Annotated in this window: 111 protein-coding genes (2 of these 111 running past the window's edge); 35 read left to right on the forward strand and 76 right to left on the reverse strand. The window is 74.5% G+C overall.

The window, feature by feature from the left end; translation table 11 throughout:
* From ZF1_RS24035 to ZF1_RS24065, 7 genes are all read right to left on the reverse strand, one after another.
* On the reverse strand, positions 1 to 129 hold the start of the coding sequence (locus ZF1_RS24035) for an NADH-quinone oxidoreductase subunit D (protein ID WP_482638398.1). The gene continues 1,230 nt to the left of window position 1, outside the view; the window shows 129 of its 1,359 coding nt (coding positions 1-129); the start codon lies at positions 127 to 129; its stop codon lies beyond the left edge, outside the window.
* Positions 126 to 899, reverse strand: a complete 774-nt coding sequence (locus ZF1_RS24040; RefSeq protein ID WP_482638749.1) for an NADH-quinone oxidoreductase subunit C — start codon at positions 897 to 899, stop codon at positions 126 to 128. The genes ZF1_RS24035 and ZF1_RS24040 overlap by 4 nt, the downstream gene beginning before the upstream one ends.
* Positions 900 to 994: 95 nt before the next feature.
* Positions 995 to 1,702: a NuoB/complex I 20 kDa subunit family protein gene (locus ZF1_RS24045; protein WP_062397985.1), complete on the reverse strand. Its 708-nt coding sequence runs from the start codon at positions 1,700 to 1,702 to the stop codon at positions 995 to 997.
* Positions 1,703 to 1,709: 7 nt separating this feature from the next.
* Positions 1,710 to 2,075, reverse strand: coding sequence for an NADH-quinone oxidoreductase subunit A (locus ZF1_RS24050; RefSeq protein ID WP_062397987.1), 366 nt, complete (start codon positions 2,073 to 2,075; stop codon positions 1,710 to 1,712).
* Positions 2,076 to 2,968: 893 nt separating this feature from the next.
* Positions 2,969 to 3,661, reverse strand: coding sequence for a demethylmenaquinone methyltransferase (locus ZF1_RS24055; RefSeq protein WP_482638399.1), 693 nt, complete (start codon positions 3,659 to 3,661; stop codon positions 2,969 to 2,971).
* A 30-nt stretch (positions 3,662 to 3,691) separates the two neighbouring features.
* Positions 3,692 to 4,291, reverse strand: coding sequence for a hypothetical protein (locus tag ZF1_RS24060; RefSeq protein WP_251786725.1), 600 nt, complete (start codon positions 4,289 to 4,291; stop codon positions 3,692 to 3,694).
* 158 nt (positions 4,292 to 4,449) lie between these two features.
* On the reverse strand, positions 4,450 to 5,610 hold the full coding sequence (locus ZF1_RS24065; RefSeq protein WP_208818961.1) for a glycosyltransferase family 4 protein: 1,161 nt from the start codon (positions 5,608 to 5,610) through the stop codon (positions 4,450 to 4,452).
* Positions 5,611 to 5,777: 167 nt separating this feature from the next.
* Between ZF1_RS24065 and ZF1_RS24070 the strand changes: the two genes are divergently transcribed.
* Positions 5,778 to 6,620 (forward strand): inositol monophosphatase family protein, encoded by an 843-nt coding sequence (locus ZF1_RS24070; RefSeq protein ID WP_073576544.1) that lies wholly within the window; start codon positions 5,778 to 5,780, stop codon positions 6,618 to 6,620.
* 47 nt (positions 6,621 to 6,667) lie between these two features.
* Here ZF1_RS24070 and ZF1_RS24075 read toward each other — a convergent pair whose 3' ends face one another.
* Positions 6,668 to 7,162, reverse strand: coding sequence for a DUF3592 domain-containing protein (locus ZF1_RS24075; RefSeq protein ID WP_139282884.1), 495 nt, complete (start codon positions 7,160 to 7,162; stop codon positions 6,668 to 6,670).
* A gap of 96 nt (positions 7,163 to 7,258) precedes the next feature.
* Between ZF1_RS24075 and ZF1_RS24080 the strand changes: the two genes are divergently transcribed.
* Complete coding sequence (locus tag ZF1_RS24080) at positions 7,259 to 8,515, forward strand: isochorismate synthase (RefSeq protein ID WP_073576545.1); 1,257 nt, start codon at positions 7,259 to 7,261, stop codon at positions 8,513 to 8,515.
* A gap of 81 nt (positions 8,516 to 8,596) precedes the next feature.
* On the opposite strand, the gene menD is transcribed toward ZF1_RS24080, so the two are convergent.
* A complete protein-coding gene (menD, locus tag ZF1_RS24085; protein WP_179761775.1) occupies positions 8,597 to 10,285 on the reverse strand; it encodes a 2-succinyl-5-enolpyruvyl-6-hydroxy-3-cyclohexene-1-carboxylic-acid synthase in 1,689 nt (562 codons plus the stop codon).
* 333 nt (positions 10,286 to 10,618) lie between these two features.
* Here menD and ZF1_RS24090 point away from each other — a divergent pair, with 333 nt between their 5' ends.
* The 3 genes from ZF1_RS24090 to ZF1_RS24100 all read left to right on the forward strand — a co-directional run bounded on the left by ZF1_RS24090 (position 10,619) and on the right by ZF1_RS24100 (position 14,399).
* Positions 10,619 to 11,896 carry an MFS transporter gene (locus tag ZF1_RS24090; RefSeq protein WP_167379090.1) on the forward strand — a complete coding sequence of 426 codons (1,278 nt, stop codon included), beginning with the start codon at positions 10,619 to 10,621 and terminating at the stop codon, positions 11,894 to 11,896.
* A 101-nt stretch (positions 11,897 to 11,997) separates the two neighbouring features.
* Entirely contained in the window at positions 11,998 to 12,732 is a 735-nt protein-coding gene (locus ZF1_RS24095; protein ID WP_073576548.1) for a dienelactone hydrolase family protein, read from the forward strand.
* A gap of 20 nt (positions 12,733 to 12,752) precedes the next feature.
* Positions 12,753 to 14,399: an ABC-F family ATP-binding cassette domain-containing protein gene (locus tag ZF1_RS24100; protein ID WP_062398000.1), complete on the forward strand. Its 1,647-nt coding sequence runs from the start codon at positions 12,753 to 12,755 to the stop codon at positions 14,397 to 14,399.
* A gap of 54 nt (positions 14,400 to 14,453) precedes the next feature.
* Here ZF1_RS24100 and ZF1_RS24105 read toward each other — a convergent pair whose 3' ends face one another.
* The 4 genes from ZF1_RS24105 to ZF1_RS24120 all read right to left on the reverse strand — a co-directional run bounded on the left by ZF1_RS24105 (position 14,454) and on the right by ZF1_RS24120 (position 19,644).
* A complete protein-coding gene (locus ZF1_RS24105; protein ID WP_073576881.1) occupies positions 14,454 to 14,771 on the reverse strand; it encodes an adhesin in 318 nt (105 codons plus the stop codon).
* Positions 14,772 to 14,958: 187 nt separating this feature from the next.
* Positions 14,959 to 15,783: an aldo/keto reductase gene (locus ZF1_RS24110; RefSeq protein WP_179761774.1), complete on the reverse strand. Its 825-nt coding sequence runs from the start codon at positions 15,781 to 15,783 to the stop codon at positions 14,959 to 14,961.
* A gap of 76 nt (positions 15,784 to 15,859) precedes the next feature.
* Entirely contained in the window at positions 15,860 to 16,705 is an 846-nt protein-coding gene (locus ZF1_RS24115; RefSeq protein WP_073576550.1) for a patatin-like phospholipase family protein, read from the reverse strand.
* Between the two features lie 86 nt (positions 16,706 to 16,791).
* Positions 16,792 to 19,644 (reverse strand): FAD-binding and (Fe-S)-binding domain-containing protein, encoded by a 2,853-nt coding sequence (locus tag ZF1_RS24120; protein ID WP_073576882.1) that lies wholly within the window; start codon positions 19,642 to 19,644, stop codon positions 16,792 to 16,794.
* A gap of 184 nt (positions 19,645 to 19,828) precedes the next feature.
* Between ZF1_RS24120 and ZF1_RS24125 the strand changes: the two genes are divergently transcribed.
* A complete protein-coding gene (locus ZF1_RS24125) occupies positions 19,829 to 19,993 on the forward strand; it encodes a hypothetical protein (RefSeq protein WP_157818351.1) in 165 nt (54 codons plus the stop codon).
* A 17-nt stretch (positions 19,994 to 20,010) separates the two neighbouring features.
* Positions 20,011 to 20,913, forward strand: coding sequence for a 1,4-dihydroxy-2-naphthoyl-CoA synthase (locus ZF1_RS24130; protein WP_073576551.1), 903 nt, complete (start codon positions 20,011 to 20,013; stop codon positions 20,911 to 20,913).
* Between the two features lie 48 nt (positions 20,914 to 20,961).
* Here the strand turns inward: ZF1_RS24130 and ZF1_RS24135 are convergent, their stop codons facing one another.
* Together ZF1_RS24135 and ZF1_RS24140 are read right to left on the reverse strand one after the other, a co-directional pair.
* A complete protein-coding gene (locus tag ZF1_RS24135; RefSeq protein ID WP_482638400.1) occupies positions 20,962 to 22,086 on the reverse strand; it encodes a tyrosine-type recombinase/integrase in 1,125 nt (374 codons plus the stop codon).
* A gap of 1 nt (position 22,087) precedes the next feature.
* Positions 22,088 to 22,714 carry a helix-turn-helix transcriptional regulator gene (locus ZF1_RS24140; RefSeq protein WP_482638401.1) on the reverse strand — a complete coding sequence of 209 codons (627 nt, stop codon included), beginning with the start codon at positions 22,712 to 22,714 and terminating at the stop codon, positions 22,088 to 22,090.
* A gap of 134 nt (positions 22,715 to 22,848) precedes the next feature.
* Between ZF1_RS24140 and ZF1_RS24145 the strand changes: the two genes are divergently transcribed.
* The 7 genes from ZF1_RS24145 (at position 22,849) to ZF1_RS24175 (ending at position 31,700) form a co-directional block, all read left to right on the forward strand.
* Entirely contained in the window at positions 22,849 to 23,043 is a 195-nt protein-coding gene (locus ZF1_RS24145) for a helix-turn-helix transcriptional regulator (protein WP_482638750.1), read from the forward strand.
* Positions 23,044 to 23,350: 307 nt separating this feature from the next.
* Positions 23,351 to 23,707, forward strand: a complete 357-nt coding sequence (locus ZF1_RS24150; protein ID WP_482638402.1) for a hypothetical protein — start codon at positions 23,351 to 23,353, stop codon at positions 23,705 to 23,707.
* Positions 23,704 to 24,876: an AAA family ATPase gene (locus ZF1_RS24155; RefSeq protein WP_482638403.1), complete on the forward strand. Its 1,173-nt coding sequence runs from the start codon at positions 23,704 to 23,706 to the stop codon at positions 24,874 to 24,876. Before ZF1_RS24150 ends, ZF1_RS24155 begins: the two co-directional genes overlap by 4 nt.
* 117 nt (positions 24,877 to 24,993) lie before the next feature.
* A complete protein-coding gene (locus ZF1_RS24160) occupies positions 24,994 to 25,278 on the forward strand; it encodes a hypothetical protein (protein WP_482638404.1) in 285 nt (94 codons plus the stop codon).
* Positions 25,275 to 25,544, forward strand: coding sequence for a hypothetical protein (locus ZF1_RS24165; RefSeq protein ID WP_482638405.1), 270 nt, complete (start codon positions 25,275 to 25,277; stop codon positions 25,542 to 25,544). Before ZF1_RS24160 ends, ZF1_RS24165 begins: the two co-directional genes overlap by 4 nt.
* A 232-nt stretch (positions 25,545 to 25,776) precedes the next feature.
* Complete coding sequence (locus tag ZF1_RS24170; RefSeq protein ID WP_482638406.1) at positions 25,777 to 26,973, forward strand: phage major capsid protein; 1,197 nt, start codon at positions 25,777 to 25,779, stop codon at positions 26,971 to 26,973.
* A gap of 224 nt (positions 26,974 to 27,197) precedes the next feature.
* Positions 27,198 to 31,700 (forward strand): hypothetical protein, encoded by a 4,503-nt coding sequence (locus tag ZF1_RS24175; protein WP_482638407.1) that lies wholly within the window; start codon positions 27,198 to 27,200, stop codon positions 31,698 to 31,700.
* Positions 31,701 to 32,193: 493 nt separating this feature from the next.
* On the opposite strand, the gene ZF1_RS24180 is transcribed toward ZF1_RS24175, so the two are convergent.
* Positions 32,194 to 32,472, reverse strand: a complete 279-nt coding sequence (locus ZF1_RS24180; protein WP_482638408.1) for a hypothetical protein — start codon at positions 32,470 to 32,472, stop codon at positions 32,194 to 32,196.
* Between the two features lie 103 nt (positions 32,473 to 32,575).
* Between ZF1_RS24180 and ZF1_RS24185 the strand changes: the two genes are divergently transcribed.
* Positions 32,576 to 32,752: an excisionase family DNA-binding protein gene (locus tag ZF1_RS24185; RefSeq protein WP_482638409.1), complete on the forward strand. Its 177-nt coding sequence runs from the start codon at positions 32,576 to 32,578 to the stop codon at positions 32,750 to 32,752.
* A gap of 120 nt (positions 32,753 to 32,872) precedes the next feature.
* On the opposite strand, the gene ZF1_RS24190 is transcribed toward ZF1_RS24185, so the two are convergent.
* From ZF1_RS24190 to ZF1_RS24225, 8 genes are all read right to left on the reverse strand, one after another.
* On the reverse strand, positions 32,873 to 34,954 hold the full coding sequence (locus ZF1_RS24190; RefSeq protein WP_482638410.1) for a P-loop NTPase family protein: 2,082 nt from the start codon (positions 34,952 to 34,954) through the stop codon (positions 32,873 to 32,875).
* Positions 34,951 to 35,115 carry a hypothetical protein gene (locus tag ZF1_RS24195; protein ID WP_482638411.1) on the reverse strand — a complete coding sequence of 55 codons (165 nt, stop codon included), beginning with the start codon at positions 35,113 to 35,115 and terminating at the stop codon, positions 34,951 to 34,953. Before ZF1_RS24195 ends, ZF1_RS24190 begins: the two co-directional genes overlap by 4 nt.
* Complete coding sequence (locus ZF1_RS24200) at positions 35,112 to 35,339, reverse strand: hypothetical protein (protein ID WP_482638412.1); 228 nt, start codon at positions 35,337 to 35,339, stop codon at positions 35,112 to 35,114. The genes ZF1_RS24195 and ZF1_RS24200 overlap by 4 nt, the downstream gene beginning before the upstream one ends.
* Entirely contained in the window at positions 35,336 to 35,968 is a 633-nt protein-coding gene (locus ZF1_RS24205) for a hypothetical protein (RefSeq protein WP_482638413.1), read from the reverse strand. The genes ZF1_RS24200 and ZF1_RS24205 overlap by 4 nt, the downstream gene beginning before the upstream one ends.
* Positions 35,965 to 36,135 carry a hypothetical protein gene (locus ZF1_RS24210; protein WP_482638414.1) on the reverse strand — a complete coding sequence of 57 codons (171 nt, stop codon included), beginning with the start codon at positions 36,133 to 36,135 and terminating at the stop codon, positions 35,965 to 35,967. Before ZF1_RS24210 ends, ZF1_RS24205 begins: the two co-directional genes overlap by 4 nt.
* Complete coding sequence (locus tag ZF1_RS24215; RefSeq protein WP_482638415.1) at positions 36,135 to 36,506, reverse strand: DUF6907 domain-containing protein; 372 nt, start codon at positions 36,504 to 36,506, stop codon at positions 36,135 to 36,137. Before ZF1_RS24215 ends, ZF1_RS24210 begins: the two co-directional genes overlap by 1 nt.
* On the reverse strand, positions 36,503 to 36,883 hold the full coding sequence (locus ZF1_RS24220; protein ID WP_482638416.1) for a hypothetical protein: 381 nt from the start codon (positions 36,881 to 36,883) through the stop codon (positions 36,503 to 36,505). The genes ZF1_RS24215 and ZF1_RS24220 overlap by 4 nt, the downstream gene beginning before the upstream one ends.
* Positions 36,884 to 37,167: 284 nt before the next feature.
* Positions 37,168 to 37,425, reverse strand: a complete 258-nt coding sequence (locus ZF1_RS24225; protein WP_251786733.1) for a hypothetical protein — start codon at positions 37,423 to 37,425, stop codon at positions 37,168 to 37,170.
* 176 nt (positions 37,426 to 37,601) lie between these two features.
* Here ZF1_RS24225 and menE point away from each other — a divergent pair, with 176 nt between their 5' ends.
* The 3 genes from menE to ZF1_RS24240 all read left to right on the forward strand — a co-directional run bounded on the left by menE (position 37,602) and on the right by ZF1_RS24240 (position 41,750).
* Positions 37,602 to 38,840: an o-succinylbenzoate--CoA ligase gene (gene menE, locus ZF1_RS24230; protein ID WP_482638417.1), complete on the forward strand. Its 1,239-nt coding sequence runs from the start codon at positions 37,602 to 37,604 to the stop codon at positions 38,838 to 38,840.
* A gap of 226 nt (positions 38,841 to 39,066) precedes the next feature.
* Positions 39,067 to 40,743, forward strand: coding sequence for a hypothetical protein (locus ZF1_RS24235; protein WP_482638418.1), 1,677 nt, complete (start codon positions 39,067 to 39,069; stop codon positions 40,741 to 40,743).
* Between the two features lie 134 nt (positions 40,744 to 40,877).
* Positions 40,878 to 41,750, forward strand: coding sequence for a 1,4-dihydroxy-2-naphthoate polyprenyltransferase (locus ZF1_RS24240; RefSeq protein WP_251786735.1), 873 nt, complete (start codon positions 40,878 to 40,880; stop codon positions 41,748 to 41,750).
* 81 nt (positions 41,751 to 41,831) lie between these two features.
* On the opposite strand, the gene ZF1_RS24245 is transcribed toward ZF1_RS24240, so the two are convergent.
* Entirely contained in the window at positions 41,832 to 42,308 is a 477-nt protein-coding gene (locus tag ZF1_RS24245; protein ID WP_482638419.1) for a DUF4229 domain-containing protein, read from the reverse strand.
* A gap of 300 nt (positions 42,309 to 42,608) precedes the next feature.
* Here ZF1_RS24245 and ZF1_RS24250 point away from each other — a divergent pair, with 300 nt between their 5' ends.
* Together ZF1_RS24250 and ZF1_RS24255 are read left to right on the forward strand one after the other, a co-directional pair.
* On the forward strand, positions 42,609 to 42,821 hold the full coding sequence (locus ZF1_RS24250) for a BldC family transcriptional regulator (protein ID WP_073576557.1): 213 nt from the start codon (positions 42,609 to 42,611) through the stop codon (positions 42,819 to 42,821).
* Between the two features lie 85 nt (positions 42,822 to 42,906).
* On the forward strand, positions 42,907 to 43,140 hold the full coding sequence (locus ZF1_RS24255; protein ID WP_482638420.1) for a hypothetical protein: 234 nt from the start codon (positions 42,907 to 42,909) through the stop codon (positions 43,138 to 43,140).
* A 127-nt stretch (positions 43,141 to 43,267) separates the two neighbouring features.
* Here the strand turns inward: ZF1_RS24255 and ZF1_RS24260 are convergent, their stop codons facing one another.
* The 16 genes from ZF1_RS24260 to ZF1_RS24335 all read right to left on the reverse strand — a co-directional run bounded on the left by ZF1_RS24260 (position 43,268) and on the right by ZF1_RS24335 (position 62,941).
* Entirely contained in the window at positions 43,268 to 45,574 is a 2,307-nt protein-coding gene (locus tag ZF1_RS24260) for a nucleotide-binding protein (RefSeq protein WP_482638421.1), read from the reverse strand.
* 43 nt (positions 45,575 to 45,617) lie between these two features.
* Positions 45,618 to 46,574, reverse strand: coding sequence for a c-type cytochrome biogenesis protein CcsB (gene ccsB / locus ZF1_RS24265; protein WP_100878773.1), 957 nt, complete (start codon positions 46,572 to 46,574; stop codon positions 45,618 to 45,620).
* 6 nt (positions 46,575 to 46,580) lie between these two features.
* Complete coding sequence (gene resB / locus ZF1_RS24270; protein ID WP_405414834.1) at positions 46,581 to 48,227, reverse strand: cytochrome c biogenesis protein ResB; 1,647 nt, start codon at positions 48,225 to 48,227, stop codon at positions 46,581 to 46,583.
* Positions 48,227 to 49,099, reverse strand: coding sequence for a cytochrome c biogenesis CcdA family protein (locus ZF1_RS24275; RefSeq protein WP_476652750.1), 873 nt, complete (start codon positions 49,097 to 49,099; stop codon positions 48,227 to 48,229). Before ZF1_RS24275 ends, resB begins: the two co-directional genes overlap by 1 nt.
* A gap of 96 nt (positions 49,100 to 49,195) precedes the next feature.
* Positions 49,196 to 49,795, reverse strand: coding sequence for a TlpA family protein disulfide reductase (locus tag ZF1_RS24280; protein ID WP_062398027.1), 600 nt, complete (start codon positions 49,793 to 49,795; stop codon positions 49,196 to 49,198).
* The gene (locus ZF1_RS24285; RefSeq protein WP_482638422.1) at positions 49,792 to 50,451 is read right to left on the reverse strand and encodes a histidine phosphatase family protein; all 660 of its coding nucleotides are present in this window, start codon (positions 50,449 to 50,451) and stop codon (positions 49,792 to 49,794) included. The genes ZF1_RS24280 and ZF1_RS24285 overlap by 4 nt, the downstream gene beginning before the upstream one ends.
* A gap of 2 nt (positions 50,452 to 50,453) precedes the next feature.
* Positions 50,454 to 51,767, reverse strand: a complete 1,314-nt coding sequence (hemL, locus tag ZF1_RS24290; RefSeq protein WP_482638423.1) for a glutamate-1-semialdehyde 2,1-aminomutase — start codon at positions 51,765 to 51,767, stop codon at positions 50,454 to 50,456.
* Between the two features lie 49 nt (positions 51,768 to 51,816).
* Positions 51,817 to 52,641: a hypothetical protein gene (locus ZF1_RS24295; RefSeq protein ID WP_482638424.1), complete on the reverse strand. Its 825-nt coding sequence runs from the start codon at positions 52,639 to 52,641 to the stop codon at positions 51,817 to 51,819.
* Positions 52,642 to 53,098: 457 nt separating this feature from the next.
* Entirely contained in the window at positions 53,099 to 54,079 is a 981-nt protein-coding gene (gene hemB / locus ZF1_RS24300) for a porphobilinogen synthase (RefSeq protein WP_482638425.1), read from the reverse strand.
* 160 nt (positions 54,080 to 54,239) lie between these two features.
* On the reverse strand, positions 54,240 to 55,781 hold the full coding sequence (locus tag ZF1_RS24305) for a bifunctional uroporphyrinogen-III C-methyltransferase/uroporphyrinogen-III synthase (RefSeq protein WP_062398038.1): 1,542 nt from the start codon (positions 55,779 to 55,781) through the stop codon (positions 54,240 to 54,242).
* Positions 55,782 to 55,797: 16 nt separating this feature from the next.
* Positions 55,798 to 56,754, reverse strand: a complete 957-nt coding sequence (hemC, locus tag ZF1_RS24310) for a hydroxymethylbilane synthase (protein WP_405414822.1) — start codon at positions 56,752 to 56,754, stop codon at positions 55,798 to 55,800.
* Positions 56,751 to 58,172 carry a glutamyl-tRNA reductase gene (locus ZF1_RS24315; RefSeq protein ID WP_208818940.1) on the reverse strand — a complete coding sequence of 474 codons (1,422 nt, stop codon included), beginning with the start codon at positions 58,170 to 58,172 and terminating at the stop codon, positions 56,751 to 56,753. The genes hemC and ZF1_RS24315 overlap by 4 nt, the downstream gene beginning before the upstream one ends.
* A gap of 4 nt (positions 58,173 to 58,176) precedes the next feature.
* Positions 58,177 to 58,905, reverse strand: a complete 729-nt coding sequence (locus ZF1_RS24320; protein ID WP_482638426.1) for a redox-sensing transcriptional repressor Rex — start codon at positions 58,903 to 58,905, stop codon at positions 58,177 to 58,179.
* A gap of 511 nt (positions 58,906 to 59,416) precedes the next feature.
* A complete protein-coding gene (locus tag ZF1_RS24325) occupies positions 59,417 to 61,102 on the reverse strand; it encodes a molybdopterin-dependent oxidoreductase (protein WP_482638427.1) in 1,686 nt (561 codons plus the stop codon).
* Entirely contained in the window at positions 61,099 to 61,335 is a 237-nt protein-coding gene (locus tag ZF1_RS24330; RefSeq protein WP_073576570.1) for a glutaredoxin family protein, read from the reverse strand. The genes ZF1_RS24325 and ZF1_RS24330 overlap by 4 nt, the downstream gene beginning before the upstream one ends.
* A 1-nt stretch (position 61,336) precedes the next feature.
* Positions 61,337 to 62,941, reverse strand: coding sequence for an AMP-binding protein (locus ZF1_RS24335; protein ID WP_405414811.1), 1,605 nt, complete (start codon positions 62,939 to 62,941; stop codon positions 61,337 to 61,339).
* Positions 62,942 to 63,668: 727 nt separating this feature from the next.
* On the opposite strand from ZF1_RS24335, the gene ZF1_RS24340 reads away from it, so the two are divergent.
* The 3 genes from ZF1_RS24340 (at position 63,669) to ZF1_RS24350 (ending at position 67,064) form a co-directional block, all read left to right on the forward strand.
* The gene (locus tag ZF1_RS24340; protein ID WP_062398051.1) at positions 63,669 to 64,307 is read left to right on the forward strand and encodes a sigma-70 family RNA polymerase sigma factor; all 639 of its coding nucleotides are present in this window, start codon (positions 63,669 to 63,671) and stop codon (positions 64,305 to 64,307) included.
* A gap of 190 nt (positions 64,308 to 64,497) precedes the next feature.
* Positions 64,498 to 65,922 carry a DUF5667 domain-containing protein gene (locus ZF1_RS24345; protein WP_482638428.1) on the forward strand — a complete coding sequence of 475 codons (1,425 nt, stop codon included), beginning with the start codon at positions 64,498 to 64,500 and terminating at the stop codon, positions 65,920 to 65,922.
* A gap of 251 nt (positions 65,923 to 66,173) precedes the next feature.
* Positions 66,174 to 67,064: an HAD family hydrolase gene (locus ZF1_RS24350; RefSeq protein ID WP_062398055.1), complete on the forward strand. Its 891-nt coding sequence runs from the start codon at positions 66,174 to 66,176 to the stop codon at positions 67,062 to 67,064.
* Between the two features lie 13 nt (positions 67,065 to 67,077).
* Here the strand turns inward: ZF1_RS24350 and ZF1_RS24355 are convergent, their stop codons facing one another.
* The 15 genes from ZF1_RS24355 to ddaH form a co-directional block, all read right to left on the reverse strand.
* The gene (locus ZF1_RS24355; protein ID WP_482638751.1) at positions 67,078 to 67,422 is read right to left on the reverse strand and encodes a DUF5313 family protein; all 345 of its coding nucleotides are present in this window, start codon (positions 67,420 to 67,422) and stop codon (positions 67,078 to 67,080) included.
* Between the two features lie 50 nt (positions 67,423 to 67,472).
* Positions 67,473 to 68,438, reverse strand: coding sequence for a lysophospholipid acyltransferase family protein (locus ZF1_RS24360; protein ID WP_482638752.1), 966 nt, complete (start codon positions 68,436 to 68,438; stop codon positions 67,473 to 67,475).
* 77 nt (positions 68,439 to 68,515) lie between these two features.
* Positions 68,516 to 69,562: an NAD-dependent epimerase/dehydratase family protein gene (locus ZF1_RS24365; RefSeq protein ID WP_062398059.1), complete on the reverse strand. Its 1,047-nt coding sequence runs from the start codon at positions 69,560 to 69,562 to the stop codon at positions 68,516 to 68,518.
* Between the two features lie 176 nt (positions 69,563 to 69,738).
* Positions 69,739 to 69,840 carry a 30S ribosomal protein bS22 gene (locus ZF1_RS24370; protein ID WP_010241351.1) on the reverse strand — a complete coding sequence of 34 codons (102 nt, stop codon included), beginning with the start codon at positions 69,838 to 69,840 and terminating at the stop codon, positions 69,739 to 69,741.
* A 211-nt stretch (positions 69,841 to 70,051) separates the two neighbouring features.
* Complete coding sequence (locus ZF1_RS24375) at positions 70,052 to 70,264, reverse strand: helix-turn-helix domain-containing protein (protein ID WP_062398062.1); 213 nt, start codon at positions 70,262 to 70,264, stop codon at positions 70,052 to 70,054.
* A 185-nt stretch (positions 70,265 to 70,449) separates the two neighbouring features.
* Entirely contained in the window at positions 70,450 to 71,250 is an 801-nt protein-coding gene (proC, locus tag ZF1_RS24380) for a pyrroline-5-carboxylate reductase (RefSeq protein WP_208818935.1), read from the reverse strand.
* Between the two features lie 20 nt (positions 71,251 to 71,270).
* Entirely contained in the window at positions 71,271 to 72,116 is an 846-nt protein-coding gene (locus ZF1_RS24385; RefSeq protein ID WP_251786748.1) for a thioesterase family protein, read from the reverse strand.
* A gap of 9 nt (positions 72,117 to 72,125) precedes the next feature.
* Positions 72,126 to 72,950: a sugar phosphate isomerase/epimerase family protein gene (locus ZF1_RS24390; RefSeq protein WP_350590870.1), complete on the reverse strand. Its 825-nt coding sequence runs from the start codon at positions 72,948 to 72,950 to the stop codon at positions 72,126 to 72,128.
* A 62-nt stretch (positions 72,951 to 73,012) separates the two neighbouring features.
* Positions 73,013 to 73,462, reverse strand: coding sequence for a hypothetical protein (locus ZF1_RS24395; RefSeq protein WP_482638429.1), 450 nt, complete (start codon positions 73,460 to 73,462; stop codon positions 73,013 to 73,015).
* A 1,066-nt stretch (positions 73,463 to 74,528) separates the two neighbouring features.
* A complete protein-coding gene (locus ZF1_RS24400) occupies positions 74,529 to 75,536 on the reverse strand; it encodes a Ppx/GppA family phosphatase (protein WP_482638430.1) in 1,008 nt (335 codons plus the stop codon).
* A gap of 46 nt (positions 75,537 to 75,582) precedes the next feature.
* Positions 75,583 to 76,272, reverse strand: coding sequence for a response regulator transcription factor (locus ZF1_RS24405; protein ID WP_062398072.1), 690 nt, complete (start codon positions 76,270 to 76,272; stop codon positions 75,583 to 75,585).
* Between the two features lies 1 nt (position 76,273).
* Entirely contained in the window at positions 76,274 to 77,536 is a 1,263-nt protein-coding gene (locus ZF1_RS24410; protein WP_482638431.1) for a sensor histidine kinase, read from the reverse strand.
* A 226-nt stretch (positions 77,537 to 77,762) separates the two neighbouring features.
* Positions 77,763 to 78,497: a phosphoglyceromutase gene (locus tag ZF1_RS24415; protein ID WP_167409998.1), complete on the reverse strand. Its 735-nt coding sequence runs from the start codon at positions 78,495 to 78,497 to the stop codon at positions 77,763 to 77,765.
* Positions 78,498 to 78,514: 17 nt separating this feature from the next.
* Entirely contained in the window at positions 78,515 to 79,735 is a 1,221-nt protein-coding gene (gene rocD / locus ZF1_RS24420) for an ornithine--oxo-acid transaminase (RefSeq protein ID WP_482638432.1), read from the reverse strand.
* A complete protein-coding gene (ddaH, locus tag ZF1_RS24425; protein ID WP_178375901.1) occupies positions 79,732 to 80,532 on the reverse strand; it encodes a dimethylargininase in 801 nt (266 codons plus the stop codon). Before ddaH ends, rocD begins: the two co-directional genes overlap by 4 nt.
* 122 nt (positions 80,533 to 80,654) lie before the next feature.
* On the opposite strand from ddaH, the gene ZF1_RS24430 reads away from it, so the two are divergent.
* Positions 80,655 to 81,086, forward strand: a complete 432-nt coding sequence (locus tag ZF1_RS24430) for an Lrp/AsnC family transcriptional regulator (protein ID WP_226368258.1) — start codon at positions 80,655 to 80,657, stop codon at positions 81,084 to 81,086.
* 57 nt (positions 81,087 to 81,143) lie between these two features.
* Positions 81,144 to 81,653, forward strand: coding sequence for a VOC family protein (locus ZF1_RS24435; protein ID WP_100878790.1), 510 nt, complete (start codon positions 81,144 to 81,146; stop codon positions 81,651 to 81,653).
* Between the two features lie 7 nt (positions 81,654 to 81,660).
* Here ZF1_RS24435 and ZF1_RS24440 read toward each other — a convergent pair whose 3' ends face one another.
* The gene (locus ZF1_RS24440) at positions 81,661 to 82,425 is read right to left on the reverse strand and encodes a GntR family transcriptional regulator (protein WP_345640370.1); all 765 of its coding nucleotides are present in this window, start codon (positions 82,423 to 82,425) and stop codon (positions 81,661 to 81,663) included.
* Between the two features lie 46 nt (positions 82,426 to 82,471).
* Positions 82,472 to 83,875, reverse strand: coding sequence for a GABA permease (gabP, locus tag ZF1_RS24445; protein WP_062398084.1), 1,404 nt, complete (start codon positions 83,873 to 83,875; stop codon positions 82,472 to 82,474).
* 122 nt (positions 83,876 to 83,997) lie between these two features.
* Between gabP and ZF1_RS24450 the strand changes: the two genes are divergently transcribed.
* Entirely contained in the window at positions 83,998 to 84,630 is a 633-nt protein-coding gene (locus ZF1_RS24450) for a TenA family protein (protein ID WP_482638433.1), read from the forward strand.
* On the opposite strand, the gene ZF1_RS24455 is transcribed toward ZF1_RS24450, so the two are convergent.
* Entirely contained in the window at positions 84,618 to 85,052 is a 435-nt protein-coding gene (locus ZF1_RS24455; RefSeq protein WP_482638434.1) for a thioesterase, FlK family, read from the reverse strand. The genes ZF1_RS24450 and ZF1_RS24455 overlap by 13 nt on opposite strands.
* Positions 85,053 to 85,134: 82 nt before the next feature.
* On the opposite strand from ZF1_RS24455, the gene ZF1_RS24460 reads away from it, so the two are divergent.
* On the forward strand, positions 85,135 to 86,094 hold the full coding sequence (locus ZF1_RS24460; RefSeq protein ID WP_482638435.1) for an FAD-dependent oxidoreductase: 960 nt from the start codon (positions 85,135 to 85,137) through the stop codon (positions 86,092 to 86,094).
* Between the two features lie 5 nt (positions 86,095 to 86,099).
* Here the strand turns inward: ZF1_RS24460 and budC are convergent, their stop codons facing one another.
* Positions 86,100 to 86,873: a meso-2,3-butanediol dehydrogenase gene (gene budC, locus ZF1_RS24465; RefSeq protein ID WP_482638436.1), complete on the reverse strand. Its 774-nt coding sequence runs from the start codon at positions 86,871 to 86,873 to the stop codon at positions 86,100 to 86,102.
* A gap of 24 nt (positions 86,874 to 86,897) precedes the next feature.
* The gene (locus tag ZF1_RS24470) at positions 86,898 to 87,341 is read right to left on the reverse strand and encodes a VOC family protein (protein ID WP_100878794.1); all 444 of its coding nucleotides are present in this window, start codon (positions 87,339 to 87,341) and stop codon (positions 86,898 to 86,900) included.
* A gap of 113 nt (positions 87,342 to 87,454) precedes the next feature.
* On the opposite strand from ZF1_RS24470, the gene ZF1_RS24475 reads away from it, so the two are divergent.
* Positions 87,455 to 88,441: a helix-turn-helix domain-containing protein gene (locus ZF1_RS24475; RefSeq protein WP_482638437.1), complete on the forward strand. Its 987-nt coding sequence runs from the start codon at positions 87,455 to 87,457 to the stop codon at positions 88,439 to 88,441.
* A gap of 39 nt (positions 88,442 to 88,480) precedes the next feature.
* Here the strand turns inward: ZF1_RS24475 and ZF1_RS24480 are convergent, their stop codons facing one another.
* Positions 88,481 to 89,800 carry a heparan-alpha-glucosaminide N-acetyltransferase domain-containing protein gene (locus ZF1_RS24480; protein ID WP_482638438.1) on the reverse strand — a complete coding sequence of 440 codons (1,320 nt, stop codon included), beginning with the start codon at positions 89,798 to 89,800 and terminating at the stop codon, positions 88,481 to 88,483.
* Between the two features lie 190 nt (positions 89,801 to 89,990).
* On the opposite strand from ZF1_RS24480, the gene ZF1_RS24485 reads away from it, so the two are divergent.
* Complete coding sequence (locus tag ZF1_RS24485) at positions 89,991 to 90,554, forward strand: LEA/WHy family protein (RefSeq protein WP_482638439.1); 564 nt, start codon at positions 89,991 to 89,993, stop codon at positions 90,552 to 90,554.
* A 92-nt stretch (positions 90,555 to 90,646) separates the two neighbouring features.
* Here ZF1_RS24485 and ZF1_RS24490 read toward each other — a convergent pair whose 3' ends face one another.
* The 5 genes from ZF1_RS24490 to ZF1_RS24510 all read right to left on the reverse strand — a co-directional run bounded on the left by ZF1_RS24490 (position 90,647) and on the right by ZF1_RS24510 (position 97,735).
* Positions 90,647 to 92,224, reverse strand: a complete 1,578-nt coding sequence (locus tag ZF1_RS24490; protein ID WP_482638440.1) for an AMP-binding protein — start codon at positions 92,222 to 92,224, stop codon at positions 90,647 to 90,649.
* A gap of 123 nt (positions 92,225 to 92,347) precedes the next feature.
* Complete coding sequence (locus tag ZF1_RS24495) at positions 92,348 to 92,827, reverse strand: type III secretion system chaperone family protein (protein ID WP_073576590.1); 480 nt, start codon at positions 92,825 to 92,827, stop codon at positions 92,348 to 92,350.
* Positions 92,824 to 94,098 carry a D-inositol-3-phosphate glycosyltransferase gene (mshA, locus tag ZF1_RS24500; RefSeq protein WP_073576591.1) on the reverse strand — a complete coding sequence of 425 codons (1,275 nt, stop codon included), beginning with the start codon at positions 94,096 to 94,098 and terminating at the stop codon, positions 92,824 to 92,826. The genes ZF1_RS24495 and mshA overlap by 4 nt, the downstream gene beginning before the upstream one ends.
* Positions 94,095 to 96,905 (reverse strand): sacsin N-terminal ATP-binding-like domain-containing protein, encoded by a 2,811-nt coding sequence (locus ZF1_RS24505; protein ID WP_482638753.1) that lies wholly within the window; start codon positions 96,903 to 96,905, stop codon positions 94,095 to 94,097. The genes mshA and ZF1_RS24505 overlap by 4 nt, the downstream gene beginning before the upstream one ends.
* A complete protein-coding gene (locus ZF1_RS24510) occupies positions 96,902 to 97,735 on the reverse strand; it encodes a DUF3027 domain-containing protein (protein ID WP_312888742.1) in 834 nt (277 codons plus the stop codon). Before ZF1_RS24510 ends, ZF1_RS24505 begins: the two co-directional genes overlap by 4 nt.
* 39 nt (positions 97,736 to 97,774) lie before the next feature.
* Here ZF1_RS24510 and ZF1_RS24515 point away from each other — a divergent pair, with 39 nt between their 5' ends.
* The 3 genes from ZF1_RS24515 to ZF1_RS24525 all read left to right on the forward strand — a co-directional run bounded on the left by ZF1_RS24515 (position 97,775) and on the right by ZF1_RS24525 (position 100,731).
* Positions 97,775 to 98,587, forward strand: a complete 813-nt coding sequence (locus tag ZF1_RS24515; protein WP_337825517.1) for a glutaminyl-peptide cyclotransferase — start codon at positions 97,775 to 97,777, stop codon at positions 98,585 to 98,587.
* A 76-nt stretch (positions 98,588 to 98,663) separates the two neighbouring features.
* A complete protein-coding gene (locus ZF1_RS24520; RefSeq protein ID WP_357436980.1) occupies positions 98,664 to 100,178 on the forward strand; it encodes an MFS transporter in 1,515 nt (504 codons plus the stop codon).
* A gap of 43 nt (positions 100,179 to 100,221) precedes the next feature.
* Positions 100,222 to 100,731: a DUF2771 family protein gene (locus tag ZF1_RS24525; protein WP_357436982.1), complete on the forward strand. Its 510-nt coding sequence runs from the start codon at positions 100,222 to 100,224 to the stop codon at positions 100,729 to 100,731.
* Positions 100,732 to 100,750: 19 nt separating this feature from the next.
* Here ZF1_RS24525 and ZF1_RS24530 read toward each other — a convergent pair whose 3' ends face one another.
* From ZF1_RS24530 to ZF1_RS24545, 4 genes are all read right to left on the reverse strand, one after another.
* A complete protein-coding gene (locus tag ZF1_RS24530) occupies positions 100,751 to 101,674 on the reverse strand; it encodes an MsnO8 family LLM class oxidoreductase (RefSeq protein WP_237454151.1) in 924 nt (307 codons plus the stop codon).
* A gap of 153 nt (positions 101,675 to 101,827) precedes the next feature.
* Entirely contained in the window at positions 101,828 to 102,214 is a 387-nt protein-coding gene (locus tag ZF1_RS24535) for a cold-shock protein (protein ID WP_062398128.1), read from the reverse strand.
* A 105-nt stretch (positions 102,215 to 102,319) separates the two neighbouring features.
* Positions 102,320 to 103,984 carry an AMP-binding protein gene (locus ZF1_RS24540; RefSeq protein WP_350589894.1) on the reverse strand — a complete coding sequence of 555 codons (1,665 nt, stop codon included), beginning with the start codon at positions 103,982 to 103,984 and terminating at the stop codon, positions 102,320 to 102,322.
* Between the two features lie 79 nt (positions 103,985 to 104,063).
* Entirely contained in the window at positions 104,064 to 105,695 is a 1,632-nt protein-coding gene (locus tag ZF1_RS24545; RefSeq protein WP_073576597.1) for a phospholipase D-like domain-containing protein, read from the reverse strand.
* Positions 105,696 to 105,742: 47 nt separating this feature from the next.
* Between ZF1_RS24545 and ZF1_RS24550 the strand changes: the two genes are divergently transcribed.
* Entirely contained in the window at positions 105,743 to 106,606 is an 864-nt protein-coding gene (locus ZF1_RS24550; protein WP_100878802.1) for a hypothetical protein, read from the forward strand.
* On the opposite strand, the gene ZF1_RS24555 is transcribed toward ZF1_RS24550, so the two are convergent.
* From ZF1_RS24555 to ZF1_RS24570, 4 genes are all read right to left on the reverse strand, one after another.
* Entirely contained in the window at positions 106,603 to 107,784 is a 1,182-nt protein-coding gene (locus ZF1_RS24555; protein WP_350589895.1) for a S8 family peptidase, read from the reverse strand. The genes ZF1_RS24550 and ZF1_RS24555 overlap by 4 nt on opposite strands.
* 184 nt (positions 107,785 to 107,968) lie before the next feature.
* Positions 107,969 to 109,045, reverse strand: coding sequence for a sulfate/molybdate ABC transporter ATP-binding protein (locus ZF1_RS24560; protein WP_350589896.1), 1,077 nt, complete (start codon positions 109,043 to 109,045; stop codon positions 107,969 to 107,971).
* Between the two features lie 35 nt (positions 109,046 to 109,080).
* Positions 109,081 to 109,854, reverse strand: a complete 774-nt coding sequence (locus ZF1_RS24565) for an ABC transporter permease (protein ID WP_350589897.1) — start codon at positions 109,852 to 109,854, stop codon at positions 109,081 to 109,083.
* Positions 109,855 to 109,949: 95 nt separating this feature from the next.
* A complete protein-coding gene (locus tag ZF1_RS24570) occupies positions 109,950 to 110,354 on the reverse strand; it encodes a TOBE domain-containing protein (protein ID WP_062398137.1) in 405 nt (134 codons plus the stop codon).
* Positions 110,355 to 110,461: 107 nt separating this feature from the next.
* Between ZF1_RS24570 and ZF1_RS24575 the strand changes: the two genes are divergently transcribed.
* Positions 110,462 to 111,682: an acyl-CoA dehydrogenase family protein gene (locus tag ZF1_RS24575; protein ID WP_482638754.1), complete on the forward strand. Its 1,221-nt coding sequence runs from the start codon at positions 110,462 to 110,464 to the stop codon at positions 111,680 to 111,682.
* A gap of 27 nt (positions 111,683 to 111,709) precedes the next feature.
* On the opposite strand, the gene ZF1_RS24580 is transcribed toward ZF1_RS24575, so the two are convergent.
* Positions 111,710 to 111,988 (reverse strand): hypothetical protein, encoded by a 279-nt coding sequence (locus ZF1_RS24580; RefSeq protein ID WP_251786765.1) that lies wholly within the window; start codon positions 111,986 to 111,988, stop codon positions 111,710 to 111,712.
* A 270-nt stretch (positions 111,989 to 112,258) separates the two neighbouring features.
* Between ZF1_RS24580 and moaA the strand changes: the two genes are divergently transcribed.
* Positions 112,259 to 112,659, forward strand: the start of a protein-coding gene (gene moaA / locus ZF1_RS24585; RefSeq protein ID WP_251786766.1) for a GTP 3',8-cyclase MoaA. Its footprint extends 658 nt past the window's final position; 401 of the gene's 1,059 nt are visible here — the first part of the coding sequence; the start codon lies at positions 112,259 to 112,261; its stop codon lies off the right edge, out of view.

A 112,659-nucleotide genomic window follows, 5' to 3' on the forward strand; every position in this document is an offset into this window, starting at 1 on the left:
CTCGAGCAGGTCGTCCCAGTCGCCGCCGGTGACGGTGTAGACCGTGCCCTCGGTGGTCTCCCGGCCGGGCGCGGCGTACGGGTCGGTGGTGGCGTCGGCGGTGGTGGTGGGGTCGGCGTCAGTCGTCACGAGTAGGCCCTCCGCTCATCGGGCGGGGGGATCTCCGCGCCCTTGTACTCCACGGGGATGCCGCCCAGCGGGTAGCTCTTGCGCTGGGGGTGGCCGTCCCAGTCGTCCGGCATGAGGATCCGGGTCAGCGCCGGGTGGCCGTCGAAGACGACGCCGTACATGTCCCAGGTCTCGCGCTCGTGCCAGTCGGCCGTCGGGTAGACGTCGACGACGCTCGGCACGGTGGGCGGGTTCGCGGCGTCCCCCATGTCGAGCGCGACCTCCAGGCGCACCCGGCGCCGGTAGGTCATCGACAGCAGGTGGTAGACGACGTGCAGCGGCCGGTCGACCGGGGCGCCGTCCGGCGCTGAGTAGTCCACACCGGACACGCCGGAGCAGAACTCGAAGCGCAGGCCCGGGTCGTCGCGCAGGGTGCGGGCGACCTCGTGCAGCCGGGCGGGCTCGACGTAGAGGGTCATCTCGTCGCGGTCGATCGTGACCTGCTCGATCGCGGCGCGCGGGACGCCGCGCTCGTCGAGGGCCGCGCCGAGCTCGTCGGCGAACTCGTCGAACCAGCCGCCGAAGGGCCGCTCGGCCGGGGCCGGGGCCCAGCCCTGCAGACGCAGGCCGCCGTAGCCGGAGGTGTCGCCGGAGCCGCGGACGCCGAACATGCCCGAGCGGGTACGGGTCTCGGTCATCCTCTGCGCGGGGCGGGCGCCGCCCAGCGCGTCGGAGGGGGTGGCCGCGTCCCCGGGAGCGGCCAGGTCGCCGGGGGCCTCGCCGCCCGCCATCCGCTGCTCCTCGGCCGCGGCGCCGCTCTCCTGCGACGACGAGTGCGCGCCGCCGGTGGGCTCGGCCCCGTCCTTGGAGGTGCCGGTCGGCTCGGTCACGTCGCGTCACCTCCGCGGGCCGCGTCGGCCAGCGACGGCAGCTCCAGGGTCTCCCCCGGCGCGAGCGCGTTCGGGGCCGGTTTGGGCTGCGAGCCCGGCTCCAGGTAGTTCGGGACATCGGGGGTGTGCGTGGTCTTCAGCGCACCGAGCTGCTTGTGCTTCGGCGCGTACTTGACCGACGACGGCACCATCGGCGTGCGGTACCCGGACTCGGCGAGCTCGGCGGCCCGCTTCGGGCCGAGCGGCTCGTCCATGATCTTGGCGTGGATCTTGAGGATCGCGTCGATCAGCATCTCCGGCCGCGGCGGGCAGCCGGGCAGGTACATGTCGACCGGGACGACGTGGTCCACGCCCTGGACGATCGCGTAGTTGTTGAACATGCCGCCGGAGCTGGCACACACGCCCATGGCGAGCACCCAGCGCGGCTCGGGCATCTGGTCGTAGATCTGGCGCAGGACCGGCGCCATCTTGTTGCTCACGCGGCCCGCGACGATCATCAGGTCCGCCTGGCGCGGCGAGGCCCGGAAAACCTCCATGCCGAACCGGGCGAGGTCGTAGCGCGGGGCGCCGGTGGTCATCATCTCGATGGCGCAGCAGGCCAGGCCGAACGTGGCAGGCCAGAGCGACGACTTCCGGGTCCAGTTGACCAGCTTCTCGACGTTGGTCAGCAGGACGCCGCTGGGCAGGTTCTCCTCGAGTCCCATGACGGCCTCAGCTCCACTCGAGCCCGCCGCGACGCCATTCGTAGGCGTACGCGAAGGCGATCGTGGCGATGTAGAGCGTGATGGCCACGAACCCGAAGACGCCGACCGCATCGGCGACGACGGCGTACGGGTACATGAACACCAGCTCGATGTCGAACAGGATGAACAGCATCGCCGTGAGGTAGTAGGCGACCGGCACGCGACCGCCGCCGACGACCGGCTGCGGCGAGGGCTCGATACCGCACTCGTAGGAGTCCAGCTTGGCCCGGTTGAACCGGCGCGGACCGATCAACGGCGCGGAGGCGACCGAGAACACCGCGAAGCCCGCCGCCAACACGAACAGCAGGACGAGCGGGAGATAGGGATCGAGCATTCCTACACCTTCGTTGTCGCGGCGCCACCGTCGTTGGTGGTGATCGACGAGCCGGTCGCGGCGACCCTATGTCCGGTCCCCTGTGACCAAGAACCCAGGCGAGCCTTACCTGTGACGGGGCGCGGGTCACATGTGATCCGCATCCGTGCAGGTCGGCGCGCTCCGGGTCGCGTGTCTCCCACCACCCTTGTGAAAAAGTTCACGAACTGCGCGAGCAGTGTAGGACGACGTCGCCGTGATCGCGTGGGCGGATCGGGCGACGACGCGGGACTCCTTGCGGCGCAACGCGCTTCGACGCAGGGTCAGTGGGCGGCGACGGCCGGTGCCGGGCTGCGCACGCGGCGTCCCCTCGCACAGTCGGCCCTCCCGCGGTCGACCTCCCACGCGGTCGACCTCCCACGCAGCCGACTCCCACGCAGCCGACCACCGACCGCCGGGCGCAGGGTGACCGACCGCCGCAGCGCCCACCGCTGCACCGCGGACCGCCGCGTGCCATGAGAGACGCGACTCCGGACCCTCCCTTCCCGAATTCGCTTACCCGGTGAGCGAATTCCGAGAAGGGAGCACGTCGTCGCGTGGTGCTGCCGGGCCCGGCGCAGCAGATCGAGCGCGATCCCCGGGGCCGTGCATTCCCTTGCCAACTCGCTTACCCGGTGAGCGGATTCGCCCGGCCCCGGGCGCTGGCCGCGCGGGAACCCGGCACCGTGTGCACTGGTCCGCGGCGGAGCGGGCTCGCTGCAGGGGCGCGAGCCGGTGGAGGGACGACCGCCCGGCCGCCGCCGCGACCGCACGCGTGCAGCGCGCCCGGCTCCGCCACGACGTCGGCCCCTGTGTCGCAGGCCGCCTCCGCAGACCCGTCCACGGGGACCGTGGCGGGACGGGGCGGCGGGGGCTCAGGCCGGCTTGTACGCCCGGTGCAGCGCGACGGCGCCGAAGGTCAGGTTCCGCCAGGCGGGGCGCTCCCAGCCGGCGTCGGCGATCTTCCCGGTGAGTGCGGGCTGGTCGGGCCAGTCCCGGATCGACTCGGCCAGGTACAGGTAGGCCTCGGGGTTGGAGGAGACCGTGCGGGCGATCGCCGGGAGGGCGTGGCCGAGCACCGCGTTCTGGTAGAGCACGCGGAAGGGGGCCCAGGTCGGCGTCGAGAACTCGCAGACGACCAGGCGGCCGCCGGGGCGGGTCACGCGGGCCATCTCACGCAGGCCGGCGACGGTGTCGTTCACGTTGCGCAGGCCGAACGAGATGGTGACGGCGTCGAAGCTGCCGTCGGCGAAGGGCAGGTGCAGCGCGTCGGCGGCGGCCTTCGGGACGTCGCGGCGGGCGCCCGCACGCAGCATGCCGAGGGAGAAGTCCGCAGCGACGCACCAGGCGCCGTCCTTCGCCAGCTCGACGGTCGATACCGCGGTCCCCGCGGCGAGGTCGAGGACCTTCTCGCCCGGGCGCAGGCCGAGGGCCCGGCGGGTCTGGATCCGCCAGTAGCGGTCCTGGCCCCCCGACAGCGCGGTGTTGGTCAGGTCGTAGCGCCGGGCGACGCCGTCGAACATGCGGGCGACGTCGGTCGGGTTCTTGTCGAGCTCGGCGCGGGACACGAACACAGCTTAGGCGACCCGGCCGCCGGCTCACCGCCGTCCGAACCGCTGCCCGAACTGCTGTCCGAACTGCTCGCGCAGCACCTCACGCAGGCCGCTCAGGTAGTCGGCACGGACCCGGGCGGCGACGCCCGCCCACTCGGCCGACGGCGTGCTGACACCGTTGCCGTCGCCGGTGAAGGCGCCCATGCCGTGCAGCGCGATCCAGCGGTGGTCGTAGTCGTGCGGCGCCGCCCGGTCCCAGGCGACGGCGCGGACCGCGGCCCGGCGGACCCGGGCCGGGTCGGCGAAGGCCCAGCGGTTCACCGGTTCGCCGAAGCGGTCGCGCAGCACGGCCAGCGCCTGGGCGGCGGTGGTGTCGGTGCAGCGGCAGGCGTCGTAGCGGGCCCGCAGCTGGCCCGCGTAGAACCAGCGGGCGGCCTCGGGCATCGCGCCGTCGGCGACGAGGTTCTCCGACAGCGCGAACAGCACCGGCGGCATCTGCCGGTGCGGGGCGTCGAGGACCTCGGCACGGGCGGCGGCACGGACCGCGGGCGCGGGGTCGAGCAGCCGGGACATCAGGCGGACGGTGGCGGAGGTGTCGACCGTGGCGAGCTCACCACGGGGCGCGACGACGACGGTGCGGCTCATGGGACCACCGTCGCCGCCGGGCCGCGGCCACGGATCCGCACGACTACGCAGGCACCCTCCCCGGCCGCGTCGGCCCGGCCGGCGGCGGCCCGACCAGGCGGGGGTCCGGTCGGCGGGGGTCCGGTCGGCGGGTGTCCGGTCGGGCGGCGGCGTGCCGGTCAGGCCGCGAGGCGCTCCGGGGCCGCGGCGCGGAGCACGTCGCCGTAGTGGGCGAGCAGCTCGTCGCCGACCGCGGTCCAGGTGCGGCGCAGCACCGACTGGCGGGCGGCCAGGCCGAACTCCCGGTTGCGCTGCGGCTCGCACAGCGCGGCGACCGCCCCGACCAGCTCGCGGTCGGCGGCGTCGGTGGCCGGGTCGCCGGGCTCCCCGCCGTCGGGGCGGGGTGCCACGAGGTAACCGGTGCGGTCGGGCAGCACGAGGTCGCGCGGGCCGCCCGCGTCGGGCGCGACCACCGGGACGCCCGAGGCGAGTGCCTCCTGCACGGCCTGGCAGAACGTCTCGGCCTGGCCGGTGTGGACGAACACGTCGAGGCTGGCGTAGATCTGCGCGAGCTCGTCACCGCCGCGGTGCCCGAGGAACGCCGCCGAGGGCAGTCGCTCGCGCAGTCCGTCGGCGCTGGGGCCGTCGCCGACGACGACCAGCCGCGTCCCGGGCAGCTCCCCCAGCACGGCGAGCCGCTCGACCTGCTTCTCGGGGGCGAGGCGGCCGACGAAGCCGACGAGCCGCTCGCCGTTCGGGGCGAGCCGGCCGCGCAGCGCGTCGCTGCGCCGCGACGGGGTGAACCGTCGGGTGTCGACGCCGCGCGCCCACTGGTGCACCCGCGGGACGCCGCGCTCGCGCAGGGCCCCGGTCGCCCAGCTCGACGGCGCGAGGGTCCGGTCGGCCATGCCGTGCAGCCGGCAGGTCCAGCGCCACGCGGCCCGTGCGGTCAGCCCGAGCCCGTACGCGGAGGCGAACCCGGCGACGTCGGTCTGGTAGATCGCGACCGTCGGCACGCCGAGGCGCCGCGCCGCCGCCAGCCCCCGCGCCCCGACGACGAACGGCGCCGCCAGGTGCACCACGTCCGGCCGGAACCGGCGCAGCGCGGTCAGGATCCGCCTGCTGGGCACCCCGACCGGCATCGAGTTCACCACCGGCAGCTCGACGGCCGGGATCCGCACGACCGGGATCCCCTCGTGGGAGTCCGGCTCCCCGGTGCCCGGCGCGATCACCACGACGTCGTGACCCCCTGCCCGCAGGTGCTCGCACACCCGCAGCACCGAGTTGGTGACGCCGTTGACCACCGGCAGGAAGCATTCCGAGACGATTGCGACGCGCACGGCCGGAACGGTGACGGGGGCGGGACAGCGGGCCGGGTCCCTGGCGTGATCAACCACCCAACCCTGGGCGAACATCGGGTGGGCGGGTCACGAGTTGGCACGTCCGGCACAAGGTGGACACCCGCACGTCGTCGCCGGGACATCACCCGCCCGGACACTCGGGTCGCATGACGGCCGTGCCCCACACCCCGCCACACACGGCGCCACCCCCGGTACCGTCCCCCCGGCCGGTGGACCCGGCACTGCTCTCCCGCGCGCTCGAGACCGCGGGCCGGCTGGCCAACGACGCCGCCGAGGTGATCACCGCGACGCTGGGTCGCGAGCACACCGGATCGCTCGACGCGTCGGCCAAGGCCAACCCGTTCGACTGGGTCACCGACACCGACCGCACCCTGGAGCGGCACACCCGCCGGGTGCTGGCCGCGGAGTTCCCCGGATGCCCGGTCGTCGGCGAGGAGTTCGGCGCCGACGCCGGTGCCGACACCGCACCGCTGCGCTGGGTCGTCGACCCGGTCGACGGCACCGCGAACTACGTCGCGGGCCTGCCCTGGTGCGCCTACAGCCTGGCCCTGGTCGACGGCGACGGCCCGGCCGTGGGTGTCGTCGCCGACCCGGGCCGTGGGCAGATCTACGCCGCCGCCCGCGGGCGCGGCTTCCGGGCCAACGGCGTGCCGGTGCCGTCGCGGCGCACCGCCCGGGTTGCCGGGTCGCTGATCTGCGCCGAGGACCCCGACCCCGGGTTCGTCGAACGCGCCCGCGCCGCGCACGTCGGCGTGCGGGTGCTCGGCTCGGCCGCGCTGGCGATCACCCAGGTCGCGCTGGGCAACGCCGTCGCCGCGGTGCTGACCCGTTACCACGAGTGGGACGTCGCCGGGGCGCTCTGCCTGGCCACCGAGGCCGGCGCGCTGGTGCTGGGCCGCGACGGCCGGTCGACGCCGCTGCCCGAGGGCGGGCTGCTCGTCGCCGCACCGCAGGTCGCCGCCGAGGTCGGGGCGCTCTGGCGGGGCTGAGCCCGGTGCGGGGCGGCGCGGTCCGGTGCGGTCCGGCCCGGGCGCCGTCAGACGGTGCCGGTGCGGGCCCGGCGGCGGCGCAGCCACACGTACAGCGGCCCGAGGAGCACCCAGCCGCCCGCGATCAGCCCGGCGACCGGGAGGATCCCGTCGACGGCGGTGCGGCCCGCGACGCGCACGTGCGTCGGGTCGGCGGTGTCGTACTCGACGTAGATGTTCTCGCCCGGGGTGAGCCCGACCGGGTAGGAGATGCCCGCGGCCGGGGTCTGCAGCCGGCCCTCGTCGTCGACGAACCTGACCAGGGTGCGCCAGTAGTCCGAGCCGTCGAGGACGGTCGCGGCGGTGGTGCCGCGGTTGCCGTCGATCGCCGCGTCCTCCAGGAACGCACCGCCCAGGGCCACCAGCGCGACCAGCGTCCACGCCAGTGCGACGGCCAGGACGATCTCGGGCAGGTGGTACCGCGTCCGGCCGATGAGACGGGCCGCGACGGCCGAGGTCTCGGTCAGCACATCGCCGGTGGGACGGCCGCTCGGACTGGTCACGGGACCCGATTCTAGGAGCGCTCCGGCACCCGGGTGTGTCCGGTGCCTCCCACCCTGGCGCCCGCCCCGGCCGAGGAAGTTGCCTACTCTCGAAGGGTGACCGTCGCACCGGCCAGCACCGCGTTGCGCGTCCGGACACGCCCGCTGCGGCTCGACGGGCGGCTGCTGGACGTGCTGCCCGCCGACGCCGGGGCGCTGTCCTGGGTGCGCGACGGCGAGGGCGTGGTCGGCTGGGGCGAGGTCGCGCGGTTCACCGCGTCGGGACCCGAGCGCTTCGCCGAGGCCGACCGCTGGTGGCGCCGCGTGGTCGACCGGCTCGACGCCGGCGCCGGCTACGACGACGTCCGCCTCCCCGGTACCGGCGCCCTCGCGTTCGCCTCGTTCACCTTCGCCGACGGCTGCCCGGGCTCGGTGCTCGTCGTGCCGCAGGTGATCGTCGGGCGGCGCGGGCACCGCGCCTGGATCACCGAGATCACCCCCGCCGACGCCCCGGAGACCCCGGGCAGGCTGCCGGTCCCGTCGCCGGTGCGCCCGAGCGGACGGCTGCGCTACGCCGACGGCCAGGTGTCCGCGCACCGGTACCGGGCCGCCGTCGCAGCGGCGGTCGGGCGGATGCGCGACGGGGAGCTGGAGAAGGTGGTGCTCGCGCACGACCTGCTCGCCGTCGCCGACCGCCCGCTGGACCCCCGGTTCCTGCTCCGCGGGCTCGCCCGGCGCTACCCGACGTGCTGGAGCTACGCCGTCGACGGCCTGGTCGGCGCCACCCCCGAGCTGCTGTTGCGGCTGCGTGGGCGGACCGTGGAGTCGCGGGTGCTGGCGGGCACGATGTGGCCCGGCTCCGGACCGGACGGCGACACCGCGGGCGCGCTGATCGGCTCGTCGAAGGACCGCCGCGAGCACGCCTACGCCGTGGACTCCCTCGCTGCGTCGCTGCGCCCGCTGGTGGCCGAGCTGCACGTGCCGGACGCGCCGTCGGTGCTGACCCTGCCGAACGTGTCGCACCTGTCCAGCGACGTGCACGCCCGCCTCGACCCGGCCCGGCCCGCGTCGCTGCTGACGCTGATCGGGGCGGTGCACCCGACGGCCGCCGTGGGCGGCACCCCGACCCCGGACGCGACGGCGCTGATCTCCGAGATCGAGGGTCTCGACCGCGGCCGCTACGCGGGCCCGGTCGGCTGGGTCGACGCCGAGGGCGCGGGCGAGATGGGCATCGCGCTGCGCTGCGCCGAGCTGCAGGGACGCACGGCGCGGCTGTTCGCCGGATGCGGGATCGTCGCCGACTCCGAGCCCGACGGCGAGGTGCGCGAGGCCGCCGCCAAGATGCGCGCGGTCCGCGAGTCCCTGGAGGGCTGAGCCCGGCCCGGTCCGGACGGACGCCGTGTCCGCCGGGGCGTCCGCACCACCTGCCGCGGCGCGGACGCGGGCGGGACCGGCTCAGTCCAGCGCCGCGACGACCACCCGGCGGAGCTCGGCGTGCGCGTCGCGCAGCCCGGCACGGTGCGCCGCGACCCGGACCAGCCGACGTCCCGAGCCGGGGCGGGCCGCGAGTTCGCCCGCGTCGCCGCCCCAGTCGGTCGCCCGCCAGCCCGCCGCCCGGGCCAGGGCCACGAGGTCGACGCCGGTCGGCGTGCCGAAGATGCGCTCGAAGGCGTGGGCGTGCGACGGACCGCCCTGTTCGAGCAGGTGGAAGATGCCGCCGCCGTCGTCGTCGAGGACGGTGACGGTCAGGTCCGGGGACGGCTCCCCCGGGCCGACGACCAGTCCGGTGGTGTCGTGCAGCAGCGTGAGGTCGCCGAGCAGCAGCGCCGTCGGGCCCGGGTGGGCGAGCGCGGCGCCGAGGGCGGTCGACACCGTCCCGTCGATGCCCGCGACCCCGCGGTTCGACCGCACGGTGAGCCCGGAGCGGGGCACGGCGGCGAGCGCGACGTCGCGTACCGGGTTCGACGAGCCGAGGACGAGCTGGCCGCCGTCGGGCTGGGCGGCGACGAGGTCGCGGGCCAGCCGCAGGCCGGGTGCGCCGGCGGCGGTGCCGTCGTCGAGCGCGGTGTCGAGGGACGTGGCCGCGGCCCGGTCCGCGTCGCGCCAGGACCGTACCCAGTCCTCGGGCGGGGACAGCGCGGGCAGCGCACCGACGGCCCGGACCGTGCCGGCGACGTCGGTCCACGGGGCGCCGTCCGGACCGGGGTCGGCGAACACCGCCACCGACGGGTCGGCGAGCAGCGCGGCGACGCCCCGGTGCAGGGTGGGCCTGCCGAGCACGACGATCTGGGTGGGGCGCAGCTCCGGCCGGTCGAGCAGCCACGGCGCGGTGCGCAGCGCGTGCGCCCACCAGCACGACGACGGCTCCGCGACCAGTGGGGCCCCGCCGAGCAGGCCGGGGTCCGCGGCGGGCCCGCCCGCCCCGGCGACGACGAGCGTGCGCGCCCCCGGGTCGAGCTCCAGCGGGGGCAGCGCGCGGACCGGGCGGGACACCGCGGTCCACGGCGCACCGCCGGGCCGTCCGGCGGGGAGGTCCGCGCCCGGCAGACCGGCGTCGTGGTACCCGGTGTCCGGCCCGGCCGGGTCGTCGTCGGGCACGAGCGGGTCGGTATAGGGCAGGTCCAGGTGCACCGGCCCGGGCGCGCCCGCGCCGGCACCGGCGGCCGCGGCGAACATCCGCGCGACGACCGCCCGCCAGCGCCGCGCCTCCGGCTCGGTGGTGCCCACGGGCACCGGCAGCGCGCCCGCCCAGCGCACGGCGCCGCCGTACAGACCGGCCTGGTCGACGGTCTGGCTGGCGCCGGTGCCGACCAGCTCCGGCGGCCGGTCCGCGGTCAGGACCAGCAGCGGGACCCCCGAGTGCGACGCCTCCAGCACCGCGGGGTGCAGGTTCGCCGCGGCCGTCCCGGACGTGACGACGACCGGGACCGGGCGCCCCGACGCCAGCGACAGGCCGAGCGCGAGGAAGCCCGCGGCACGTTCGTCGATGCGCACGTGCAGCCGGACCGTGCCCCGCTCGTCGGCCCGGGCCAGCGCGAACGCGGGTGGCGCGTTGCGGGAGCCGGGGCACAGGACCGCGTCGGTGACACCGGCCCGCGCCAGCTCGTCGACGAGTACGCGCGCCTGCGCGGTCGAGCCGTTCACCCCATCACCCCTCACGACGACGGTACCGGCGTACTGCCTGCGATCCCCGCCCGGTCGAGTTCCTCCGGCAGGGACCAGCAGGTCCGCCATGTGGCCCAGTCTGCCGCGCAGTCGCGACCGGGTGTGGCCGGGGCACGTCACGGTCGGGGTACCGATGTGGCCGGAACCGGTGAAAACGGCGCACCACGGCCCTACCGTGGCGCCACCGCAGATGTCCGTCGACGGGGAGGGACCGTGTCCGACACGCACGCCGGCGCCACCGCGCCGGGATCACCGACGCCACCGGCGTCCGACCAGCCGCGCACGCCGATCGCGAAGGTCGTCGCGGGGAGCATGCTGGGCACGACCGTCGAGTGGTACGACTACTTCCTCTACGGCGTCGCCGCCGCCCTGGTGTTCCCGGCGGTGTTCTTCCCCGAGTCCGACGGCGCGACCGGGACCCTGCTCTCGCTCGGCACGTTCGCGGTCGGGTTCATCGCGCGCCCGGTGGGCGGCCTGGTCTTCGGCCACTACGGCGACAAGATCGGCCGCAAGAAGCTGCTGGTCCTGTCGCTGATGATGATGGGCGCCTCGACGTTCGCGATCGGCCTGCTGCCGGCCTACGCCACGATCGGGATCGCCGCGCCGCTGCTGCTCGTCGTGCTGCGGCTGGTCCAGGGCTTCGCGCTGGGCGGTGAGTGGGGCGGCGCGGTCCTCATCGTGTCCGAGCACGGGAAGCCCGAGCACCGTGGGTTCTGGGCGAGCTGGCCGCAGGCCGGTGCCCCGGCCGGGCAGCTGCTGGCCAACGGCCTGCTCGCGATCATGGCGCTGGTGCAGTCCGAGGAGGCGTTCCTGGCCTGGGGCTGGCGGATCCCGTTCCTGCTGTCCGCGGTGCTGGTCCTGATCGGCCTCTACGTCCGCCTCGCCGTCGAGGAGTCGCCGGTCTTCCGGGAGGCGCAGGCCAGGGCCGCCGCGCGGGCCGCGGCCGGCGAGAAGGACACCATGCCGATCCTGGACGTCCTGCGGCTCTACCCACGCGAGGTCCTCACCGCGATGGGCGCCCGGTTCGCGGAGAACGTCTCGTACTACATCTTCACGATCGTCATCTCGACGTACGTGAAGGAGCAGTTCGGGCTGCCGTCGTCGTTCGTGCTGGGCGCGGTGCTGATCGGTGCCGCGGTGCACCTGGTGACCACCCCGATGTGGGGTGCGGTCTCCGACCGGGTCGGCCGCAAGCCGGTCTACCTGTTCGGCGCCGCCGGCGTCGGCATCTGGGCGTTCGTGTTCTTCCTCCTGGTGGACACGCAGAGCTTCGCCCTCACCGCCGTCGCGGTGACGGTCGGGCTGGTGCTGCACGGCGCGATGTACGGCCCGCAGGCGGCGTTCCTGTCCGAGCTGTTCGGTACCAGGGTGCGCTACTCGGGCATCTCGATCGGCTACCAGCTGGCGTCGGTGTTCGCGGGCGGCCTGGCCCCGCTGATCGCGGCGTCGCTGCTGGTCGCGACGGGTACCGGCTACTCGATCGCGGTGTACATCGCGGTCGCGTCGGTGGTCACGATCATCGCCGTGGCGAGCTACTCGGAGACCCGCACCCGGCGCCTCGACGACGACGGCGCGCTGACCAGGACCTGATCCGGTACGTACCACCCGAACCGCGCCGGCGGTCCGGCGGAACGCCTCCCGGGGGCGTAGAACGGGTGCGACCCGTCGATCACCCCCGGGAGGCCGGACCCGTGCCGCGCACCGACTTCACGATCAGCACCCCCGACGGCGACGCCGCCGCCACCCTGCACACCCCGGACGGCGACGGCCCGTGGCCGGGTGTGCTCCTCTACCCCGACGCCGGCGGTGTCCGGACGGCCATCCACGACATGGCCGCGCACCTGGCGTCGCTCGGCTACGCGGTGCTGCTGCCCGACGTCTACCACCGGCACGGCGACTGGTCCCCGTTCGACTTCGCCACCGTGTTCTCCGACCGGCCCGAGCGGGCCCGGCTGATGGGGATGGTGGGCTCGCTGACGCCCGAGTTCGTCGCCGTCGACGCCGAGGCGTGGGTGACCGCACTGCTGGAACGGCCCGAGGTCGGCGGCAGCACGGTCGGCACCACCGGCTACTGCATGGGCGGGGTGATGAGCCTGCGCACCGCCGCGACGCAGCCGGAGCGGGTCGCGGCCGCGGCGTCGTTCCACGGGGGCAACCTCGCCACCGACGACCCGGCCAGCGTGCACCGGCTCGCCGACCGCATCCGGGCCGAGGTGTACGTGGCCGGTGCCACCGACGACGACTCCTTCCCCGACGAGCAGAAGCAGCGCCTCGGCGACGCGCTGTCCGCGGCCGGGGTGTCGGCGACCCTGGAGACCTACCCGGCGGCGCACGGTTTCGCGGTGCCGGACGCCCCCACCCACGACGACGACGCCGAGCAGCGGCACTGGGACGCCCTGCACCGGCTCTTCGGGGCGAACCTGTAGGGGTAGCGTCTGCGCTCGAGATGAGCGCGACCCTTCACGTGACGGGCCTGGCCGCCGGCCACGGCGACCGACCCCTGTTCTCCGGGCTGGACCTCGTCGTCGCGCCCGGCGACGTCATCGGGCTGGTCGGTGCCAACGGCGCCGGCAAGTCCACCCTGCTGACGGTGCTGGCCGGCTCGCGGCCCCCGGACGACGGGTCGCTGACCCTCGCCCCGCCCGACGCGACCGTCGGGCACCTGCCGCAGGAGCCCGACCGGCGTCCCGGGGAGACGGTCGCCGGGTTCCTGGCGCGCCGGACCGGCGTCGCCGACGCGCAGGCGACGATGGACGCCGAGGCGGAGGGGCTCGCGTCGGGCACCCCGGGCGCTGACGACCGCTACGCCGCCGCGCTCGACCGCTGGCTGGCCCTCGGCGGCGCCGACCTCGACGAGCGCTCCGGCGAGGTGCTGCGCGAGGTCGGGCTGGCGGTCGGCCCGGACGCCCCGATGACCGGGCTGTCCGGCGGGCAGGCAGCCCGGGCCAACCTCGCGGCGCTGCTGCTGTCCCGCTACGACCTGCTGCTGCTCGACGAGCCCACCAACGACCTCGACCTCGACGGCCTGGAGCGGCTGGAGCGGTTCGTGGGCGGCCTCGCCCGGCAGGGCACGCCGACGGTGCTGGTCAGCCACGACCGGGAGTTCCTCGCACGCACGGTGAACCGGATCGTCGAGCTGGACCTGGTCCAGCAGCGGATCGACGTATACGACGGCGGCTACGAGTCCTACCTCGCCGAGCGCGAGGTCGCCCGCCGGCACGCCCGCGAGGACTACGAGGAGTACGCCGACAAGCTGGGTGGCCTCAAGCAGCGCGCCGTCATGCAGCGCAACTGGATGGCCCAGGGCGTGCGCAACGCCCGGCGCAAGACGAAGGACCCGGACAAGAACGTCCGCGCGCAGCGCCAGGAGTCCAGCGAGAAGCAGGCCGCGAAGGCCCGGCAGACCGAGCGGGCGATCGAGCGGCTGGAGGTCGTGGAGGAGCCCCGCAAGGAGTGGGAGCTGCGGATGGAGATCGCCTCCGCACCCCGGTCCGGGTCGGTCGTCGCGCGGGCCGACGCCGCCGCCGTGCGGCGCGGGGACTTCGCGTTCGGCCCGGCCACGGTGCAGGTGGGCTGGGCGGACCGGGTCGTCGTCACCGGCGCGAACGGGGCGGGCAAGTCGACGCTGCTCGGGCTGCTGCTCGGCCGGATCGCCCCGGACTCGGGCTCGGCGGGGCTCGGGTCTGGGGTCCTGGTCGGCGAGATCGACCAGGCCCGCGGCGCCTTCCTCGGGGACGCGACGCTGTTGCGCGCGTTCGGCGAGCAGGTGCCGGACTGGCCCGAGTCCGAGGTGCGGACGCTGCTCGCGAAGTTCTCCCTCGGCGCGGACCAGGTGCTGCGGACGGCGTCGTCGCTCTCGCCGGGCGAGCGGACCCGCGCCGCGCTGGCGCTGCTGCAGGCGCGCGGGGTGAACCTGCTGGTGCTCGACGAGCCGACCAACCACCTCGACCTGCCCGCCATCGAGCAGCTGGAGCAGGCGGTCGAGGACTTCGACGGGACCGTCCTGCTGGTGACCCACGACCGGCGGATGCTCGACACGGTGCGCGCCACCCGCCGCTGGGACGTCCGCGACGGGACCGTCACCGAGCTCTGAGACGGCCGTGGCCCCACCGGGTGTCCGGCGGGGCCACGCAGTGCGTCGGGTGGGTCAGGCCTGGACGGTGTCCGGGGCCTCGGGCTGCTCGACGATCGCGAAGCGCAGCTCCTGCTCGCCCTGCTCGGTCGCCACGGGCTGGACGTCGAGGACCTTGTCGTCCAGGAGCTCCGCCGCGGCCGGCTCGAGGAAGACGGTGATGCCCTCCCCGCGCAGCACGGTGTCCTGCGCGTCGGCCTCCTGCGCGAGGGCCAGTTCGAGGCCCTGCGCCGGGTCGGTCGCGGAGATGCGCAGGCCGCCGTCGTCGGGCAGCTCCGCGTCGGTGCTCAGGGTCTTGATCGCCTCGGCGGCGTTCTCGGTGATCGCCAACATCGTCCCCACCGTACGGACGCACGCGCGGACGTCCACCGCGCCGGCCCGTCCGCGTCCCCTGTCGGGTGATCCGTGGCGCTGTGCCCTCCGCACATGCCGCACGGTGACACCCGTCACTCCCACCGACGACGACGGCCCGGCGCCCCTCACGGAAAGGGGTGCCGGGCCGTGGCGCGCGGGATGCGGATCAGCCGAAGTCGTCGGGGTCCGGGCCGATGCGCTCGCCGGTGTGGAGCTTCTCGACGGCGGCGATGTCGTCCTCGCTCAGGGCGAAGTCGAAGATCTCGGAGTTCTCCTTGATCCGCTCCGGGTTGTTCGACTTGGGGAACACGATGTTCCCGAGCTGGATGTGCCAGCGGAGCACGACCTGCGCGGCGGACTTTCCGACCCGCTCGGCGATCTCCTTCAACTCGGGCGCGTCGAGCAGGCCCTTGCCCTGGCCGATCGGGCTCCACGCCTCCAGCGCGATGTCGTGCTGCTGGAGGTACTCGCGGAGCTCGCGCTGCACCAGGTGCGGGTGGAACTCGATCTGGTTGATCGCGGGGACCGTGGGGGTCTCCGCCGCCAGCCGGTCGAGGTGGCCGGGCTGGAAGTTCGACACGCCGATCGACAGCGCCTTGCCCGCCTTCTGCGCGTCCTCGAGGCCCTGCCAGGTCTCGACGTAGCGGTTCTCCTTCGGCCGCGGCCAGTGGATCAGGTACAGGTCCACGTGGTCGAGGCCCAGCTTGGTGAGGCTCTCGTCGAGCTTGCTCACCGCCGACTCCCGGCCGTGCCCGTCGTTGTTGAGCTTGGTGGTGATCCACAGCTCGTCGCGCGGGATGCCGGAGTCGGCGATGGCCTTGCCGACGCCCTCCTCGTTGCCGTACATCTGCGCGGTGTCGATGTGGCGGTAACCGACATCGAGGGCCGCCCTGACCTTCTCCGCGGTGTCACCGGGCTCGATCTGGAAGACGCCGAAGCCGAGCTGGGGGATCTCGCGGCCGTCGTTCAACTTGATCGTGGGAACAGTCATGGCCCTCGGCTACCCGGGCCGTTGCGCGCTCATGCGACCCCGTGGGATCGGTCTCCGGCGGGAATACAGGCCGAGCTCAGCCCCAGACCCGTGCGACCTCGGCGGCGACGATCGCCGCCTGCGCGCGGCCGGCCCGCACCGACGCGGGGCGCCGCGCCGGGTCGAGCATGTTGCGCCCGAACGCCCGGCGCGACCGCCGGTCCGGCTCGACGACCACGACCCGGGCCAGCGCGCCGAGCGCCTCGGCCTGGACCCGCGGCGCCACGGCACCGCCGAGCCCGCCGGACAGCGGCGCCAGGACGACGACACGGCCGTAGCCGGCGGCGAGGTCGGCGTTGGCCATCGAGCGGACCCCGCCGTCGATCCACCGGGTGCCCGCGGCCGTGACCGGCGGCCAGACGCCGGGCACCGCGCAGCTGGCGGCGACCGCGGTGGCGAGCTCGACGCCGTCGTCGCGGCCGAAGACCCGGAACCCGCCGGTGTGCGCGTCGACGGCGGTGACCCGCAGGTCGCGGTCGGCGGGCCAGTCCGCGCCGTCGAGCCGCGAACGGATCACCGCGATCCGCTCGGCCTCGTCGACCGTGTCGGTGTCGAGGGCGAGGCGGCCGATCCGGGCCCGGACCCGGGTCGCGTCGCGCGGTCCGGAGAGCGCGGCGACGCCGTAGCGGACCGCGAGCCGCAGCCCGAGGGTCGCGGCGATCTCCCCGGACGGCGGGGCGAGCTGGGTCGCGGCGAGCGCCGCCGGGTCACGCCCGACGGCCAGGTTGGTGCCCACCACCGACCCCGCCGAGGTCCCGACGACGAGGTCGGCGTCGCGCAGGTCGACGCCGTCGGCGAGGAGCCCGGCCAGCAGCCCGTACATCCAGGCGATGCCGGTCAGCCCGCCGCCGCCCAGCACCAGCGCCCGTCGGTCGTCGGCCATGGGTCCTCCTCGTCGTCGCCCTGCACGATCACCACGGGCGAGGGGTCCGGTGCCGGATCCGGCACCGGCCCCCTCGCCGCCGGCGATCACCCTCGCAGGGAGCGGTAGGCGATCTGGGCCAGGTGCACCGGTTCCCGTTCCCCGGCCTGGCGGACCTGGGTGCGGCAGGAGTAGCCGTCGGCGAGCAGGTCCACGGTCTCGTCGGCGGCGCGCAGCGCGGGCAGCAGGGCCCGCTCGGCGCACGCCATCGACACGTCGTAGTGGCCGTCCTCGAACCCGAAGTTGCCGGCCAGGCCGCAGCAGCCGGAATCGAGCACGGTGGCGTCGACGCCGAGCGCGGCGAGCACCGCCCGGTCGGGCTCGGAGCCCAGCTCGGCGTGCTGGTGGCAGTGGATCTGCACCAGCGCGGCACCGTTCCCGGTCCCCGCGACGGCCGACAGCTCGTCGGCGTGCCGGGCCAGCAGCTCGGCGAAGGTCGACACCTGCCGCGCCAGCAGCGGCACCCGCGGGTCGTCGGGCAGCAGCTCCGCGGCGTCGCTGCGCAGCGCGGCGGTGCAGGACGGCTCCAGCCCGACGACCGGGATGCCGGCGTCGAGCGCCGGCCCGATCGCGCGCAGGCTGCGGGCCAGCACCCGGCGGGCCGCGGTGACCTGGCCGGTGGAGGTCCAGGTCAGCCCGCAGCACACGTTCTTCGGGGGCAGCTCGACCCGGTACCCGAGCCCGGTGAGGACCGCGACGGCGTCGGCCGCGATCTCCGGGTCGAAGTGGTCGGTGAAGGTGTCGGTCCACAGCAGCAGCGGGCCGCGGCTGCCGGGTGCGACGCCGAGGTCCGGCACCGTCGACATCGGCAGCCCGCGGGCGGCACGGGCGGTGTAGGTCTCCCGGGCGATCGGCGGGATGGCGCGACGGGCGTCGATCCCGCCCGCCTTCTTCGCGACCTTCGCCAGCAACGGCACCTGCGCGAGCCGGTTCACCCCGTCAACGGCGGCGGCCGGCAGCACCCCGACCGCGCGCAGCCAGCGCGGGAGCGCGCCCATCGAGTAGTGCGACCGCGGCCGCAGCTTCCGGTGGTAGCGGTTCGCGAGGAACTCGGTCTTGTACGAGGCCATGTCGACCCCGACCGGGCAGTCGGACTTGCAGCCCTTGCAGGACAGGCACAGGTCGAGGGACTCGGCGACCTCGTCGGACTGCCAGCCGTCGGTGATGATCTCGCCGTTCGCCATCTCGAACAGCAGCCGGGCGCGTCCGCGGGTGGAGTGCTTCTCCTCCTTGGTCACGTTCCAGCTGGGGCACATGACCCCCGATCCGGTGTCGACGGCGCACTTGCCGACGCCCAGGCAGCGGCGGGTGGCCCGGTGGAAGGAGCCGCGGTCGTGGCCGAAGGCCAGCTTCGGCTCGTCGGGCATGGTCGGCATGCCGAGCTGGACGCGCAGGTTCTCGTCCATCGTCGCCGGGCGCACGACGCGGCCGGGGTTCATCCGGTCGTCCGGGTCCCAGATCCCCTTGAAGTCCTCGAACGCGGTGATGATCTGCGGCGGGTACATCCGCGGGAGCAGCTCGGCGCGGGCCTGGCCGTCGCCGTGCTCACCGGACAGCGACCCGCCGTGCGCGACGACGAGGTCCGCGGCCGCGGTCATGAAGTCCCGGAAGTTCTGCACGCCGGGCTTGCTGAGCAGGTCGAAGTCGATCCGGACGTGCAGGCAGCCGTCGCCGAAGTGCCCGTAGTAGATGCCCTTGCGGCCGTGGTCCTCCAGGACCTTGTCGAACTCGCGCAGGTAGGCGCCGAAGCGCTCCGGCGGGACGGCGGCGTCCTCCCAGCCGGGCCAGGCCTCGCCGCCCTCGGGCGAGCGGGTCAGCAGGCCGGCGCCCTCCTCGCGGATCTTCCACAGCGCGGCCATCCGGGCCGGCTCGCCGACGACGACCGCACCGGTCGTGTACGCCCTCATGGCGTCGGCGACGGCCTGCGCGGCCGCCTCGGCCTCGGCGCGGGTGGCCCCGCCGGTCTCGACGTAGAGCCAGCCCTTGCCCTCGGGGAGCATCCGGCTCGTCGTCTCGTTCGGGCGCAGGGCGCGCAGCGAGGCGATCAGCCCGGCGTCCATGCCCTCGATCGTCAACGGCGAGTGCTCGCGGACGATCATCACGTTGTCCGCGGCGTGGTAGGCGTCGGGGAAGCCGAGCACGGCCAGCGCCCGTGCGGGCGGGGACTCGACGAGGTCGACGGTCGCGGACAGGATCGTCGCGCAGGTGCCCTCGGTGCCGACCAGCGCCTTGGCCAGGTTCACGTTGCCCGGGACGAGCTGGTCGAGGTTGTAGCCCGACACCCGCCGGGTCAGCTCGGGAACGTGCTTCTCGACGTCGTCGGCGACCCGCGCGCCCAGCGCACGCAGCGCGTCCGGGATCGCGCCGGTCTCGGTGCCGTCGCCGCCGAGCACGAGCCGCTCGCCGCGGTAGGTGAGGACCTCCAGCGATGCGACGTTGTCGACGGTCTTGCCCCAGGCCACCGAGTGCGAGCCGCAGGCGTTGTTGCCGATCATCCCGCCGATCGAGCAGCGGTTGTGCGTCGACGGGTCCGGGCCGAACGTCAGGCCGTGCGGCTTGCCGGCGTCGCGCACGGCGTCGCAGACGGCGCCGGGCTGCACGGTCGCGGTCCGGGCGTCGGGGTCCACGGACAGGATCGCGTCCATGTGCGTGCGGAAGTCCATCGCGACCGCGGTGTTGACGGCCTGGCCCGCGATGGAGGTGCGCGACCCGACCGGCAGCACCGGCACGTCGTGGGTGCGGCACACGGCGACGGCGGCCTCGACGTCGGCGGCGTCGCGCGGGGAGATCACGCCGATCGGGACGCCCCGGTAGTTCGAGGCGTCCGCCGACCACATCGCGCGGCTGCCCGCGTCGAACCGGACCTCACCGCCGATGGCGGCACGCAGGTCGTTCTCCAGGGCGCGGTACGCGGTGGTCGAACGCGATCCGCCTTCGCTCCTCGCGGTGGTGGGACGCGCGGCGCTGTCGGTGGTCACGGGGCTCCTCTCGGCGCAGACTCCGGCACCTGCGACGGCCCGGGGCTGGGAGATGACGCTACCCCGCGGTCCCCGGGCCCCTCCCGTCGACGGGAACGCGGTTGCGGTGATCCGGATCGCCGTCGGGATCGGGTGGGACCGCGCCGTCGCGTGGGGGTACGCGGTGTGCGTGCTGTCCGCGGTGTGGGACGCCGGCGGCGACACCGGGTGGCCCGGCCCGGGCCCCGCACCGGCCGCGGCCCGACGGCTGGCGCCGCTCGTCGCGGAGTGAGTCCTTAGGGTTCGGCCATGACCGTCTCCGAGACCTTCGACCCGGACGCCTGGACGCCGGTCGACGGGTTCGACTTCCGCGACATCACCTACCACCGTGCCCGCGCCACCGGCGCCGTGCGGATCGCGTTCGACCGTCCTGAGGTCCTCAACGCGTTCCGGCCGGGCACCGTCGACGAGCTCTACCGCGCCCTGGAGCACGCCCGGACCAGCGCCGACGTGGGCGCGGTGCTGCTGACCGGGAACGGCCCCTCCCCGAAGGACGGCAAGCGCGCCTTCTGCTCCGGCGGCGACCAGCGCATCCGTGGCCGCACCGGCTACCAGTACGCCTCCGGGGACACCGCGGAGACCGTCGAGCAGGGCCGGGCCGGGCGGCTGCACATCCTGGAGTGCCAGCGGCTGATCCGGTTCATGCCGAAGGTCGTCATCGCCGTGGTGAACGGCTGGGCCGCCGGCGGCGGGCACTCGCTGCACGCCGTCGCCGACCTCACGATCGCCTCCCGCGAGCACGCCCGCTTCAAGCAGACCGACGCCGACGTCGGCTCGTTCGACGGCGGCTACGGCTCGGCGTACCTGGCCCGCCAGGTGGGGCAGAAGTTCGCCCGGGAGATCTTCTTCCTCGGCCGCACCTACAGCGCCGAGCAGATGCACCACATGGGCGCGGTCAACGCGGTGGTCGACCACGCGGACCTGGAGACCGAGGCCCTGCAGTGGGCGACGGAGATCAACGGCAAGTCACCGCAGGCCCAGCGGATGCTGAAGTACGCCTTCAACCTCGCCGACGACGGCCTGGTCGGCCAGCAGCTCTTCGCCGGTGAGGCGACCCGGCTGGCCTACATGACCGACGAGGCGGTGGAGGGCCGGGACTCGTTCCTGGAGAAGCGGGACCCGGACTGGTCGCCGTTCCCCTGGCACTACTAGCGGCGAGCAGCGCAGCGGCACTGACCAGCGAGAACACGACGACGTAGATCATCCGGGCAGCACCTGGGCAGCGGGAGCGTCGGCGGGCAGCGCGGCCCACGCCCCGTCGACGGCCTTCCGGGTCCGGTCCTCGGAGTCCGGCATCAGGTGGCCGTACGTCGTCAGCACCAGCGTCGCGTCCTCGTGGCCCAGGCGCTCGGCGACGGCGAGCACGCTCTCGCCGGCGGCGAGCAGTACCGAGGCGTAGTGGTGGCGCAGGTCGTGGCTGGTCGTCCCGTCCGGTAGACCGGCCCGCCGGACCCCGGGGCCGAACACGTCCCTGCTGACGTACACCTGGAGCAGCGGCCGGCCCTCGGCGGTGTGGAAGATCAGACCGTCGGGGGCCGCCGGGTGCGCCGCCAGGTGCTCGGCCAGGGCCTCGGCGACGACGGTCGGCAGCGGGACCGTGCGGCGGCTGCGCGGGGTCTTCGGCGGGACGCGCTCACGGGAGCGCCGGTCGATCTGGTGCTCGACGCGCACGGTGCGCCGGAGGAAGTCGACGTCCTGGGCCCGCAGTGCCAGCAGCTCGCCGATGCGCAGCCCGAGGCCGGCCTGGGTGATGATCAGCGCGCGGTGCCGGACGACGACGGCGGCGGCCAGGGCGCGCACCTGCTCGACGGTCAGCGGGACAACGCGGTCCTGTTCGTGGCGGGGCAGGGTGATCCGGACGAACGGGCTGCGCGCGATGCGGTGGTCGTCGACGGCCGCACGGAACACCGACCGCAGGAACTTGACTAGGGCGCGCAACGTCGAGGGCGCCATGTGCGCGGCGCGGTCCGTGACCCACGCCTGCACGTCGGACGGCCGGACCGCGGTGAGCCGTCGAGCGCCGAGGTCGGTGCCGGCGACGTGGTTGCGGACGTAGCCTTCGGTCCGCTCCAGCGTCCCGGCCTTGTACGGGCGGGTCGCGATGTAGGCGCGGGCTGCTTCGGTGACCGTGGTGCGGTCGGTCAGGTCCACCCACTGGCCCCGCTGAGTGGCGGCCTCGAGCTCGGTCAGACGGCGCTTCGCGATCGCCTTGACGTCGTAGGTCCCGCCGTCGCGCTCGCGGCCGTCGACACGAATCTTGACCTGCCAGCGCTTCCCCTTGCCGTGGCGGGCGGGGTCGCGCCACCGGTCCCGGATGTAGCCCACGTCAGGTGTCCATTCCGGGAAGATGCACATCGAGAGCTGCGGCGCGGTGGTGCAAGTCGGCGAGCGGAAGCTCAGGCATCGGCGCTCCGGCCGCGCTAATCCGGAACATCATGTTGGCGATCTGCTTCAGAGCTCGCCTATCGACTTCGTCTCCAGCGCCTCTGCTGAGGTCGTCCAGCGCGCCAACGATCCTCCAGCCGGCATCAACCAGCCATGCAGCAGATGTGTACTCAGCCCCTGCTGTCGCTTCTTCGACAGCAGCTATCCCGGTGATCCACAACAGCGCATCCCAGCTAGGCAGCGAGACCCCGCGAGCCACTTCGACATTCGCCACGTGGCGAGGGTCAGCGAGCAGCATGGTCGGTGGGGTTCCAAAGATGCGGGCCAAGGCGAGCAACTCCTGCACCGTCACGGCGTCGCGCCCAGTGCCGCCTCCCCGACTTCCCGGGGCGCGCTTTTCCAGGTTCACGACCGTCGACCGTTTCCAGTCGACACCTTGAGCCGACATGGCGTCGGCCAGGTCCCCTTGTGACATGCCGGCGGCTACACGCAAAGAGCGAACCCGATCAGCAATAACCGCGGTGATCGGCTCGGCCGTAGGTCGAACGGCTGGCTGCTCGTCTGTCACACCTCGACGGTAGCGCACATGTGGATTGAAGCAACACCCAGATGCCCCAGTTGACTCCCGATACCCCTCTGTGCTCCCATGCTTCGTGTCGCTTCAACTCACTCCGAGTTGATCCAACTAACACGGGAAGCGTGATGACAACGGACTGGTTGAAGGCCGAGCAGCTCGCCGAGGTATTCCAGGTCAAGATCAAGACGCTCGAGAACTGGCGCTCTCGCCAGGTCGGTCCGCCGTTCGTCAAGATCAACGGATCGGTTCGCTACTCCCGGAAGGCCGTCGATGAGTGGCTGGCCGCGCAGCCTCGGTTCGAGGGGGGCGACGCGGCGTGAGAAACAAGAACGGCGCCGGCCGGGTCACCACCCCGGCCAGCGCCAGCCCCTTACTCGCGGCCTCCACAGCCTCTGAGCACAGTAGCGCGCCGACTCGCCTTCCGGTCGCGGTCGGCGAATGGCATCCCCCCGGTGGCCGGCGGACCCTCGGCTGCGTCTTGGTCCGGCGCTGCCCGTGGTGCCGCCACCTGCACATCCACCGCGCCGGCGCTGCGGCGAACGCTGACGGGGCGACCCGCACCGGTTCGTGTGGACGCCCGTACAAGATCGCGTTGCAGCAGCCCGCGGCCCGGCTTGGGGAGGCGGCGTGAGCGTCATCGACTTTCCCCGCCAGCGCCAGCGGGGCCGCGAGACTCCTCGGGAGCTGCAGGCCCGGTTGCGCGACACCTTCAATGCGGTCGAGCTCGCCGCCGCCCTGTCGATGTTCCAGCCGGGCGACACCTTCCTGATCGCCGCCCTCAGTGGTGTCGAGGTCGCCACGCTCCGCGCTGGCAAGCAGCTCGACGACCCCTACAACTGCGCCTACCACCGCCACGCGGAGATCGCCGGACCGTCGCAGCTGATGCGGTGGCGCTACCCGCCCACCGGCGTCCCCGAGCTGTGGGTGAAGTACGGCGCTGACGGCCCGCCCGGATGGCGCGAAGGAGGTGGAAACGCCCGATGACCAGCACCCGCTCCCCGCGCGTCGTGGACCCGTCCCAGAAGACGTACCCCGACCCCTACGCGGCCAGCGCCGTCGTCGAGACACCCACGCCGTCCCTGCTCGACGGACTCCGCACCGGCACCTGGTTGGACAAGCAAGAGTTCCCCGAGCTGAAGTACGCGATCCCCGGCATCTTCCCCGAGGGACTGACCGTGCTCGCCGGGCCACCGAAGGTGGGAAAGTCCTGGCTGTCGCTTCACGTCGGGCTGTCCGTGTCCGCCGGCACCGAGGCGTTTGACTGCCTCGACCCCGGTCCTGCCCGGCCGGTGCTGTACCTGGCGCTGGAGGACGGGTGGCGTCGGCTGCAGTCCCGCGCCCGCTCGTTGCTTCGTGACGGCGAGAAGATCCCCGACGACCTAGAAATGCAGCTTGAGATCGAGCCAAACATGGGCCTCGAAACTGTGGCCGAATGGATGGAACGCGCCTCCCACGAGAAGCCGGTCGTCCTGATCGACACGCTAGCGAAGGTGATGCCCAAAGCTCACTCCGGCGAGTCCGCCTACGAGCGAGACTACCGCGCGATCGGCCGGTTCAAGCAGTTGGCAGACGCCATCCCGGGCAGCTCCATCATCTGCGTGCACCACACCCGGAAGATGGCCGCCGAGGACTTCGTCGACGGGGTTTCCGGCACCGCAGGCATCACCGGCGCCGCGGACACAACCGTTGTCTTGTCTCGTCAGCGCAGCGACGAGGAGGGCGTCCTGAAGGTCACCGGCCGCGACGTCTGGGAGGCCGAGTATCTCGTCCAGAAGTCCGATCGCGGTTTGTGGCATCTCGTGGGCGGCTCGCTCGACCGGGCCCGCGAGGCGGCTGCCGCCCGTCATGTAAAGGCCGGGGTCAGCGACCGCAGCGGCGAGATCATCGACGCCATCACCGACCCAGCCGGGATCGGCCCGAAGGACCTCGCCGAGAAGATCGGCATGGACGCCAAGGAGCTCTCCGTCTACCTCGGGCGCCTCCACAGGTCCGGTCGAATCGAGAAGCTCGGACGTGGCCGCTACGCCCCAACAAACCAACAAACCAACACACCCAACGGTGCTAACAGGGGTCTCCGACTTGTTGGCCCCGACAGCCCTGTTGGGTCTGTTGGAACTGTTGGGTTGCCAGGTCAGGACGACGACGAGGACTGACGGTGTTGGGTTCGCGGAGCCCCCGCTGCACCCAGTTACATCCGTTACGAGTGTTATTTTCCCAGCTCAGAGGCTTGTAGGACGCGCATCGTGTTACAAGCCAGACAAGGACTGATCGTGTACCTGATCGACTGCTCCCAGGCCGAGGCGCTCGGCTGCGTCGAGGCAATCGCGGCGCACGTCCCCCGGGACGAACCCGCCGGCACACCCAACCTCATTCACGGCGGCCGCGTCGTCATCACCGACGACGACCACCGGTACGCCCTCGAGGTCGACGCCGAAACCGGGAACGCGTTCGTCACCCGGACCCGCGTCGTCGGCCCCGGCCAGGTCGAACTCACGGCGTGGCGGGACGGCCGCGAGATCGTCCGCCGCGTCGAGACCATTCAGGATCCGGCATGAGCGACGAAGCCAACGCGTACGAGCTTTGGCATGCCGTCGACCTCTCCCGGAAGCACCTCCCCGACGGGATCCTCGGCACCGTCATCACCGGCTACCACTGCGCCGAGGGAATCGTGTTGCACACCGACACCGGCAACTTCCTGACCACGGAAATCGGGACCGGACGCCACCGCATCTTCGACGACGGAACCGGACGACTCGACCTCTACGAGAACGGGGAGTTGCTCGGCAGTCGAGCAACCGGACGGTCGTACAAGTCCGACTGATCCGCTACGCTTCACCGCAACAACTGCAAGGCGATCAATTTTGACCAGCCGGATTTGATCCGTGAGGCCCGCCGACTCTCAGCGGCCCGCCTCGCCAGTCCCGGTCCGTCAGCCCGAGACCATCCCCGCCAGGCGAATGAGCACCGCCCGCCGGCCCCCGATTCCCATGTCGGCAGCCGAGCCAGCGAGTAGCCCGCCCCGCGGTCCCTGCTGACATCGCGAAGGACACACCATGCCTACCAAGGCTGATTTCACTGCGGCCATGAAGTCGAACCTCGACAGCGCCCGCGCCATCACCGACCGGGTGGAGCGCGAGAACCGCGACTACACCACCGCTGAGCGCGACCAGGTCAACGACCTCATCGCCCGCGCCAAGTCGGCGAAGGACGCGATCGAGCAGGCCAAGCTCACTGAGGCGAAGACCCGACAGGTCAACGGCGACCAGGCCGTCCGCGACACCATCCGCAGCCTCACCGCCGGAGCCTCCGAGGCGCCGCCCGAGTGGTCGATCCGCGGGAAGGCCCTCGCCGGCGAGTGGGCGAAGTCGACCGCGACCCACGTCGCCGCCCTCAACTCGTCGCAAGGCCGCAAGGCCGTCGTCTCAGGCCAGTACGAGGTCGGCTCCGTCCTGCAGCCCGGCATCGACCGGCTCCCCGACTACCCGACCCGGCTCCTCGACCTGCTCGTCAATCGCCGCCCCCTCACCGAGGGCAACGTCTTCAACTACCTGAAGCAGACCGCCCGCACCCACAACGCGGCCCCCGTCGCCGACAACGCGACCAAGCCGACCTCGGTCTACAGCTTCGGTGAGGTCGAGGACCGCGTCCGGGTCATTGCTCATGTGTCCGAGCCGATCCCGCTGCGCCTGCTCGCCGACATCGTCGAACTCGAGGAGTTCCTCGTCTCCGAGATGGAGGAGGGCCTCAAGCGGGCGGTCGAGGAGCAGGTCCTGTCCGGCGACGGCACCGGCGAGAACATGCGCGGGCTGCTGCAGACCTCCGGCGTCGCTGTCCAGGCCTGGTCGAACTCGCTGCTCGAGACGCTGCGCAAGGCCGCGACCACTCTCGAGGTCGCCGGCGAGGTCCCCAACGCCTGGGCCATCCACCCCACCGACGTCGAGACCCTCGACCTGCTCACCGACGCCAACGCCCGCCACTACTTCCAGGGCCCGTCGCAGCAGCTCGGCCAGTCCGCCCCGGTGTGGAGCCTGCCGATCGTGCGATCGGTCGCAGTGCCGGCCGGGACCGCGATCCTCGGTGACTGGTCCCGGCTGCAGCTGGTCGTCCGCGAGGACTCCCAGCTCGACGTCAACACCACTGGTGGTGACCTGTTCGAGAAGAACCAGGCCAAGTTGCGGCTGGAGGGCCGGTACGGCAACGCCGTCCTGCGACCGTCCGCGTTCTGCGAGGTCGCGACCAGCAACCTCTGAGGCTCCGGTCTGCGGTGTTGATCGTGCGCCGTAGACCGGTCGGCGGTGCTCGTGGGCACAGAAGTACCGCCAATCCCCGGGATTCTCCCGGTTCCCGGGGTGCGTGAGGGACCGAGCCGAGTTTTCTGTTCAGGTGGGCTCGGCTCGGCCCTCGCGCGAAACACGCCTCGTGAACCGAGAGGCGCGAGGCGTTCCGCACTTCTCTCGGGGAAATCGAGTACCAGATGTCTCAGGAGGCGCTGACCTTCGACATCCTCGCCCGTGACCAGGCTTCGCGGGTTTTCGCGAAGGTCGCGGACAAGGTCGAGGACCTGTCCGATGAGTTGGACGAGCTCGGCCGTAAGAAGGTCGAGCCGAAGGTCGACGTCGACACCAAGCGCGCCGAAGAGAAGATCGAACGGTTCGCGAAGAACCTTCGTAAGAAGGTCGACACGGCGGTCAAGAACCTCCCCGACGTCGAGATCACCGCGGACTCCTCGGACGCGGACCGTGAGATCGCGCAGGTCAAGAAGGACCTGAAGAGCCTCCGCGACAAGGAGATCGGCGTCGACATCGACGCCGCGCAGGCTGAGGCCCGTCTGCGGGAGCTCACCGCCCGCCTGCAGCGCCTGAACTCCGAGTCGGTCGACATCAAGGTCAAGGCCGACACCCTCGCCGCGGTCAAGGCGCTGTCGAACGTCAAGCTTGACGCGATCAAGCTCGACGTCGACACGAAGGGCGCCGAGAAGCAGGTCGGGGCGTTCGCCACCGATGTGCGTCGCCGCCTCGAGGCCGCGGTGAAGACCCTGCCCGAGTTGGAGATCACCGCCGACTCGTCGGACGCCGACCGGGAATTGTCGCGGATCCGGTCGGAACTGCAGCGGCTGCAGAACGCGGAGATCGGCGTCGACATCGACGCGGCCGAGGCAGACGCCCGGCTACGGGACCTGAAGCGGCAGCTCGAGGATCTGGGCGATTCGACGACGGACGTGCGGGTTCAGACCGACACCGCCGCCGCGATCGCCGCTTTGAAGGTCGTCGACGCGGAGGTCGACAACCTCGACGGCCGCACCGCGCGGGTGAAGGTCGACATCGACAAGTCGTTGGCTGACACCGTCATCCAGTTCGCCGCGCTCGGCCGGGCGATGTCCAGCCTCGCGCTGCCGGCCGCGATCGTCGCCGCAGCCCCCCAGATCGCCGCGCTCGGCGCCGCCGCAGTCACCGCATCCGGTGCACTTCTTCTCGTCCCCGCCGCCGGTGGAGCCGCCGCCGCCGCCATCGGGACGCTCGTCGTCGGGTTCCAGAACTTCGGAGACGCCGTCTCAGCGGACGGTGAGAAGGCCGCAGAGGCCCTTGGGAAGCTCACCCCACCCGCACGTGAGGCCGCCCAGGCCCTGCGTGATCTGGGGCCGATCTGGGAAACCCTCGCCGACCGGGTCCAATCGGAGCTTTTTGAGGGCTTCGCCGATGAGATCGACCGGCTCGGCACCACCTACTTGCCGGTCCTGTCCGACGCCATGGCTCAGGTCGCTGAAGGATTCAACTTCGGTGCGACCCGCGCGGCGGCGTTCCTCGAGCAGGCATCCACCGTCGACTCGGTCCGCACGATGTTCGACGACCTCGCCCACACCGTCGAGAACCTCACCGCGCAGACGATGGCACCGCTCACGTCGGTGTTCGTCGACCTCGGCTCCGTCGGCGCATCCGTCCTCAAGGACTTGTCTTCCGGTGCGGGGGACGCAGCACAGCGGTTCGCCGACTTCATCTCCGAAGCTCGCGCCAGCGGTGAGCTCGAGGCGTGGATCCGCGGCGGCGTCGACGCCCTCGGCCAGCTCGGTTCGATCGCCGGCAACGTCGGCTCCACCCTCGGCGGCGTCTTCAAGGCATCACGCGACTCCGGCGCCGACTTCCTCGCCACCCTCGACCAGGTCACCGCCAAGATGTCCGAACTGACCAACAGCGCGCAGGGCCAGTCCGCGCTGGTCAGCCTGTTCCGCGACATCCAGGCCGGGGTGCAAGCCGCGCTGCCCGGGATCGAAGCGCTCGTCACGGCTGTCGGTGACGTCGTGCGGGCGCTCGCCGACGCCGGGGTCCTGCAGTCCGCCGGCGCCGCGTTCTCCGCGATCGCGCAGCAAGTCGCCCCGCTGATCTCGTCGCTGTCCGGGCTCGCCCCGCTGATCTCCGGTCTCCTCGACGTCGTCGCCGCGCTCGCCCCCGTCCTCACCTCCGCAGCGATCGCGTTCGGCGCGTTCTGGGCCGCAGCCAAGGTCGTCGACGGGGTCCAGGCCATCGCCGGACGTGTCCGCGCCTTCGGCGATGCGATCGGGCAGATGGGCCGGCAAGCCTCCGGTGGAGGCGCCCTGGGTGCGATCAGCACGTTGGGTAGGTCCCTCGGCGCCGGCGGGATCCTCGGTATCGGGCTCGCCGCCGCCGGCATCGCCCTGCAGATCTGGTCCGACCGCAACGCCGAAGCCGCCCGCGCCGCCGAGGCCAACAAGGCCAAGGTCGACGAGTTGGCCGGGAGCTTCGACAAGGTCACCGGATCGGCCACCGCAGCGACCCGCGAGATCAAGGCCCAAGAGCTGACCCAGGTCAAGCTCGCCGACGGAACCACGTCACTCGCGACCGCGCTCGATCAGCTCGGGATCTCGTCTCAGACGTGGGTGGACGCCACCACCGGCTCGATCCCAGCGCAGCAGCAACTCGCCGAGAAGCTCAACCAGGTCACCCAGCGGGCCATCGAGCAGTCCCCGGCATGGCAGGAGAACGCCGCCCAGGTGCGGAGCTGGGGAGTGTCGCTGCAGGACGTCGTCGCCGCGGCGAACGGCAACGTCGACGCCCAGAATCGACTGCGCGACGCCGCCCGATACTCCGCGGCCGGGATCACGGAGAACGAGCGCGCCAACAGCGAGCTCGTCGACACCTTGATCCGGACCGGCGGGGCGTCCGGGGAGGTCGCCTCCCGGCTCGGGGAAGCCATCGGCCGGTACGCCGAAGCGAAGACCCAAGCGGACCAGGTCCGAGAGGCCACCGCCGGGTTCACCGACGGCCTCAAGGCCCTCGGGAACGAAGGACTGCGGGTGTTCGCGGCGCTCGCCGCCGGTGCACCGGTCACCGCCGAGATGGCCGCCGGCCTCCAGCAAGTCGGCGCCAGCGCCACCACGATGGCGCTGGACGTTGGCCGGTCCACCGCCGCCGTGTCCGGTGTCGAGCAGGGCGCGATCGCCGCCCGCGAGAAGATGGCCGGACTCAGGCAGCAGTTCATAGAGTCGGCCACCGCAGCCGGCATGGCCGCACCACAGGCAGCCGAGCTCGCCAACCAGCTCGGATTGATCCCGTCCGCGGTCGAGACCCAGATCCGCACCAACGCCACCGGTGTCGCCGCCGAACTCGTCACCCTCAACGCGCAGATCGACGCAGTCCCCGCAGGTAAGGACGTAAAGGTCCAGGCCCTCACCGACGAGGCCAAAGCCAAGCTCACCGACATGGGCTTCCAGGTCGAACAGCTTCCGGACGGGACCTTCCGGATCTTCGCGAACACCGACGAGGCCCGAGCCCGCCTCGCCGAAACCGTCGCCGCCGGCAACTCGGCGACCGCCACGATGCTGTTCAAGGCCGACGGCAGCCCCGCACAGGGCACTATCCAGACGACAGTCGGGATAGGTAACGGCTCGTCGGCGACGATGACCTACCTCGCCAACAGCGACCCGGCGACCGGGAAGATCAGCACCACTGCCGCGATCGGTAACCGCACGATCGCGACGATGACGTTGGACGCCAACAACAATCCAGCAACCGGGAAGATCTCTTATTCGGTGCGTTACGCCGACGGATCCACCGGCACGATCACCGTCAACGCGAACGACGCCGCCGCCCGCAACGCGATCGCCGCACTGCAGCGCCCCACGAGCTCGACCCACACCGTCAACGTCCGCTACAACGACCGCCCATTCCGGCCAGGTGCCGGGCTCACCACCCGGGCGATGGGTGGTTACGCCACCCCCGCCGCGTACGCGCAGGGCGGCTTCCGGCCCATGTCGCCGGCACGGGCAGAAGTCGTCCCTGCCCGCCAGCCACGTCTGATCGGGGATCGGATGCGCGGCGACGAAGCCTTCATCCCGGTGAACCGGTCGCCCAGGTCGATGTCGATCCTGCGGCGCACCGCACAGGAGATGGGTCAGGCGATCGTCCCTCTCAACGCGATCGGGATGGCGAACGGCGGGATGCTGTCCGCTGCCCGCGCGATCCTCGGCCGGATGAACACCCGAGGGCAGATGTTCGAGGACTGGACATGGAAGGGCGCCCCCGCCTACGTCGGCCAGAACAACGACGCCCTGCACAACGCTCGCGAGCGCGCCGGGTACAGCTACGCCAACGGGAAGCGGTTCCTCGAGGACTACATCCGCCGTGCGTCCGCAGCACCTGTCCAGAACAAGCAGGTCATCACCCCGCCCGCTCAGGTACGCCAGGTGTCCCGCACCTCCACCACCGCAGCAGCAGCCAGCACCGGCGCCACCGTCGCCGTCACCAGCCAGGCAGCGTCGATCGTCGCAGCCATCGGAGCACAGACGAGCGCACTCACCGCAGCCATCACCGCCCAGACCGCAGCGCTGAACGCGCACGCACGAGGCGACCTGATCCTCAACCAGCACATCGCAGCCGGCGGCACACCACGCGACACAGCAGCCGAGGTCGCCCGCCTCTGCCGCACGCAGGGCAGCCTCGGCCTGTTCGGAGCACCCCGATGAGCCCAGTTCTCGGCAGTGGGGAGAGACGAGACTTCGACTGCGGGGTCCGCCTCACCGGCCGATGACGTGATCGCGACCCCCCTACTCGCCTGGGCGCCCAGGCAACATGCCTCTGACCTGCGGAAACGCGGAGCGCGGCTGCGTTTCCGCAGGTCAGGAGGGGGGTCGAGATCGCCCCAATCGACCCCCAGCCGGACCCCGCAGTGAAAGTTTGAATCTCTCCCCGGGGCACGGGGGGACACCGCAGAAGCGCAGGTCAGGAGGCTAACGTGGCTGGTTGCTTGGGATGTGGCGTGGAGCTGGTGCAGCGGCCGGGCCGCGGTCGTGCTCGGTTGCGCTGCGATTCCTGTCGGGATGCTCTGCCGCATCGGGTGTCGTCGCGGGTGTGCCGGCGGTGTGGTGTGCCGGTTCCGGCTGGCTCGAGGCGGTTCTATTGCGCCGAGCACGTTGGGATGTTCTTGCCAAAGCATGCCACCCAAGCGTGCTGAGCTTGTCATCGTGTCCGGCTGCGGCGGATCCTGCTCTGCTGCATGGGCTGGCCGAGGCAGTCGTAGGCGACGCTGACGACGTGCTGCCGCGACTGCGCGTCCATCGTGGCGAGGTGCTCGGACAGGAGGTCGAGCAGTGCAGCGAGCGGGTCCGCGATCTCCGGCCGGTCGAGGCCGGCCCAGTTGTGGAGTTCGGGCGCGGAGCGGATGACGCCGGCGGCGTCGCGGACGGTGGTCTGTTCGCGGCGGAGCCGGTCAGCGGCGCGGCGGTCTCGTTCGTTCATGGCTGTCCCCCGGGGTAGACGTCGAGCGTGTGAGGCCCCGGGGGAAGCGGGACAGCTGAGGGTAGCTCTGCCACTGTCGTCGGGCATGAGTACGCCTCGTCCTGTGCGCAGGACCAGAACTGTCCGGGAGTGCGCCGACGAGATCGGGGTCTCCACCGACGTGGTGCGGGACTGGATCCACTCCGGCGAGCTGCCGGCGAAGTTCTGCGGGAACAAATACCTGATACTCGATCGCGTTCTCGAGGAGTTCATAGAGGGGTTCGGTCGTCGAACGACATGACCTAGGTCGACGGGTCGAACACTTCGCATGATCGCAGGTCAGCGGTGTGCGCTGGGTCTACGGATGCGGGTCGACGCGTCAACACACCAGTGCTGACGCGTCGACCCGTCTACGGCCTTCCTAGAGCGCCCTGAGATGCCCCGTGCGGGTCTCGCGGGCGGCCTTGAGGTCGTCGAGCTGGAACCCGGTGAGGTTCCGCCGCGGGGACCCCTTCGGGTCGAGCGGGTCCTTCCGGTTGATCGGCTTCGTGGGGACACCGCGCCGGGACAGCAGCTGCCCCAGTGACGCCTCGTTCAGCCCGTCCCACGCCTCCGGCCGCAGCACGGCGAGCGCGCCGACGGCGGCCTGGTTCCACATCCACGTCAGGCCCTGGCCCTCGAGCACCTGGATGAGGTCGTCGACCAGGTCGACGCCCGCGGCCTTCTTCTCCGCCTCGTCCGCATCCACGCCGGCGGCGTGCCCGGTGATGCGGTTGTCGGCTTCGCGGAGCTCGTGGGCGCGTTCCCCAATCCGGTCCGCGACCAGCGCGTCCAGGTAGAACGAGCGGACGACCAGGTCGTCGTCGGTGGCGCCGAGGACGTAGCCGACGCCCTGCTCGGACTGCTTGAACAGCTCCGCCTTCAACCCGCGGCCGTGGGCGCCGGTGCCGAGGACCATGTCGACGGCGACGTGGTCGGTCATCCGCAGGCAGATCTTCACCGAGGCGTTGGCGGACACCCCCTTGGGAAGGCTCGTCGTGTCCGGCCGCTGCGTGCACAAGATCAACGAGATGCCGTAGGCGCGGCCCATCCGGATGATGTCCATGGCGACCTTGCCTGCCTCGCCGCCGTAGGTCTCGTGGCTGAACAAGTTCTGGCATTCATCGACGACCAGCACGACCGGCTGCAAACCGAGGTCACGCCTGTTGGCGAGCTCTCGGGTCAGCTTCCCGTCGGGGCAGTCCTCCTTCGGCTGTGCGGACAGCACCTGGGTGCGGCGCACGATCTCGGCCTTGACCGCGTGCAGGTCCTGCAGGCAGGCCTGGATGACGTCGTCGGTGAGGCCGTAGCCGAACGTGTGCGACACCCGCTCGAGGGCGGCGAAGTCGTTCTGCTTGAGCGACCACAGCCGCAGCTGCACCGTCGGGTCGAGCGCGGCCGCGGAGGCGATGACCCTCACCGCCGCGGACTTCCCGGCACCCGGGATCGCGCCGACGACGATGTTGTTCTCGAACAGCCCCACCTTCACGATCCGGCCTCGCTTGTCGGTGCCGTACGCGGCGGGGGTGAAGAAGTCCGCGCGGCCGGCCTTGAGCAGCGGCCATACGGGCTGCTTCATCTTGCCCATCGGCTGGAACCCGACCCACAGCCGCAGGATCGAGGCGTCGTCGTCGTCGCCCTCGGGCCACACCGCGCCGGTCGGGCGGCGCAGCCCGTTCGCGAGTTCCTCCTTCGCACCGAGAACCTTGGTGACGGTGTAGCCGTGGGGGAGCCGGATTGTGGCCAGCCACCCGGGTCCGTCCCGCATGATCGGCGCCGGGTACTCGATCAGGGCGTCCTTCTTCATCCCGGGCAGCGCGCGGATCGCGATCTCGACGGCTTCTTGCCGCAGCGGCGGCGCGACGTGGGCGGGTGTGGTCGCCTTCGACACGAGCGGCCGTTCCCGGTTCCGCCCGACCACTCCGAGGGCGTTCACCGTCGTGGCGAGGAACAGCCACCACGCCCACCCGGGCGCGAGCAGCCACCACGCCCACCCGGGCGCGAGCAGCCACACCAGTAGCCCCGACACCAGCAGCACGAACGTGAACACGGCGGCGGCGATCCCGCGGTGCCGGATCCGGGCGTTCCGCTCCTTGGTGAGCTTGAGGTACTCGGTGACGTCGTCGCGTTCGACAGCGGAGAGCCGCAGCGGGCGGCCCTCGGTGTCGGTGAGCGCGTCGAACACCGCCCGCAGCACCCGGTAGGCGCCCACCGGCGCCCGCGCCAGCAGCCTCGCCTCATACACCGGGAGACGCAGCAGGTGAAACAGCACAATGTGCCAGGAGTAGCCGGCGGCCCACCGCAGGATCGGCGCCCGCTGCTCCCGGTCCCGCACCCACTCCGCCACCACGGGTGACTTGGTGGCCTCCCGGTGGGCGGAGATCCGGTCGAACGCCGTCGGGCGCGGGGTGGGGATCTGGTCGACGAGCTCCGGTGTCTGCTCGTCGGTGTCGAGGTCGCTCACCGTCGCCCACCCCGCTTCCGGCGCTTGGCGGGAGTGAGGACGAGGGTGAGGCGGCCCTTGCGGTCACGCTGCAGGAACCCGCCGACGAGGGTCTTCCCGGGCTTGGTGAACGCGCCCACGATCAGCGCGGCCACGATGAGGCAGAGCAGGACGGTGGTCATCGGGTCTCCTCCTGGTGGCCGGGGCACGCCCGCGCGCAGCGGGCGCACCGGGTGCAGGTGGTGCAGCAGCCGGGGCAGCGCCGGCACAGCCTGCAGATGACGTCGGGGTCGTTGCGGTGGAAGCAGCCGCGGCACTTCGGCCACGGGTTGGGGCGGGCGGGCCGGACCTCCCGGATCGCCCGCCGCCACACCCGCCGGGTGCGCCACAGCATCGGGCGGCTCATCGGGTCATCACCGGGTGACCGTTGCGGCGGGCGGCGATGAGCTCCCGCGCCTGGTGTTCGGTGACGCCAAGTTCGCGGGCGAGGCGCCGGCGTCCGGCACCGTCGGCGAGCAGGACGTCGACCCGGTCCACATCCAGCACCTGGTTCTGCCCGTTGCCTGCACCGCCTTGGGAGCGGTCCAGATCTGAACCAGCCTCCGACTGGTGCAGGTCGGAGATTGTCTGGACTCCATCCGGCTGAGGGGTGCGGACAGTGTCCGCACCCTCGTCGACCACCGGGCCCTGCCCGGTGGTTGCCGGGACGGTCCATGCCCTGGCGACGAGGTGGGTCGTCACGATCGCGCCGACCGGACCCACCAGCCCGAAGACGCCGTAGGCGTGCACCCCGGCGTACCCGGACACCGCCGACGCCAGGACCACCGCCGTCGCGGCCTCCCACCGCAGCCGCGGCTCGGTCACCCACAACCACGTCCCGGTGACCGCGACGACCTCGACGATGCCCACCGCGGCGGGGTGCGCCCACCCGGGCACGTTCACCGCCGCGGCCAGCGCCACGGTCGCGGTACCCGACAGGACCAGAGCGCAGCCGATCGCGGCCAGGACCAGGACGGTCTGCACGATCCGCTTCACCGCCGACCACCCACGATCCGCTCCCGGCGGGTCACCGCGTAGGCGCCCACGGCCATGACCGCGGACCCGGCCAGCAGGATCAGCATCGACGCCGTTTGCACCTGCACCACGGCCAGCACGGACACGAGGTAAGCGAGGACGGCCAGGAACCACGCGCGGCGCGGCATCACACCTCACCGCCCAGCGCCGTCACGGCCACGGTGACCGCCCGGGCCAACGCGGCAGCCTCCGCGACGGTCAGACCGGGCTCAGCCCCGCCGGCGCCGCGGACGCACACCACAGGCTCGTCGACCGTGATCCCATCGGCCGGATCCAAGTCGACGTACTGCTCGACCTGCACCGTGACCGGATGCTGAGAGAACTTCGGGCGCTCGACCGCCAGGATCTCCACGCCACGGTGATGCCGGTAGATCCCGCCAGCCGTCTGAATGTCGTCGACGGTGATCCCGTGGTTCGGATCGGCGATGCACCAGGAAGGGCAACGCAGCTCGGACGCCAGCAGCGCAACGTCGGCCGGGTCGAAGATGGGGATGCTCATCGCGCGCACCGCCCCGTGGCCGTCTCGGCGAGATCGGCGAGGTTCAGCAGCTCCGCCGCGGCCTGCCTTGCCTCGGCGGGGGTCAGCACGGACTCGGCGAACACCGGCCGGTCACCCGCCTCGGTCAGGGTCTCGGCGACCCCGACGACGATCTGAGGTGCGTCCACCACCCACTCGGTGCCGTGGTGGTCGCGGCTCATCGGCTGGTGCAGGAACAGGTAGGTGGTCATCGGGTCACACGCGGCGCCGGCGGCCGGTTCCAGCACCGCGGCCTCGGTGGCGCAGTACTGGTCCCACCTACCGCCGTCGCTGTGGGCTCGGCACCACGCGGCGTGGTCATGGGCGGGAACAGGGGCGTCGTTCAGTACGGTCTTCACGGGTCAGCTCCTGGGCTGATCTAGGGCCCGGCCAGCGCGCGTAATCGCTGCGTCCGGGCCCGCCTGTTGTGGAGGCGGGAAGATCAGTCAGGAGGAGGCCCTCGCGCTCTCCGGGCAGCCCGTGGGCAGCAGCAGAGAGCGAAACCCCGGGGGGCGCCGGGAGGAATCGGGAGGGATCGGGAAGTGGTAACTAGCAGGTCAAAGCAGTGATCCAGAGAGGACCAGCAGGTGACCGCGTACTGCAGAGGATCCGCAGCACCAGTCCCCCTGGCACTACTAGGTCGTCACTCCGCGGCGGGGCGCGGCCGGGGCACGGGGACCGGCCGCGCCGCGACGACGGCCCGCGGGCCGCTCTGCTGCGGGACGGCGACCGCCGGGCGCTGCGGCGCCGGGGCCGGGGTCACCGGGCCGGACGGCACGTCGAAGGCCAGGGCCGCGAGCTCGCCGGCGACCGCACGGTGCCCGGAGCCGGCGGGCCGGCGGCAGCGCAGCGAGCGCGGGCTGCCGGTCGGGGACGCGTCGGCGGTGGCGGTGTACGGCATGGTGAGCCCCTTCGAACCCGTGACCGGCGGGCGGGTGCGCCGCCGCTCTCACCCCCTGAGTCGGGTGGAAGGCCCCCCGCGTTGCACCCGCCCTACACCGTTCCCCGAATCTGATGAAAGACGCCGTTCGGACGCCGCTCCCGGTTGCGTGCGTCACGACAGACAGGGTTGACAGCATGACTGTGCGTGCACTTCCGGTGGACGGCTCCGCGGAGTCGGTGACCCGGCTGGCGGCCGCGCTGCGGGCCGCCGTGGACGGCACGGGCCCCGCGGTGCTGCCCGTGCGGGCCGAGCCGGGCCCGGGTCCGGGTGCCGCGGCGCCGGGCGACGCCGGGCCGGGCACCGCCGGACCGAGCGCGCTGCCCGGGCCGGTGGCGCGGGCCGCCGCGGCCGGGGAGCTGCCCGACGGGCTCGCCGCCGTCGTCGCCACCTCGGGGTCGACCGGGGAGCCCAAGTACGTCGCGCTCACCGCGGACGCGCTGCGGGCCTCGGCCGCGGCGACGCACGCCCGGCTCGGCGGCCCGGGGTCGTGGCTGCTCGCGCTGCCCGCCGAGCACGTCGCCGGGGTCCAGGTGGTGCTGCGCGCCCTGCTCGCGGACACGGCCTGCGTGGTCCAGGACGTCCGCGACGGCTTCCGGCCCGACGGCCTGGCCCGTGCCACCGGGCGGATGGCGCACGGCACCCGTCGCTACACCAGCCTCGTCCCGACCCAGCTGGCGCGGATCCTGGACCACGGCGGTGCCCCGCTGTACGCCCTGGCCGGGTACGACGCCGTGCTCGTCGGCGGGGCCGCTCTGGACCCGCGGCTGCGCGGGCGCGCGCTCGCCGAGGGGATCCGGGTGGTCACCACCTACGGGATGAGCGAGACCTGCGGCGGCTGCGTCTACGACGGCGTCCCGCTCGACGGCGTCGAGGTCACCCTCGACCCGGCCGACGGACGGGTGGTGCTCGGCGGGCCGGTCGTCGCCGGCGGGTACCTGGGGGCGCCGGAGGCGACCGCGGAGGCCTTCGTGTCCGACGGGGGCGTCCGCCGGTTCCGGACCGGGGACCTCGGCGCGCTCGCACCGGACGGGACGCTGACCGTCCTGGGCCGGGTCGACGACCTCGTCAACACCGGGGGCGAGAAGGTCGCACCGGCCGCGGTGGAGCGGGCGCTCCTGGCGGTCGACGGCGTCCGCGCGGCGTGCGTCGTCGGCCTCCCCGACGACGAGTGGGGCCAGATCGTGGCCGCGCTCGTGGTGCCCTCCGGGGCCGCACCGGACGATCACGCTCTGTGTGCCGCGGTCCGCGCGGCGTGCGGCCGGGCCGCCGTGCCGCGGCTGCTGCTGCGGGCCGACACCGTGCCCGAGCGCGGGATCGGCAAGCCCGACCGCACCGCCGTCGCGGAGATCCTGGCGGGGGCACGCCGCACCTGACCGCTCACCCAGCGGAGTTGTCGGTCACGGTGGGCAGTCGGATCACGGCGTTGCGTCACGGTCTCCACCACCCGATCCGTGTACACACCTTGGAGTTGGTTCACGCAGCGTGCGTTGCGCGCACCCCTGAGATCGAGTGTGCTTCGACCACTGGCGACACAGAGCCCTCACCCATCACAGGGCTCCCCGTCGTCACACGAGTCACAGCGATCAGCGGGGGTTGTCCATGCGCAGCATCACGCGGGCCGGGCTGCGGGCCATCGGTCTGCTCGCCGCGACCGGCGCGCTCTGTGCCGCCGCCACGGTCCCGGCGATGGCCGACGAGCCGGGCACGACGTGGCAGCCGGAGCTGAGCGAGGGCACCGGCAACGGTGTCGTCGTCTCGCCCGACGGGGCCCGGTTCGACCGGTCGACGGCCTTCGGGGCCCCGGCCGACGAGGGGGACACGGAGTCCTCGGCGGACCCGGCCGAGGTGGTCCCGACCGGGCTGCTGACCCTCGCGCCGCGCACCCTGGACACCCCGACCCGGGAGGTCGACTCCCGGCTCGTCGCGGACACCCCGCCCGGCTCGACGGCGTCGGTCGACGTCCGCGGGAAGCGGGCGGGCGGCGGCTGGACCGAGTGGATCCCCGCCCAGGACTCCCGCACCGAGCTGCCGGAGGCCGTCACCGAGGTGCAGGGACGCCTGGTCCTCACCGCCACCGGCGCGGCCGACCCGACCGTCCGGGAGCTCACCCTCACCGCGACGCCCGGCTCCGGCGCCGAGAGCGAGCCGGTCACCGAGGCCGCTCCGCGCAGCTACTCGGTGTTCGCCACCCGCGAGGGGCTCGTCGGCGGCACCACCGCGAACGGCCACAAGATCGTCAACCGGGACCGCTTCGTCGCGCTGCCCTCACGCCGGGCGCTCTCGGCCAACGGCAAGACCGACTACTCGGTCAAGGTCTGCGCCCCCAACGGACGCTGCGCGATCGCCCCGGTCTGGGACATCGGCCCGTGGAACACCAAGGACGACTACTGGAACCCGTCGAACCAGCGGGAGATGTGGAAGGACCTGCCCCAGGGCGTGCCGCAGGCCGCGGCCGCGCGCAACGGGCACAACGGCGGCAAGGACCAGTTCGGGCGCCGGGTCGCCAACCCGGCGGGCATCGACCTGGGCGACGGCATCTTCTGGGACGTCCTCGGCCTGAAGGACAACTCGCAGGTCCAGGTCGACTACCTGTGGACCGGGTCGCAGCGGCTGTCCGCGATCCGCACCGAGGGCACCCCGGACATCCAGATCCTCGCCCGGCCCGAGGCCGGCGCGGAATCGGTCGGGATCGCCGTCGACGCCACCGAGGTGCCGGTGCAGTGCACCTCCGGCGCGTTCGTCCGGATCGGCGACGGCCAGTACCTCCCGGCGACGGCGTTCACCGGGCTGCCGGGCGACGTCCCGGCCTGCGACGCGGCGGCACCGTCCGCACTCGCCGCACCCTCGCCCGCTGCACCCACCGCGCCCGACGCCTCCGCCGCTCCGTCGGCCCCCGGCACTCCCGCGGCTCCCCCGGCGCCCGGCACCCCCGCAACTCCCCCGGCGCCCGGCACCTCCGCGGCTCCCGCGGTGCCCGACGCCTCCGCCGCGGCCGGCGGCTCGCCGGCTCCGGCCCCGGCCGTCCCCACCGCACCGTCCGGTGCCACCCCGTCCGCGCCGGCACCGTCCTCCTCGACGCCGTCCGCGCCGTCCGCGCCGTCCGCGGCGACGGGGCCGGGAGCCGGAGCACCGGCCGCCGGCGGGGCCACGGCGGGCACCCCCTCACCCGGGTCCACCACCGCGACCACACCCGCGACCGGCGTCCCCAGCGGCGACAACCAGGCCGCCCGCGTGACCCCCGGCTCGGCCCAGCGGGCGCCCTCCGGCACCTCCTGACCGTCCTGCCCGGCAGCCACACCCCTGCGCCGGTCCGCACACCCGTTGCCGCGGGTGTGGCGACCGGCGCAGGGGTGTGGCCGTGCCGTGGGACGGCTCCGTCGGACGGCGGCGCGGCGGGATAGGTTGCCGGGGTGGCCACCACGGCAGAGTGGGTCGAGGGTGCGCGGCCGCGCACCCTCCCCACCGCGATCTCCCCCGTCCTCGTCGGGACCGGCGCCGCGCTCGGCGTGGGCGCCCTCGCCCCCGGTTCCGCGCTGCTCGCCCTCCTGGTGGCGGTCGCGCTGGTGATCGGGGTGAACTTCGCCAACGACTACTCCGACGGCATCCGCGGCACCGACGACGACCGTGTCGGCCCCCAGCGTCTGGTCGGCTCCCGGGCCGCCGAACCGGCCACGGTGAAGGCCGCGGCGTTCGCCTGCTTCGGGGTCGCCGCCGTCGCCGGGCTGGTGCTCACGGCGGTCTCCGGCCAGTGGTGGCTGCTGCTGGTCGGGGCACTGTGCATCGTCGGCGCCTGGTACTACACCGGCGGCTCGCGGCCCTACGGCTACGCCGGGCTCGGCGAGGTCGCGGTGTTCGTGTTCTTCGGCCCGGTCGCGGTGCTGGGCACCATGCTGACCCAGGCCGGCCGCGTCGACGCCGCCGCCGTCGGGGCCGCGGCCGGTGCCGGGCTGCTGACGTGCGCGGTCCTGGTCGCGAACAACCTGCGGGACATCCCGGGCGACCGGGTCGTCGGCAAGCGGACCCTCGCGGTGCGGCTCGGGGACCACGGCACCCGGATGCTCTACCTCGCGCTGGTGCTGGTGCCGTTCGTCGTCGCGGTCGGCGCCGCGTTCGACCGGCCGGGGCTGCTGGTGGCGCTGCTCGCGCTGCCCGCCGCGGTGCGGCCGGTGCGGATCGTGCTCGGCGGGGCACAGGGGCCCGCGCTCATCCCGGTCCTCAAGGACACCGGCCTGCTGCTGCTGGCGTGGGGCGTCGCGGCGGCGGTCGGGCTCGCGTTCGGCTGAGCGCTCCCGGCACCGCGCACCTCCGGCGGACGCGGCCCGGGGCGCGTCGGCCCCGCCCCCCGTCGGACCGGGCCCGGACCGTCAGCGGGTCGGGCCGTCGCCCTCCGACGGGGCCGGGTCGGACCCGGCCGGCACCTCGGCCCCGTCCGCACCGGCCGCGGCGGGCGGGGACGCGACGGTCGACGACGCGGACGGCGCGACGGGGGCGCCCGGGGACGCGGGCGCGACGGGCGCGTCCGGGGACGGCGGCGGGCCGACGTCGCCGCGCAGCTGGGCCCGCAGCGACGCCCGCTCGGAGGACCGGCGGGCCGTCGACGCGGCGATCGCCCGGTCCAGCCGCTCCCGCAGCCCGCGGAACAACACCATCGACAGCGGCAGTGCGACGACGAGCGCCACGAGCAGCGCGACGAGCCACGGCACGCCGATCAGCGCGAGGACGACCGTCATCACGGCGAGCAGACCGAGCCGCGCGAGCGTGTAGAGCGCCACCGTGGTGGCCAGCCCGGGCTCACCGGCGCGCTCCCGCGCCGCGGCCTGCGGCGGGGTCGGAGACGTCATGGTCCCCAGGGTACGGGCCGGACCGGCCGGACCGCGGCTGCCCGGTTCCACCCGGACTCGCCCCGGACGTCCGGATCGCGGGCACCCGCCCGGGCGGCGGTCCCTCCCCGGGCGTCCCCGCCTGTCCGGTTCGAGTCGTTCACCGGCTTTGCCCTTTAAGAACCCTTTACTCACACAACACCGTTCGAGTACCCGGGGTCTGAGGTGTCACGATGGCCCGGAAACCGAGAGCGGTACCCGGCCGGATGCCTCCGGCGAGCACCGTGACACATACTCCACGTGCACTTCGGGAGGATCCCCATGGCAGCTCCGACTCAGGCACCCGAGCGTCTCCTCACCCCGGGTGAGGTGGCCACGCTCTTCCGCGTCGACCCCAAGACCGTGACCCGCTGGGCCTCGGCCGGGCGGATCGGCTCGATCCGTACGCCGGGCGGCCACCGCCGGTTCCGCGAGTCCGAGGTCCGTGGCCTGCTCGCCGACCTGACCAGCGAGGCCAACACCGGTCTCCGCTGATCCGGAGCGCACACATGGGGTGAGGGTCTCGACTTCACCCGTACGTCAGGCCACCTTCGCTACGCTGGACAGCGGAGGTGGCCTGATGTTGTTCTTCCTGATCCTTCTCGCCGGCGCGGCCGTGGTCGCGGTGCTGCTCGTGCGGACCCTGCGGTCCGAGCAGGTGGTCTCCGACCGCATCCCACGCGCGGAGTTCCCCTGGTCGCCGGGCCAGCGGGCCGAGAAGCCGCGCGCGACCGGCCCCGACGACGATCCCGACTTCCTGCGCGAGCTCGACGAGAAGGTGCGTGACCAGGAGGACCCGCCCGAGCGTTCCTGAGCGGGTCGCGCCGGCCGGCACCTCCCCGACACGCCTTGACCGAAGGGCGGTCCACCCACCGGGCGGACCGCCGTTCGGTGTCTCCGGTCACGTCCGGGGCGGCGACGGGGGCCGTCGCGGCCCGGGATCAGACCGGGAAGCCGTCGGCGACGGCCGCCGCCAGCTCCAGCAACGCCGTCCGGGTCGTCTCCTCCAGGCGCTCCAGGTCGATCTCCGCGCCCTCCTCCAGGTGCGGGTCGAATGGCACCTTCACCACGGCCCGGCACCGTCCCGAGAAGTGCTCGGCGACGCGGTCCAGGTCCACCCCGCCACCGGCACGCCGGTAGACGGTGTTGATGACGACGACGGCGTTGCGGACCAGCGCCCCGTAGCCGTGGGCGTCGAGCCAGTCCAGGGTCGCCGAGGCGCTGCGGGCGCCGTCGATCGAGCCCGACGACACGACGACGATCTGGTCGGCCATCCCCAGCACGCCGTACATCGCAGAGTGCATCAGACCGGTGCCGCAGTCGGTCAGGACCAGGTTGTAGAAGTGCTCCAGCAGGTCGACCGCGCGCCGGTAGTCGTCCTCGCTGAACGCCTCCGACACCGCCGGGTCCTGCTCGCTGGCGAGCACCTCGAGCCGGGACACGCCCTGCGAGGTGTAGGCGCGGACGTCGCTGTAGCGGCGGACCCGGTCGGCGTCGCGCAGCAGGTGGCGGACGGTCGCGGTGGTCTCCAGCGGGATCTTCTGGCTCAGCGTGCCGCGGTCGGGGTTGGCGTCGACGGCCACGACCCGGTCGCCGCGGTGCGACGCGAACGTCGCCCCGAGGGTCGCGGTGACCGTCGTCTTCCCGACCCCGCCCTTGAGGCTCAGCATCGCGATCTTGTGCGAGCTGATGAGCGGCCGGTTCGCGCGGGCCACCAGGTCGCGCCGGTGCAGCTCCGCGGGGCTCTCCCCCGGGTTCACCAGGCCGCCGGTGAGCACGTAGACCCAGCGACGCCACCCGCTCGTCGGCGGACGGCCCGCGCTGCCGTGCCCCGTGCGCGAGGGCGCGAGGTCCAGCCCGCCGTGGGGCTCGTCGCCGCGGCGGTGCTGCGCGGCCCGGGCCTCGATCGCCTCGGGGGCCGTCCAGCGGGGCCGCTTCACCCCCGTCTGCGGGCGGCCGCGCGGCGGGGTGAGGGTGCGCTGGGGCCCGGTCTCCGCGGACTCGTCGTCCCAGGCGGCGCGCCAGGGACGTTCCCCCTGGCGGGGGCGCCGGTCGTCGCGGGAGCGCTCCGTCCGGGGGGTGCCGGTCCGGGCCCCCCGGCCGGGGTCGCTGCCGGCTGCGGCGGGCCCGGCGACGGCGGCCCCGTCCTCCCGCGCGGTCGCCGGGCGCCGGGCGGTCTCGGCGGGCCGTGCCGGCCCCGTGTTCCCGGAGCCCTCGCCCGGCGCCGGTTCCGGGGCCGGACCGGCGGAGGACGGGTACCCGTCCCGCACCGCGCGGCCGCCGTGCCCCGCGTGCGCCGGACCCGCAGGATCCGTGGGCGCCGGAGCGGCGGGGTCGGAGTGCGGCGGATCGGCGGACACGGGCGCGTCGTCGTACCCGGCGGCCGCGGTGCGGCCCGGGGAGTCGTACCCGGCGGCCGCGGTGCGGCCCGGGGACTCGTCCCGGGAGGCCGTGGCGCGGTCCGGGAGGTCCGGGCCCGCGGCGCCGCCGTCCGGCGGGTGCCCGGGGGCCGTGGTGTCACCGTCCGCGGAGTGCCCCGGGGCCGCATCGCCGTCCGGGGGGTACCCGGCGGGCGTGTCGCGGTCCGGGGGGTACCCGTGAGTCGTGTCGCGGTCGCCGGTGTCGTCCGCCGCGCGGCCCGCGGACCGGTCGGCGCGCCAGATGAGGTCCGCGTCGGGGTCGTCGTCGGGCACCGCGGAGGCGGGCACGGCCCACCACGGCTCGGGGTCGGCGCCCGCGGCACGGTAGAGACCGGTGTCGTCGGGGCCGTGGTCCTGCACGGCCGGGTCCGGGGCGGCGTCGTCGCGGCGGTGCCGGGGGTCGCCCGCAGAGGCCGGGGCGGGCTCGTCGTCGGGGTCGGCGACGGTCGCGGCGCCGGAGGAGGCCGGGCGCGGGGTCTCGCGCAGGGCGGACAGGTCCATCCCGTGCGGCGGGGTGGACGGGTCGATCTCGTCGACCAGGTCGTCGTCGATCTCGGGCAGCTCGCTGCCCCACGCCGAGCCCGCCGGCGGGGTCTGCGTCCCGACGGCCGCGCGGCCCGGGGCGGGCGCCGACGCGGCGCGTTCGGCGGCCGACGGGGTCCGCGGCGGCGTGGCACCGGCGTCGGGGACCGGCTCCGCAGCGTCGTCACCGCCGGTCCGCCTGCGCCGTCCGAAGGACCGGCCGGGGGACTCCGTCGTGGCCCAGCGCTCCCGCACGTAGCGGCCCACCGAACCGTCGGGCTGCTCGCCGGAACCGTTCTCACTCACGGGAAACGACGGTAGCCGCGCGGAACCCGGTGGTCGAGGCGCCTCACACCCCCGCGTACGAGTGCAGTCCGGCCACCACCATGTTGATGAAGAACAGGTTGAACACGATCGTGGCGAAGCCGGCCGTGTTGATCCAGGCCGCGGCGCCGGAGTTCTTCCACCCCGCGGTGGCCCGGGCGTGCAGGTAGGCGGCGTAGAGCACCCACGCGACGAAGGCCACGGTCTCCTTCGGGTCCCAGCCCCAGAACCGGCCCCAGGCCGCCTCGGCCCACACCGCGCCGGTGATGATGCCGAAGGTGTAGAGCGGGAACGCGAGCACCGTCACGCGGTACGCCAGCCGGTCGAGCGACTCCGCCGACGGCAGCTTCGCGGCCCACGACGCCGGCTTCCCGTTCCGCTTGACCAGGAACAGCAGGCTCGCCACACCGGGCACGAGCAGCAGGCCCGACGCCAGCGTGATCGTCGTGACGTGGATGATGATCCAGTACGACTGCAGGGCCGGGACGACCGGCGCCGCGTCGAGGTAGAGCACGGTGCCGGTGACGAACATGAGCAGCACGACCGGCGTCAGCACGAACACCCCGGCCGGGCGCAGACCCGGGTGCCGGCGCACGAGCACCAGCCACGCCCCGACGGCCATCAGGCACAGCGCCGACGTGAACTCGTACATGTTGCCCAGCGGCCACCGGTAGGCGGCGAAGCCGCGCAGCACGATCGACCCGAGGTGGGTCAGGGCCGCCAGCACCATCAGCGAGATGCCGATCCGGCCGTAGCGGTCGGCACGGGAGCGGCGGCCGTCGTCGGACGGGGGCTCCTCGGGCGCCGCGACCGCCGTGGACCCGGCCCCCACCGGGGCGGGCTCCTCGTGCCGGGCGGCGGCCCGCGCGACGCGCCGGGCCGCGTACTCCAGCGACGCGAACACCAGCGCCAGCAGCAGCACGACGAGCGTCGCCTGGAACAGGCGGTCGCTCCACATCGCGGTGGTCGGGTCGACGAGCATCTCGGGTTAACCGTCCTTCTTGTCCGTCGGGTCGAGCAGCTCGGTCGCGAGCCGGTCGAACTCCTCGCCGTAGCCTGCCCGGTCGGTCCGGGCCAGACCACCGAGGGCGATGTGACCGCCCCCGCCGTCGCGCGGGGACACCCGCACCCAGAACCGGCGACGCGTGACCGACAGCGACAGCGCGAGGCCGCCGACCATCAGCACCGCCGCGGCCAGCACCCAGGACTGGCCGGGGTCGTGGCCCACCTGCAGGTTCACCCACGGGGTCACACCGTCGAACCGGACGACCGTGCCGTCCGGCAGCCGTGTGGTGTCGCCGATCCCGAGCCGCGCCGTCGCGACGGAGCGCAGCTCGCCGTCGTCGATCTTGCTCTGGTCGACGCTGAAGATCGACTGGCCGCGGCCGTCGTCGATGCCGAGGTCACCGAGGAGCACGTCGACGTCGGCGGTCGGCGAGCGCAGGTCCGGGTGCACCGACACCAGCGTGCCCTCGGGGTCGACCGCGCCGGTCGGTGCGAACGTCCCGGTGACGGCGAGCTGCGTGGTGCGCCGCTGCTCCGGGTCGGTGATGCCGGGGCGCTCGAACTTCGTCGCCCCCTCCGACAGCTGGGTGCCGGACTGGTCGACCGGGCGCCACTGCACCTCACCGGTGCGGCTCTGCCCGTCCGGCCAGGTCACCGTGAACTCCGGTGCGTAGCCGTAGCCGGTCAGGTAGACCCGGTCGCCGTCGGTGCGCAGCGGGTGGTTGACCGCGATCTCGTCGGGGCGCCAGGTGCTGACGCCGTCGCGGACGTCCTGCCCGGTCTGGAACCCGACCGAGGCGCCGAAGGTCGACGGCTGGCCGTTCGGCAGCCAGGTGCCGTCGAACCGGTCGACCTTCACGCAGAAGTTGTTGAGGTCGGTGCCGTCGACGCGCAGCCCGGCGCGGAAGCTGTCGTAGCCGAGGATGGAGCTGTTGCAGAACTCGCTGCCGTCGGCGCGGACGATGACGTCGCCCTCGTAGCCGTACATCTTGCCGCCGGCCAGGCCGAGCAGGATGCCGATCAGGCTGAGGTGGAAGACGAGGTTGCCGGTCTCGCGCAGGAACCCCTTCTCCGCCGAGATCGTGCGGGAGCCGTCGTCCTCGGTGCGCTCCACGGTGCGCCAGCCGCGCAGCAGCCGCCGCACCCTGGCCAGCTCGTCGTCGACGCCCGCGGTCGTGTCGCCCTCGGCGTGGTGCGGCAGCCGTGCCAGGTTGCGCGGGGTCATGACCGGGGGCTGGCGGATCGAGCGCAGGTACTCGCCGGTGCGCGGGAACACGCAGCCGACCAGCGAGATCATCAGCAGCAGGTAGATGGCGGCGAACCACGGGCTCGCGAACACCTCGAACCCGCCGACCGCGTCGATCACCGGCGCGACGGCGGGGTTGTCGCGGTAGAAGTCCTCGACGAGGAACGCGTTCAGCGACCGCTGCGGCAGCAGGGCCCCGGGCATCGCGGCCAGCGCGAGGAGGAACAGCAGGACCAGCGCGGTGCGCATGCTGGTCAGCCCGCGCCAGGTGTTGCGCAGGAACGCCAGCGCGCGGGAGAGCGGCCCGGGCCCCGGCGACGACGGGGGCACGCCGTCCGGTGTCGACACGGACGGCTGCGGCGGGGCGTCGGGCGGGGAGCTCATCAGATCGGCGGGGTGAATCCGGCGATCGACACCTGCAGCCTGACCAGCCACTGGGACCACAGGCCGGAGACCAGCAGCGCTCCGACCCCGACCAGCAGCACTCCCCCGGCGATCTGCACCGCCCGGGTGTGGCGGCGCAGCCAGCCCAGTGCGCGCACCGCCCGGGTCGCGCCCAGCGCGATGAGCACGAACGGGATCCCGAGCCCGGCGCAGTAGGCCAGGATCAGCACGATCCCGCGCACCGAGCCGCCCCCGGTACCGGCGGCGACGGCGACGACCCCGGCCAGCGTCGGCCCGATGCAGGGCACCCAGCCCAGGCCGAAGACCGCGCCCAGCAGCGGGGCGCCGGCGAGGCCGAGCCGCGGCGTCCAGTGCGAGCGGTACTCCCGCTGCAGCGCCGGGACGGCCCCGGCGAACGCCAGCCCCATCACGATCATCACGACGCCGCCGATGCGCTGGAGCAGCGCCTCGTTGTCGATGAGGACGTCGGACAGCCACACGACGCCGACCATGATCGCGCCGAACACGACGGTGAACCCGCCGACGAACAGCAGCGCGGCCCCGGCGACGCGCCAGCGGCCGTCGTCCCGGACCGGCGCGGCGGTCACGGCGGCGGCACCCGCGACACCGTCCTGCACGCCGTCCTCGGGGGCGGCCGCGGTCCCGCCCCGGCGGGCGGCGGCGCGCTCGGTGGCCTCGGAAGGGGTGACCGGCGGGGACTGCGCGCCGACGAGCCCGGCGAGGTAGGCGAGGTAGCCGGGGACCAGCGGGACGACACACGGCGACGCGAAGCTCACCAGCCCCGCGGCGACCGAGACCAGCACTGCGAGCAGCAGCGGCCCCGAGATCGCCAGCGTCGTCGTCGCGTCCATCGCACCCCAGGGTAGAAGCCCTGCTCGGGGTGCCGCGCGGCGGGTTCTACAGCGTGTAGTTCACCGGGCGGGGCGCGACCGCGCGATCACCCGGGGTCAGCGGGACGAACCGGACCTCGGCTCGGCGGCGAGCCGGGTGATGAGCGGCAGCAGGTCCGAGCTCCCGACCGGGACCAGGAACACCGCGGCCACCCGGGCGTCGCGGTCGAGCACGATCGTCGAGGGCACGACGTTGCGCGGGTAGCCGTCGAGCCGGGCCAGGGTGCGGCCGGGCGCGTCGTAGATCGAGTCGTAGGTGATGCCGCGGTCGGTCACGAAGTCCAGGGCGGCCTGCCGGTCGTCGCGGACGTCGATCCCGAGGACGACGGCCTTGCCCCGGGCCGCCTCGGCCACGGCCTGCAGCTCGGGGGCCTCGGTCCGGCACGGGCCGCACCAGGAGCCCCAGATGTTGATGACCCGCACCGTGTCGGGGAAGTCGCCGATGCCGACCTGGGTGCCCTCGCGCAGCAGGCTCTCGCCGCGCAGGTCGGTGATCGGCTGACGGCTCTCCGGCGGGTCGTAGGTGATGCGCACCTGGCCGCCCGGGGCGACGAACTGGAAGTCCTGGCCGGGTCCTCCGCCCGCGGCGTCGCGGCCGACGCCGCAGCCGGCGACGAGCAGCAGCAGCCCGAGCAGGGCGGGCAGCAGGCGTCTCATGCCCCGGTCACCATCGCGCCGCTCGGGCCGGCCGGCTCGGCGTAGCGCAGCCCGGTCATCCGGGTGCCGGTGAACTCGATGCTGGTCAGCGAGGCGAGCGCGCACTGGCGGCGGCGCGGGTCGTGCCAGAGCAGCTGCCCCATGAGGTAGCGGCGCAGCGTCCAGATCGGCAGCTGGTGGGACACGCACACGACCTCGCGGCCGGGTGCGAGCGCCCGCGCGGCGTGCACGGCGCCGAGCATCCGGTGCGCGATCGCGAGGTACGGCTCGCCCCAGGACGGGGTGAACGGGTCGCGCAGCAGCCGCCACACCTGCGGGCGCTTGAGCGCGCCGTCGCCGACCCCGAACCGCTTGCCCTCGAAGAGATTGCCGGACTCGATCAGGCCCTCCTCGGTGTGGATGTCGACGCCGTGGGCGTCCGCGATCGGGCGGGCGGTCTCCTGGGCGCGCTGCAGCGGCGACGCGACGACGGCGGCGACGTCGTTGCCGTCGAGGTACGCGGCGACGGTCTTGGCCTGCGCCCGGCCGTGGTCGGACAGGTGGTAGCCGGGGATGCGGCCGTAGAGGACGCCCTCGGGGTTGTGCACCTCGCCGTGGCGCAGCACGTGCACCACGGTCACCGGCCCCGACGCGGGCGGGCTGGTCCGGTCACCCATGCTCAGGCCCCGTCCGGACGGGTGGCGGCGGCCGCGGCCCGCGCGGCGGCGGCCAGGCCGGTCTCGATCCGTTCGAACGCCTCGTCGTCCAGCGCGGTGGAGACGAACCAGCCCTCGAAGGCGCTCGGGGGCAGGTAGACGCCGTGGTCGAGCATCGCGTGGAAGAACGCCGGGTAGCGCCAGGTCTCGGCGGCCTTGGCCCCGGCGTAGCCGGTGACCGGGGTGTCGGTGAAGAACGGCGAGAACATCGTGCCCGCGTACTGCAGGGTGTGCGCGACGCCCTCCCGCTCCAGCGCCGAGGTGACCAGCGCGCCGACCCGGTCGGCGTGGGACTGCAGGGTGGCGTAGGCGGCGTCGTCGGCGTGGCGCAGCGTGGTGAGCCCGGCGGCGACGGCGACGGGGTTCCCGGCCAGCGTGCCCGCCTGGTACACCGGCCCGGCCGGGGCCAGGTACGACATGTGCTGCGCCGACCCGCCGAACGCGGCTGCGGGCAGCCCGCCGGACATGACCTTGCCGAAGGTGTAGAGGTCGCCCGCGACGCCGTCGCAGCCGAACCAGCCCTGCCGCGACGCGCGGAACCCGGTCATCACCTCGTCGATCACCAGCAGCGCGCCGTGCGCGTGGCACAGGTCGCGCAGCCCGGCGTTGAAGCCCTCGACCGGCGGCACCACGCCCATGTTGCCCGCGGCGGCCTCGGTGATCACGCAGGCGATGTCGGCGCCGCGCTGCTCGAAGACCTGGCGGACGGCGTCGAGGTCGTTGTAGGGCAGCACCACGGTGTCGGCGGCCTGGGCGCCGGTGACACCCGGGCTGGTCGGCAGGCCGAGGGTGGCGATCCCGGAGCCGGCGTCGGCGAGCAGCGCGTCGACGTGGCCGTGGTAGCAGCCGGAGAACTTCACGATCACCGTGCGGCCGGTGATCCCGCGGGCGAGCCGGATGGCGCTCATCGTCGCCTCGGTGCCCGAGTTGACCAGGCGGACCTGCTCGACCGGGGTCCGGTCGACGATCTCGGCGGCGAGGTCGATCTCGCCCGGGGTGGGGGTGCCGAACGACAGCCCCTGCGACGCCGCCGACCGCACCGCCTCGACGACGGCCGGGTGCGCGTGCCCCAGGATCATCGGCCCCCAGGAGGAGACGAGGTCGACGTAGGTGGCGCCGTCGGCGTCGGTGAGGCGGCAGCCCTCACCCGAGACCATGAACCGCGGGGTGCCGCCGACCGAGTTGAACGCCCGCACCGGGGAGTTCACCCCGCCCGGGATCAGCTCGGTCGCCCGCTCGAACAGGCGGGCGGACTCCTCGGGTTCCGGGTTGCTCACGGCGGTCCCTGCGCTTCCGGTGCTCACGTCCCCAGTCTCGCAGCCGGTGTCAGGACCGGCTCGCGGCCCCGAGCTTGCGGGTGGCGTACCACTCCTTCGCCGGGCGCCCGAACAGCAGCGTGACGCCCACCGCCGCGATGCCGATCACGAGTACCGCGAACACCGGCTGTCCGCTGGTCGCCATGATCGCGAGCAGCGGGAGACCGTAGAGCGCCAGCAGCACGATCAGCACGACCCGCGCCCAGGACGCGCCGAGGAACGCCGCTACCGCCAGCACGATCCAGATCACGGCCATCGCGACGAAGACCACGCCCAGGATCCGCACAGCGTCCCCGAACTGCGCCATCGTCAGCCCGGACTGGGCGAGCGCGGCATCGAACTCTCCACGGGGGATCCCGGCGTCGTTGAGCAGGGACTCGTTGAACGTCACGAACAGCGACCCGATGCCCGTGACGACGAACGGCAGCGCCGCCGCGATCAGTGCGACCAGCGCGGTGACCACCTGACGCGGCCGGGCCGGACGTCCCTGCGGCCCGCTGCCGAGCCCCGCCGGGGGCGGCCCCCAGCCCGACGCGGCGTTCCACTGCGGGCCCTGCCCGGCCTGCTGCCCGGGCCCCGGATGCGGCGCGGCGCCCGGCTGTGCGGTGGTGCCCGGCTGTGCGGTGGTGCCCGGCTGTGCGGTGGTGCCCGGCTGTGCGGTGGTGCCCGGCTGTGGCGCGGGCCCGGCGGGTGCCTGCTGCGGGGCAGGCGGCGGTGTGGAGCCGCCGTGCCAGCCGTGGGGGTACGGGTTCTGCGGGTACTGCGGGTAGTGCCCCGTCGACGGCCCGGGCCGGTAGTACTGCGGGGCGTCGTGCTGTCCCGGGTTGCTGCTCACGAGCTCCACGGTAGCCGGGCCGGTGTCCGGTTTGCCACGTTCGGCGGTACCCGGCGCCGCGATTCACCCCTCACGGAGCGATCGCCCGGCACCGCCCGGCGGGATCCGGCACCCGGCCGGCCCCCGCCGGGCCCTGCGTTGCCGTTCTTCCGGAACCGGGACGCGGCGTCGCGCCCCGGTCTCGTCGAGGCACAGGGAGTGCGGCGAATTCGCTTACCCGGTAAGCGAATTCGCGGACAGGTGACCCCGGGGGTCGGCACCCGGCGCCCCTCTTCCCCGCGGAAACCCGTCACCGTGCGAACGGTCTCCGTGGACGCCGCCTCCGATGGGTGTGCCGCCGACCCGCCCAGCGTCCGCGCTGCGTCCCGTCGGGGTGGAGGGCCGACCGGCCGAACAGCGCCGGGCAGCCGAGCAGCGCCGGGTGAGTCCGGCCGGCGACGCGCCCGGGTGAGCGGTGTCAGCCCCGGTCGAGCCAGGTCGCGGCCTCGGTGGCCCAGTAGGTCAGGATCACGTCCGCACCGGCGCGGCGGATCGAGGTCAGCGTCTCCATGATGGTCCGCTCGCGCTCGAGCCAGCCCCGGGCGACGGCGGCCTCGACCATCGCGTACTCACCGGAGATCTGGTACGCCGCGACGGGCACGTCGGCGACGTCGGCCACCCGGGCCAGGACGTCCAGGTAGGCCAGGGCGGGCTTGACCATCACCATGTCGGCGCCCTCGTCGAGGTCGAGCGCCAGCTCGCGCAGCGCCTCGCGGGCGTTGCCGCCGTCCTGCTGGTAGGTCTTGCGGTCGCCCCTGAGCTGCGAGTTCACCGCCTCGCGGAACGGGCCGTAGAACGCCGAGGCGTACTTGACGGTGTAGGCGAGGATGCCGGTGTCGGTGAACCCGGCCTCGTCGAGCGCGGTGCGGATGACGCCGACCTGGCCGTCCATCATCCCGCTGGGGCCGACCAGGTGGGCGCCCGCGCGGGCCTGCTCCACGCCCATCCGGGCGTAGATCTCCAGGGTCGCGTCGTTGTCGACGCCGCCGTCGGCGTCCAGCACGCCGCAGTGCCCGTGGTCGGTGAACTCGTCGAGGCACAGGTCGGACATGACGACCAGGTCGTCGCCGACCTCGGAGCGCACGTCGCGCAGGCCGACGTTGAGGATCCCGTCCGGGTCGACGGCGCCGGAGCCGGTCGCGTCGTGGTACTCGGGGACCCCGAACAGCATCACGCCGCCGACGCCCGCGGCTGCCGCCTCCGCGACCGCCTTGCGCAGCGAGTCGCGGGTGTGCTGGACGACCCCCGGCATCGACCCGATCGGGACCGGCTCCGTCGCGCCCTCACGGACGAACATCGGCAGCACCAGCTGCCGCGGACGGACCTCGGTCTCGGAGACCAGCCGCCGCATCGCGGGGGTGGTCCGCAACCGTCGGGGACGCTGCGCCGGGAAACCCATGCGGACCAGGCTACGACCGCCCCGGACACACGTCGGCCCCGCACCACCTCGGGAGGCGGTACGGGGCCCGACGGGAGCAGCTCGACGGCTCCGCTCAGCGGCGGTGCCGATGCGCCCTTCGCTCCGCTCAGCGGCGGTGCCGATGCGCCCTTCGCTCCGCTCAGCGGCGGCGCGCCTTCACCTTCTTCGGCGGCGGCAGGTTGCCCTCGGCGCGCAGCTTCGCGGTGTGGCTGGCCAGCGCGTCGACCAGGGTCGGGACGCGGGCCTCCTCCGGCTGCACGTCGACCCGCAGGCCGAACTCGCGCGCCGTCTCCGCGGTGGCCGGGCCGATGCAGGCGACCAGGGTGCGGGCGTGCGGCTTGCCGGCGATGCCGACCAGGTTCCGCACGGTCGACGACGAGGTGAAGCACACCGCGTCGAAGCCGCCGGTCTTGATCGCCTCACGGATCGGCGCGGGCGGCGGGGCGGCCCGGACGGTCCGGTAGGCCGTCACGTCGTCGACCTCCCAGCCGCGCTCCTGCAGCCCGGCCGACAGCGTCTCGGTGGCGATGTCGGCGCGCGGGAGCAGCACCCGGTCGACCGGGTCGAGCACGTCGTCGTGCGGCGGGAAGATGTCCAGCAGACCCTCGGACGTCGAGGACTGGGCCTCGTCGATGTCCGGGACGAGCTCGGGCTCGATACCGAACTCGCGGACCTTCTCCGCGGTCGAGCGGCCGACGCAGGCGATCTTCACACCGGAGAAGGCGCGGGCGTCGAGGCCGAACTCGCCGAACTTCTCCCAGACGGCCTTGACCGCGTTGGTCGAGGTGAACACGACCCACTGGTAGCGGCCGTCGACGAGACCCTTTACCGAGCGCTCCATCTGCGCGGGCGACCGGGGCGGCTCGACGGCGATCGTCGGCACCTCCTCCGGGATGGCGCCGTGCATCCGCAGCCGCTCGCTCATCACGCCGGCCTGGTCCTTGGTGCGCGGCACCAGGACCCGCCAGCCGTAGAGCGCGCGCGACTCCCACCAGGACAGCTCGCCGCGACGACCGGCGGCCTCGCCGACGGTCAGGACGAGCGCGCCCTCGAGGTCACCGCCGTCGGCGGCGATCCGCCCGACCGACGACGAGATGGTCCGCTGGGTGGAGGTGGTGCCGCCCGCGGTGATCGCGACCGGCGTCTCGTCCGGGACGCCCTGGGCGGTCAGCCCGGCGGCGACGTCGCCGAGCAGCGCGCTCGTCGCGTGCAGCACGACCGGGCCCGGGCTCGCGGCCAGCGCGGCCCAGTCGACGCCCGCGCGGACGTCGGCCTCGACGTGCGCCGACCCGAGCGCGACACCGGCGTAGGCCGGGACCGCGGTCGAGGACGGGACGCCGGGGACGACGTCGAACGGCGTGCCCGACGCGGACACGGCCATCGCCTCGGCGACGACGGCGTCGTTGGTCAGCGGGTCGCCGGAGACCAGGCGGGCCACCGAGCGGCCCTGGCCCGCCTCGGTGAGCAGGTCGCTCGCGATGTCGGCGGGCTGGCCGACGGCCGGGCGCACCTCGGCGCCGTCGGCGGCCAGGGCGAGGATGCCCTCCGGCACGTCCGGGTCGGTGATGACCAGCGGCGAGCCGGCGAGCACGTCCCGGGCGCGCACGGTGAGCAGCGCCGGGTCCCCCGGTCCGCTGCCCACGAAGGCGATCCGCCCTGAGGGGTTGGCAGGTCCTGTCATTGAAGAAACTCCCGAATCAGCGGTTGGCGGGACCACCGGGACCTGCGGGGGGCAGGTCCTCGGCTCCCAGGTCGAGAAGCTCGAGGGCGACCGCGGCCCCGATCTTCTCTGCGTCGTCCATGTCTCCGGTGGCGGAGGCGCGCACCACGTCGCCCCCCGCGATGTCCCCGATCCCCAGCGCGCCGCGCAGCGACAGGCGGTCGACCGCCCGGCCGTCGTCGTCGAGGTCGGAGACGACCTCGGCGAGCGCCCCGACGGGGGTGTCGCACCGGGCGTCCAGCCCGGCCAGCACCGCGCGCTCGGCGGTGACGGCGAGGTGGACGCCCGCGTCGTCGAGCACCGCGTGCAGCGCCGAGACGAGGTCGGTGTCGGCAGAGCGGCACTCGATCGCCAGCGCACCCTGGGCGGGCGCGGGCAGCATCTGCAGAGGGTCGATCAGCTCGTCCGCCTCGTCGACGCGGCCCAGCCTGCGCAGCCCGGCGGCGGCCACGACCACCGCGTCCAGCTCGCCCGACCGCACCTTCCCGATCCGGGTGTCCACGTTGCCGCGGATCGGCAGCACCTCCAGGCCCTGGCCGAGCGCGTGCAGCTGCACGGTCCGGCGCGGGGACCCCGTCCCGACCCGGGCACCACGACCCAGCTCGCCGAGCACGCGACCGCCGGTGACCAGCGCGTCGCGGACGTCCTCGCGTTCGGGGACCGCCGCGATCGTGAGCCCGTCGGGCTGTGCGCTCGGCAGGTCCTTGTACGAGTGCACCGCGACGTCGATCTCGCCGGCGTAGAGCGCGTCGCGCAGCTGCGAGACGAACACCCCCACCCCGAGCTGCGGGATCGGCGCCGACGAGCGGTCACCGCTGGTCGAGATGGTGACCAGCTCGCACGGGTGCCCGGCGGCGATCAGCCGGTCGGCGACGGTGGTGGACTGGGCGACCGCCAGCTTCGACGGCCGGGTGCCGATCTTCAGGACGCTCACGGGATCTGCTCCGGGGGACGGGACCCGATCGACGGCGTGGGGCCGAGCGGGGCGTTCAGGGCTGCGGTCACATCGCCGCCGTCGACGCTCGCGTCGGCGCCCCGGACCGGGGCGGCGACCGCGGCGGCGGCCTGCGGGTCGAGCTCGAACAGGGTGCGCAGCGCCGCGGCGTAGCTGTCCCCGTCCGGCCCCTCGGCCAGGCGCTTCACCTGGACCGTGGGGGTGTGCAGCAGCTTGTCGACGACCCGGCGCACGGTCCGCGAGAGCTCCTCGCGGACCCGGGTGTCGAGGTCGGGCAGCCGCGAGTCGAGGCGCAGCAGCTCGGCGTCGACGACCTCCGAGGCGCGCCGGCGCAGCGCGGTGACGGTCGGGGTGACCTCGGCCGAACGCTGCCCGGCCAGGTACTGCTGGGCCTCGGCGTCGACCATCGTCTGCGCCGCGGCGACGGAACCGCCGTCGGCGACGTCGAGCAGCCGGCGCTGCAGGGTGATCAGGTCGACCATGCGGACACCGGTCAGCTCGGCGACCGCCGGGTCGACGTCACGCGGCAGGCCCAGGTCGCACACGATCAGGGGCGCGGTCCGCCCGGCCAGCGCCTCGGCGACCGGCCCGACCTCCACGACGTGGCCGATCGCCCCGGTGCAGGCCAGCATCAGGTCCGCGTCGCGCAGCTCGGTGGCCAGGTCGTCCATCGCCGCGTAGCGGGCGGTGGTGCCCGGGTCGGCGTGCTCCAGGATCTTCTCGACGAGCCGCTCGCCGCGCTCGGCGGAGCGGTTCAGCACGACGATCTCGCCCGCCCCGGCCCGGCGCAGGTGGGCCGCGGCCAGCGCGCCCATCGCCCCCGCCCCGACGATGACGGCGCGGCGCCCGGCCAGGCCGTCGCCGCCGAGCTCGCGGTCGGCGTCGCGCAGGGCCTCCGACACCACCGAGGCGCCCGCCTCGTCGATGCCGGTCCCGGCGTGCACCCGCTTGCCGACGCGCAGTGCCTGCTGCACCAGCTCGTGCAGGACCTTGCCGACGGCGCCCGCGGCGTCGGCGGCCGCGTAGGCGCCGCGCAGCTGGCCGAGGATCTGCGACTCGCCGACCACCATCGAGTCCAGGCCCGCCGCCAGCGCGAACAGGTGCTGGACCGCGGAGCCCGCATAGTGCACGAACAGGTGCTCGGACAGCTCGCCGATGGGGAACCCGGCGTGGGTGCCGAGGACGTCGGTGACGTCGCCGAGGCCGCCGTGGAACGCGTCCACGACCGCGCAGATCTCGATCCGGTTGCACGTGGAGAGGACGACCGCCTCCTCGACGTGCGTGCGGTCGAGCATCTCCTCGAGAAGCTTGGGCACCTCACCCGGAGCGACCGCGAGGCGCTCCAGCACCTCGACCGGCGCGCTGCGGTGCGACAGGCCGACCACGAGGACGCTCATGGCTCTACGACACCACCGATTCGTTCGTCTTGTCCGTCACCGCGGCGGCACCGGTGTGCCGTCGCGCCACGTGGAACGCGAGGACCTGCAGCTCGACCGACAGGTCCACCTTGCGGACCTCGACGTCGTCCGGGACCGTCAGCAGCACCGGAGCGAAGTTGAGGATGGACTGCACACCGGCCGCCACGAGCAGGTCGCAGACCTTCTGGGCCGCCGGGCCCGGCGTCGCGATCATCCCGATGGTGACGCCGCCACCGGCGCACACCTCGGGGATCTCGCGCACGTGCCGCACCCGGATGCCGTTGATCTCGCTGCCGACGAGGTCGTCGTCGACGTCGAACAGGGTGCTGACCGGGAAGCCGCGGCCGGCAAAACCGGTGTAGCCGGCCAGGGCGTGACCCAGGTTGCCGACGCCGACCAGCGCGACCGACTGCCGGTGGTCCATGCCCAGCTCGCCCTGCAGCCGTCCCTGCAGCGAGGTGACGTCGTAGCCGACGCCGCGCACGCCGTAGGAACCCAGGTAGGACAGGTCCTTGCGGAGCTTGGCCGAGTTGACCCCGGAGGCACCGGCGAGCTCCTCGGACGACACCGTCTCGACCCCGGCCTCGCGCAGCTCGCCGAGCACCCGCAGGTACACAGCGAGCCGGGACACGGTGGCCTCCGGCACCGGGCGCGCGGGACGCTCGCCGTTGCCGTCGGGCGCGGTGGCACCGGACTCGGGCGGCAGGGCCACGGGCCGTCCTCCTCGGGCGTCGGTCGCGGGCGGCCGGGTCCCGGTGCCCGCTCCCGCCCGCGGGGGCTTGATCCGCGGGCGGTCGGTCATCGAGACTGGGCGTGCTCCGGTCGGGGGTGTGCAAGTACCGGTCGCCGGCGCGCTCGTGGCACGCCCGCGAACCGGCCGGACGGGCCGGTCGGGCTGCGGACGGACGAGGCCCGGCGTTCCCGGCGCCGCGGAGGCACCGTGCCACCGGGTCCGGCGACGGGAACCCACGGTAGCCGCTTGTGAAGGCACGCACAAAGTTGCGATCTTGGTCCTCTCCGTGCTCGGCCCGGGCCCCTGACCTGGAGCTACCGGTGATCGACGGGCAGGAACCGCTCATCGTGCGACGAGCGCCACGTCGGTCTCCACGACACCACCGTCACGCATACCGTGCGACCGCCCGTGACACACCTCTCCGCCCGGGACGGCGCGACGAGGCCCAGGTCACCGTCGCTCAGGTCACCGTCGCTCAGGTCACCGTCGCTCAGGTCACCGTGACGGTGCGGGTCGGCCGGCCGGTCGCCGCGCCCGGCAGCGGGGAGCGGCGCTCGGCGGTCTGGACGACGCCGTCGCCGTCGGTGGCGCGGCACACCAGGGTGTACCCGCCCGGCGGCAGGTCCAGCTCGGCGCGCCACTGCCGCCAGGTGGCCCCGCCGGACGGCACCGGCGCGAGCTCCGCGGTGACCCAGGACCCGGCCGCGCCGCCGTCCTGCACCCCGACCTCGACCCGGCGGATCCCCCGGGGCACCGCCCAGGCGGAGCCGGTGACCACGACCCGGCCGGCGGGCACGTTCGCGTACGAGACGGGCGACTCGATCCGCGCGGCGGTCTCCATCGGCCCGGGCGGCGCCCATCCGCGGTCGCGCCAGTAGTCGGCGCGGGCGGCGAACGTGGTGAACTCGATGTCGGTGACCCACTTGGTGGCCGAGACGTAGCCGTAGAGGCCGGGGACGACGATCCGCACCGGGAAGCCGTGCTCGGGCGGCAGCGCGACCGGGCCGTCCGGTCCGGCCATCGCGACCGCGAGCAGCGCACCGCGGCCGGGGTCGAGCAGCAGCGACGACGGGCTGCCCGCCGTCCAGCCGTCGGTGGAGGTGGACAGCGCCTGGTCCGCCGCCGGGTCGGGCGCGGCGGCCGCGAGCAGCGGCGCGAGCTCCACCCCGGTGAACCGGGTGGTGGACACGAGGTCGCCGCCGACGTCGTTGGAGACGCACGCCATCGTCACCCAGCGTTCGACGAGCGGGCGGGCCAGCAGGTCGTCGAGGGTGAGGGTGAGCTCGCGCCCGACCCGTCCATGCACCCGCAGGCTCCACGACGCCGGGTCGACCGACGGGACCCGCAGCGCGGTGTCGATCCGGTAGAAGTCGTCGACGGCGGTGGTGAAGGCGGCCGCGCCCGGCACCTGCGCCCCGGCGGGCAGCGCCGGGGCGGGCGCGATGCGGCCCTGCGCGGCGAGCGTCCGGATCCGGGCGGTGAGCGCGTCGCGTTCGGGCCCGATCCGGCCCGAGGGCAGCAGGGGCGCGGCGACCGCGGCCCCGGTGCCCAGCACGACCCCGCCCGCCCCCGCCAGCGCGGTGGTGCGCAGGAACCGCCGCCGGGTCAGCGACGACCGGACGGGCCGCCCGTCGGGCAGCGTCCCGTCCGCGGTCGGGGCGGGGATCCGGGCCGCCAGCGCGTGCAGCCTCCGGAAGACCGTCACCGCGACGACGGCCGCGGCACCCGCCGGCACCATGTCGAGCTGACCGGCGCCCGACGCCGTCGCCGCGGCGACGACACCCAGCAGCCCGAGCGCCGCGAGCCCCCACGCCCCCGGCCACGGCGAGCGGCGCGACAGCGCGCCGAGCCCGGCCGCGGCCAGGGCCAGGACCACCAGCACCCCGGCGACGACGGTGTGGCGGCTGCCGATCCCGGCCCCGACGGTCGCCGCGCCGGCCAGCGCGGGCGGGGTGAGCGCCACGACCTGCTCGGCGACGGCGTTCACCGGCCCGGCGGCCGGGGCGACCAGCAGCGCGAGCGCCTGCCCCGCGCCGACGCCCAGGGCGGCCGCGGCGAGCCCGGCCAGGGCGGTGCGGCCCGCCGGTGCGGTGCGGACCGGCGGGCGGTCCGCACCCGGGGCGCCGCCGGCCGGGCCGTCCGAGGTCGCGACCGGACCGTCGGGGGCCGGGCTCACGGCCGGGCCAGGTCCGCGCGCAGGCGCTCCTCGTCCACCCGGAACGAGTCGTGCTCACGACCGTCGAGCAGCACCACCGGCACCTGGTCGCCGTACTCGGCGCGCAGCTCGTCGTCGGAGTCGACGTCGACGGTGTCCCAGCCGGTGCCGGTCTCGGCGCACACCCGGGCCAGCACCTCGGCGGCGTCGTCGCACAGGTGGCAGCCCACCCGGGTCAGCAGTCGTACCCGCATCTCACATCCTCGCCAGTGTCCTTCGGGCGATCTTGCCCGTCGGGGTGCGGGGCAGCTCGTCGGCGAAGGCGACGACCGCGGGCCGCTTGAACCGGGCGAGCCGGGCCGCGCAGTGCGCGGCGACCGTCTCCTCGGTGAGCTCGGCGCCCGCGACCGGCACGATCACCGCCTTGACCGCGGCGCCGGTCCGGTCGTCGGGCACCCCGACGACGGCGACCTCGGCCACCGCGTCCAGCTCGGCGACGACCTGCTCCACCTCGCGCGGGTAGACGTTGAAGCCGTTGACGATGACCAGGTCCGAGGACCGGTCGACGAGGTGCAGGTCGCCGTCGGTGTCGAGGTAGCCGACGTCGGCGGTGACGAACCAGCCGTCCTCGCCCGGGCCGCCGGAGCCGTCGGGCCAGTAGCCGGAGAACAGGTTCGGCCCGCGCACCGCGATCAGCCCGGTGTCGTCGGACGGGTCGGAGCCGTCGTCGTAATCCAGGTCGTCCAGCGGGTCCTCACCGCGCGGCTCGGGCTCCGGCGCGGTTCTGCGCTCCATCGGCTGCCCGTCGGCATCGACCAGGCGCAGCTCGACGCCGGGCAGCACCTGTCCGACCGAGCCGGGCTTGGCCGGTCGGCCCAGGTCGTTGCTGGTGACGACGGGCCCGCCCTCGGTGAGGCCGTAGCCCTCGTGCAGGTCCAGCCCGCTCGCCGCACGGAAGTCCGCGAGCCAGCCCGCGGGCAGCGGCGCCCCGCCGGAGGTGCACAGCCGCACCCCGGCCATCGCGGCGCGCAGCCGCTCGGGCCCGAGGTCGAGCAGCATCCGGAACATCGACGGCACCCCGGCGACGACGCTGACCCGCTCCTCGACGACCGTCTCGACCAGCCGGTCCGGGGAGAACCGGCCGGGCAGCACGACGGTCGCTCCGGTCCAGCAGACCTGCAGCAGCCCGGCGGCGAGGCCGTAGACGTGGAACAGGGGCAGCGCCAGCAGGACCCGGTCGACCCCGTTGACCGGTGCCGGGCGGAGCGCACCCGCCTGCTCGCGGTTGGCCAGCAGCGCGCGGTGCGACAGCTGCACCCCGCGCGGGCGCCCGGTGGTGCCGGAGGTGAACACGACCAGCGCGATGCGCTCGGGGTCGGCGGGAGCCCGGTCGACCGGGGCGTCCGGGACCGGGGCGGCCAGGTCCGGCGGGCCCAGCAGCGTCGCGCCGACGCCCTCGGCGCAGCCGGCCGCGACGGCGTCGTCGGGCCGGGCGACGACCGCGACCGGCCGGGCCTGGTCGAGCACGACCTCGAGCTCGCGGGTCACCGAGCCCGCGCCGAACGGTACGACGACCGCGTCGGCCCGCAGCGCGCCGAACAGCGCCACGCAGTAGTCGGCGCCGTCGGGCAGGCCGATCGCGACCCGGTCGCCGTGGCGGACGCCCGCCGCACGCAGCCGGGCGGCCTCGGCGGAGACCGCGGCGTCGAACGCCGACCAGGTCAGCGTGAGCGGCGCCGCGCCGGACAGGTCACGGACGGCGTCGTGGCCCGGACGCTCGGAGGCGTTGCGCGCCACCAGGTCGGCGAGGTGGGCGGGACGGTCGGGACGGTGGCCCGGCACGGGGTCGGAACTCGGCACGGCGGTCTCCATCCTCGGACCCGCCGGGGCGGGGTCGGCTCGTCGGCACGCGTCGCCGCCAGTGTTCCAAACCCGGCCACGACCGTCGTGTCCCGAGGGACCGCTCACCGCTGTGTACGCCACGTGTCGATTCGGACACGCTTCGCGCACGGTTCGTCCACCGCGCGTATCGGGCCGCTCGCCGGAACGGCACGCGACGAGAGGCGGCGAGTGCGTTGCGCCACTCGACAGACGTCTATGCTCCGCCGCTACATGAAGTTCAACGCGTGAACCGCCGGTTCGTCGCGCGACTCACCCGAGGGAGTGGCATGCAGCTCGACGCCAGCGCGCCACGGCGCACACCGCGCCGCGCCGCGCGGGACGCGCCGGCGGTCCCCGCCGGCCGGGTCGCCCGCCGAGCCGTACCCCGTCCGACCCCCCGGGATCCATGACCCGGCCGATGCGACCGCACCGCCTGCTCCGACAGCAGCGCTCCGAGACCATCCCCGAGACCGTCCGTCCGACCCGGGCCCCCGAACCCGGCCAGGACAGACCCGACACCGTCCGCCCCCAGCCGGACGGGGAGGTGTCCGTGACTTCAGCGACCTCTGCACCGTCCCAGCCGACGGGGCCGATCGCGTCCGCTCCCCTGGTCGACGCTCCCCCCACGTACCCCGCAGGCCCCGCCCTACACCGCCCGGACGGCCGGACCACCCGGTCGGGTCCGCCCGGCCGTACCGAGCAGGACATGCCGATGCCACGACAGGCACCGCAGATCTCGCAGGAGCTGCAGCGCCCGGAGGCCGACCCGGCCGACGAGGCCGCCCGCGCCGTCGAGGACGCGAACAGCTCCTGGGCCCTCGTCGAGGCCTGCCAGGCCGGCGACGCGGCCGCGTTCGGCGAGCTCTACGAGCGCTACCACGACGTGGTCTACCGGTACGTGCTGTTCCGGATGGGTGACCGGTCCTTCGCCGAGGACGTGACGCAGGAGACCTTCGTCCGGGCACTGCGCCGGATCTCCTCGGTCAGCTACCAGGGCCGCGACATCGGGGCCTGGTTCGTCACCATCGCCCGGAACCTGATCTTCGACTACGTCAAGTCCAGCCGGTTCCGGCTGGAGCAGACGACCTCGGAGATCGTCGAGCTGTCGCCCAGCACCGGTGGTCCCGAGCAGCAGGTGCTCGACATGGCGACCAACGACGAGCTGCTGGCCTCGATCGCCAAGCTCAACTCCGACCAGCGCGAATGCATCCAGTACCGGTTCCTCAAGGGCCTGTCGGTCGCCGAGACCGCCGAGCTGATGGACCGCAACGAGGGTGCGGTCAAGGCGCTGCAGCACCGCGCGGTGCGTCGTCTCGCGCAGCTCCTCCCGGACGGTCTGCGGTGAGCGGGTCTGCCGCCGGATCAGCCGGAACGCGAGAGGGTGTGTCGATCACTGCGCCGAACGCACTACTCGATGCGGTGAACGGTTGGAAGGCCGTAACCTCGTCCGCGGTCGGTCGTTGTACAGACCGGCGCGCACTGACGGCGCCACACGCGCCGACGAGCAGCGCGAGACTGCAGTGAGGACGGACGGCATGCCCAGGGCATGGGACGACGGGTACCCCGGCGACGACGGTTTCGACCGCGCGCCGGCGGGTGCCCCTGCATCGGAGGAGCTGGCGCACGAGATCGCGCTGGCCGCCGCGCTGGACCGTTCGCGGCGTGATCTCTCGCCCGATCCGCACGCCTCGGCCCGGATGCGGGCGCGGCTGTTCGAGGTGCTGGCCCAGGAGGGCGTCGGACAGCAGTCCGGCGGGTCCCCGTTCGGCGACCGGTTCGACCGCGTCGACCAGGCCGACCTCACCGCGCCGATCGGCCCTCCGATCGCCGACGACCTCGACTGGGACGCGGTGTCCAACCGCCGCGCCGCCGGCGAGCACGCCCCGGCCGCGGACGACCCGACCGGTCGCAGCAGCCGTCCGCGCCGCGGCCGCCACGTGCTGCCGTCGGACCACCCGGACCACCCGGAGCAGGTGGGCGCCCCGGCCGGACCGGCCCGCGACGCCGAGGCCGGCCCAGGCCGCGACGACTCCGCCCGCCCGGCGCAGTCCGGCGCCCGGATGCTGGACCGCCGCCGTCCGAGCGTGCGCAAGCGCTTCGGCGTCGTCGTCGGCGGGTTCGCCGCGCTCGCGGTGATCGCCGGCGTGACCTCGACCGCCAGCCGCGACGCCCTGCCCGGCGACGCGATGTACGGCATGAAGCGCGCCAGCGAGAGCGTCGGCGGGGTGTTCACCGTCGGCCAGCAGGCCGAGGCCGCCCGTCAGCTCGACCTGGCCCGCTCCCGGGTCGACGAGCTGGAGAGCCTGGTCGCGCGGTCCACACCGCCGTCGCCGGACGCGGTCGCGTCCGCGATGGGCGACTTCGACCGGGCCACCAGCACCGGCAGCAGGCTGATGCTGACCGGCGCCGGGACCGACGGCGCGGACACCTCCCGCCTGGCCGAGCTGCGAACCTGGGCGGCCGCCCAATCCGGGCGCATCACCCGTCTGCAGTCCGACCTGCCCGCCGAGAGCCGCGGGGAGACCTCGGAGGCGATCCGCCTGCTGGACCGGGTGCTGTCCCGGGCCGAGGCGCTGCGGGCCGGCACCGGCTGCGCCGCGGACAGCGGCGGCACCGTCGACGACCTCGGCCCGGTGCCCGGCGAGTGCCGCACCGCGGGCGGGCCGTCTTCGGCGCAGGCCGTCGAGCAGTCCGCGCCGGTGACGCCGTCGGAGACCGCGACCGGCACGCCGTCGCCGTCGCCGACCTCCGGTCCGGCGACCTCGACCTCGCAGGCCCCGACCACCTCGGGGTCCGCGCAGCAGGGCGGCGGGCTGCCGCTGCTGAACGGTGGTGGGTCGACCACCTCCGACAGCGGGTCCAGCAGCTCGTCGGAGTCGTCGTCGGAGCAGGACCGCCTGCTGCCGCCGATCACGATCCCGCCGCTGCTGCCGGGCCTCGGCCCGGTCACCCTCGGCTGATCCGCTCCGGACACCACGGGTACGGGCCCGGTCCCCGGTGCGTCGACATGTGTCACGTACCGGAGGCCGGGCCCGCTCCCGCGTTCCGGCAGTAGGCTGGGGCCGCGCCCCGATCCCCTCGGGACGCGAGACGCCGTCGCACCAGGAAGGCCGCCGTGGTGAGTGATCCCGGGTCCGTCCCCCCTCTCGACCAGAGCGGGACCCGCGAGTCTCACCCGCCCACCCACACCGGGCTCTCCGAGGAGCCGGGGGTGCTGGAGCGGGCGACCGCCCTCGACTCCGCGCAGCGGGCCGGTCAGGCCTCCGCCGCCGCGGCCGTCGCCGCCGAGGCCGACGACCACCCCGACGGCCCGGAGGGCGGGGACGGCGCGCCGCCCGACCTCACCGCCGCCGCGTTCTTCGACTGCGACAACACGATGATGGTCGGCGCGTCGATCTTCCACTTCGCCCGCGGCCTGGCCGCGCGCAAGTTCTTCACCACCTCCGACATGGCCGGCTTCGCCTGGCAGCAGATCAAGTTCCGGGTCGGCGGCCGGGAGGACAAGGGCGGCATCGCGGGACACCGCGACACCGCGCTGTCGTTCGTCGCGGGCCGTCCGGTCGACGAGGTCGTCGCGCTCGGCGAGGAGATCTACGACGAGCTGATGTCGGACCGGATCTGGGCGGGGACCCGGGCGCTGGCCCAGATGCACCTCGACGCCGGCCAGCGGGTCTGGCTGGTCACCGCGACGCCGATCGAGCTGGCCCGCATCATCGCGCGGCGGCTCGGGCTGACCGGGGCGCTGGGCACCGTCGCGGAGTCCGTCGACGGGCTCTACACCGGACGGCTGGTCGGCGAGATCCTGCACGGCCCCGCCAAGGCGCACGCTGTCCGCGCACTGGCCGCGTCGGAGGGGTTGGACCTGCGTCGCTGCACCGCGTACTCGGACTCGGTGAACGACGTCCCGATGCTCTCGGCGGTCGGCACCGCGGTCGCGGTGAACCCGGACTCCGAGCTGCGTGACGTCGCGAAGGCCCGCAACTGGCAGATCCGCGACTTCCGGACCGGGCGCAAGGCCGCCCGGATCGGGGTGCCCTCGGTGCTCGGCGCGGGCGCCGTCGCCGGGGCGGTGGCGGCCGGCATGGCCTACCGCAAGCGCTGACCCGCCCGGCCGCTCAGGGCGGCGGGGCCCCGCGGTAGCGCTCGGCGTAACGGCGGGCGGCCTCGGCCCGCTCGTCGGCGGTGGCCTCCCGTCGCGTCGCGCGGGCGGTGCCCGCGGGGTAGCCGGCCTTCGTCACGCGGTGCTCGACGGACTCCTCCATCACGAACAGCGCGTACTGCAGCGACACCAGCCAGCCCAGCAGCAGGGCGGTGAGCCGCAGCCACAGCGGGCCGGGGACGGCGAGCGCCAGCGGCACCGACAGCAGCGTCAGCACCGCCGCCGTGCGCGCGAAGTGGCGCAGGTGCCAGGTGCGGCAGGTCGTGTCGTGCAGCACCCACCCGCGGTACCGCGCGGGCAGCCGTCCGCCGGCGGCCTACCAGAGTTACCGCAGCGGGTCCGGCCGCCGGATCATCCCAGGAACACGTTGCGCCGCTGGGACAGCAGCCGGTACAGCGTGTGCTGGATGGTCTCCCGGACCTGGTCGGTCAGGTTGAACACGAGCATCGGGTCGTCGGCGTCGGCCGGGGTGTGGTCGTCGGTGCGGATCGGCTCGCCGAACTCGATGTACCACTTCGACGGCAGCGGGATCAGCCCCGCCGGACCGAGCAGCGGGAAGGTCGGCGTGACCGGGAAGTACGGCGCACCGAACAGCCGGGCCAGCGGCGCGAGGTCGCCGATCTTGGGGTAGATCTCCTCGGCGCCGACGATCGAGCACGGGATGATCGGGACACCGGTGCGCAGCGCGGCGGAGACGAACCCGCCGCGGCCGAACCGCTGCAGCTTGTAGCGGTCCCGGAACGGCTTGCCGATGCCCTTGAACCCCTCGGGGAACACCCCGACGAGCTCGCCGGAGGTCATGAGACGCTCGGCGTCGGGGTTGCAGGCCAGCGTCGCGCCGGCCTTGCGGGCCAGCGAGCCGGAGACCGGCATGGTGAACATGAGGTCGGCGCCGAGCAGCCGCAGGTGCCGGTGCGACGGGTGGTCGTCGTGCACCGCGACGGTCGTCATCACCGCGTCGAGCGGCAGCGTCCCGGAGTGGTTGGCGACGATCAGCGCGCCACCGGTCTCGGGGATGTGGTGGGTGCCGATGGTCTCGACGCGGAACCAGCGCTTGTAGAGCGGGCGCAGGGCGGGCAGCACCATCGCGTCGGTGAGCTCGCGGTCGAACCCGAACTCGTCGATCGGGTAGTCGCCCGCGAGCCGGCGGCGCAGGAACTCCAGGACCTGCTCCAGCGCGGCCTCCCAGGCCGGGCCCTCGTCGTCCTCGGGCTCGGGTGCGGAGGCGACCGGCGCGGGCCGCGACTGCTCCTCCGCCCGCGCGGGCCGGGCAGGCCCCCGGTTGCCCCGGATCGGGATCACCCGCGCCTCGGCCATGCCGTCGCCCTTCGTCGTACCACCGCGGCCGTCCGGCCGTCCCTGCTCGCGTGCCCGCATGCCGCCGTCCCGACCCGTCACCGCAGCGACCGGGCCAGGCCGAGCACGCCCCGTTCGAGCGAGGCGATCCGCTCCGGGCCGAGCACCGGCGCCAGCGCCTTGCCGCGCACGAAGTCGTCGAACGCCTGGGTGGTCGTCCACCGCGGCTCGAAGCCGAAGTCGTCGATCAGACGGGTGAGGTCCACGACCCGGCCGAAGTTGAGGAAGCGCATCTGCTCCGGGGAGAAGTCGACGACGCGCGCGCCGCGCAGCACCCGGCTGACCGGGCCGACCGCGCCGCTCGGCACCGGTACGGCGATCTTGCCCGCGCGCCGGATGGCCTGGGACAGCATCAGCACCCCGTGCGCGGCGACGTTGAACACGCCCGGCAGCTCGTGGGTGGCGGCACGCTCGAGCACGGCGAGGCCGTCCTCCTCGTGCAGCAGCTGGATGCGGGCGTCGTAGCCCAGCACGGTGGGGACGACCGGAAGCGCGAAGTAGCGCGACAGCACGGTGTCCATCCGCGGACCGATGAAGTTGGCGAACCGCAGGACCGTCGTGGTGACGTCCGGGCGGCGACGGCTGAACCCGCGCAGGTAGCCCTCGATCTCCGCGGCGTCCTTGGCGTACCCGCCCGAGGGCAGGTCCTTGGCCCCGATGGCCTCGTCGAACACGGCGGGGTCGCGGGAGCTGGAGCCGTAGACCGCGGTCGTCGACTTGAGCACGACCCGGCGCACACTGGTCGCCTTCTGGCACGCGGCGAGGAGCTGCATCGTGCCGATGACGTTCATCTCCTTCATCGTCGCGCGGCCGCCCGCCGAGGCGGGGCTGGCCGAGAGCGACGCGTGCACGACGGTGTCGACGTTCGCCGAGGAGATGACCTTCGCGATGAGCGGGTTGCGGATGTCGGCGCGCACGAACTCGGCGCGGCCCATCCGCTTCAGCAGGTCCCGGGGCGGGGGGACGGTGTCCACGCCCAGCACCCGGTCGATGGCCGGGTCGGCCGCCAGCCGGGCCGCGAGGTGCCCGCCGAGGAAGCCGCTGACCCCGGTGACCAGCACGACGTTCGGAGTCGGCCGGTCCATGGGAGCTCCGTTCACCGGGTGCTGACGCGAGATCGTGCCGATCGTAGTCCCGCCCCGTCACACCGGGCAGGTACGCGGACACGTGAGGTGCGCGACGCGTCCGTCCGGGGGGCGGACCGCCACAACGACACCGGCCGCGCACCCGCGGGGAGGCGGGGGCGCGGCCGGTGCGCGAGTCACTTGCCGAGCTTGCGGCGCTGCACCCGGGTCTTGCGCAGCAGCTTGCGGTGCTTCTTCTTCGACATCCGCTTGCGGCGCTTCTTGATGACCGAGCCCATGTGGGTGCTCCTCCTGTGTCGACGCAGATCGTCAGCGACCGCTCCACCGGGTGACCTCGGAGTGGGCCGCCCGCACGATCCGTGCACGTGGACACGAGGCGCGGGCCGGGCGACGCCCGCCGGAGCGGGGCGACGACGCGATGCGACCGGTGGGGGTCGGCAGCCGGTTCACCAGTCTACCCGGGCGTACCGGCCTTCACCCCACCGGGGATCAGCCCGCGTCGAAGTAGGCGTTGCGCAGGTAGTCCTCGACCGCGCGCTGCGGCACGCGGAACGAACGACCGACCCGCGCGGCGGGCAGCTCGCCGGAGTGGACGAGCCGGTACACGGTCATCTTCGAGACGCGCATCATCGACGCGACCTCGGCCACCGTCAGGAACTGGACCTGGGACGGCCGTAGGGGCTCGGGACGTTCCGCCGCCATGGGGCACCGCCTTCCTCCCCCGAGACGGGTTCCCCGGTTCGCCCGGTGGTGGGGGATGCAGGTGCAGTCTACCGGGGCGGATGTGACGATCGGTCCGCCAGAGGGGGCCCGATCGTGCTACAGCACGGCGCGTCCGTGTGACTTTGCGTCATACGATGAGCTGAACGAGGTACCGGCGGCCCGGGTCAGCCGCGACCGAGCGCCACCGAGCGGTCGTGCGCCGCGGCGACCGCGTCGGCCAGGGCCGCACGCAGCCCGTGCCGCTCCAGCTCGCGCAGGGCGGCCGCCGTCGTCCCGGCCGGCGAGGTGACGTTCTCCCGCAGCACCGCGGGGTGCTCGCCGGTCTCGCGCAGCATCCGCGCGGCACCGAGCGCGGTCTGCACGGTCAGCTCGGTCGCGTCGGGGCGGGTCAGGCCCAGCCCGACGCCCGCCTCGATCATCGCCTCGGCGACGAGGAAGAAGTACGCGGGCCCGGAGCCGGACAGCGCGGTCGCGGCGTCCTGCTTCGCCTCGTCCAGGCGCAGCACCGCGCCGACGGTGGACAGCAGTGCCTCGGTCTCGTCGAGGTGCGCGGGGGTCGCGTGCGCACCCGGGGAGATCGCGCACATCGCCGCGCCGAGCAGCATCGGGGTGTTCGGCATGACCCGCACGACCGGCGTGCCGTCGGGCAGGGCGCCCTCGAACAGCGAGGTCGGCAGGCCCGCGCACAGCGACACGACGAGCGCGCCCGGCTCCAGCGCCCCGGCGACCTCGCCGAGCAGCGTGACGACGTCCTGCGGCTTGACGGCGACGACGACCGTCCCGGCCCCGCGCACCGCCTCGTCGACCGGGGCCGCGGTGACCCCCAGCGACGCGGTCAGCTCCTGCGCCCGCGCCGGGTACCGCTCGGCGACCACCAGGTCACCGGCGTCCCGCCCGGCCGCCAGCAGCCCGCCGAGCAGTGCCTCGCCGATCCGTCCCCCGCCCAGTACCGCGATCCTCGTCATGGGGGCAGCGTAGGAACCCCTCAGCGGGCCAGCGGGGCCAGGGCGAGCTGGCGGGCCTGGCAGACGGTGCGGCCGCGCGCGTCGACGACGGTGACGTCCTCGTCGAACTGCGCGCTCGACACCCCGCCGCCGGCGGGCGGGCTCGACACCGCACGCGAGCGGGACCCGACCCGCAGCCAGCCCGGGGCGGGTCGGGCCCGCAGCAGCGCGGTGAGCTGCACCGTCGGCGCCCAGCCGAACGTCCCGCCGAGGTTGAACACGGTCGGGGGCAGGATGTCGCCGGCCATCAGCGCGAACAACACGTCCGGCTCCTCGCCGCGCGGGCGGACCCAGCCGGTCATCTCCGGCGGCCCGGTCTCGCCGCGCAGGAACGGCAGCGCGCCGCGCGGGTAGCGCAGCTCGCAGGCGGCGGCCAGGCCGCGCGCGCCGCCCTCGGCCGACGCCGGGTCGAGCGCGTCCGGGTCCGGTTCGACGGCGAGCGCGGAGCCGTCGTCCAGGCGTGGGGCCTCGGTCGGCAGCACGCCGGCGGTGACGGTGGAGTGCAGCATGAGCCTGCCCTCCTGGTGCAGCCGCACGGCGACCGTGGACACCGTCCGCCCGACCTTGAGCGGGTCGGTCGTGATCTCGACCGGGCCCAGGTCGGGCGCGCGCAGGAAGTCCACGGCGACGGCCAGCGGGTCGGGCGCGGGGGCGTCGTCGGCCGCGAGGCGGGCCAGCCCGGACTTGGCCATGAGGACCATCAGCAGGCCGCCGAAGGCCTTGTCCCCGATCGCCCAGGTCCCGTCGAGCCGGGCGCGGAACCGGCCGTCCCCGAGGTGCTCGATCACGTGCGAGTCGGCGAAGGGCCGGACCGTCGTACTGCTCATGCGGGCATGTTACCCACGGGTAGGGGCGGCGGCGGACATCGTCGGGGTGAGGTGCAGCCGGGCGAACAGCAGCGACTCGGCGAGCAGTGCCGTGCGCTCCTGCCGGGTCCGGCAGCGCCGGGTCGACACCTCCAGGACGACGGTGCCGCCGTCCGCGGCGAACCGGGAGTCGGCCAGGCGCTGGCACACCTCGGCGCACGGCTGCGCCCCGCGGCCGGGGACCAGGTGCTCGTCGCGCGGGGCACCGGAGCCGTCGGTGAGGTGCAGGTGGGTGAGCCGGTCCCCCATCCGCCCGGCGAGGTCGAGGGCGTCGACGCCGGCCGCGGCGGTGTGCGACAGGTCCAGGGTGTAGGCGCCGAACCCGACCTCGGTCGGGTCGTGGCCGAGCGCGTAGGGCACGGTTCTGATCGCGCCGCGGGTCACCGGGAACATGTTCTCGACCGGGAGCGTGACGTCGTGGAACTCGCGGGCGCGGGCGACCTCGTCGGCGAAGACCCCGGCGTAGCGGCGCTGCCAGCGGAACGGCGGGTGCACCACCACGGTGCGTGCGCCGAGCCGGGCCGCGACCTCGACGGTGCGGCGCAGCCGGTGCACCGGGTCGGCCCCCCAGACGCGCTGGGTGACGGCCAGGCAGGGGGCGTGTACGGCGAGGATCGGCACCCCGTGGCGGTGCGCGAGGCGCTCGACCGCGCGCGGGTCCTGGCTGACCGGGTCGGTCCAGATCATGAGCTCGACGCCGTCGTAGCCCAGCTCACCGGCGATCTCGAACCCGGCGGCGACGCCCTCCGGGTAGACCGAGGCCGTGGACAGCGCGACGGGCGCCGCCCCGGGCAGGTCGGCGGTGGGCGGACGCGACGGTGTCACGAATCGTCGAGTCGTCACACCGTCGCTCATCGTTACCGGTCCAACAACACCAGGATCGCCGGGGACACGGTCAGCAGCAGTCCGACGAGCACCGCGAACAGCGTGGTCCTCAGGTCGTCGTTGCGCAGCAGGGCCCGCACGCCGAGCACGAGCCCGACGGTCAGCACGACCGCGAGCGACAGCGCCACGATCGGCAGCGAGGTCCACAGGTAGCGGAACAGCACCCAGATCGCCGCACCGGCGACGGCGCCGCCGATCCACTGGGCGATGACGACCGCCCAGGCCTGGCCGGTCCCGGCCGCACCGGACGGGGTGTCGCCGTCGAGGCCCGCGGGCGGCTGCGCACCGCTGTCGGTGACGGCGCCGCGGCGTCCGAAGCGGCGACGCGGGGGCTCGTCCTCCTCGACGGCGCCGGCGGCGAGCTCGCCGTGGTCCTCGTAGTCGTCGTAGTCGTCGTCCTGCGGGCGCTCGGGGGCGAGCACGCCGGTGCGGCCACCGTCGGCGGAGCCGGGTCCGTCGTCGTACCCGGCGGGGCCGTGGTGGTCGTCGTAGCGGGGGTCGGCGTCGTAGCCCCGGTCCTCGTAACCCCGGTCCTCGTGACCCCGGTCGTCGTAACCCTGCTGGTCGTCGTAGTCGTCGGTGTACGGGTCGTAGGCGCCGGTCGGCGGGCCCGCGTCGGCCGGATGCGGACGGGGGCCGTCGTGCTCGTCGTCCAGCGGCGGGGCGCCGAACTGGTGGGCGGGCCGCCGTCGTCGGCGGTGGGGGCCGGGCGGCGGGCGCCGAGCCGGCTGGTGGGGATCTCGTCGGGGACGTCGTCGGCCGCGCCGGGCGGGGGCCGTACGGACCGGCCGGGCGCGGGGCGTCGCGGGGCCCCAGGCCTGGGTGGCGGGGCCGTCGTCGTGACCGTGGGGGCGGCCGTTCGGCGGGCCCTGTGGCTCGGGCGGGAGCGGACGGGCCTGCGGGGCCGGGCCGGGACCCGCGGACCACTGACCGGGGGGCGGCCCTGCGGCCTGCGGGGCGGGGCATTGTTCGGGGCGCCGCCGAAGGCCGTGGCCCCGTGGGGCGCAGCACCGTTCGGGCTGCCGCCGTTCGGGCTGCCGCCGTTCGGGCTGCCGCCGTTCGGGCTGCCGCCGTTCGGAGCGCCGCCGTTCGGGCTGCCGCCGTTCGGAGCGCCGCCGTGGGGGGCACCACCGTTCGGGGCGTTGCCGTTCGGTACGAACGGCTCCGGTGCGCGCCCGGCCTGCCCCTCGGAGGGGTCGGGGCGGCGCGCGGGCGGGAACGAGGGGTGCTCGACGGGGGGCGGGCCGTCGCCGCCGCGCGGGGCGAACCCGCCCGCGCCCTCGGGCGGGCGGACACGGTCGGCGACCGCGGGGCGTCGCGGCGGGGCCGCCACGTCCGTCCGCGCGGGTGCCGCGGGCGACGGGGCGCCGGGCCCTTCGTCGTCCTCCGCGGCGCGACGACGGCGGCGTCGTCCGGGCTGCTGGCCGCCGTTGGCGGCCAGGAGCTCCGCGACCGTCCGCTGGCGAGGCTCTCCGCTGTCCACACTCATCACGACCACCGTGCCCTGTGTGTTGTCAAGGGTCCAAGCCCGCCCGGGGATGTCTGCGCCGAGCGGTCGTCCCCGTTCGTCCCATCGAGCATGTCGAAGCGCCGGAGGATCACTCCCTCGCGCAACGCCCACGGACAGATCTCGAGTTCGGTCACGCCGAGGGCGTCCATCGCGGCCTGCGCGACGACCGCCCCGGCGACGAGCTGGTGCGCCCGGCTGGCGCTCACGCCGTCGAGCTGGGCGAGGTCGGGACCCGACATCCGGGTGATGAACGCCGACAGCTGGCGCAGGCCCTGCGCGGTCAGCGTGCGGCGGGCGCCCGGCCCGGCGCTGGACGGCGCGGCACCGGCGAGCCGGGCCAGCGTCCGGAAGGTCTTGGAGGTGCCGACGGCCCGGTCCGGGCGCCCCGCAGCACGCAGCCGTCCGGCGACGGGGGCGATCTCGTCGCGGACGCGCTCGGTCAGCGCGGCGACCTCCGCCCGCGACGGCGGGTCGGAGGTGAACGCGTCGCGGGTCAGCCGGCCCGCACCCAGCGGCACCGACGCGGCGACGTCGGGGGTCTCGTCGCGCCCGACGGCCAGCTCCAGCGAGCCGCCGCCGATGTCGAGCACGAGCAGGCGCCCGGCCGACCAGCCGCACCAGCGGCGGACGGCGAGGAAGGTCCAGCGGGCCTCGTCCTCGCCGGGCAGGACCTCCAGCGCCACCCCGGTCTCGCGCTGCACCCGGGCGAGGACCTCGGCGGAGTTCGTCGCGTCGCGCAGCGCGGACGTGGCGAACGCCAGGAGGTCGTCGCAGCCGGCGGCCCGGGCGGTGTCCCGGGCCCGGTGCACGCTCTCCAGCAGCGCCTTCACGCCGTCGCGGCCCAGCGCACCCTTGCGGTCGAGGTGCTCGGCCAGGCGCAGCTGGTCCTTCTCCGAGGACATGGGCCGCGGGTGAGCACCCCGGTGGGCGTCCACCACCAGCAGGTGAACGGTGTTGGACCCCACGTCGAGAACGGCCAGGCGCACCCGATCAGGTTACCGAGCCGTTATCGTCGGTCGGGCAACCCCTGGCTCACACGTCGAACTTGTAGCCGAGCCCGCGCACCGTGACCAGGTGCTTGGGCGTCGAGGGGTCGCCCTCGACCTTGGACCGCAGCCGCTTGACGTGCACGTCGAGGGTCTTGGTGTCGCCGACGTAGTCCGCGCCCCACACCCGGTCGATCAGCTGGGCGCGGGTGAGCACCCGCCCGACGTTGCGCAGCAGGTACTCCAGCAGGTCGAACTCCTTGAGCGGGAGCGCGACCTCGTCGCCGTTGACCGACACGACGTGCCGCTCGACGTCCATCCGCACCGGCCCGGCCTCCAGCACACCGGTGCCGCCCTCGGTCTCGCCGCCGGTCTCGCCCCCGCGGCGCAGCACCGCGCGGACGCGGGCGATGAGCTCGCGCGCCGAGTAGGGCTTGGTGACGTAGTCGTCGGCGCCGAGCTCCAGCCCGACGACCTTGTCGATCTCGCTGTCGCGGGCGGTCACCATGATCACCGGCACGGCGGAGCGGGAACGCAGCGCCTTGCAGACGTCGGTACCGCTCATGCCGGGCAGCATCAGGTCCAGCAGCACGATGTCGGCGCCGTTGCGGTCGAACTCGCTCAGCGCGTCGTTGCCGTTGGCCGCGACGGCGGTGGTGAACCCCTCCTTGCGCAGCATGAACGCGAGCGGGTCGGCGAAGGACTCCTCGTCCTCGACGATCAGCACCCTGGTCATCTCATCCTCCGGTTCCGGCGGTCTGGGGGGAGCTGCCGGCGGCAGCCTCACCGTGGGGGGCGCCGCCGATGCCCATCCGGGCGGGCAGGCGCATGGTGAAGGTCGATCCGGTGCCGGGACGGCTCCACAGCCGCACCTCGCCACCGTGGTTGGCGCAGACGTGCTTGACGATCGCCAGGCCGAGACCGGTGCCGCCGGTGGCCCGCGAGCGGGCCGGGTCGACCCGGAAGAAGCGCTCGAAGACCCGCTGCTGGTGCTCGGGGGCGATGCCGATGCCGCGGTCGGTCACCGCGATCTCGATCGAGCCGTCGACCGAGCGGCGGCTCACCGACACCGACGAGTCCGCCGCGGAGTAGGCGATCGCGTTCTCCAGCAGGTTCGTCAGCGCGGTGACGAGCAGCGTGCGGTCGCCGTCGACGACCAGCCCCGAGGTCTCGTCGGCGGTGATCTCGACGGCGTGCGACTCGGCCGAGGTGCGGCTGCGGGCCAGCGCCTCGGAGACGATCTCGTCGACGTCGACGGCGGCCAGCGCGGGCAGCCGTTCGGCGCCGGTCAGCCGGGACAGCGCGATCAGCTCCGACACCAGGTTCCCCATCCGGGTCGCCTCGCGCAGCAGCTTGTCGCCGAACCGGCGGACCTCACGGACGGCGTCGGGGTCGGGCTCGCCGCCGTCGGCGGGCTCCAGGCCGTCGAGGCTGTCGAGCAGGGCCTCGGCCAGCAGTGCGACCGCGCCGACCGGGGTCTTGAGCTCGTGCGAGACGTTGGCGACGAAGTCGCGCCGGGTCGCCTCCAGCCGGGCCACCTCGGAGGTGTCGACGGCCTCGACCAGCGCGAAGCCGTCGCCGAGGGAGCGGACCCTGGCCTGCACCGCGACCGGGCCGCGGGGCGTCCGGTCCAGCGGCGAGAGGTCGACGGTGTAGTCACCGGAGACGAGCAGCCGGTCCCTGCCCTGCACCCGCCGGCAGGCGGCGAGCGCGCGCGGGTCGAGCCGCTCACCGGTGACGGCGCCGAGCGCGGCGGCCCGCGGGTTGTGCAGGAGCACCTCACCGCCGGCCCCGACCACGGCGAGCCCGGAGCTCGACTGGCGGAACGTGCGGTGCAGCAGCTCGCCGAGGGTGGGTCCATCGGCGGCCACGGGGTCCGCCGGGGGGCGGCCGGTGCCGGGGCTGGGTCGGCCGTGCGACGGCCGTCGCGCCAGTGCGGCCCCGGCGGTGAGACCGAGGAGCAGGGCGAGGGCCGTGATCAGCCACGCGAGCGTGGTCACGGGTGCATGGTAGGCAGCCGGGGGTACCCCCTGACCAGCGCCGGACACCGGATGGTGACGCCCGCGACCCCTCCGCGCGACACTGTTCGGTCCCCGTTCACCGAGGGTTCAGCGAACCCCTCCCCCACCCGACCCGGGGTGCTCCCAGGGTCACTCTCGTAGCGCTCTAAGCCACGAAAGTGACCCTGGGGACATCCCCGGGGTGCAGCGGGCGGGGGCGGTGGGGTCAGCGACCCTGGTTCGCCACCCCGGCGATGGCCTCCTGCGCCGCGGCCGGGTCGAGGTAGCGCCCGCCCGGGTTCGTCGGCGTCAGGTCGTCGTCGAGGTCGTAGACCAGCGGGATGCCGGTGGGGATGTTCAGGCCGGCGATGTCGGCGTCGGAGATGCCGTCGAGGTACTTCACCAGCGCGCGCAGCGAGTTGCCGTGCGCGGCGAGCAGCACGACCTTCCCTTCGCGCAGGTCCGGCACCACGGCCTCGGTCCAGTAGGGCAGGAACCGGTCGACGACGTCGGCCAGGCACTCGGTCAGCGGGGCGTCGACGCCGGCGTAGCGCGGGTCGGCGTCCTGGGAGAACTCCGAGCCCTTCTCGATCGCGGGCGGCGGGGTGTCGTAGGAGCGGCGCCAGAGCATGAACTGCTCCTCGCCGTACTGCTCCAGGGTCTGCTTCTTGTCCTTGCCCTGCAGCGCGCCGTAGTGGCGCTCGTTGAGGCGCCAGTCGCGCTTGACCGGGATCCAGTGCCGGTCGGCGGCGTCGAGGGCGATGTTCGCGGTGGAGATGGCCCGGCGCAGCAGCGAGGTGTGCACGACGTCGGGCGCGACGCCCGCCTCGGCCAGCAGCTCGCCGCCCCGGCGGGCCTCCGCCTCGCCCTGGGAGGAGAGCGGCACGTCCACCCAGCCGGTGAACAGGTTCTTCGCGTTCCAGTCGCTCTGACCGTGACGCAGCAGTACGAGGGTCGGCATGGCGGACAGCCTGCCACCTACCCGCGGGAGAGGTCGGCGAGCACGGCCCCGAACGTGTCCACCAGCACGTCCACCTCGTCGTGGGTGACGACCAGCGGCGGGGACAGCCGCACGGTGACGCCGTGGGTCTCCTTGGCCAGCACCCCGCGCCGGGCGAGTGCGACGCACACGTCGCGGCCGGTGCCGATCCGCGGGTCGACGTCGACGCCGGACCACAGCCCCACCCCGCGCACGGCGGTGAGCCCGGGCAGCGCGCGCAGCCGCGCGTCCAGGTGCGCGCCGAGCTCACGGGCCCGCGCCTGGTACTCCCCCGTCGCCAGCAGCGCGCACACCGCGGACCCGACGGCGGCGGCGAGCGGGTTGCCGCCGAAGGTGGAGCCGTGCTCGCCGGGGCGCAGCACGCCGAGCACGTCGCGCCGCCCGACGACGGCGCTGACCGGCACGATCCCACCGCCGAGCGCCTTGCCGAGGGTGTAGAGGTCGGCGCGCACCCCCGACAGGTCGGTGCACAGCGTGGCCCCGGCCCGGCCGAGCCCGGACTGGATCTCGTCGCAGACCAGCAGCACGCCCCGCCGCTCGGTGAGCTCGCGGACCGCGCGCAGGTAACCGGGTGGCGGCACGAGCACCCCGGCCTCGCCCTGGACCGGTTCGAGGAGCACCGCGACGGTGTCGTCGGTGAGCGCGGCGGCCAGCGCGTCGGCGTCGCCGTAGGGGACGCGGTCGAAGCCGGGGGTGAACGGGCCGAAGTCGTCGCGGGCGACCGGGTCGTCGGAGAAGGAGACCACCGTCGTCGTACGGCCGTGGAAGTTCCCCCCGGCGACGACGATCCGCGCCGCCCCCGGCCGCACGCCCTTCACCCGGTACCCCCAGGCGCGGGCGACCTTCACCGCGGACTCGACGGCCTCCGCGCCGGTGTTCATCGGCAGGACGGCCTCGGTGCCGGTCAGCGCGGCGAGGTCGCGCTGGAACGCCGGCAGCCGGTCGTTGTGGAACGCCCGCGCGGTCAGGGTGAGCGTGTCGAGCTGGGCGTGCGCGGCCGCGGTGAGCGCGGGGTGGCGGTGCCCGAAGTTGAGCGCGGAGTAGCCCGCCAGCGCGTCGAGGTAGCGGACGCCGTCGACGTCGGTGACCCAGGCGCCGTCGCCGTGGGACAGCACGACCGGCAACGGCGCGTAGTTCCGTACGCCGAACTCCTCGGCGAGGGCGATCTGCGGGTCGGTGCCCGGGACCACGGCGGTCACGACCGCAGCTCCAGCGTGGCGCACTTGATCCCGCCGCCGCCCCGGCGCAGCTCCGAGGTGTCGACGCCGACGGTGCCGAACCCGCGCTCGGCCAGGTCGGCGGCGAACTTCTCGGCCTGGGGCGCGTGGACGACGGTGCGCCCGTCGGAGAAGCAGTTCAGGCCCAGCACCGCCGCGTCGTCGTCGGAGACGACCACCGCGTCGGGGAAGCGGAACCGCAGCACCTCCTGGGAGGCGTCGTCGAACGCGCCGGGCAGGTAGGCGACCGCGCCCGGCCCGCCGGCCGGGTCGAGCACCGCGAACGCGGTGTCGAGGTGGTAGTAGCGCGGGTCGACCAGCTGCAGGGACACGACCTCGCGGCCGAACACCTCCGCGGCCTCGGCGTGCGCGCGCGGGTCGGTGCGGAACCCGGTGCCGGCGTAGACGGTGTCGCCGACGAGCAGCAGGTCGCCCTCGCCCTCGTTGACGTGGCGGGCCTCGTGCACGGCGAACCCGGCGGCCCGGAACCACGCGCCGTACGCAGGCCCCTCGGCGGCGCGCTCGGTGTGCCGGAACCGGGCGGTGAGCGCGGTCCCGTCGATCACGGTGCCGCCGTTGGCGGCGTAGACCATGTCCGGGTACCCGGGCAGCGGGTCGACGAGCCGGACGTCGAACCCGAGGTCGCGGTAGACCGCGTGCAGGGTCTCCCACTGCGCCAGCGCGAGCCGGGTGTCGGTCGCCTGCTCCGGACGCATCCAGGGGTTGATCCGGTAGCTCACCGTGAAGTGCTCGGGGCGGCACATCAGCACAGAGGTCATGGGCACAGCATGGCGCGCCTACCCCGTGCGTTTCCCGGCTTCGGGCGCACGATCTGCGCGTGCCGTCCCGGTTCGGCGCTGGTTCCGCGCGCTCCGGTCTAGCATCCGGCGTCGTGGACGGGATCGACGCGATCGACCGCAGACTGCTGGACCTCCTCCGGGTCGACGGGCGGGCCGGCTGGGCCGAGCTGGGCGAGCGGGTGGGCCTGTCGGCGTCGGCGGTGCGACGCCGGGTGGACCGGCTGACCGCCCGCGGCGTGGTGCGGGGCTTCACCGTGCAGGTGGACCCCGACGTCGAGCAGGGCCCGGGCGTGGAGGCCTACGTCGAGCTGTTCTGCCGCGGCACGGTGGCCCCGGCCGAGCTGCAGCGGATGCTGTCGGCGGTGCCCGAGGTCGTCACGGCGGGGACGGTCACCGGGGAGGCCGACGCACTGGTCCTGCTGCGCTCGCGCGACGTGCGGTCCCTGGAGGACGCTCTGGAGCGGCTGCGGCTCGCGGCCAACGTCGACCACACCCGCTCGGCCGTGGTCCTGACCTGGCTGGTGACTCGTTGAACTCTCACGGGACACCGCGTACCGTAGTCGATTGAGAGTTCAACCAAAGGAGCAGCCGTGCCCGTCCAGCGACTCAACCACGCCGTCCTCTACGTCCGCGACGTCCCGCGCAGCGTCGGCTTCTACCGCGACACCCTCGGCTTCCGCCCGGTCGTCGAGCTCCCGGGCGGGCGCGGCGCGTTCCTGCAGGCCGAGGGCTCGACCAACGACCACGACCTCGCCCTGTTCGGGATCGGCGCGCAGGCCGGGGCCTCGCAGGCGGGCCGCGGGACCGTCGGGCTCTACCACCTGGCGTGGGAGGTCGACACGCTCGGCGAGCTCGCCCGGATCGGCGAGCGGCTGCAGGCGGCCGGGGCGCTGGTCGGCGCCTCCGACCACGGCACGACCAAGGCGCTCTACGCGAAGGACCCCGACGGTCTGGAGTTCGAGGTGTGCTGGCTGGTCCCGGCGGCCCTGATCGACGGCGACGACCACGACATGCGCATCGAGCCGCTCGACATCGCGGCCGAGATCGCCCGCTACGGCGCGGACACCCGCGGCGGGATCGGCGTCTCGGTCCCGGCCTGAGCCCGTCTCAGCCGGGCTCGTTGAGGTCCACCCGGTAACCCGAGCGGGACGAGAACCGGGCGGTGACCGAGAACCGGTCGCCGCGGACGAGGGTGTGCCGCCACTCCACGGGGCGCCCGGCGGACAGGCCGAGCCGCTCGATCGACAGGGCGGCGACGCCCTCGTCGATGCCGAGCAGCTCCCGCTCGCCGCGCCCGGGCAGCACGGCCCGGATGTTCTCCATGCCGCCGTCGACGCGGATCCCGCAGCGGCGCCGGTACTCGGGGTAGATGCCGGTGTGGGTGAAGTCGACGTCGAGCAGCGGCGCCGCCAGCTCCTCGGGCAGCCACACCCGGTCGACGGCGAGCGGCTCGGCGTCGGCGAGACGCAGCCGCTCCAGGTGCACCAGCGGCGTGGACTCCTCCAGCCCCATCCGGGCCGCGACCACGCCGTCGGCGCGGACCTCGAAGGTCCGCACCACGCTGCGCTGGGTGCGCCCGGCGGACTCGACCGCCACGTAGAGCGAGTACGGCTCGTCGAGCGGCTGCTCGATCTCCGAGCGCACGGTCGGGCGGGCGACCCGCCCCCGCCCGGCGACGACGGCGCCGTCGTCCCGCAGCCGGCGCAGCGCCTCGCGCACGGTGTGCCTGCTGACCCCGTAGTCGGCGGCCAGCGCGAACTCGCCGGGCAGCGCCTCGTCGAACTCGCCGTCGGACAGCCGGCGGCGCAGGTCCGCCAACAGCTGCTGCCACAGCGGCATGGCCCCGTTGCGGACCAGTGCTCGCGCCGTCATCGCCCCACCCCCTCGCGCGTGATCACCGTAGGCGAGCGCCGTGGGGTCACCGCACGGCAGCCCGCGCGCGACGCCGGGTGAGCAGCACGCCGACACCCACGACGCCGGCCGCGATGAGCGCGGTCATGCCCAGCTCGAAGCGCGAGCCCTCGCGGGTGGCCATGTAGACGAGCACCACCGGGATCACGACGATCACCGCCCAGGTGAGCACCGGGTAGCCCCACATCCGCACCGGCATCGCGACGCCGTCGCGCTCCAGCACCCGGCGCATCCGCAGCTGGGACACCGCGATGACCAGGTAGACCAGCAGTGCGATCGCGCCGGAGGTCGCGAGCAGCGCGGCGAAGACCTCCTCCGGGAAGGCGTAGTTCGCGATCACCGCGACGAACCCGACCAGCGTCGACCCGAGCACCGCGAACCGCGGCACGCCCTGCCCGGTGGTCCGGTTGACCAGGTCCGGGGCCTGCCCGCGGCGACCGAGGGAGAACAGCATCCGCGACGCCGTGTACAGCGCCGAGTTCAGGCAGCTGGCGACGGCGACGAGCACCACGACGTCGACGATCAGCTTGGCCGACGGGACGCCCAGCGCCTCCAGGGCCGCCTGGTAGGAGCCGACCTCGGGTAGCCGCGGGTCGTTCCACGGCACGATCGCGACGACGAGCAGGATCGAGGCCAGGTAGAACACCGCGATCCGCCAGATCACCGAGCGGGTGGCCCGGCCGATCCCGCGGGCCGGGTCGCCGGACTCCGCGGCCGCGATCGTGACGATCTCGGTGCCCATGAAACTGAACATCGTCACCAGCACCGCGGCGACCACCGCGCCCGGCCCGTTCGGCAGGAACCCGCCCTCGGACACCAGCCGGGACAGCCCCGACACCGACGAGTCGTCGCCGACGAAGCCGGGCAGCAGGCCCAGCACCGCGAGCACCCCGACGACGATGAACGCGATGATCGCGACCACCTTGAGGAGGGCGAACCAGAACTCGAACTCGCCGTAGTTGGCGACGGAGAACAGGTTGGTCACCGTCAGCAGCACGGTGACGGCCAGCGCCCAGCCCCACTGCGGCACCCCCGGCAGCCACGAGTTGAGGATGACCGCGGCCGCCGTCGCCTCCACCGGGATCACGAGGACCCAGAACCACCAGTACAGCCAGCCGACGGTGAACCCGGCCCACGGCCCGATCGCCCGGTCGGCGTAGGTGGAGAACGAGCCGGAGTCCGGCTGCGCGGCCGCCATCTCGCCGAGCATCCGCATCACCAGCACGACCAGCGTCCCGGCGAAGAGGTAGGCCAGCAGCACCGCGGGGCCCGCGGTGGCGATCGCGCTGCCGGAGCCGATGAACAGCCCGGCGCCGATCACCCCGGCGATGCTGATCATCGTGACGTGCCGGTCGCGCAGCCCCGCCTTCAGCTCGCCACCGGCCTCCGGCCGGTTCACGGTCTCCGTCATGGCGCCTCCCCTCCTCGGTGCCACAGCCGGCGGTGTCCGGTGCGTTGCGCAATGGTCACCCGGGTGTCGCCCGTTGTCACACCCCGGGCCGCGTCCGGGGGGCTGCGCCTAGCCTGGGCGGCATGGGATTCAGCGTGCAGCTGCGCGAGTCGACGGCCGCGACCTGGGACGCGGCGGTCGGACACCGGTTCGTCGACGAGCTGTGGTACGGCAGCCTGGACCGCGGCGTGCTGCGGCACTACCTGGAGCAGGACCTGCAGTTCGTCGACTCGTTCCTCGCGCTGCTCGGCGCCGCCGTCGCGACGGCCGACCGGCCCGGCCCGCGGGTCCGGCTGGCCCGTCAGCTGGGGCTGGTCGCGGGCCCGGAGAACGACTACTTCGAGCGCTCGCTCGGTGAGCTGGACGGGAACACCGAGCCGGAGCGGACCGCGCCGACCGTCGGGTTCGTCGACCTGATGGACTCCGCCCGCGACGCCGGGTACGCCGAGGCGCTGGCCGTGCTGGTCGTCGCCGAGTGGCTGTACCTGGACTGGGCGACCCGGCCGGGCGCCACCACCCCCGACGACCGGATCTCCCGTGAGTGGATCGAGCTGCACCGCGGCGTCGAGTTCGAGGAGTGGGTCGCGTTCCTGCGCGACGAGCTCGACCGCGCCGCCGACCGCCTCGACCCCACCCACCGGGAGCGGGTGGCGGCGCTGTTCGTGCGCGCGGTGGACCTGGAGCTGGCGTTCTTCGACGCCGCCTACCCCGGCTGAAGGCCGACGACGGCCTTCACGACCTGGGCCCGGGCGACCACGACGCCGTCGCAGACGGCCGTCACCGCGGCGAACGCGGAGCGGCCGGTGCGCCGGTCGAGCGTTCCGCGGAACGCGAGCTCCCGGCCCCGCGGGGCCTGCGCGGGCAGCGTGACCGCGGTGGACACCGACACCGCGTGCTCGGCCTCGGTGAGGTGCGGCAGGACCGCGAGCAGCGCGGCCACCTCCAGCCCGACGGCCAGCGCACCGGCGTGCGCACCGCCCGCGCCGCCGTCGGCGAGCTCGTCGACGGTGAACGCGACCCCGGCGGCCGGGTCGGCGTCGTCGAGCAGCCGGGCGCCCAGCGCGGCCTGCAGCGGGACGGCGAGGACGAGCGCGGCCCGGCGGGCCAGTGCCGGGCCGGTCAGCAGCGGTGCGGTCACGGGCCGAGTGTGCGCCCCGCGGGTGGCCGGGCGTCGACGTCCGAATGACGATCCGGGGCCGGTGGCTGCGAGGATCGCCGGCATGGGAGGCAACCGGCGGGCGGTGGTGGTCGGCGCCGGGATCGCGGGCCTGAGCTGCGCGGTCCGGCTGCGGGAGCGGGGCTGGTCGGTGCGGGTGCTGGCCGACGCACCGGTGGAGGCGTCGACGTCGCACCTGGCCGCGGCCGTGTGGTTCCCGACCCGCGCCGGGCCGCGGGACAAGGTCCTCGACTGGGGCCGGCGCACCTTCACCGAGCTGGCCCGACAGGCCGCCGACGGCGTCCCCGGCGTCGTGATGCGGGAGTCGCTGACCCTCTACCGGACCGAGCCGGAACCGCAGTGGTGGGCCGACGCCGTCGGCGGGGCCCGCCCGGCCCGGCCCGGCGAGCTGCCACCCGGCTACGCCCACGGCCTGCGTTTCGCCGTGCCGCTGGTCGAGATGCCGGTGCACCTGCCCTGGCTGGCCGCCGAGGCCGGGCGCCTCGGGATCGTCCTGGAACGCCGCCGCGTCACCTCGCTCGACGAGGCCGGGCGGGACGCCGACCTCGTCGTGCACTGCTCCGGGATGGGCGCGCGGACCCTGGTCGGTGACACCACGGTGACCCCGGTGCGGGGACGGATCGTGCGTGTCACCAACCCCGGCCTGACGATGTCGGTCCGCGACGAGGCGCACCCCGGCGGACGCGCGTACGTGCACCCCCGCGCGCACGACTGCGTCCTCGGCGGCACCCTCGACGACGGCGTCTGGGACGCGACGCCGGACCCGGCCGCCGGCGAGGCGATCCTGCGACGCTGCCGCGACATCGTCCCCGCCCTGCGCGACGCCGAGGTCCTGGAGCACCTCGCGGGCCTGCGCCCGGCCCGCCCGGAGGTGCGGCTGGAGGCCGAGCCCGCCACCGCGACCCGGCCGCGGGTGATCCACGACTACGGGCACGGCGGTTCCGGCATCACCCTGTCCTGGGGCTGCGCCGGCGACGTCGCGGACCTCGCCGACGCCCCCTGACCCGGTCAGGACATCCGCGGCTGCCCGTTCGACGCGGACAGCCCGCCGTCGACGGGCAGGTTGACCCCGGTGACGAACCGCGCGTCGGGCCCGGCGAGGAAGGCGATCACGTCGGCGACCTCGGCGGGGTCGCCGCCGCGGCCCATCGGGATGCGGTCGGCGAAGCGGGCCATCAGGTCCTCGTCGCCGGTCATGCCCTCGGTCATCTCCGTGTGGGTCAGCGACGGGCTGACCGCGTTGACCCGGATCCCCTCGCCGCCGTGGTCGAGCGCCATCGCCCGGGTGAGGTTGACGACGGCGCCCTTCGCCGAGTTGTAGGCGACGTTCGCCCAGTCCCCGCCCAGCCCGGACACCGAGGTCACGTTCACGATCGAGCCCCGGGTCGCGCGCAGGTGCGGCACCGCGGCGCGGGACGCGAAGAAGACCCCGTCGACGTCGACGGCGTGCACAAACCGCCACTGCTCGGTCGAGGTCTGCACCGCGGTGCCCGGCCGGGCCACCGCCGCGTTGTTGACCAGCGTGTCCAGCCGCCCGAAGCCGGACGCGACCTCGTCGACGAGGTGGGTGATCGCCTCCTCGTCGGACGAGTCGGCGACCAGCACGTGCATCCGGTCGGCGACCGCCGGGTCGGCGCCGGCCACCACGTCGTCGAGCTTCTCCTTCGTCCGCCCGGTCAGCACGACCGTGGCCCCGTCCGCCGCGAACCGCCGCGCGGTGGCGGCGCCGATGCCCGAGCCCACTCCGGTGACGATCGCGACCGTGCCGTCCTTCGTTCCCATGATCGGCGGATACCCGCGGTGGGCTCACACGATGCAGAAGTCGTTGCCCTCCGGGTCGGCCATCCACAGGTGGTCCACATGTGGAGAACCCGGGGACAGGTGCTCCTCGACGACCCGGGCGCCGAGCGCGCACAGCCGTCGTGCCTCCGCCGCCAGGCGCTCGCCGCGCAGCTCGGCGGGCAGGTGCCGGCCGCCGGAGACCTGCAGGTCCGGGTGCAACCGGTTCTTCACCGTGCGCGGCTCGTCGACCCGCAGGAACGAGATCCGCGGGCCCGCGCCGTCCGGGTCGCTGATCGCGGCGACGTCACCCCACTCGTCGGCGGGCACCTCGTGGTGGACCATCCACGCCTCCCAGCTCTCGAACCCGGTCGGCGGAGGGGCGGGGGCGTAGCCGAGCGCGGCACTCCAGAACTCCGCGAGCAGGCGTGCGTCGGCACAGTCGACGGTGATCGTCCAGGGGGTCGCCATGGGTGGAGGCTACGGCCGGGCCCCGACCGTTCCGCGGTGGCGCGGGTCGCGCCGACGCCCGGTCACGGGGTAACTTTCCGCATCCGATCACCCGGTGCACCGGTGGAGGGCGAGTGGACGGACAATCGCCCGGCAACGGAGTGCGACGGCTGAGCCTGCGCATGGGGTCGGCGGCCGACGTCGAACGGTTCGCCGCGGAGTTCTACGCAGGCGCGGTCGTACGGCCGTTGGGCGACGGCCGCGACTTCGAAATGGGGAACGAGACCGTCGCCGCCCCGGGGTTCTCGCTGAGCGATCTGTGGGTCACCGCCGAGATCGACGCGACGGTCGACCCGGTCGAGAACGCCTTCATGATCGATCTGGTGCAGGGCGGACGCATGCGCCTGGACACCGAGGCGTACGGCACCGTGCTGCTGCAGCCCGGCGACGTCGGCGTGCTCCCGCCCGAGGGCCGCTTCCGGGACCTCGCCGAGGACATCGACCTCGACGTCGTCGCCCTCGACACAGCGGGCCTGACCCGCTGGGCCGGGCAGGTGCACGGCGTCGCGGTCGACCGGGTGCGACTGTCCGGGATCACCCCGCTGAGCGGGGCGCACGCGCGGCGCTGGGCCACGACCGTGGTGCACGTGCGCGACCGGGTGCTCGGCAACCCGATGCTGCTGGACGGGTCCGTCGCCCTCGACGAGGCGTTCGGGCTGCTGGCCTCGCGGTTCCTGGAGACGTTCCCGAACACCGTGCTCGACGAGGCCGGCCGGCGCGGGAGCGCACGCACCCCGGCCCTGCCCTCCCGTCTGGTCCGCAGCGTGACCGAGCACCTGCGCACCCACGCGCACCGGCCGTTCGACCCCGCTGAGCTGGCCCGGCTGACCGGGGGCCCGGCCCGGGCCGCCGTCGCCGGGCTGCGGCGGGCCGGGACGGACCCGGCCGCCGTGCTGTGGCGGGCCCGGCTCGACGGTGTGCGTGCCGCGCTGCGCGACGCAGGTCCGGCGGTGCCGGTGGACCTGGTCGCCGGCCGGTGGGGATTCGTCCGGCCGGCCCTGTTCCGGACGGCCTACGCCCGGGCCTTCGGCGAGACCCCGGAGGACACCGCGGCCGGCTGAGGGCACCACGCACACCGGCGGCAGCACCCTCGGCGGGGCCTACGGCTCCGCCGACCCCTCGGACGCGGGCTCCGGTACCCCGTCCGCGGTGGCGGGATCCCGTACCCCGGACCGGGCCGAGGGGTCCGGCGCACGTCGGACGCCGGCCCCCCGGCCACCGGCCCACACCCCGGCGCGCCCGACGAGTCCGCCGACCAGCCCCTCCAGTGGGCCGCGCCGGAACCGAGTCCGCCACATCGTGGCGAACACGGCGTAGCAGGCGATCTCGGCGACGAAGGCCGGCACCGAGTCCGTCCGCGCGTACGGGGAGATCAGGTACAGCACGTGGGTGCAGTACAGGGTCAGCGTCATCGACCCCATGGCGGCCGGCGGTGCCGTCACCACCGCCACCACGTGCCCGGCCCGGCCCGGCAGCCCCGCCGCGAGGCACAGCGCACCGACGACGGCGACGGCGATCCCGGACGACTGCACGACCTGCGGGGTGGTGCCGGTGTGCGGGCCGAGCACGGCCAGCCACCACCAGCTGTCGGTGGGCACGACCCCTCCCGCGCCCACGGACAGCAGCTCCGACACCGGGTCCTCGGTGCCCAGCGGCAGTGCGAGCAGCCGGGACAGACCCCCGAGCGGGTGCAGCAGCAGCCACGACGCCCACCAGGCGGCGGCCGCGGCGGCGGTGCCTGCGGCGACGAGACGCAACGCCACCCGTCGCGACGACAGGTCCAGCCGCCCGACGACGAGTCCGACGCAGACGTAGGCGAACCACGTCGCGACCGGGTAGTTGCCGGTCAGGAACACCTCGCGCAGCGCTGTGAGCGGCTCGGTGGCGACCGACACGAACGACGGATCGGTCCCCAGCGGGGCGGGCAGGTGCGTGCGGGCCAGGTGGCTCACCACCGGCATCACGCAGGCGGAGGCGACCCCGACGGCGAGCACCACGCGGGTCGGCAGCAGTACGAGCGGCACGGCCAGGACGAACAGCACGCCGTAGAACACCAGGATGACGCCGGGGCTGCGGTCGGTGTCGAACGAGCCCAGTGCCAGGCCGATCAGGCAGACCAGCACGGCGCGGGTGCCGAGCCGGGCCGCCGCGACCCGGGCGGCGCGGGCCCCGGTGACGCGGGCGCGGCCGGTCGTGAAGGCGACGGCGGCCCCGGCGAGGACGGCGAACAGCGGCGCGGCCCGCCCGGCGAGCACGCTCTGGACCGGTGAGGCGGCGCCGTCCGGGCCGGACTCGGAGAACAGGTGCACCGCGATCATCCCGATCAGCGCGAGGCCGCGGGCGGCGTCCACCGCCACGACCCGCCCCGGCGGCGGCGCCGGGTCCGGGCCACGCCGCCGGGAGGTGGTCGTCGTCCCCATGGGCCGGGGCTCGCGCGTCACCGCGACGGCGTTAGCCGCGCCGGGGCCGCTCCCGGACACGGCGGGACGAAGGTCCCGCCGGGACCGGGCCGGAAGTCCCGGGGCCACCGGCCGGTGGCGCGCGATGGTGATCCCGCCCCGTGCGACGCCCGGCGTCCCGGGCACCGGTTCCCCTCCCGGAAGGCACACGATGCCCCGACCGCTGCGTGCCCTGCTCGCCCTCGCCCTGGCCCTGCTCGCCGCCGCCGGGTGCTCCACCACCGTCGACCGCTCCGAGGTCGCCGCCCGCGCCGCCGCGGAGGCCGACGCCGCGGACGCCGACGGCCCCGCGGGGCCTGCGGGGCACGCCCCGGTCGCCGGCGGCTTCGGACGGCCGCACACCTTCCCCGGCGGCAGCGTCGTCGACGTGTCCCCGCCGCGCGGCGGGGGCCCCGGGGGCGCGGGCGCGCGCACGGCGACGGTCACCGTGACCCTGACCAACCCGACCGGGTCGCCCGCCGACCTCACCGGGCTGGACGTCGGCGCCACCGCCGACGGCGCCGAGCTGACCGCGCACGCCGAGGAGAGCACACCGGAGGTGCGGCTGCCGCCGGGCGGCACCGCCCGCTTCGACCTGGTCTTCCCCCTGACCCCCGCGCCCGTGCGGGAGTTCGTCGTGACCGTCACACTCACCGCCGTCGACGCCGAGGGCGAGGACGTCGAGGGGTCGGACCACGCGGCGGGCGCGAGCGTGACCTTCGAGGCGGCGGTCTGACCGGGGGGGGCCGGCCCGCACCCACAGACGACGGAACGGCGCCGCCCCCGCATCGCTGCAGGTCACGGCGCCGTCCCGGCCGTTCGGAAGGGTCAGGCCCTCTCGTTCTCCCGGGCCCGCAGGTCCTTGCGCAGGATCTTGCCCGAGGCCGACTTCGGGATCTGGTCGATGAACTCGACCACGCGCACCTTCTTGTGCGGCGCGACCTTCTCGGCGACGAAGCCCATGACGTCGTCCTCGGTCAGGTCCTCACCTGAGGCCTGCTTCACCACGAACGCCTTCGGGACCTCTTCGCCGTCGGCGTCCTTGACCCCGATGACCGCGGTGTCGGCGATCTTGTCGTGGGTCAGCAGCAGCGCCTCCAGCTCGGCGGGCGGCACCTGGTAGCCCTTGTACTTGATGAGCTCCTTGACCCGGTCGACGATCGAGTAGACGCCCTCGTCGTCGACGACGGCGATGTCACCGGTGTGCAGGAAGCCGTCGGCGTCCTTGGTGGCGTCGGTCGCCTCGGAGTTGTTGAGGTACCCGACCATCACGTTCGGGCCCTTCACCCACAGCTCGCCGCGCTCGCCGACGCCGACCTCCTCGCCGGACTCCGGGTCGACCAGCTTGCACTCGATGTTCGGCAGCGCGAAGCCCGACGAGTTCAGGTCGAGGTCGCCGCGGTCGTCGGGCATGCAGTGGCTGACCGGGGACAGCTCGGTCATGCCGTAGCCCTGCAGCACGGTGCAGTCCAGCCGCTTGGCGACGGCGCGGCCGAGCTCGCCGTCCAGCGGGGCGGCACCGGAGAAGATCGTCTTCACGCAGGACAGGTCGAACTTGTCGATGATCGGGTGCTTGGCCAGCGCGACGGCGACCGGCGGGGCGATGTAGAGCCGGTCGACCTGCAGGTCCTGGGTGATGGTCAGGAACTGCTCGAGGTCGAACTTCGGCATGGTGACGACGGTGGCGCGCGCGTGCAGACCCTGGTTCATCATCACGGTCATGCCGTAGATGTGGAAGAACGGCAGGAACGCCATGATCTTGGTCTCGCTGGTCACGTCGCCCATGGCCTGGATCTGGAGCAGGTTCGCCACCAGGTTGCGGTGGGTCAGCACCACGCCCTTGGCCAGGCCGGTGGTGCCCGACGAGTACGGCAGCACCGCGGTGTCGGTCGCGGTGGTCGTCAGCTCGGGGGCCGGGGCGCCGGAGCCGACGAGATCGCGGAGCGAGTCGTGGCCCTCGGTGGCGTCGATGGTGAGCACGACGTCCTCGGACAGTCCCGCCTCCTTCGCCCCGGCCACGGCCCGGTCGAGGAACGGCGAGACGGTGATGACCATCTTCGCGCCGGAGTCCTTCAGCTGGTGGGCCAGCTCGCCGCCGGTGTACATCGAGTTCGCGCTGGTCACGATGCCGTTGGCGCGCAGGATGCCGTGGAACAGCGCCGCCCACTGCGGCAGGTTCGGCGCGAACAGCGCGACGACGTCGCCGGTGCCGATGCCGCGGGCGGCGAGCCCGCCGGCGATCTTCTCGACCAGGCCGTGGAACTCGGTGTAGGTCAGCTGGTCACCGGTGGTGCCGTCGACGATCGCCGGCGCGTCCGCCCGGTCGCCGAACCCGTCGGCGAACAGGAACTCGGTGAGAGAGACGTCAGGGATCTCGACGTCCGGGTACGGGCTGCGCAACGACAAGGTTCGCTCCTTCGCGAGGTCCTGCGGGGGACGGACGGCGCGGAGATCCGGCCGGGTTCGGCGTCATGCTAGAGGCACCGCGCCCGTACCGTCGTCGTGGCGCGGTGAAAAGTTACCCGCGGGTCACCGGAAGAGGTGCTCGAACGCGGTCAGGTTCGCGGTCGACTCGCCGTTCTCGCTGCGCCAGGCGTACTCGCGGCGGATCGAGGAGGCGAAGCCGAGCTCCAGGAAGGTGTTGAAGTCGCCGTCGGCGGCCTCCAGCACCGAGCCGAGGACACGGTCGAGCTCGTCCGCGGTGACGGCGTGGCGGGCCAGCCGCCCGACGAGGTGGATGTCCCCGACCCGGTCCAGGCAGTAGTGCACGCCGTAGAGCTTGGCGTTGCGCAGCAGCATGAACCGGTAGACGCCCTCGTGGTTCTCATCGGGCCTGCGGCACACGAACGCCTGCACCGCGAGGGTCTGCTCGCGCAGGATCAGCCAGGTCTGGGTCTGGAGCCGGGCCTCGCCGGGGAGGGTGACCAGCCACTGCCCGGGCCCGCGGTGGACGTGCTCGGCGCCGGAGTCGGCCAGCGCGGCCCCGATCCGCTGCTCCAGGTCGCTCATACGTCCCCCCGTCGCCGCGCCGCGAACTCGGTGCGGGCCTCGTCGTAGGCGCCCAGCAGGGCGTCGGTCGTGCGGTCCCAGGAGAAGCGGTGCGCGTGCGTCGCCGCGGTCCGCCCCATCTGCTCTCGACGGCCCGGGTCGAGCGCGAGCTCGCCCAGCGCGTCGGCCCAGTCGGAGATGTCGTGCCCGGTGACGAGCAGCCCGGACCGGCCCTCGGCGACGGCGACCGGCAGCCCGCCCACCCGGGTCGCCACCACCGGCGTCCCGCACGCCTGGGCCTCCAGCGCGACCAGCCCGAAGGACTCGTTGTGACTCGGGACGGCGACGACGTCGGCCGCCCGGTAGACCGTCACCAGCTCGTCGCCGGCCCGGGGCGGCAGGAACCGGACGAGGTCGGTGATCCCCAGCTCGGCCGCCAGCTCGTGCAGCGACGTCGGCTCGGCCAGCCCCGACCCGGACGGCCCGCCCGCGACGAGCACGACGAGGCGCTCCCGCAGCCCCGGCGCGCGCGCGGCCAGCTCGGCCGCGGCGCGCAGCAGCACGTCGGGGGCCTTGAGCCGCTGGATGCGCCCGACGAACGCCAGCACCACCGCCCCGGCGGGCAGGCCCAGCTCGGCGCGGGCCGCGGCGCGGTCCCCGGGCCGGAAGCGGTCGGTGTCCACCCCGGGCGGGATGGTGACGGTGCGGCGCGGGTCGGCGTCGTAGAGGTCCAGCAGCTGCTTCGACTCGATCTCGGTGTTCGCCACCAGCCGGTCGGCCTCGGCGACGACCTGGTCCTCGCCGATCACCCGCACCCGCGGCTCGGGGGTGTCCCCGGCGGCGAGCGCGGCGTTCTTGACCTTGGCCAGGGTGTGCGCGGAGTGCACCAGCGGCACCCCCCAGCGGTCCCGGGCCAGCCAGCCGACCTGGCCGGACAGCCAGTAGTGGGAGTGCACGACGTCGTACCAGCCCGGGTCGTGGCGGGCCTCGGCCCGCAGCACCCCCGCGGTGAAGGCGCACAGCTGGCTCGGCAGGTCGTCCTTGCCGAGGCCCTCGAAGGGGCCCGCGGCGACGAACCGGACCGTCGCGCCGGGCTCCAGCTCGACCGTCGGTGGCTGCTCCGACGACGTGGCGCGGGTGAAGATCTCCGCCTGGACGCCGCGGCGGGCCATCCGGATCGCCGTCTGCGCGACGTAGACGTTCATCCCACCGGCGTCGCCGGTGCCGGGCTGCTCGGTCGGGGAGGTGTGCACCGACAGCACCGCGACCCGTCGGGGCAGTCGCTCACTCACCCGAGCATCCTGACACGGCGCCGGAGCGCCAGCGCAGCCACCAGCGCCCGCAGCGGGTCCGCGGCGTGCCAGTCGTCGCCGCGGCCGGGCCAGGCCGGGACGGTCACCGTCCCGCCGTCGTCGAGGTCGACGACCAGCTCGTCGTGCCGGTGCAGCCGCCCCGGGGGCGCGGTCTCCCCCAGCGCGGCCAGCGCCAGGACGACCTCGGGGTCGGCCGTCCACGGGCCGGGGGTGCCGGTGCCGCGGGCGGTCCCGGCGACCCGGTCCGAGGCCAGCGGCACGTCGAGCAGCTCCGCGAGGGCGGCGGGGTCGGGCCCGCCGGGGACGGCGGGCAGCGCGTCCAGCGCGGGCAGCACCCACGGCGCGTCGAGGACGACGGCGCGGTCGGTCGGCGCGACCGACCCGGTCACCGTGCGGACCCGGTCCGGTGGGTCGACGTCGTCGAGGTCCACCCGGCCGTCGGCGACGGCCGCGGCGAGCGCGGAGTAGGCGGCCGCGGCGACCTCCCCGGTCACCGCGCGCGCCGGGTCGGCCAGCCGGTCGAGCAGCTCGGTGACCTCGTCCGGCCCGTCGACGACGACCCGGTCCCGGACGCCGGCGGCGGCGAGCACCGCGTCGTCGACGCCGGGCAGGGCCCCGACCTCGTCGTAGAGCCCGGCCAGCCCGGTCGCCGAGCGCAGCCGCCACGTGCCGGCCAGCCGGCCGCCGAGGCGGACGTGGCGCGACAGCCACCAGGCGGTGTACCCGGTGAGCAGCGCGGCCCGGGTGTCGCGGTCGCCGGCGAGCAGGGCCAGCGCCGCGGGCCAGCGGTCGTCGGCGACGAGGTCGAGGTCGCGTACGGCGGGCGGGGGGTCGCCGTCGCCGGGGTAGTGCTCGGCGTCGTGCAGCACGTCGGGGTCGAACGCGACGACCGTGAACCGGTCCAGCACGCCGGCGGCGACCAGGGCGTCGCGGGGCACGTCGGCCCACTCCGGCCCCAGCACCCCGACGGGGGCGTCCGGGTCGAGCAGGTCCCGGAGGGCGGCGTCGGGCAGGACGAGCTCGTCGGCGCGGGCGGGGCGGCCGTCCTCGTCGGTGAGGGCGAGGGCCCCGAACCGCGGGTCCGGCGCGGCGCCGGGGGTGTCGAGCAGGGCGAGGACGGCGCGGGCCGCCGCGGTGGTGTCCAGGCCCGCCTCGGCGTCGTCGACGGACCGCTCGACGGCGGCGTGCAGCGCGGGCGCGTCGAGCAGGGTGTCGCGGTCGGCGTCGGCGGCGCCGAGGCGGCGCAGCAGCGGGTGGACGGCGCCGGGGTGGGCGATCCGCAGCTCGGGGAGCGCCGCCGCCCCGGCCGGGTCGCCCCCGACGGGGAGCAGCACCGAGGCGGGCCCGGGCACCAGGCGGCCGTCGACGAGCGGGACGGGCAGCGCGCCCAGCTCGGCGGCCAGCCCCGGGACGGTGTCGGCGGCGGGGGCGAGCGCCGCGTACAGCTCCCGCCACCGGCCCGGATCCGCCTCGAGGCCGGTGAGCCGCTCCGCCAGCGCGGCGGGGCCGACCCGGTCCACGCCGAGCCCGGCGGGCGGGAGGACCCCGGACGCGACGAGCCGGGCGAACGCCGGACCGGTCGCGGCGAGCAGCTCGGGCAGCCCGTCGGCGGGCACGTCGAGCCACTCGGCCCGCTCCGGTGCGAGCACGTCCGCGTCGCCCGTGGCGGCTGGGAGCCACGGGGTGCGGGTCAGCGCCGCGGTGACCGCCTCGCGAAGCCGGCCGTCGAGCGGTGAGCGCGGGAAGCCCGGCTCCGGCACCAGGGCGGTGCGGTCGGCGGGGCCGACGCGCCGGACGAGGTCGGCGTAGGCGGCCGCCGCGGCGTCGACCAGCACGTCGACGCCCGGGTCGTCGGCACGGATCCGGCGGCGGTCCGGGTCGAGCGGGAGCGGTGCGACCAGCCGGGCGGGCAGCGACAGCTGCTCGGCGCTGCGGGTGGGGGCGTGCAGGACCTCGCCGTCGTCGGGTCCGTACGGGGCGGGCCGGTCGCCGCGGCGCGGCAGCGCCCAGCGGACGCCCGCGTCCCCGGTGACCAGCAGGTACCCGGCGTCGCCGACGCGCACCCGGCCGTCGCCGAGGTCGGTGCGGGCGACGGTCACCGGGCCCGCCGTGACCGACTCCAGGCCGGGCAGGGCCAGCAGCAGGTCCCCGGCGGTGCGGGCGAGCTCGTCGAGCAGGTGGTGCGGGTCGGTGCCGGGCGCCGGGCGCAGCCGGACCTCGGTGGCGAACCCGGGCGGCGGCGGTTCCTCCTCCGGCGCGGGCCAGGCCAGCCGCAGCACCGGCACCCGGGCGTCGCGGGCCAGCTCGGCGGCCGCGGCACCGCCCAGCCCGGCCACCTCGACCGCGGTCCGCGCGGCCGAGAACGCGACGGCCCCGGCCGCCGTCACCAGCCGGGGGGCCGTACAGACGGCGAGCACGGCGGCGAACCCGACGCCGAACCGGCCGGTCGCTCCGGCGGCGTCCCGCTTGGCCGAGGCCCGCAGCGCGGCGAGCGCGGCGACCCCGGGGGCGGCGAGCGGGGCACCGGTGTTGGCGACGCGCAGCTCACCGTCCACCACGACGGCCCGGACCCGGCCGGGCAGGTCCGCGGCCAGCGCGGCGTCGGCGGCGTTCTGGAGCAGCTCGGCGACCCAGGTGTCGGCGTACCCGCCGCGGCGCAGGTCGTCCTCGGCGTTGACGTCCTCACGGAACCGGGTCGGCGACGACGACCAGGCCGCCAGGACCCCGTCCCGCAGCGCCGCCGTGCCGAACGGGTCGGTGCCGTCCGCGACGCCGGGAGGGCTCAGGACCCGACCGGCTCGAGGTCGACGCCGTCGTCGTAGACCAGGGCCGAGACGTGGACCGGGGAGCCGGGCTGCTCGGCGACCGAGGAGTGCGCACCGCAGCCGAAGCCGACGGCGACGACCTGGGCGTCGGCCGGGGAGGAGCCGTTCGCGCAGACCCCGAACACGCCCTGCAGCGACCCGGCGAGCGGCACCAGGAACCCGCAGGTCCCGCAGGACGCGGGGGCGGACCGGGCGAGGTCGGCGGCCGGGCCGCGCTCCCCGTCCTGCCAGCGCTCGGCGGCGGCGACGCGGCCCTCGAACGACAGCACCCGCTCGCGGCCGAGGCCGACCTCGCGGGCCAGCGCGTCGACGGCCGGGTCCCCGGAGTCGACATAACCCGGCACCAGGCGGGGGTCGTCGGCCGGGGTGGGCAGCAGGTCGCCGGGCTTGAGGTCACCGGGGCGCACGCGCTGGTCCCACGGCACCCAGTCGGGCGCGACGAGCGCGGTCGAGCCGGGCAGCAGCACCGACTCCGAGACCGTCACCGGCCCGTCACCGGCCGCGGCGGCGACGGTGACCGCCCACCGCCAGCCGCGGTAGCCGGGCAGGTGTGCGGCGAAGGAATGGGTGACCGAGCCGTCGTCCTCGACGGTCGTGCCCAGGTGCGCGCCGACGGCGGCCACGGCCGCCTCGTCACCCAGCTCGTCGGCCGCCTCCTCGACGGCCGCGGCCCGCGCCTCGTCCACCGCGTCGAACAGGTGCGACGGCGCGGGTGTCACCCGGGGCTGCGGCGTCTCCGCCCGCTCGTCACCGGAGTCGCCGACCTCGACACCCACCTCACCAGTGCTCACCTCACCAGTGTGCCACCCGTGCCCGGGCATCCTGGGCGGGTGCCCGCCCGAGCGCTGCTCCGCCGCCCCTCCGTGACGGGGCTGCTCCCCCTCCTGCTGGCCCTGGCGGCCTGCGGGGCCGCAGCCCCGGCGACGGGGCTGCCCGCCCCGGGCCCCGTTCCGGTGGTCCGTCCGCAGATCCTCGCCGAGATCCCGCACGACCCGCAGGCGTTCACCCAGGGCCTGGAGCTGCGCGACGGGACCCTCTACGAGGGCACCGGCCGGGTGGGGCGCTCGCAGCTGCGCGCGCTGGACCCGGCGACGGGCGCGGTGCGGGCGGCGAGCCCGCTGCCGCCGGCGTACTTCGGGGAGGGCATCACCGTCGTCGGGGACCGGATCTGGCAGCTGACCTGGCAGGACGGGGTGGCGGTCGAGTGGGACCGGGCGACGCTGCGGCCGCTGCGCGAGGTGCCCGTCGACGGCGAGGGCTGGGGGCTGTGCCTGCTGGGCGACCGCGTGGTGCGCTCGGACGGCACCGACCGGCTGTTCTTCCACGACCCGGCCGACCTGGCGGGGACCGGCTCGGTGGCCGTCACCCTGGACGGCGCCCCGGTGACCCGGCTCAACGAGCTGGAGTGCGTCGGTGACCGGGTGTGGGCCAACGTCTGGCAGACCGACGACCTGGTGCGGATCGACCCGTCGACCGGGGTGGTCGACGCCGTCGTCGACGCGACCGGGCTGCTGCCGGCCGGGCAGCGGGCCGGGGCCGACGTGCTCAACGGCATCGCCCACGTCGACGGCGACGAGTACCTGCTCACCGGAAAGCTGTGGCCGGCGACGTTCCGGGTGCGGCTCCCGGTGCCCCCGGCCTGACCGGCGCTGCGCCGGGCGGGTGACACCACCCGGCGGGATCGCCGGAACCGTCGGTGCCCGCCTGCACAATGACCGCGTGGCACCGAACCCGTTCCGCAGCCGCCGCCGGGCGGCCGGGTCGAGACGTGGCCCGGCCCCGCGCACCACCCCGATCACCACCCCGATCGCCTCGGACCCGGCGCTGCGCCGTGCGCGCTCCGCCGGTGCCGCCACCGACGAGCTGCCCCGCCCCGGCCCGGCCACGGTCCCCCGCAGGCTGACGGTCACCCGGGTCGCCGTGCACCGCACCCGCGAGCTGGGCGGGCGCGCGGTCGCGCTGTTCCGGCGCGCCGCGACCGCCGACGGCGCCGACCGGTCCGGGCTGACGGCGCTCACCTACGCCACGATGCTGACCTACGCGCTCGACGCGGCGGTCGCCGTCGCGCTGGCGAACACCTTGTTCTTCGCGGCGGCGACGGCGGAGTCCACCGCGAACGTGGCGCTCTACCTGGCGATCACCGTCGCGCCGTTCGCGCTGGTGGCGCCGGTGATCGGTCCCGCGCTGGACCGGTTGCAGCGGGGCAGGCGGATCGCGATGGCGGTGTCCTGTGCCGGCCGCGCGGTGCTCGCCGTGGTGCTCGTGTTCCACCTCGACGACTGGCTGCTCTACCCGGCCGCGCTGGGGATCATGGTGCTGTCCAAGTCGTTCCTGGTGCTCAAGGCGGCCGTGACCCCGCGGGTGCTGCCGTCGACGATCACCCTGGCGACGACGAACTCCCGGCTCACGACGTTCGGGATGGCCGCGGGCGGGGTCGCCGGGGCCGTCGCGGGTGCCGCGGCGCTGGCCGTCGGCGGCGCCGGGCCGCTGTGGTGGACGGCGGTGCTCGGCGTCGCCGGTGCCGTGCTCTGCCTACGGATCCCCCGCCGGGTCGAGTCCACCGCGGGCGAGGTGACCGCGGCGGTGCCCGCCACCCGGCCGGGCAAGCGCCGGTCCCGCGCCCCCGCGACGCGGGCGGTGCTCGTCGCGCTGTGGGGCACGAGCACGGTGCGGGTGCTGACCGGGTTCCTCACGCTGTTCGTCGCGTTCGTGGTGAAGGCCGGGGCCGAACAGTCCCCCGACGGCGATCCCGCCGGCCAGCTGGTGGTGATCGGGATGGTCGGCGCGGCCGCCGGCGTCGGGCTGTTCGCCGGCAACGCGGTGGGGGCACGCAGCCGCTTCTCCCGGGTCGAGCCGGTGGTGCTCGCGGCGGCCGCGGCGGCCGTGCTGGCCGCGGCGGCGGTGGCGCTGCTGCCGGGCGTCCCGGCGGCGGTGGTCGCGGCCCTGGTCGCGTCGACGGCGAGCGCGCTGGCGAAGGTCTGCCTCGACGCGGTGGTGCAGCGCGACCTGCCCGAGGACGCGCGGGCGTCCGCGTTCGGGCGGTCGGAGACGGTCCTGCAGCTGGCCTGGGTGCTGGGCGGCGCGATCGGGGTGCTCGCCCCGCACGACACCTTCCGGACCGGGTTCGTGATCGTGACCGGGGTGGTGGCGGTGTTCGCACTGCAGGCCGCGCTGGTGCGCCGCGGCACCTCGCTGGTGCCCGGCCTGGGGCCGCGCCCGGCCGTCGCCCGCTGAGGGCCCACCCGCGCGCCGGGCCCGGATCCGTACGCTGGTCGGCGTGATCACCCGCCCCCGACCGCGCCCCCGCCGGTCCGCCGGCGTGCTGGCCGGGACCCTGGCCGCGGCCGCCCTCGTCCTCGCCGGGTGCGGCGGCGAGGCCCCGACGGTGACGTTCGACGTCGGCGGCACCTCGCTGACCGCCGCGCCCACCCAGTTCTGCGACACCAGCCTGCAGAACTGCCAGGACGCCCCGAACGCCCGGGTGACCGCGCAGGTCCCGCCCGGGACGGAGGTCCGCATCACGGTGCCCGAGGAGGTCTCCTCCGCGCCCTGGCAGGTCGCCTACGCGTTCACCCGAGGCACCGACCCGACCCCGGTCCAGCAGCGCAGCGCGATCGCCGCGCCGGACACCCGCACCGACTTCACGCTGTCCCTGCCCGAGCCGGGCGACCGGCTCGTGACCGCGCAGGTGCAGGTGTTCGGGGCGCCGCCGTCGATCGACCCGGCGAGCACCGACCTCCAGTTCCCGGTCCGGGCGACCTGGGTGCTGGTCGGCGAGCAGGGCTGAGCGGGCGCGACCCGGGATCTCAGCGGCCCGCGCCGAGCAGCCGGGCCAGCGCGGCGTCGGAGTCGGCCTGCGCGTGGCGGTCGTGGGTCGAGGAGAACACCAGCAGCTCGTCGGCGCCGGTGCGGGCCACGAGGTCGTCGAGCCGCTCGGCGACGGTGTCGGGGTCGCCGGCGATCGCGTTCGCCAGCGCCCGGTCCACGGTCTCGCGCTGGCGCCGGGTCGTCACGCGGTGCGGGTCCGGCGGCTCCAGCGGCGGGAACTCCCCGGTGGTGCGGGCCGCGGCGTGCGCCCACGCCTCGGACAGCGCCAGCTGCGGGTCCCCGACGAGCACGTCGGCGGACACCACCAGGTGCGCCGCGTCCCCGGCCCGCTCGCGGTAGTCCGCCAGCGCCGCCGGGTCGTCGAGTACCGGGCCGCCGACGACGGCCGGCAGCCCCAGGTCCCCGGCCAGCCGCAGTCCCGCGCCGGTGGCGAGCAGGAACAGGGGGACGGCGTGCTCCAGCCGCGGCCGGGCCGTCACCGGGCCGCTGCCGTCGAGGAAGGAGCGGAGCTCGTCGAGGGCGGCACGGAACTGCGCGTCGTCGGCCCCGCCGGCGCGCAGGGCGCGGCGGACCGGCTCGGTGAACCCGGGCGAGCGGCCGATACCCAGGTCGATCCGCCCGGGGTGCAGCGCCTCCAGCAGCGCCACCTGCTCCGCGACGACGAGCGGCTGGTGGTTGGGCAACATGATCCCGCCCGAACCGACCCGGATCCGCGAGGTCGCCGCGCCCACCGCGGCCATCAGGACCGGCGGGCTGCCCGACGCGATCCCGGGCACGGCGTGGTGCTCGGCCACCCAGAACCGGTGGTAGCCGAGCTGCTCGGCGCGGACGGCCCGCGCCACCGTGCCACGGACCGCGGCGGCGTCGGGCTCCCCGGCCCGCGTCCGCGAGCGGTCCAACATCGACAGGCGCACACCCGTGCCAACACCGCCCGAACCCGCCACCATTCCGCCGCTCGTGCGGCACCCCGCGACACCCCGCGGCGCCCCACGCACGCGTCGCCACGCACCGTGCCGGGTCGCCACGTACGCCCGCGGGGGCGGCGGGACGGCGGGTCAGCCGTCCAGGTCGCGGGCGACGGCCCGCACGACCTCGGCGGCCAGCTTGCAGGTCTTGCGGTCCGGGTAGCGCCCGTGCCGCAACGCCGGCTGGATCTTGTTCTCCAGCAGACCCATCATGTCCTCGATCAGACCGTGCAGCTCCTCGGCGGGGCGGCGCGCGTTCTCCACCGCGGACGCCTGCTTCTCGACGATGCGCACGGAGAGCGCCTGCGGCCCGCGACGGCCCTCGGCCATCCCGAACTCGACCCGCTGGCCGGACTTGAGCGCCTCCACGCCGGACGGCAGCGCCGCCTTGCGCACGTAGACGTCCTCACCGCCGTCCTGGGAGAGGAAGCCGAAGCCCTTCTCCGCGTCGTACCACTTCACCCTGCCGGTGGGCACCGTCGTCCTCGATTCCTGCTTGCTGTGTTGCTGCGTGCACGACAAACGCGCCCGGGCTCGCCGGACGCGCCGTCACCGATGGTACGCCTGGGACCCGTCCGGGGGTCAGGCGTTTCGGACGTTCGCCGCACCCTCCAGGTCCAGCAGCCCGACCGACTTCTCCCGCATCTCGACCTTGCGGACCTTGCCGGTGACCGTCATCGGGAACTCGTCGACGACGAGCACGTAGCGCGGGATCTTGTAGTGCGCCAGCTTCCCGGTGGCGAACTCGCGCAGCGTGTCGGCGGTCAGGGGCGCGGCGCCCTCGCGCAGCACCACCCAGGCGCAGAGCTCCTCGCCGTAGCGCTCGTCGGGGACACCGATGACCTGGGCGTCGACGACGTCGGGGTGGGTGTAGAGGAACTCCTCGATCTCGCGCGGGTACACGTTCTCGCCGCCGCGGATGACCATGTCCTTGATCCGGCCGGTGATGTTGAGGTAGCCCTCGTCGTCCATCACGGCGAGGTCGCCGGTGTGCATCCAGCGGGCGCGGTCGATGACCTCGGCGGTCTTCTCCGGCTGCTCCCAGTAGCCCAGCATCACCGAGTAGCCGCGGGTGCACAGCTCGCCCGGCTCGCCGCGCGGCAGCGTCCGGCCGGTCTCCGGGTCGACGACCTTGACCTCCAGGTGCGGGTGCACCCGCCCGACCGTGGACACCCGGCGCTCGACGGAGTCGTCGGCGCGGGTCTGGGTGGACACCGGGCTGGTCTCGGTCATGCCGTAGGCGATGGTCACCTCGATCATGCCCATCCGGTCGACGACCTGCTTCATCACCTCGACCGGGCACGGCGAGCCGGCCATGATCCCGGTGCGCAGGCTGGACAGGTCGTAGTCGCCGAAGCCGGGGTCGTTGAGCTCGGCGATGAACATCGTCGGCACCCCGTAGAGCGAGGTGCAGCGCTCCTGCTGCACGGCGTGCAGGGTCGCCTTCGGGTCGAAGCCCTGCGCCGGGATGACCATCGTCGCGCCGCTGGTGGAGCAGGCGAGGTTGCCCATGACCATGCCGAAGCAGTGGTAGAAGGGCACCGGGATGCAGACCCGGTCGGCCTCGGTGTACCCGCAGGTCCGGCCGACGTAGTAGCCGTTGTTGAGGATGTTGTGGTGCGACAGCGTCGCGCCCTTCGGGAACCCGGTCGTCCCGGACGTGTACTGGATGTTGATCGGGTCGTCGGCCGTCAGCGACGCCTGCACCTGCGCCAGCTCGTCGCGGCGGGAGGCGTCGCCCGCGGCCAGCGCGTCCCACCCGGGGGAACCGGTGATCACGACGCGCTGCAGGTCGGGGCAGTTCGCCCGGACCTCGGCGATCATCTTCTCGTAGTCGGAGGTCTTGAACGACGACGCCGACACCAGCGTCGAGATCCCGGCCTGCTTGAGCACGAACTCCAGCTCGTGGGTCCGGTAGGACGGGTTGATGTTGACCAGGACGACGCCGATCTTGGCCGTCGCGAACTGGGTCAGCGTCCACTCCGCGGTGTTCGGCGACCAGATACCGACCCGGTCCCCCACGGTGAGACCGGCGGCGAGCAGCCCGGTGGCCAGGTCGTCGACGGCCTTCTGCAGCTCGCGGTAGGTCCAGCGGCGTCCGGTCTGCATCTCGACGAGCGCGTCGTTGTCGGGGACGCGGGCGACGGTGCGGTCGAGGTCGTCACCGATGGTGTCGCCGAGCAACGGCGTGTCCGAGGTCCCGGACGCGTAGGACGGGACGGCGGGGGTTGCGGCGGCTGAGGTCACGACGTCGTACTCCTCGGGCGGTTCGGTGCGGGTCGTCACATCCTCGCCCCCGGACGACGCGGTTGCCAACACCCGTCGGTCAGGACGAGGACAGGCGCCGCCGCCCCGAGTCGGCGACCTTCGCCGCCCCGCGCCGCGCCCCGTGGGCCGCGCGGCGCAACGGCCGCGGCGACGGCTCGGGCCACGGACCGACCGGCACCAGCACCCGTTCGGCCGGGGCGAACCCGGCGGGGTAGCCGGGCACCCGCCAGGTCCCGGCCGGTGCGTCCGGTGGCAGCCATTCCGGGCGCCACATGCCCAGCGCGAGGTCCAGATCGGCCAGCCGGGGCGCGAGCTCGTCGGTCAGCTCGGTGCGCAGGTGCTCGGCCCACAGCCGTACCCGCAGGTCGCGCACCTGGTCGCCGGTGGTGACGAACGCCGTCGAGAGCTCGGTGTCGGTGCCGCGCATCGAGCGGGAGAAGAAGTTGGCCGACCCGATGGAGGCGAAGACGTCGTCGACCAGCGCCAGCTTGGTGTGGACGGTGAGGTCCTCGATCCGGTGCATGATCACGTTGCCGCGGTCGGCCGGGTCGAGCTGGTCGATGACACCACGCTGCACGTCACCGGTGACGCGACGGCGGAATTTGTTCACCCCGGCGTCGACCGGGTCCTTGCGCCCCGAGCACACGAGCACGACCTTCACCCCGCGGGCGGCGGCGTCGCGCAGCAGCCCGTAGAGCCGGAACGCCCGGCGGCCGCCCGGGACCTCGAAGAAGTACTGGTCCTCCAGGTAGACGTAGCGGCGCGCACCGCGGATCGCGGTGGACAGCGTGTGGAAGACCTCCTGGGTGCCGTTGCGGGGCAGCACCGTCCAGTGCCGCCGGTAGAGCATCCCGAAGTGGTCGATCTTCCACGGCCGCAGCGAGCGCAGCACCTGCACCGCGGTCCCCGGGGCGGACCGCGGCGGGGCGGGCGGCGACGGCGGCAGGTCGCGCCGGAACGGCTCGGGGTTCATCGGCTCCCAGTCGGTGGGGGTGACCATGAACCGGCGCGGCGGCAGCGTCGCGGCCTCGGTCCACCGGCCCCGGTACACCTCCCACACCCGGGCCGCGCCCGGCCCGTGCAGCGCGGCGGCGCCGTCGTGCCAGCCCCAGCGCTCCTCGCCGATCGAGAGCCGGTCGTGCGGCTCGGCGTCGAACCGGTTGGCCGACAGGTCCAGCCCGCCGACGAACGCGGTCAGCTCCCCGCCGACGTGGGCGAGCACCACCTTCTGGTGGTGGCAGCCGATGCCCGAGCCGGACCAGTCCAGCAGCACCCGCCCGGCGAGCTGCGGGCGGCGGCGCAGCTCCAGCGCGGCGAACGCGTTGGCCCGGAACGGGCCGATCGCCACGCCGGGCACCGATCCGGAGAACAGCGCCGCGGTGAGCAGCACCCGCACGTCCACGCCGGCGTCGACCAGACGGGCGAAACGGTCGGCGAGGGCCTCGTAGCCGTCCTCGTCGGGGTCGAGACCGTTCAGATCCATGTCCGGTTCCAGGTTCAGGCCGGTGACCAGCACCGTGTCCCCCGGCCCGGCCCGGTCGAACAGCGCGCGCAGCCGGGCGAAGTAGTCGACGCCGTCGACGATCGGCTCCCACCCGGTGTCCTCGACGAACGTGGGGCAGTCCGGGGTGGCGGGGGCCAGGTAGCGACGGGTCAGCGACGCCAGGTCGGCGGGCGGGGAGCCGGGCATGCCCGGACGCTATCCGGCGCGTCGGGGGTCGCGCCTACTCTGCGGGCATGGCACGTCCGGGAACGCTGGACCGGGTCTCCGCGGCCGTCGCGGCGGCGGGCGCGGTGGTGGTCGGCGGCTGGTTCGTCGTGACCGGGGTGCAGATCGAGATGGTGGGGGCGCCGGGCCGGGGACCACTGGACCGTGCGTTCCCGTTCCTGCTGGCCGCGACCGCGGTCGCGGTGTTCGGGCTGATGGCGTGGCGCTCGTGGCGGGCGGCGGACCGCGCGGACGCGGCCGCACCCCCGGTCCCGGCGCCGGTGGTGCTGCCGACGCCGCCGCCCGGGGCGCCGACGACCCCGGCGTCACCCGTCGCGGTGCGGGTCGTCCCGGACCTGTCGGCCGAGGGCCGGGACCGGCTGGGGCACACGGTCGCGGTACTCGAGCGCGCGGGGGTGCTGCCGTCCGGCGTCGTCGAGCCCGATGCGCTGGCCGGTGGGGTCGCCGACCACGGCGAGCCGGTCACGGCCGGGGCCGTGCTGGGCGCGCTGGGCGAGGCCGGACCGGACGGCTGGGACGCGTTGCTGGCCCTCCTCCCGACCTGGGCCGAGCAGGACCCCGCCGAGCACGCCGCCGCGCTCGACCGGCTCGCCGGCCCGGACCACCGGGTCGCCGTCGCCGGAGCGTCGGTCGAGGTGGACGGCACGGTCGTCGCGGTCGTGACCACCGGCCACCCGAAGGCCCTCGACCCCGGCCCGCTCGCCGCCGCCGCCCGTGCCCTGCGCGACCGCGGCGCGCCTCGGATCGCCTGGCTGTGGACCGACCAGGTGCTGTGGCTCGCGACGCCGTCGGTGTCGCCGGCCGAGCTGAACGACCTGCTCGACCAGCCCGTGTACGAGCTGTGGGAGTGGGCCGACGAGGCCCGGGGCTAGAGCCCGCCGGTCTGCAGCAGCCGGTTCGGGGTACCGCCGGTGCCGCCGCCGTCGACCTTCCCCGGCACCGCGTTGTCGACGATCCACTTCGTGACGGTGGTGGCCGGCGCGTCGCCGCGGGCCTGCTTGTACAGCGCTGCCACCCCGGCCGCGAAGGGCGCGGCCATCGAGGTCCCGCTGTAGGAGGCGGTGCCGCCCCCGGGGACCGGCGCGACGATCCGGGTGCCCGGTGCGTAGAGCGAGACGCAACGGCCGGTCGAGGAGTTCGACGAGCGCTTGTCGTCGATCGTCGAGTTCGCGACGACCAACACGTCACCGATCGCTCGGGGCAGCGCGGTGCAGTCGTCGCCGCCGGTGTTGCCGGCCGACGAGGTCGCGAACACCCCGGAGTCGATCATGCGCTGTACGGCCTGCTGGAGCATCGGCGAGCCGCCGTAGCTCCACGACATCACCGCGACCGCGGGGCCGCGCTTGTTCTTCGTCACCCAGTCCAGACCGGAGATCAGCGACGACAGCGTCCCGGTGCCGTTGCAGTCGAGCACCTTCACGGCGCGCACGGTCGCGCCCGGGGCCACGCCGTAGTCCTTCGACGCGGCGATCCCGGCGACGACGGTGCCGTGCCCGTCGCAGTCGGTGTCCGTCCGGTCGATCGTGTTGAGCTCGAGCTCGGCCCGGCCGCCGAACTGCGGGTGGCTCGCGTCGACGCCGGTGTCGAGGACGAACACGTCCACCCCGGCGCCGGTCGCGGTGTGCCGGTACTGCCCGTCCAGCGGCAGGTTCGGCTGGTCGATGCGGTCGAGCCCCCAGTTGCCCGGCGCCTGCTCGGCACCCGCGGGCGGGCCGACCGGCGCGTCCTGGTGGGCGGCCTGCGGGTCGAGCGGGGAGATCGTGCGGTCCTCCTCCACCCCGACGACGCCGGGCCGGTCGCGCAGCTCGGTCGCCTGGGCGGGGGTGAGGTCCGCGGCGAAGCCGTGCACCACGCTGTCGAAGGTGACCTTCGGCTCGACGCCGACGGACTCCGCGGCGGCCCGCGTCTGCCCGTCGGTCGCCGTCTGCACCAGGTACCCGGCAGGTGCCGACGGCGCCGTCTCGGCGGCGGACGCCGTCGGCGCGAGAGGAACACCGAGCGCGACCGCCAGGACACCGGCAGTGACCAGACGGGCGGCGCGGGGACGCATGGATCTCACGGACAGCGACGCTATGCGCCTGTGACGCCTGGTGCGAGAGACACGATGGTGGCCCGGGTGACACCTGGGACCACCCGGGTGACGGAGCGTTTCGGTACCGGCGGTGCCGGGGACGCCTGCCGACCGGGGCCCGGCAGGGCTCCGAGTTGCACGATCAGCGGATCGGCCGTGGCCCTCAGGCGTGCCGGCCGTGCACGGCGACCTCGGTCGCCTTCACCGCGAACCACACCTCGTGACCGGGTTCGACACCCAGTTCGGCGACGGCGGCCGGGGTGACGTCGGCGGCCAGCCCGGACACCCAGTCCGGCCCCCCGGCGACGGGCGCGGCCCGCAGCCGCACGGTGTCCCCGCGCGGCTCCAGCGCGGCGATCCGGACCGGTACGACGTTGCGCGGGCTGCCCTCGGGCCTGCTCGCGTGCACCGCGACCGCGGACGGCGGGAACACCGCGACGGCGGGCTCCCCCTCGGCGACCTCGACGACCCGGCCCCGGATCTCGGTCCCGTCCGCGGTACGCACCCCGGAGCCCTCGGCCACGCCCGGCACCAGGTCCAGACCGGCGATGCGGGCGGAGAACGCGCTCCGCGGCCGGGCCAGGACGTCCCGGGCGGGGCCGGACTCGACGATCCGGCCCCGGTCCAGCACGACGACGCGGTCGGCGAGCACGAGCGCGTCGAGCGCGTCGTGGGTGACCAGCAGGGCGGTCTGCTTGCCGTCGGCGATGACCCGGCGCAGCAGGGTGCGCATCGCGGGGGTGGCGTCGACGTCGAGGGCGGCGAGCGGCTCGTCGAGCAGCAGCAGCCCCGGCCCGGGCGCCAGCGCGCGGGCCAGCGCGACCCGCTGCTGCTGTCCGCCGGACAGCTGCGCGGGGCGGCGGGCGGCGAGCCCGCCGACACCGACGGCGTCGAGCAGCTCGCGGGCCCGGGAGTCGGCCGCGGCGCGGGGCGTGCCCTGCGCACGCGGCCCGAACGCGACGTTCGCCAGCGCCGACAGGTGCGGGAACAGCAGCGGCTCCTGGGCGAGCAGCCCGACACCGCGCCGGTGCGGCGGCACGAAGGTCCCGTCGGCGGTGTCGAGCAGGGTCCGGCCGCCGACGCGCAGGTGCCCGGAGTCCGGGCGCAGCAGCCCGGACAGGATGCCGAGCATCGTGGACTTGCCCGCCCCGTTCGGGCCGAGCACCGCGAGCACCTCGCCCGCGGCGACCGACAGCTCCAGGTCCAGGGCGAACCCGTCCCGGTCCAGCCGCGCCCTCATGTCCACACCGGGCTCCACCGTGTCGCCGCCGCCGCTCATCCGCGGCCGTCCAGCCCGCGCGGACGCCCGACGACGATCACGACCAGCGACACGACGACCAGCAGCAGCGACAGCGCGACCGCTCCCGCGACGTCGGTCTCGCCCTGCAGGTAGACCAGCAGCGGCAGGGTCCGGGTGGTGCCCTCCAGGCTGCCGGCGAACGCGATCGTCGCCCCGAACTCGCCCATGCAGCGGGCGAAGGCCAGCACCAGCCCGGACGCCAGTCCGGGCAGCACGAGCGGCACGGTGACCCGGCGGAAGGCCAGACCCGGCGACGCGCCGAGGGTGGCCGCGGTCGCCTCGTAGCGCTCTCCCGCGGTCCGCAGGGCGCCCTCCAGCGACACGATGAGGAACGGCATGGCGACGAAGGTCTGCGCCAGGACCACCGCGGCCGTCGAGAACGGGATGAAGATCCCGAACGCGGTGTCCAGGCCCTGCCCGACCAGGCCGTTCGCACCGAGCAGGAACAGCAGCGACAGCCCGCCGACGACCGGCGGCAGCACCAGCGGGAGCAGGACGACCGAGCGGACCCCGCGCATCAGCCGGGGCAGCCGGTTGATCCGGCCGCGGGCCAGGACCACCGCGAGCGGCCCGCCGAGCAGCAGGCACAGCGTCGTGGAGATCGCCGCGGTGAGCAACGACAGGCGCAGCGCCGACAGCGCGGCGTCGCTGGTGAGCAGGCGGGGGGTCTCCGCCCAGTCGGCCTCCCACAGCAGCCCGAGCACGGGGAGCGCGATGACCAGGAATCCGATGCCGGCCGGGACCCACATCCAGACCGGCAGTCCGACGCCCGTGCCGTGGCGGTCGGCGGCGCCCTCGCGGCGCCGGGTCGGGGCCGGCGCGGGGGCGGTGCCGGCCCCCGGGGTCACAGGTGCCCGCCCGGCGTCTCCACCACCACGTTCGTCGACTTGATCACCGCCACCGCGAGCGCCCCGGGCTCGAGACCGAGGTCGCGCACGGCCTCGCTGCTCATCAGCGACACCACGCGGTGCGGGCCGCACTGCATCTCGACCTGCGCCATCACCGTGTCGGCCAGCACCGAGGTGACCAGGCCGACCATGCGGTTGCGGGCCGAGCGCTGCACCACCGAGGGGTCCGGCGGGGCGGACGCGTGATCCCGGGCGAACGCGGCGAGCGCGGCGCCGTCGATGACCTTGCGGTTCGAGGCGTCCGCCTGCACCGGCAGCGTCCCCGCGTCCACCCAGCGGCGGACGGTGTCGTCGCTGACGCCGAGCAGTCGGGCGGCCTCGGAGATCCTGAAGTGCGGCACGACCCGGATACTATGGTCGCGCCTGCGGGGGTGCCACGGTGGATACCCCGCACGATGTCGGGATCGCGCACTGCCGGGGCCTGCGGACCTGTGATCTGATCGGTGGCGTGGACTTCGCACCCAGCGCCGTGGCGGCCGACTACACCGCGCGCATGCGCGCCTTCCTCGACGAGGAGGTCCTCCCGGCCGAGGCCTCCTACGACGCGTTCCGGGCCGAGCGGCGCGGCACCCCGGAGGAGTGGGCCCTGCCCCCGGTGGTCGAGGAGCTGAAGGCGAAGGCCCGCGGGCGCGGCCTGTGGAACCTGTTCCTGCCGGAGCTCTCGGGGCTGTCGAACCTGGAGTACGCGCCGGTCGCGGAGGTCTCCGGCTGGTCCCCGGTCATCGCGCCGGAGGCGATCAACTGCCAGGCCCCGGACACCGGGAACATGGAGACGCTCCACCTGTTCGGCACCGACGAGCAGAAGCAGCAGTGGCTGGAGCCGCTGCTCGACGGCGAGATCCGCTCGGCGTTCGCGATGACCGAGCCGGACGTCGCGTCGTCGGACGCCACGAACATCGAGACCCGGATCCGGCGCGACGGCGACGACTACGTCATCGACGGCCGCAAGTGGTGGATCTCCGGTGCCGCGGACGAGCGCTGCCGGATCTTCATCGTCATGGGCAAGACCGCCGACGACAGCGACGACACCGTGTCGACGCACCGCCGGCAGTCGATGATCCTCGTCCCGCGCGACACCCCCGGCCTGACGATCGAGCGGCACCTGCCGACGTTCGGCTTCCAGGACCAGCACGGGCACTCCGAGCTGCGCCTCGAGGGCGTGCGGGTGCCGGCGTCGAACCTGCTCGGCGAGGAGGGCGGCGGGTTCGCCATCGCCCAGGCCCGGCTCGGCCCCGGCCGCATCCACCACTGCATGCGGCTGATCGGCATGGCCGAGCGCGCGCTGCACCTGATGACCGAGCGCGCCCAGGCGCGGGTCGCGTTCGGCAAGCCGCTGGCCGAGCAGGGCGTGGTGCGCGAGCAGATCGCGCTGTGCCGGATGGAGATCGAGCAGGCCCGGCTGCTGACGCTCAAGACGGCGTGGCTGATCGACAACCACGGCGCGAAGGGCGCGGCCACCGAGATCGCCGCGATCAAGGTCGTCGTGCCACGGATGGCGTGCACCGTGATCGACCGGGCGATGCAGGTGCACGGCGGGGCCGCGATGAGCGACGACACCCCGCTGGCCTACTTCTACGCCTGGGCGCGCGCCCTGCGCTTCGCCGACGGACCGGACGAGGTGCACATCCGCTCGGTGGCCCGGCAGGAGCTGAAGGCCCACCGGTCCTGATCCCGGTCCGACGGCGACGCGGCGGGCTCAGACGTTGCGGGAGCGCAGGATCCAGTACTCGCCGATGCAGCCGTCGGCCGCGGTGGGCGGGCACCCGGCGGTTCCCGCTCCCACCGAGTAGGTCTTCTCGCAGGTGAAGGTGAACCCGCTGAACGGCCCCCCGGCGGCGATCTGCTGGCGCGAGCCCTCGGCCTGGCAGGCGTCGTAGGACGTGAACACCGGCGCGGGTGCCGCCGACGCGGCCGGGGCCACGACGACGGCGGCCGCGGCTGCGGCCAGGGCGGCGGGGACGAGCTTCGATAACATGGCGGTTCCCTCCTGTGGGGCGACCGGCCACCGGGGCGGCCGGTCCGTGTCGTCCTGGAGCCCGGGACGCTAGGCGGGGCCGCCCGGGAGCCCTCCCGGGACGGCGGGCGGGACGTCTCGATGTCCCTGTCCTGTCGACTAGGTACACGATGACTAGTTCCGCACCTGCGACGGCGTGGCCCCGACCACGTCCGCGGGTGCGGATCACGGTTCTGAGCTGCGGAAACCCGCCCTGGGCGGGCCCGCACGGCGGGGGTTAGCCTCGGGCCCATGACCACCGAGCTCGGCCTGCCGTCGCTGCGGGGCGGCACGTCCCGGGACCCGGCCCGGCCGGCCGACCCCCGCCTCGTCGACGGGTTCGGACGGGTCGCGACCGACCTGCGGATCTCGCTCACCGACCGCTGCAACCTGCGCTGCACCTACTGCATGCCCGCCGAGGGCCTGGACTGGATGCCCCGCGAGGAGCAGCTGACCGACGCGGAGCTCAACCGGCTGATCGCGCTGGCGGTGCGCGACCTCGGGATCGAGGAGCTGCGCTTCACCGGCGGGGAGCCGCTGCTGCGCAAGGGCCTGGAGGAGATCTTCTCCGCGGCGTCGGCGCTGGAGCCCCGCCCGGACATCTCGCTGACCACCAACGGCATCGGGCTCGCCCGCCGCGCCGAGGCCCTCGC

The sequence above is a fragment of the Pseudonocardia sp. ZF1 genome, from assembly GCF_056835605.1.

Coding starts and splice junctions, on each gene's coding strand:
- ZF1_RS24040 (WP_482638749.1), bottom strand. CDS start 899: ATGGCGGGCGGCGAGGCCCCCGGCGACCTGGCCGCTCCCGGGGACGCG.
- ZF1_RS24045 (WP_062397985.1), bottom strand. CDS start 1,702: ATGGGACTCGAGGAGAACCTGCCCAGCGGCGTCCTGCTGACCAACGTC.
- ZF1_RS24050 (WP_062397987.1), bottom strand. CDS start 2,075: ATGCTCGATCCCTATCTCCCGCTCGTCCTGCTGTTCGTGTTGGCGGCG.
- ZF1_RS24060 (WP_251786725.1), bottom strand. CDS start 4,291: ATGAGCCGCACCGTCGTCGTCGCGCCCCGTGGTGAGCTCGCCACGGTC.
- ZF1_RS24070 (WP_073576544.1), top strand. CDS start 5,778: ATGACGGCCGTGCCCCACACCCCGCCACACACGGCGCCACCCCCGGTA.
- ZF1_RS24090 (WP_167379090.1), top strand. CDS start 10,619: ATGCTGGGCACGACCGTCGAGTGGTACGACTACTTCCTCTACGGCGTC.
- ZF1_RS24100 (WP_062398000.1), top strand. CDS start 12,753: ATGAGCGCGACCCTTCACGTGACGGGCCTGGCCGCCGGCCACGGCGAC.
- ZF1_RS24105 (WP_073576881.1), bottom strand. CDS start 14,771: ATGTTGGCGATCACCGAGAACGCCGCCGAGGCGATCAAGACCCTGAGC.
- ZF1_RS24110 (WP_179761774.1), bottom strand. CDS start 15,783: ATGACTGTTCCCACGATCAAGTTGAACGACGGCCGCGAGATCCCCCAG.
- ZF1_RS24115 (WP_073576550.1), bottom strand. CDS start 16,705: ATGGCCGACGACCGACGGGCGCTGGTGCTGGGCGGCGGCGGGCTGACC.
- ZF1_RS24130 (WP_073576551.1), top strand. CDS start 20,011: ATGACCGTCTCCGAGACCTTCGACCCGGACGCCTGGACGCCGGTCGAC.
- ZF1_RS24145 (WP_482638750.1), top strand. CDS start 22,849: ATGACAACGGACTGGTTGAAGGCCGAGCAGCTCGCCGAGGTATTCCAG.
- ZF1_RS24155 (WP_482638403.1), top strand. CDS start 23,704: ATGACCAGCACCCGCTCCCCGCGCGTCGTGGACCCGTCCCAGAAGACG.
- ZF1_RS24165 (WP_482638405.1), top strand. CDS start 25,275: ATGAGCGACGAAGCCAACGCGTACGAGCTTTGGCATGCCGTCGACCTC.
- ZF1_RS24170 (WP_482638406.1), top strand. CDS start 25,777: ATGCCTACCAAGGCTGATTTCACTGCGGCCATGAAGTCGAACCTCGAC.
- ZF1_RS24175 (WP_482638407.1), top strand. CDS start 27,198: ATGTCTCAGGAGGCGCTGACCTTCGACATCCTCGCCCGTGACCAGGCT.
- ZF1_RS24180 (WP_482638408.1), bottom strand. CDS start 32,472: ATGAACGAACGAGACCGCCGCGCCGCTGACCGGCTCCGCCGCGAACAG.
- ZF1_RS24195 (WP_482638411.1), bottom strand. CDS start 35,115: ATGACCACCGTCCTGCTCTGCCTCATCGTGGCCGCGCTGATCGTGGGC.
- ZF1_RS24200 (WP_482638412.1), bottom strand. CDS start 35,339: ATGAGCCGCCCGATGCTGTGGCGCACCCGGCGGGTGTGGCGGCGGGCG.
- ZF1_RS24210 (WP_482638414.1), bottom strand. CDS start 36,135: ATGCCGCGCCGCGCGTGGTTCCTGGCCGTCCTCGCTTACCTCGTGTCC.
- ZF1_RS24215 (WP_482638415.1), bottom strand. CDS start 36,506: ATGAGCATCCCCATCTTCGACCCGGCCGACGTTGCGCTGCTGGCGTCC.
- ZF1_RS24225 (WP_251786733.1), bottom strand. CDS start 37,425: ATGCCGTACACCGCCACCGCCGACGCGTCCCCGACCGGCAGCCCGCGC.
- menE (WP_482638417.1), top strand. CDS start 37,602: ATGACTGTGCGTGCACTTCCGGTGGACGGCTCCGCGGAGTCGGTGACC.
- ZF1_RS24235 (WP_482638418.1), top strand. CDS start 39,067: ATGCGCAGCATCACGCGGGCCGGGCTGCGGGCCATCGGTCTGCTCGCC.
- ZF1_RS24245 (WP_482638419.1), bottom strand. CDS start 42,308: ATGACGTCTCCGACCCCGCCGCAGGCCGCGGCGCGGGAGCGCGCCGGT.
- ZF1_RS24250 (WP_073576557.1), top strand. CDS start 42,609: ATGGCAGCTCCGACTCAGGCACCCGAGCGTCTCCTCACCCCGGGTGAG.
- ZF1_RS24255 (WP_482638420.1), top strand. CDS start 42,907: ATGTTGTTCTTCCTGATCCTTCTCGCCGGCGCGGCCGTGGTCGCGGTG.
- ccsB (WP_100878773.1), bottom strand. CDS start 46,574: ATGCTCGTCGACCCGACCACCGCGATGTGGAGCGACCGCCTGTTCCAG.
- resB (WP_405414834.1), bottom strand. CDS start 48,227: ATGAGCTCCCCGCCCGACGCCCCGCCGCAGCCGTCCGTGTCGACACCG.
- ZF1_RS24275 (WP_476652750.1), bottom strand. CDS start 49,099: ATGGACGCGACGACGACGCTGGCGATCTCGGGGCCGCTGCTGCTCGCA.
- ZF1_RS24280 (WP_062398027.1), bottom strand. CDS start 49,795: ATGAGACGCCTGCTGCCCGCCCTGCTCGGGCTGCTGCTGCTCGTCGCC.
- ZF1_RS24285 (WP_482638422.1), bottom strand. CDS start 50,451: ATGGGTGACCGGACCAGCCCGCCCGCGTCGGGGCCGGTGACCGTGGTG.
- hemB (WP_482638425.1), bottom strand. CDS start 54,079: ATGGGTTTCCCGGCGCAGCGTCCCCGACGGTTGCGGACCACCCCCGCG.
- ZF1_RS24305 (WP_062398038.1), bottom strand. CDS start 55,781: ATGACAGGACCTGCCAACCCCTCAGGGCGGATCGCCTTCGTGGGCAGC.
- ZF1_RS24315 (WP_208818940.1), bottom strand. CDS start 58,172: ATGAGCGTCCTCGTGGTCGGCCTGTCGCACCGCAGCGCGCCGGTCGAG.
- ZF1_RS24330 (WP_073576570.1), bottom strand. CDS start 61,335: ATGCGGGTACGACTGCTGACCCGGGTGGGCTGCCACCTGTGCGACGAC.
- ZF1_RS24340 (WP_062398051.1), top strand. CDS start 63,669: ATGCCGATGCCACGACAGGCACCGCAGATCTCGCAGGAGCTGCAGCGC.
- ZF1_RS24345 (WP_482638428.1), top strand. CDS start 64,498: ATGCCCAGGGCATGGGACGACGGGTACCCCGGCGACGACGGTTTCGAC.
- ZF1_RS24360 (WP_482638752.1), bottom strand. CDS start 68,438: ATGGCCGAGGCGCGGGTGATCCCGATCCGGGGCAACCGGGGGCCTGCC.
- ZF1_RS24365 (WP_062398059.1), bottom strand. CDS start 69,562: ATGGACCGGCCGACTCCGAACGTCGTGCTGGTCACCGGGGTCAGCGGC.
- ZF1_RS24370 (WP_010241351.1), bottom strand. CDS start 69,840: ATGGGCTCGGTCATCAAGAAGCGCCGCAAGCGGATGTCGAAGAAGAAG.
- ZF1_RS24375 (WP_062398062.1), bottom strand. CDS start 70,264: ATGGCGGCGGAACGTCCCGAGCCCCTACGGCCGTCCCAGGTCCAGTTC.
- proC (WP_208818935.1), bottom strand. CDS start 71,250: ATGACGAGGATCGCGGTACTGGGCGGGGGACGGATCGGCGAGGCACTG.
- ZF1_RS24385 (WP_251786748.1), bottom strand. CDS start 72,116: ATGAGCAGTACGACGGTCCGGCCCTTCGCCGACTCGCACGTGATCGAG.
- ZF1_RS24405 (WP_062398072.1), bottom strand. CDS start 76,272: ATGACCAGGGTGCTGATCGTCGAGGACGAGGAGTCCTTCGCCGACCCG.
- ZF1_RS24415 (WP_167409998.1), bottom strand. CDS start 78,497: ATGCCGACCCTCGTACTGCTGCGTCACGGTCAGAGCGACTGGAACGCG.
- ddaH (WP_178375901.1), bottom strand. CDS start 80,532: ATGACCTCTGTGCTGATGTGCCGCCCCGAGCACTTCACGGTGAGCTAC.
- ZF1_RS24440 (WP_345640370.1), bottom strand. CDS start 82,425: ATGACGGCGCGAGCACTGGTCCGCAACGGGGCCATGCCGCTGTGGCAG.
- gabP (WP_062398084.1), bottom strand. CDS start 83,875: ATGACGGAGACCGTGAACCGGCCGGAGGCCGGTGGCGAGCTGAAGGCG.
- ZF1_RS24450 (WP_482638433.1), top strand. CDS start 83,998: ATGGGATTCAGCGTGCAGCTGCGCGAGTCGACGGCCGCGACCTGGGAC.
- ZF1_RS24460 (WP_482638435.1), top strand. CDS start 85,135: ATGGGAGGCAACCGGCGGGCGGTGGTGGTCGGCGCCGGGATCGCGGGC.
- budC (WP_482638436.1), bottom strand. CDS start 86,873: ATGGGAACGAAGGACGGCACGGTCGCGATCGTCACCGGAGTGGGCTCG.
- ZF1_RS24470 (WP_100878794.1), bottom strand. CDS start 87,341: ATGGCGACCCCCTGGACGATCACCGTCGACTGTGCCGACGCACGCCTG.
- ZF1_RS24480 (WP_482638438.1), bottom strand. CDS start 89,800: ATGGGGACGACGACCACCTCCCGGCGGCGTGGCCCGGACCCGGCGCCG.
- ZF1_RS24485 (WP_482638439.1), top strand. CDS start 89,991: ATGCCCCGACCGCTGCGTGCCCTGCTCGCCCTCGCCCTGGCCCTGCTC.
- ZF1_RS24495 (WP_073576590.1), bottom strand. CDS start 92,827: ATGAGCGACCTGGAGCAGCGGATCGGGGCCGCGCTGGCCGACTCCGGC.
- ZF1_RS24530 (WP_237454151.1), bottom strand. CDS start 101,674: ATGTTGGACCGCTCGCGGACGCGGGCCGGGGAGCCCGACGCCGCCGCG.
- ZF1_RS24545 (WP_073576597.1), bottom strand. CDS start 105,695: ATGCCCGGCTCCCCGCCCGCCGACCTGGCGTCGCTGACCCGTCGCTAC.
- ZF1_RS24550 (WP_100878802.1), top strand. CDS start 105,743: ATGGCACGTCCGGGAACGCTGGACCGGGTCTCCGCGGCCGTCGCGGCG.
- ZF1_RS24555 (WP_350589895.1), bottom strand. CDS start 107,784: ATGCGTCCCCGCGCCGCCCGTCTGGTCACTGCCGGTGTCCTGGCGGTC.
- ZF1_RS24560 (WP_350589896.1), bottom strand. CDS start 109,045: ATGAGGGCGCGGCTGGACCGGGACGGGTTCGCCCTGGACCTGGAGCTG.
- ZF1_RS24565 (WP_350589897.1), bottom strand. CDS start 109,854: ATGTGGGTCCCGGCCGGCATCGGATTCCTGGTCATCGCGCTCCCCGTG.
- ZF1_RS24580 (WP_251786765.1), bottom strand. CDS start 111,988: ATGTTATCGAAGCTCGTCCCCGCCGCCCTGGCCGCAGCCGCGGCCGCC.